Below are 114,447 nucleotides of genomic sequence, written 5' to 3'. Positions count from 1 at the left end.
GAGCCCGTCGTGCAACTCGCGCCGGATCACGCGCCGCTCCTCCAGCCGCACCGTCGACAACCGGTCCCGCGCCGCGTCGAGTTCGCGGGACGCCTGCACGAGCACCAACCCGGCCGCGACGACCGAACCCAACTCCGACAACGATTTCCGGGCGCGGGAGTCCAGCGACACCCCGGGTGGTGCGGTCGCGGCGATGACGCCGACGGGCGCTCCGCGATGCACCAGGTCGACGCTCGTCGCCTCCCCGGACGGGACCCCGTACCTGACTGCGGGTTCCGCCTCGCCGGTGCGCCACACCGTCACCGACTCCAGCCGCAACGCCACCGCGACGCCCGCCGCGAGCTCGGTCATCAGCTCCTCCGGTTTCCGCGCGGACGCGAAGCGGCCCCCGAGGTCGCGGACGGCCCGGGCCGGGTCGGACCCCGCCCCGTAGACGAGGTCGTGCACACGTTGCTGCAGCCACGATCGGACCGGGACGACCGCCACCGCGACAGCTCCGGCCGCAACCGCCTGCGCGAGAACGGAATCCGATGTCGGCAGGAGACGGGCGAGTGCAGTGGCGACCACCACGTACAAGGCGATGAGGCCGACCGTCAGCGTGCCTGCGAGAACAGCCCGGCTGACGGCGAGGTCGAGACCCCACATCCGTTGCCGCAGCACCGCGACGAGCATCGCCGCCGGATAGAAGGCCTGAACGGCGAGGTGCACGAGCGGGTTGACCATCCACAGCCACGGCCACGACTCGGGCAGCGCCAGAGGCACGAACGAGAGCGCCATCAGCGCGGTGCCGACGGTCAGCCAGCCGAGACCGACACGTTCGTCGACAGGTCCGGTCCGGTGACGTCGCCACACGTCGGCCGCGGTGACCAGTCCCATGCCAGCGACCGGGGCCACGAGCCACAGCGTCGTCGTGTCGGTCCAGGTGCGCGCGACGAAGAACCAGATGGTGGTCGCGACGCCAGCGACGAGTCCGGTGCGGGCGAGCGCGTCGAGACGCTGGTCGCGAATCAGCCACGGCACCACCAGGAACAGAGCGAGCGTCCCGGGGATCCAGGCGGTGTTCTGCAGTGGCTCGATCGCGGCGACACCCGGCAGCCCGGGGCGGACCGCCGCCAACTGCGTGTAGGCGTAGCTGAAGGCGGCGAGGCCGATCCCGACCGCCCCGAGCCCCAGGATGACGGGTACGGGATGGACGCGGCGGGCCAGCACGACCCCCGCGACCGTCCCGTACACCGCCGCGCCGACGACGTCGACGAGGAAGAACAGCTGGTTGGCGTCCAGCGTCGGATCGGCGGCGAGGAACAGCACCACCGACGACACCGCCAGCAACCAGGCCGTGACGGCGAGCGCGACAGCGGGTACCGGCGCGCCGCCACCCACCGACCCCTCGAGTCGTTCGCTCACCCGTCACTCCTTCTCGCGACCCCGCCGCCCGTGCGCCCTATTCGTGGTCCCAACCACCACGAAGGCGCACAAGCCGAAGGCCTCATTGTCGGTCAGAGCGCCTGCTTGCGTCCGCTGACCCACAGACCGATCGCGCAGACGAGAACCCAGACAGGTCCGGTGAACCCGGCCATGTACTGCAGCGGCGACATCCCGAACAGTGCGGTGAGCCCGCCGAGGACGACACTCACCCAGCCGAGCCAGCGCGGGACCGCGCCGTGTCGCAGCGACGCGACCGCAACCGCCAACGCACTGACACCCGCCGCCGCCCACAGCCACGGGATCGTGCCCAGCCAGTGCGCCGCCACGACGGCGAACTCGGGGACCATCTGGTCCCGCTCGGACAGCCCGAACACCAGCTCGGTCGTCAGGCCGGTGCCGAGGAGGCAGACCGCCGACGTCACCACCAGGCCACCCGCCGCGACCCCGGGAAGCACACTCCCCCGCTCCAACCGGTCGGTGAGCAGACGCGCCAGCCCGGCCGCGAACACCAGCAACGCCAAGGCCGCGATCGCAAACCCGAAGTGTTCGACCAGGATCGTCGTTCGCTGGTCGGTGAGCCGCTCGGCGATCGCGACCGGGTTCCCGGCGATCTCGTCGTCGTACACTGCGGTGACGCCGCCGCTCGCCTGAATTCCGACGACACCCGCGACGCCTGCGAGGACACCCGCCGCGGTCCACCCGACGCGCCGCGCCGCGGGAACGGCAGCAGCGGTGGGTTCGGTTTCCGTGGAACTGCTGATCGTCATCTGGTTCCTCCTTCACTGCCCCGCCCGTACGGGATCGACTGCAGTTCAGGATGTGGCGCCCGATGTCCCGGCCACCAGGGTCCGGTGACCCGGGCACCCGGGAAGAATTCGGGTCAGTCCAGAGGCGAGAGCAGGAACTCGCACCAGGATTCGACCTGGTCGGCGGCGCCGGGCCGGACGGCGAGCGGCGCTCTGCCGGACCTCGCGATCGGCGGGGAGATCGCGGGAAGGCCGGGTAGCGGCACCAGACGAACTTCGAGTGGCGCGTAGCCGTCAGCGCTGACCACGACCTTCAGATGCTCCTCGGGGTCGCCTGCCGTGACGTCGAAGGAGCCGCGATCGCATGCGATCGCCGTTCCGTCCGGCGCAGTCGGTCCCACGAGGTCGACGCCGCCGCCGGCCAGCGCACTTCCGTCGCCCTCGGCCGGATGCCACCAGTCGAGCGTGGCGCCGGGGACCGGCTCACCGCCGCGGTTTCGCACGACGCCGACGACGCGAAGTGTCCCCAGACTCGGTTCCGCTGCGTCGTCGGGCGAGATGAGCAGCGTCAGGTTCGCATGGTCCGCGGGCTCGTCGTCGCGACACTCGTCCAGGCGGTGCAACCGCATGGTCACCCACTCCCTCGTCGTGTCGCCACCTGGCCCAACGTCGTGCCCGGAAGACTACGGCCCCGGAAGGCTGCTGAACAGCCCCCAGGTCGGCGATCCGTCGTGCTCGGCCCCGATTCGGATCACGCACCCGTCCCGCCACCGAACTCCTGTGACGACTGCTGACGTTCACCGGATGAAGGCCTTCCGACCAATTCGCTTGAGCAACGATGCCAGAAATGGTCGTCGACGAGGAGGTGACGCGCCGGTGTCCGAACGTCGTTGATTCGCCAAACGGAGATCGTCGCAGCATCTGCCGTGGACACGGACGTCCTCCGCGGTTGGCCGGTCGGTTCGCCTACGAAACGAGACCGACGGCCCTATCGTGATCGTGACATAGGTCACGGCAATGCAAAGGGGTCGCAAAATGCGCACCGGGGAGAACACCGTTTGGCACTGGGATGTCAGCCTCCGCGCACACCTGGTCTCCGGGTTCGCGCACGCGGTGGTCAAGCCGCTGTTCACGATCTGGCCCGCCACCGACGCGGGCATCCGCGTGCTCGCCGACCTGGAAACCTACGTCGACCGACTCCCCGCACCTCCCCGCACGCGCGTGGAACCACTGAACCTCGGCGGCGTGCCCTGCGAGCGGATCACCCACAATCACGTCGCGACCGACGACCTCGCGGGCGCCACCATCCTGTATCTCCACGGCGGCGGCTTCGTCTTCTGCGGACGCGGCACCCACCGCAGCCTCTGCGGGCTCATGTCGGCAAAGGCCGGAGTTCCGGTCGTGTCCGTCGAATACCGCCAGCTACCCGACGGCGGGATCGGCACGTCGATCGCCGACGCGATGGCCGCGTACCGGGCCCTGCTCGACGACTGTCCCGACCCGACGAAGGTCATCGTCGCGGGCGACTCGGCCGGCGGCTACCTCGCCATGAAGGTCGCCGAACTGGCGGTGGCCCAGGGACTTCATCGACCGGCCGCGGTGATCGGATACTCGCCGCTGCTCAACCTGCACCTCGAACGCCACGACCCCCGGTTCATGCGCAAGGACGCATACCTTCCGATGCGCAAGGTCGCCCAGCTCAAGGACCGGTGGCTCGGTGGACCCGACCGCATCCCAGGAGCCGAGTCCCCGGTCGACGCCGATCCCGCCGTGTTTCCGCCGGTGTTCCTCGCCTGCGCGGAGTACGAGCTGATGCGACCCGACGTCGAACTCTTCACCGATCGCCTCGAACGTGCCGGACGGATCGTCGAGACGCACCTGTGGAGCGGCCAGATCCACGCCTTCCCCGTCCTTGCGACAGTGCTACGCGAGAGCAGTGAACTCATCTCTCTCAGTGTCGATTTCGCGCGCCGCAACGTCGCGTCCAGGCGCCTCCGCTCGGCCTGAGCAGACCGCCGACGCCCGCACCGTCAGCCGTCGATCGGCTTGGCCCCGAGGATGTCCGCGAGCAGTTCGAGCGCGACCTCGTCGGGGTCCCGCCGGACGGACGGATCCGCGGGCTCGGCAGCCTCCGCCATCATTTCCTCTTCGTCCTCGGCGGTCACCGAGTCCGGAGTGGGCGGATCGAAGTCCATCGGCCCCGGATCGTGCGGGTAGTCCGGTTCGTCGGGCGGAGGAATGTCGTCGACGGGGGGACGCGAAGCGGGTTCGGGACGAGACTCCGGGGCTGACGCAGGCGCCGCCTGCGCCTGACTGGGCCGTGAGAACCTGGGAGCAGCAGCAGGTTTCGACTGCTGCGGACGCGCGGCCGCCCGCGCAGGTGCAGGTTCGTCCGCAGACCCCACCTGGCAGTCGACCGACCAGTCCACGCCGAACACATCGTGCAGCGCCTGCCGGATGACCTCTGCGTTTCGGGGCTCCGCGAGCCGCTTGGCCAGCGGCGCCGACGCGTGCACGAGCACCAGACGGCCGTCCCCCACCCCGCGCACCGATGCACCGGACAGCATCACCTCGACGGTGCGGCTTCGATCCCGGACCTTCGCCCGGACCTCCGACCACGCCGCCCGCACCGCTGCGGCGTCAGGCTCGTTGGCAGCCGCAGCCACCGCAGGCTCGGGCGCCGGGGGCGCTGCGGGTTCCGGCACCGGGGGCGCTGTGGGCTCGGGCACCGGGGGCGCTGTGGGCTCGGGCACCGGGGGCGCAGTGGGCTCGGGCGCCGGAGGCGCTGCGGGTTCGGGAGCCACGGAGACGTTCTCGGAAATCAGCTGCGGCTCAACGTCGTTTGACCTTGCCGCATCCGCACTCTCGGGCGAGATGGACTCCGCAGCAACGGGCGCCTCGGGCACCGCTACGTCCACCGACGGCATGTCCACCGGAACCTCGGGTTCGGCCGCCGCAGGCTCGGACGTCACGACGGCCGCAGGCTCGGGCGTCACCACGGGGTGGACCTCGGGCGTCGCCACCACGGGTTCGGGGGTCGGCGTGTTGGACACCGCAGGCACCGGAGCGGCGGGTTCCGCCGCAGCCACGGCGTCGTCCGCCTGCTTGCGCTGCGACGGGCGCTGGAACCGGGGTGCCGGACCGTCCGGAGCGGGAGGCGCCGCCGACGGGACCGCGGCAGCGGCCGGGACGTGGGCACCGGAGGCGACCACGCCGCCCTGCTCGAGCCGCTCGAGGCGTTGAAGGACGGCGGACTCGGCATCGGAGGCGGCAGGCAGCAGCATCCGCGCGCAGATCACTTCGAGCAGCAACCGCGGAGCCGTCGCTCCCCGCATCTCGCCCAGGCCGGCGTGCAGGAGTTCCGCATAGCGGGCCAGCGTGGCGGGACCGATCCGCTCCGCCTGCTCCCGCATCCGTTCGAGCACGTCACCGGGTGCGTCGACGAGCCCACGCTCACCCGCGTCGGGGACCGCGCGCATCAGGATCAGGTCGCGGATCCGTTCCAGCAGGTCGACGGCAAAACGGCGCGGGTCATGACCGGCGTCCATCACCTTGTCGACGGTGCCGAACAGGGCTGCCCCGTCGCCGACGGCAAGCGCGTCGACAGCCTCGTCGATCAACGCGACATCGGTGACGCCGAGGAGCGAGAGCGCACGCGGGTACGTCACGCCCTCGTCGCCCGCACCGGCGAGGAGCTGGTCGAGCACGCTGAGCGAGTCGCGCGGCGAGCCCCCGCCTGCCCGGATGACCAGCGGATACACCGCGTCCTGCACCGAGACCTGCTCCTGCACGCAGATCTTCTCCAGGAGCCCGCGCATCGTGTTCGGCGCGAGCAACCGGAACGGGTAGTGGTGGGTGCGCGACCGAATCGTCGGCAGCACCTTCTCCGGCTCGGTGGTCGCGAACACGAAGATCAGGTGCTCCGGCGGTTCCTCCACGATCTTGAGCAGGGCGTTGAAGCCCTGCGTGGTGACCATGTGCGCCTCGTCCACGATGAAGATCCGGTAGCGCGACTCGGCGGGCGCGTAGAAGGCGCGGTCGCGCAACTCGCGGGTGTCGTCGACGCCGCCGTGGCTCGCGGCGTCGAGCTCGATCACGTCGAGGTTGCCCGGACCACCCGGACCGAGGGCGACGCAGGAATGGCACGTCCCGCACGGAGTCGAGGTGGGCCCCTGCACGCAGTTGAGCGAGCGGGCGAGGATGCGCGCGGAGGACGTCTTACCGCAGCCACGCGGACCGGAGAACAGGTACGCATGGTTGATGCGTCCGGCGTCGAGGGCGGTGCTCAGGGGCTCGGTGACGTGCTCCTGCCCGACCACCTCCGCGAAGGTCGCCGGTCGGTACTTCCGGTAGAGGGCCACGCCGTGAGGGTACCGGCGAGCACCGACATCGGGCCCGTCCCCCGCCGGGCACCCGCTGCGCCGACTCCGTTTCGAGGGCGTGAACGATCCGTTCACGCCCTCCGATGCTCGCAAAGTCCAGCGTGTGAGAAAGGCGAAACAATCACGCAACACCACTGCAGTGCCGGTGAAACCCGAGCAGACCATCGTCGCTTGCGGTATACGAGCGAGCCACCGACAGGAGCACAACGTGAACGCGATCGACACCGGCGACACCGCCTGGTTGCTGGCGAGTACCGCACTTGTCCTGTTGATGACGCCGGGACTGGCGCTGTTCTACGGCGGCATGGTCAGGTCCAAGGGTGTGCTCAACATGATCATGATGAGTTTCGTCGCGATCGCGCTGGTCACGGTGGTGTGGCTGGTCGTCGGATACACCCTCGTCTTCGGCGACGACATCGGCGGCGGGCTCCTCGGTGGACTCGAGCACATCGGGATGGCGGGCATCGGCCCCGACACCGTGCACGGCACCGTCCCCGAGCTGCTGTTCGCCACGTTCCAGCTCACCTTCGCGATCCTCACAGCTGCCCTGATCAGCGGTGCGATCGCGGACCGCGCCAAGTTCTCGTCGTGGATGGTGTTCGTCCCCGTGTGGACCCTGCTCGTATACGTCCCCGTCGCGCACTGGGTGTGGGGACCGGACGGCTGGATCGCCGCCTTCGGCGCCCTCGACTACGCGGGCGGTCTCGTCGTCGAGATCGTGTCCGGCGCGTCCGGCCTGGCGCTCGCCCTGGTGCTCGGCAAGCGGATCGGGTTCGGCACCGAGCCGATGCGCCCGCACAACCTGCCGCTCGTGCTGCTCGGTGTCGGACTGCTGTGGTTCGGCTGGTTCGGCTTCAACGCCGGATCCGCCCTCGGCGCCAACGGCACCGCCGCGGCCGTCTTCGTCAACACCCTCGTCGCGGGCTGCACCGGCATGCTCGGCTGGATGGTCGTCGAGCAGCGCCGCGACGGCCACCCGACCACCTTCGGCGCCGCGTCCGGCGTCGTCGCGGGCCTGGTCGCGATCACCCCGTCGTGCGGGTGGGTCACCGTCCTCGGTGCCGCGGTCGTCGGTCTGCTCGCCGGTGTCGTCTGCTCGTTCGCCGTCGGCTGGAAGTTCCGGTTCGGGTACGACGACTCCCTCGACGTCGTCGGCGTGCACCTCGTCGGCGGCATCGTCGGCACTCTCGCCATCGGCCTGCTCGCCGCCCAGATCATGACGAACGGGGCCGAAGGCCTGCTGTACGGCGGCGGGCTCACCCAGCTCGGCAAGCAAGCGCTGTGCGTCGTCGTGGTCGGCGGATACGCGTTCGGCGTCACCTATCTGCTCGGCAAAATGATCGACCGGACGTTCGGATTCCGCGTCACCGCCGACGAAGAGGCCGGTGGCATCGACCTCGCGCTCCACGCCGAGTCCGCCTACGAGCACGCCGTCCTCGCCCACGGCAATCCCGGATCGCACGGACCCTTCGGCGGCCACACGGGCCTGTTCCCGCCGCACCGCGACGAGGACCGGCAACGCCGCGATCCCGACAGCGACGACTCCACCGCACCCGGCAACGCGTAGCTGTGGGTTAACCGGCGCCGGTCCGCTACCATCCGCGGGGGTCCGGTCCCGGATCCCGCACACCCCGCAGCCAGGACCGACGATGACCACGACACTCACCGCCGCCGACCCCATCCCGGACGACGCCGCGCCGGCGCCCGAACAACTCGGGCCCCCACGCCGATTCGCGGCACTGCACCCGGTCGGGCTCAGCGTCGCACTGCTCTTCTTCGTGTGGTCGATGACGCCGTCGCTCCTGCCTCGGGTCTGGTATCTGCAGGCCGTCGCGACCGGCATCAGCGTCGCGATCGGCTATGGGCTCGGGTGCGCCGCGGCGTGGGTGGTCCGCAGGTGCGGTGTGTCCCCGAACTTCTCGGATCGGACGCGACGCATCGGCTGGTGGTCGCTGGCCGCGGTCGCCGCCGTCACCGTCCCGACCTTCCTGGTTCTCGGGTCGTGGTGGCAGCAGATCGTCCGCGACCTCGCCGGTGTCGAGCGCATCAATCGCGCCAACTACCTGCTCATCCTCGTGCTGTCCCTGGCGGTCGCCGTTCTCCTCCTCGCCGCCGCGCGCGGCATCCGGCGCGGTACCCGAGCCCTCACCCGCGTCGGCTCGCGGTACGTCCCCGCGCCGATTGCTCGGCTCGTCGCCGTCGCCCTCGTTGTCGTCGTTGGGATCTTCGCCGTGAACGGTCTGGTGTACCGGGGGCTGATCGGCCTGGCGAACCAGTCCGCTGCCGCCGCCGACCAGAGCACCGCGGACGGTGTGGAGCCGCCGCAGGCACCGGAGCGCTCCGGATCGCCCGCGTCCGCCCAGCCCTGGGACACCCTCGGCCGGGAGGGCCGGACCTTCGTCGCGGGCGGGCCGACCGCCGAGCAGATCACCAGCGTCACAGGGCGTCCCGCACTCACCCCGATCCGCGTGTACGCGGGTCGCGAATCCGCCGACAACGTGGACGACGCCGCCGATCTCGTGGTCGCGGAACTGGAACGCACCGGGGCATTCGACCGGTCCGTCGTCGCGGTCGCGACGACCACCGGACGCGGGTGGGTCAATGCCCGCGTCGCGTCCGCCCTCGAGTACACCACCGGCGGCGACTCCGCGATCGCGGCGATGCAGTACTCCTTCCTGCCCAGCGCACTGTCGTTCATCGCCGACCGCGAGACCCCACCCCAGGCCGGCCGGGCACTCTTCGAGGCGGTCGAGCGCGCACTGGCGGAACGCCCGGAGGAGTCCCGCCCGAAGCTCGTCACATTCGGAGAGAGCCTCGGATCATTCGGCGGTCAGGGCGCTTTCAGCGGCGCCCCGGACATGCTTGCCCGCACCGACGGCGCGCTGTGGGTCGGTACCCCGAACTTCGCCCCGCAGTGGTCGTATCTGACCGCACACCGCGACTCCGGTTCGTTCGAACGGCTTCCCGTGATCGACGGTGGTGAGAACGTGCGGTTCGTGGCGTCGGCAGCCGACCTCGAGTTGGCGGGCGCCCCGTGGGGTGATCCGCGAATCGTCTACTGGCAGCACGCATCCGACCCGATCACCTGGTGGTCGTTCGACCTGCTGCTGAACAAGCCGGACTGGCTCCGCGAACCGCTCGGCGACGACGTCGACCCCGGCATGAGGTGGATCCCGTTCGTGACGTTCTGGCAGGTCACCCTGGACATGGTGTTCTCCGCCGATGTCCCGCCCGGTCACGGGCACACCTTCGGGGCCGATGCCGCCGACATGTGGGCCGCGATCCTGCAGCCCGAGGGCTGGACCGCCGACGACACCGCCCGCGTGCACACCGTCATCCAGGACGGGCTGCCCGAATAGCGGATACGTCCACACACCTTTTCACCGTCACACACGGGTTTTGCACGCCGAAACCCCATGTGCATGCTTGAAAAGGTGTGTGGACGCCGCGACTTTTAATCAGGACCTTCGCGGCCCTGGCGGCTGCCTTCGCTGCCTTCTTATACTCACCGACATGTGCCAAGGTCTGGCTGTCGACGACGTCTGCCGTCCTCGAGTACTTCGCGACACTGGCGCGTTGATAATCCGCCTGAAGTGGAATTACATCTTGGCGAGCAATTCCTCAACATCCAGAACCGGAGCCTGCCGAAGGTGGGTCCTCAGCTGCGCTGCAGTAAGTGGCTTAGATGTCCCAGCCTTTCCTGTCATTCTCCACACCCACTTCCCCGAGTCAATGTCAAGGTTATTCAATCCACGATGAAGGCGGACGTCCGAGTATTCACTGAGAGCAAGAACATAGGCTTCATACTTGGTGCCGGCGCGATGTTGATCAGAGATCGATGATTGGACGAGGTGCGCAAACCGGAGATCAACCAACCGGGCTAGTATCTCATAACCCGGAGATGACTTCTGAGAAAAATCGACTTTGAAGTACGTGTGCTTCGCACCCTTAATTTGCGTCGACATCACTTCTAGCGCTTGTACGAGCGCCGCTGATTCGACTGAATCTACGTCCTGCTCCAAGTCGCGCTTCTTTCTTCGCGCAGACGTTCCCGCAGCTCCCGCGACATCTTCTTTGCCAATCTCAGCTGCCTGAGCTCGTTTCTCTCGAGCAGCCACAATTGACCCGGCAAGAAGATTTAGATAGTCGCGCGGAACACCACCCGAAGCCAACACGAGACGGCCGAGCGCCTCCGGCTTTGCAATTCTGAACCGTGTACCAGCAGTCTCCGTATATGTAGCCAATACCGACTCAAGGAACTTCTGCGCGGCGGCGGGATTTTCCAGGGTCACATCAAGGTCAACAGTTGACGCATCGTGAGGTACCTCAAGGCCAATCCGCGATGAATGCTCGAATAGTCGAGTCAATCTCTCAATTGTCGCCACCTTGATCCAGCCATCACAGTCACGTAGCATCCCCGCAATATAGTCCAAAAGCTGAGGCTGGCCGGCAGAAGGGAATAGATAATAGTCATCAATGAAGACGAAGAGTTTAAGAATATCCGGGCGCAGAATCGAACGTAGAACCTTATTGATCTCAGCAATTAGATCCGTGGCCGCCGCCCCAGACCCAGCGGGGCCCTTTAGCCGTGCCAGCAGGTCGTCCAGCCTTCCGATGTAGTGCGACTCACTTGAACCCACGCGCTGCACCAATGCCTGCAGAACAGCGTCTGCGATGACGCCAAAGCCTGATATGGCATCTTCACTACGCAAGGTGTGCGCGTTGATCCAGACCGCAACGTGACCCTCTTCCTGGACGAGACGCTTTGCCTCAAGAAGTAGTGCGGTCTTTCCAACCCCGCGTCGACCGTAGACCACGTGGTGCCGCGACGCGGCGATCGCAGGAAGGCTGGCGCGGGGATCCTCCATATAGCGCAGGCTGGGAACTGCATCCGAGGTCCGTGAACGCGCCTCAAGCAACTGAATCAGTCGGTCGACTGACTTATCCGACAAGCGACCGCCACCCGATGATGCATCCTCGGGAGCATCTTCACGCCTTTCCGCTCGGAATATTACCGTCACAGGGTCCGCGCTGCTGGATTGTCCTTCGACGAGGCGCCTCTCGATACTACCGGCCAGGCTCTGCCCCGCCGCAATCTCGGATTCAGAAACAAAGATAATGACCCAATGCTCTCCGGGAAATTCTCGCTCCTCCACCCGAATTATCGAGATTCCAGCCTCGTCCAGCAGCGGCTGGAATCTTTCAATTGATACCGAAGTCACCCTTAGACCAGCCCTTCCGAAAGCGCATAATCATTGCATGCAACCGTGAAATCTGAGGCAATTACCGCCAACCCGCGAGCATCGCCAGACCAATCGGCGATCTTTGTCGGATAGAGGTCATAATCAGCCTCATTTCTTATTAGTCGGGCAAATTTCAGATCCTGCACCCATCTCGCCCTGCCATCAAGATTGGTTGGGAGATGGTTTGGCAGAACGGAGTGTCCTTGATGGTCGTCGCCTTTCGAATCGGCAAAGACGACGGCCCGAGCCGCATGATACATGGCGTAATAATGTCGACTAATCGAGGTTCGGTACTCACCGCGCCCTAGGAGAATATCACCATTGCGAAGATGATATCCCGCAAGCTGAAGCCTATCGGAAACAATTTGCTGAATTAGCTCGGACACCCGGAAGCTTCGGCCAATCATTGGCGGCATAGCCGCAAGTCTTGCAGCTTTCGCTCCTGCGATATCTAGCAACAGACGATCGGTAACACTCCTGCTCGGCACTGCACCCCCATCGTTTCGAAAACCCGACATTTATACCATGCGCTATAGGCGGTCAACAATGGACTTGGGCGAAGGGTAATCCAGTTCCCGTAGCAGGGCCTCGCGGGGCAGTAGGACCGCATCGACGACCCAGTCGCTTCGCGTCAATTCCAAACTGGGTCTGTAGCTTGGCCTCTGTCAGGCAACGGCAGAGCCGTCAATCTACTTCTCCTTGGCGGCCTTGGCCGCAGCCTTCGCGGCCTTCTTGAACTCGCGGACCTCGGCGAGCGTCTGGTCGTCGACGACGTCCGCGATGGACCGGCGCGACCCGTCCTCCCCGTACGCGCCGGCCGCCTCGCGCCAGCCGGGGACCTGAACCCCGATCTGCTTCCCCAGCAGCGCGAGGAAGATGCGCGCCTTCTGGTCGCCGTACCCGGGCAACGCCTTGAGGCGCTTGAGCACCTCCTTGCCGTCCGGGTCGCCCTCCGTCCAGATGGCCGTGGTGTCACCGTCGTAGTGCTCGACGAGGAACCGGCACAGGTCCTGAACACGCTTGCCCATCGACCCTGGGAACCGGTGCACCGCGGGCGGTGTCGCACAGATGGCCAGGAACGCCTCCTCGTCCATCTCCGCGATCGTGTGAACGTCGAGGCCGCCAAGCCGCTCGTCGAGCTTGCGGGGTCCCGCGAATGCCACCTCCATCGGGATCTGCTGGTCGAGCAGCATCCCGATCAGCAGGGCGAGCGGATTCGATGCGAGCAGGGCGTCGGCGTCGGGATCTCCAGCGAGGTGCAGCGTGAGGGACATGCCCTCGATTCTGGCACCCTCGGAAAGATTCGGCGTCCCCCGGAACAATCGGGCAACCTCGACCGTTGACTGTCGGTACGCCGTACGGAAAAGGGGAATGCATGACGACACCGCACGAGGAATTCGACCGACAGCTCCAGGTCCTGACCGATCTCGGCTACCCGACCCTGACCGGGCTGAGCCCGACCGACTTCACCGCCACCCTCCAACCGCTACGCGATCTGACGTCGAGCGCACCCGCGGAGCAGGGCGAGGACCACATCCCGTTCGTGCTCGTCGTCGCGCGGACCGCGACCGGAACGCCGGTCGACGCCCACACCGCGATGGGCCACACCGCCCTTGGCACCCATCGCGGCTTCTCCGACATCGATGCCGACGACCTCGCCCGGTTCCGGCCCGTCGAATCCGTGGCGATCCCCGGCGGCCTCGGCTACCTCCTGCACGACATCGACACCGGCAGCGCCTACCTCAACGTGACGCCCGCCGACGCGGCGGCATCGCTCGCTGCACAGGGCCGCACCGGACTGACCGTCGCAGAGGGAATCGCCCTGGTCACCGCGCGCCCCGACATGCTGCGCAAGAACAAGTGCTTCTCACTGCTCGCGTCGCGGTGCGGCGACAAACGCGTACCCGCACTGTGGATCAGCCAGCGCAGGCCGAAACTCGGCTGGTGCTGGAACGGAAACCCGCACACATGGCTCGGATCCGCCTCCGCGGGCGCCCGCGTGGGGCTCTGACCCCGGGACGGTCAGGCGTCGCCCAGTGCCGCCTCGGTCGCGGCGAGCAGCACGCAGGTGGCGACGCCGTCCATCGCGGTCTCCAGATCCGCGAGTGACGGGAAGCTGGGCGCGAGCCGGATGTTGGTGTCGTCCGGGTCCGTGGAGTACGGGAACGCGGACCCGGCCGCCGTCAACGCAATACCGGCGTCCTTCGCCAACGCGATGACCCGCTTCGCGGTACCGGGCACGACGTCGAGGCTGATGAAGTAGCCACCCTTGGGCTCGGTCCACGACGCGATCTTCGACGGTCCGAGGCGGTCCTCGAGGATCCGCAGCACCGCGGCGAACTTCGGCGCCAGGATGTCGCGGTGCTTGGCCATGTGGGCGCGGACACCGTCGGCGTCACCGAAGAAACGCAGGTGACGAAGCTGGTTGACCTTGTCCGGTCCGATGCTCTTCTTGCCCAGATGCTTCTGGTACCAGGCCAGGTTCGCGTCGGAGGCACCGAAGAAGCTGACGCCTGCGCCGGCGAACGTGATCTTCGACGTCGACGCGAACACGTACGGACGGTTCGGGTTTCCGGCCTCCGCAGCCATCCCGAGGACGTCGTACGCGGGCGCGAACTCCTCGGTCAACGGGTGCACCGCGTAGGCGTTGTCCCAGAAGAGACGGAAGTCGGGGGCGGCGGTCGGCATCGACACGAGAGCGCGCACGACCTCCTCCGAGTACACGGCGCCCGTCGGGTTCGCGTACGTCGGCACGACCCACATGCCCTTGATCTGGGGATCGTCCGCGACGAGGTGCGCGATCGCGTCGACATCCGGTCCGTCGGGGCGGATCGGGACCGGGATCATCTCGATACCGAACGACTCGGTGATCGCGAAGTGCCGGTCGTAGCCCGGTGCGGGGCACAGGAACTTGATCTTCTCCTCGCGGCCCCACGGACGCGGCGAATCGGCGTTCCCGTGCAGCAGGGAGAACACGACCAGGTCGTGCATGATCTCGAGGCTCGCGTTGTTGCCCGCGAGCAGGTTCGCGACGGGGATGTTCAGCAGCTCTCCGAAGATCGCGCGCAGTTCGGGGAGTCCGGCCAATCCGCCGTAGTTGCGGACGTCGGTTCCGCTGCCGTCGCGGTGATCTCCCTCACCGGGCAGGGACAGCAGCGCTTCCGACAGGTCCAGCTGCTCGGGCGCCGGCTTGCCTCGCGTCAGGTCCAGGGTCAGCTTCTCGGCCTTGAGCTGCGCGTACTTCTCGGACTGCTGCTCGTGCTCGGAACGGAGTTCCTCGTGGCTCATCAACCCAAGTTGGGTTTGGGTAGGCATCCCGAACAGACCTTTCACACCGAAGCGGCGAGGGCGGAACTCGAAAAATAAGGGGACCCCGCGCACCCGGCAGAGCCCATTGACCCTTGCTGCCTTCCGGCCCTGGGGGAGTTCACAGGATGCGCGCCGCGCGGGATCCAGTGCCGAGTGTAGCGATCCCTTCGGCGACAGTCACAACCGGGCGGCCAACACCCCCCGTTTTCGTACTTGGGTGGGTGAGCCGGTATGCTCGCCCACGGAGGATTCGCCTAGTGGCCTATGGCGCTCGCCTGGAACGCGGGTTGGGTTAACGCCCTCAGGGGTTCAAATCCCCTATCCTCCGCCACACGATGGCCCCCGATCTTCGGATCGGGGGCCATCGTCGTTTCCGGTGCGGTGCCGCGACATCGGGACGATCGCGGCGCAGGATGAGGTCATGACCGACACCTCCGCAGTCGCCGACCGGTACCGTCGCCTCGCCAACCATCTCGCCGACACCGTCGCCGCGGTGCCCGCCGACCGGTGGGACTCGACCTCCCCGTGCGAGGGGTGGACGGCCCGCGATGTGCTCCAGCACGTGATCGACGTGCAGTCCATGCCGTTGACCCCCGTCGGACTGTCCCTGCCGCCTGCACCCGCTGTCGACGACGACCCGCTGGGTGCGTGGACCGCGACGCGTGACGCGGTCCAGGCCATCCTGGACGATCCGCGGCACGCGAACCTCGAGTACGACAGCAGCATGGGCCGCACCACCGCCGCAGCTACCTTCGACGCGTTCATCTGCTTCGACCTGGCGATCCATCGGTGGGACATCGCGCGCGCCACGGGTGCCGACGAGACGATCCCCGCGGAGGAACTCGCCGCGGCCGCAGCACTCGCGGACCGGATGGGCGACATGATCCGCTCGTCCGGCGTCTGCGGCCCGGTCGTCGAGGTCCCGGCGGACGCCGACGAGCAGACCCGGGTTCTCGGACGGCTCGGTCGGCGCGCCTGAGCGATCGTCGAGTGCGCGCCGGGTGCGCACTCGACCAGTGACTAGGGTGAGCGGCATGGGTGACGGCGGCGCGGGACGGTTCGCGCCGAGCCCTTCCGGTGACCTCCACCTGGGCAACCTGCGCACCGCGCTGCTGGCATGGTTGTTCGCCCGAACCACCGACCGCGCGTTCCTGATGCGCGTCGAGGACCTCGACCGGGTACGACCCGGCGCCGAGGAGCGACAACTCGCCGACCTCACCGCGATCGGCCTCGACTGGGACGGCGAGGTCGTGCACCAGTCACAACGCCTCCCCGGCTACGCCGCCGCACTCGACACACTCGTCGCGGCAGGCCGGACATACGAATGCTTCTGCACCAGAAGGGAAATCCAGGAGGCAGCCACCGCACCACACGGCCCGGACGGCCACTACCCGGGCACGTGCCGGAACCTGACGGACGAGCAGCGGCGGGCGAAGCGGGACTCGGGTCGTCCGCCCGCGATCCGACTGCGCGCCGACGTCACCGACTTCACCGTGGACGACCTCCTGCACGGCCGGTACAGCGGACTCGTCGACGACGTGGTGTTGCGCCGCGGCGACGGGGTGCCCGCCTACAACCTCGCGGTCGTCGTCGACGATGCGGCGCAGGGCGTCGACCAGGTCGTGCGCGGCGACGACCTACTCGGATCGGCGCCGCGGCAGGCGTACCTCGCGTCACTCCTCGGACTCCCCGTTCCCGTGTACGCGCACGTGCCTCTCGCGCTGAACTCCGGCGGTGCGCGTCTGGCGAAACGCGACGGGGCCGTCACCCTCGCCGATCAGGCCGACCTCGGCCGCGACCCGGACATGGTCCGCGGCATCCTCGCCGCGTCGTTGGGGCTGGCCGCACCGGGCGAGGCGCCCTCGACAGCCGAGCTGCTGCACCGTTTCGACCCCGCGTCGCTGCCGCGCGTCCCCTGGGTGTTCGTCGGCGCGTGAGCCCCGGTGGAACGGACCGTCCGACACGGCCCGCTTCGCCGTGTAATCGTCGTGTGTTCGACGTAGGGTCGGCCCGTCACAGTTATCCCGCACTGGCAGTCACGACATCCGCACGACGAAGGTGAAGCACGTGAGCGAGAACCCGCCGCCCGGAACGCCGGACCCACAGCGCCCGCAGAATCCCCCGCAGCCGCCCCCGGTCCCCGGTCAGCCTCCGAACTACCCCCCGCCCGGGGGTGGCGGGTATCCGCCTCCGCCGCCCGGGGGTGGCGGGTATCCGCCTCCGCCGCCCGGGGGCGGTGGGTATCCGCCTCCGCCGCCCGGTTACGGCCAGCCGCCCGGGTCGATGCCCGGCGGTTATCCGCCTCCGCCCGGCTACGGCGCTCCGCAGCCCGGTGGGTACCCGCCCCCGCCCGGCAGCGGCTACCCGCCCCCGCCGAATGGCGGCTACGGCGCTCCGATCCAGTCCCCGCCCGGCTTCGGCGGCCCGAACGGTACGCCGCAGCTCACTGTCGGTGACGCCCTCGGTTACGCCTGGAACAAGTACAAGGCCAACGCCGGGGTGTGGATCGGCATCCTGTTCATCGCGCTGATCATCAGCCTCGCCGTCAGCGCGATCTTCACCGACTGGGGCTCGATCGGCGACGCGGACAGCGCGTCGTTCTCCGACTCGTTCGACTTCAGCGTGTGGGGACTCATCGGCCGCATCGTCACGACGGTGGTCAGCTACCTCATCTCGGCCGCGTTGATCCGCGGTGCTCTGAACGAACTCGACGGCAACCGGCCCGGTTTCGGCGCGTTCTTCCAGTTCAGCAATGTCGGCGCCATCATCATCGCGAGCTTCCTCGTCGGCATCATGACCGGCATCGGCCTGATCCTGCTGATCATCCCGGGCATCATCATCGCGTTCCTGACCTGGTGGACCCTGGAATTCGTGATCGACCAGGATCAGGACGCGATCACCGCGATCAAGTCCAGCTTCGGTGCGATTTCCCAGCACGTCGGTCCACTGCTGCTGCTGGCCCTCGCATGTGTCGGCCTCAACATTGTCGGAGTGCTGCTGTGCGGCCTCGGACTGCTGGTCAGCATCCCGCTGACGATCATCGCGTCCACCTACGCGTACCGGGTCGTCGTCGGCGGGCGGGTCGCCCCCTGACAGAGTCGTCCACGACCGCGTAGTCGGGCGCGAACCCACTCCGGGTTCGCGCCCGACGTCGTTTCGGTGCTTGGATGGCCGACGTGACAGCATCAGAGCAGGTCGATCAGCAGCCCGAGCACGCCACCTTCGCGCACGTCGCGCGCGGCTACTACCCGACGTTCGTGTCCCTGTTCACCGCGGTGCTGCTCATCTCCAACATCTGCGCGACGAAGGGCGTCGCGTTCTTCCCCGAACTCGACGTGACCGTCGGCCCGCTGCAGATCCTGCCGATCATCACCGACGGCGGATTCTTCCTCTTCCCACTCGCCTACATTCTCGGCGACGTCCTGAGCGAGGTGTACGGCTTCAAGGCCACCCGCCGCGCCATCTACCTGGGCTTCGGCGCACTGATCCTGGCATCGGGGTGCTTCTGGATCCTGCTCGAGCTGCCGTCCGCCGAGTTCTACGAGAACCAGGCCTCGCTCGAAGCCGTGGTCGGGGTGTACCCGAGACTGCTGCTCGCCGGCCTCGCGGGCTACCTCGTCGGACAGCTGCTGAACTCGCTGGTCATGGTCGCGATCAAGGAGCGGACCAAGGAGAAGTACCTGTGGGCGCGGCTCATCGGATCCACCGTCGTCGGTGAGTTCGCGGACACCTTGATCTTCTGTGCGATCGCCGCCGGAGCCATCGGCATCAGCACCTGGGACGACTTCGTCAACTACCTGCTCGTCGGGTTCCTCTGGAAGACCCTCGTCGAGGTGCTGGTCATGCCCATCACCTACCGCGTCATCGCGTACGTCAAGAAGCGCGAACCGACGTACGTCCTGGCCGGCTGACGTCGCCGACGGTCGCGAACACGGCCCGGGCCGGTCGCGGGACGGTCAGTAGCCGCCGTTGATGCCGACGACGACGAGGCCGACTACCAGGATGAGGAAGAGTGCGACCCACGCACCGCCGACGACGATCCCCGCGATCGCCAAACCTCGCCCCTGCTGACCGGTCTGCTTGATCTGGTTGAGCGCGATGATGCCGAGGATGATCCCGACGATCGCGGAAAGCCCGTAGAGGAACCCGAAGCAGGACGTGACCAGCGACCCGATCGCAAGGCCGTTGGTACCGGTGACCATCGGGGCCTGCGGATACGCGCCGTACGGTGCAGCGGGCGGCATCGGGTAGCCGGGCGCCTGGCCATACGGCTGCTGCGGCGCGGGGTACTGCTGCTGCGTCTCGTACGGCTGGGCCCCGTACGGCTGGGCCCCATACTGCTGAGCTCCGTACGGCTGGGCGCCGTACTGCTGAGTCCCGTAGGGCTCGGTCCCGTAGGGCTGAGCCCCGTACGGCTGTGCCGGGTACGACGGCAGCGGCGGATTCGAAAGCTCCGGCGCAGGTGACCCGGCACCTTCCGGCTGCTGCCCCCACGGATTACCGGCGTCGCCGCCGCTGCTGGTCGTCATGCCGCCGATCGTAGCCACCCTGCGGCGCGGATCGGACGCCCGCCACGGTCAGGCGCGGGCGGTGGCGTAGAAGCTGCTGAGCGTCTGCGAGCGCAGGTCGTCGAAGTACCCGCCGTCGATGCTGTCGCGGATCCGGTCGACGAGGCGAATGGTGAACCGCTCGTTGTGGATGGTCGCGAGCGTCGAAGCGAGCATCTCCTTCGCCTTGAACAGGTGGTGGATGTACGCGCGCGAGTAGTTGCGGCAGGTGTAGCAGTCGCAGTTCTCGTCGATCGGGTCGAAGTCCCGCCTGAACCGGCTGGTGTTGATGTTGAACCGGCCGTTCTCCGTGTAGATCGCGGCGTTGCGGGCGACCCGGGACGGGTTGACGCAGTCGAAGGTATCGGCGCCGTTCTCGATCGCGGTGAACAGGTCGTCGGGTTCGCTGATGCCGAGCAGGTGCCGCGGCTTGTGCTCGGGCAGTTCCTCGTTGCACCAGCGGACGATGGTGCCGAGGTTCTGCTTCTCCAGCGCGCCGCCGATGCCGTAGCCGTCGAAGCCGCGGCCCGTCTCGCCGACGATCGACTCCAGTCCGCGGCACGCCTGCCTGCGCAGGTCCTCGTACTGCGCGCCCTGCACGACGCCGAACAGCGCCTGGTACGGCCGGTGAGTGCGCTGCGCGGTGAGGCGTTCGTGTTCGGCGATGCACCGCACCGCCCACGCCTGCGTCCGCTGCACCGACTCCTCCTGGTAGGCGCGGGTGTTGAACAGTGTGGTCAGTTCGTCGAACGCGAAGATGATGTCGGCGCCAAGCTGATGCTGGATGCCCATGGACACCTCGGGGGTGAACCGATGCCGGGAACCGTCGCGGTGGGACTTGAACGTGACCCCGTCGTCGTCGACGTGCGCGAGCCGTTCCTTGCCCACGGCGATGACGTCGTCGGACTGCACGCCCACGGCTTCCATCGCGAGCACCTTCTTGAACCCGACACCGAGCGACATCACCTGGAAGCCGCCGCTGTCGGTGAACGTCGGCCCCGACCAGTTCATGAACCGGCCCAGACCGCCCGCCTCGTCGACGACGTCGGGACCCGGCTGCAGGTACAGGTGGTAGGCGTTGGCCAGCACTGCCTGCGCGCCCGCCTCGCGGATGGTTTCCGGCAGCACCGCCTTCACGGTGGCGTTGGTGCCGACCGCGATGAACGCGGGCGTCGCGATGTCGCCGTGCGGGGTGTGGATGGTGCCGGTGCGACCGAGCTGACCGGGAATCCGGGTCCCGACCGTGAAGAACGGGTCGTTCGGCGCCGGAACCGGTGCGTCGTCGTTGCTGCTCACGCCGTCCATCCAAGCAGGCCCGGTCACGCCTGCACCTGGGCCGGTCCGGTGAACTGGCTGTGATACAGCTCCGCGTAGGCGCCGTCCATCTCCAACAGGCGTGCGTGGGTTCCCTGCTCGACGATGTGCCCGTCCTCCATCACGACGATCACGTCGGCGTCGCGGACGGTGGAGAGTCGGTGCGCGATGACGAAGCTGGTGCGGTCGCTGCGCAGCGCCGCTGTCGCATGCTGGACGAGCACCTCGGTGCGGGTGTCGACGGAGCTGGTGGCCTCGTCGAGGATGAGGATCGACGGATCGGACAGGAAGGCGCGGGCGATGGTGATGAGCTGCTTCTCACCCGCACTGATGTTGTTGCCCTCCTCGTCGATGACGGTGTCGTAGCCCTTGGGGAGGGTGCGAACGAACCGGTCGACGTGGCTCACGCGCGCCGCGGCGATGATCTCGTCCTCGGTGGCCCCGGGGCGTCCGTACGCGATGTTGTCGCGGATCGTGCCGCCGAACAACCACGTGTCCTGCAGGACCATTCCCATGCGGGATCGCAGGTCGTCGCGTGTCATCGTCGAGATGTCGACACCGTCGAGCAGGATGCGTCCGGCGTTCACCTCGTAGAACCGCATCACCAGGTTCACCAGTGTCGTCTTGCCTGCACCGGTCGGGCCGACGATCGCGATCATCTGCCCCGGCCGCACGATCAGGTTCATGTCGTCGATCAGCGGCGTGTCCTCCTTGTACCGGAAGGACACGTCCTGGAACTCGACCAGACCGCGGTTCGTCGCCGGGGTGGCAGCCTCCTCCGGATCGGGTGACTGCTCGTCCTCGTCGAGCAACTCGAACACCCGCTCGGCGGACGCGACACCGGACTGCATCAGGTTCATCATCGAGCTGACCTGCGTGATCGGCGCCGTGAACTGGCGCGAGTACTGGATGAACGCCTGCACGTCACCGAGGCTCATCGTGCCGGACGCGACCCGCATGCCGCCGATGACGGCGATGGCCACGTAGTTCAGGTTGCCGAGGAACATGACGGCAGGCTGGATGAGGCCCGAGATGAACTGCGCCTTGAACGCCGAGTCGTAGAGGTTGTCGTTCTTCTCGTCGAACGAGGCACGGACCGCGTCCTGCCTGCCGAATGCCTGCACCAGATCGTGGCCGGTGAACGTCTCCTCGATCTGCGCGTTGAGTGCGCCGGTGTTCTGCCACTGCGCGACGAAGTGCTTCTGGGAGCGTTTGGCGACGAACGTGGTGACCAGGATCGACGCGGGCACCGTCAGCACCGCGATCAGCGAGAGCAGCGGCGAGATCCACAGCATCATGCCGAGGATGCCGATCACCGTCAGCACAGCCGTGAGCAGCTGGTTGACCGTCTGATTGACCGTCTGGGAGACGTTGTCGATGTCGTTGGTGACACGGGAGAGGATCTCGCCGCGCTTGGTGGTGTCGAAGTAGGACAGCGGCAGGCGGTGCAGCTTCGCCTCGACGTCGGCGCGGAGCTGACGGACGGTGCCCTGCACGATGTTGTTGAGCAGGTACGCCTGCAGCCAGGAGAACCCGGAGGCGAGCACGAACAGCACGAGGATCAGCACGAGAACCTCGGACAACGCCGTCCAGTCGATCCCGCTGCCGGGGACGACGTTCATGCCGGACACCATGTCGGCGAACGTGTCCTGACCCTGCGCTCGGAGCGCGTCGACGGCCTGTTCCTTCGTCAGGCCCTCCGGCAGCTGCCTGCCGATCATGCCGTCGAAGATGATGTTGGTGGCGCGGCCCATGATCTTCGGGCTGACGACGCTGAACACGACGCTCAGGGTCGCGAGCAGCATGACGATCCCGACCTGGAACCGGTGCGGCCGCAGGCGCCGCAGCAGTCGCCGCATCGACGGCACGAAGTTGAGGGCCTTCTTACCCGGCATCGCGGTGGCACCGCCCGGCATACTCACGACGCCTCCTGAGCGGTGAACTGTGACGCGACGATCTCCGCGTAGGTGGGACAGGTCTCGAGTAGTCGGTGATGAGTGCCGATCCCGACGACGCGGCCGTCGTCGAGCACGATGATCTGGTCGGCGTCGATGATGGTCGACACCCGCTGTGCGACGACGATGACGCAGGCGTCGCGGGTGACGGGCTTCAGCGCGGCACGCAGCCGGGCGTCGGTGCCGAGGTCGAGTGCGGAGAACGAGTCGTCGAACAGATAGATCTCGGCGTTGCGGACAAGAGCGCGGGCGATGGCGATGCGCTGGCGTTGACCGCCGGAGAGGTTGGCGCCGCCCTGTGCGATGGGTGTATCGAGCCCGGTGGGCGCGGCCTTCACGAAATCGGCTGCCTGCGCGACCTCCAGGGACCGCCACAGCTCGGCGTCGGTGGCGTCGGGGTTGCCGTAGCGGAGGTTGGTGGCGATGGTGCCGGAGAACAGGAACGGCTTCTGGGGGATCAGGCCGATCGAGCTTCGCAGCCGTGTCGCGTCCAGCCGCCGGACGTCGGCCGCACCGACCCGCACCTGCCCGTCGGTGGCGTCGATGAGTCGCGGGATCAGGTTGAGGAGCGTGGACTTGCCTGCACCCGTTCCGCCGATGATCGCGGTTGTCATGCCTGGTTCGGCGAGGAAGCTGATGTCACGCAGAACCGGTTCGTCGGCGCCCTGGAAGGAGAAGGACACGTTCCGCATCTCGACGATGCCGCGGGCACGCCACGTCTCGAGTTCCCGGTCGGGCTCGCTCACCGACGGTTCGGTGTCCAGCACTTCGGAGATGCGTTCGGCGCAGACCGACGCCCGCGGCAGCAGCACCGTCATCACCGTCACCATCATCACGGACATCAGGATCTGCATGATGTAGGTCAGCACCGCGGTGAGCGCGCCGATCTCCATCTTGCCCTGGTCGATGAGGTGGGCGCCGAGCCACAGCACGGAGATGCTCGTCAGGTTCGCGATCATGAGGACCGCGGGGCTCATGAACGCCATCAGTCGGCCGACCCGGAGCGCCACCGCCACGAGGCTGTCGTTGGTCTCGCCGAACCGCTGCACCTCGTCGCGCTCCCGCACGAACGCCCGCACCACCCGGATGCCGGTGATCTGCTCGCGCAACACCCGGTTGATCGCGTCGATCCGGACCTGCATGGACCGGAACTCGGGGACCATCTTCCGCACCACCAGGAACATGGTCAGGGCCAGCACCGGCACGGCGACGGCGAGCACCCAGGCCAGGCCCTGCGACTGCTCGATCGACATAACGACGCCACCGATGCACATGATCGGTGCCGCGACGAGGATCGTGCAGGAGATGACGACGACCATCTGGATCTGCTGGACGTCGTTGGTGTTCCGGGTGATCAGCGACGGTGCGCCGAACAGACCGACCTCCCGTGACGAGAAGTCGCCGACCCGGTACATGACGGCGCGGCGCAGGTCCCGGCCGAGACCGATCGCCGCGCGGGCGCCGAAATAGACGGCGCCGATGCTGCAGACGATCTGCAGGCCGGTGATCAGCAGCATGACGCCGCCGGTGGACAGGACGACACTCGTATCACCCTTGGTGACTCCGTCGTCGATGATCCTCGCGTTGAGGGTCGGCAGATAGAGCGACGCCATCGTGGAGATCAACTGCAGTGCGATCACACCAGCAAGTTCGGCCCGGTACGGCCGCAGGTAAGTCCGCAGCAGGGAGTACAGCATAGTGACCGAGGCTACCAACCAGCCTGTTTGCAGGCCGGTTACCGGTCGTGTACTCGGCTCACGATCTTGCCGCGGTCAACCGTCAACGACGACGCCACGCCTCCGGGTCAGCTGTCAGTTTGCCGACGAAGTCGGGAAGCGCACCCGACGCGACGTCCGCGATCGTCACCGCTTCGAGGACCGCGCGCAGATTCACCCGGACCGCGATCCACACGTCCCGCAACGGCTTCGCGGGCCCGCCGTACTCGACCTCCTCCGGACGTTCCCCTCGGACGGAGGCGAGCGGCCCCTCGATCGCGCGGATGACGTCGGCGACGGCGATCTCCTCCGGGGGCCGCGCGAGCCAGTAGCCGCCGTCCGGTCCGCGACGACTCTGCACCAGCTCGGCGCGCCGGAGGTCGCCGAGGACGGCCTCGAGAAACTTGTGCGGGATGGACTGGGCAGCCGCGAGGTGCTCGGCCTTGACCGGCGGGGAATCGGCCGCGGCGATCTCGACGAGGGTGCGCACGGCGTAGTCGACCTTCGCGCTGATGTGCACCGATCACTCCTCGTCGCCGGGCCCGGTCGGGCGTCGCGGGAAATTCCTATCACGGGGGTATGGAATCGCCAAGAGTTTCGTCACGACGGATTGACAGCATCTGCCCTGCACTGCGAACCTGAACGCATGTCCGGTCTGCCCACGCTCACGGTTCGACGCCACGTCGACCTTCTGCGTGTCGCCGGTGCGCTCTGTACGTAGGTAGTGCCCCAACACTTCCCGCACACACCGCACCCTCCTCGACTCCGGAGACCCCATGAGCGTCGATCTGCACTGGTTCCTGCCCACCGCCGGCGACGGCCGCGGCATCGTGGACAACTCGAACTCCTCGAACGCCGACCCTCGCACCGCGGGCGAACGCGCACCCACCCTCGACTATCTGACCCAGGTCGCGCGTGCCGCCGAGGCGGCCGGGTTCACCGGCGTCCTCACCCCTACTGGGACCCACTGCGAGGATGCGTGGCTGACGACGGCAGCACTGATCCCGCTGACGACCCGGCTCAAGTTCCTCGTCGCGTTCCGGCCCGGCGCCATCTCCCCGACCCTGGCCGCGCAGATGGCGTCGAGCTTCCAGCGCCTCTCGGGTGGGCGACTGCTGCTCAACGTGGTGACCGGCGGCGACTCGATCGAGCAGCAGCAGTTCGGCGACTGGCTGACCAAGGACCAGCGGTACGCCCGGACCGCCGAGTTCATGCAGGCACTGCGCGGCGCCTGGGGCGACGCCCCGTTCGACTTCGCGGGCGAGCACTACACCCTCGCGGGTGCGACGACCTCAGCGCCGCCGAACCCGGTGCCGCCGTTGTACTTCGGTGGATCCTCCGCGGCCGCGCTTCCCGTCGCCGGCAGGCACGCCGACGTCTACCTCACCTGGGGTGAGCCGCCCGCCGCCGTTGCCGCGAAGATCGCTGCCGTTCGCACGGAAGCCGAACGCGCCGGCCGCACAATCCGATTCGGGATCCGGTTGCACGTGATCACCCGCGACACCTCCGCCGAGGCGTGGGCGGTGACCGAGACGATGCTCGCCGGACTCGATCCCGATGCGATCGCCGCCACCGCGGCCCGATTCGCGAACGCCGAATCGGAGGGGCAGCGCCGGATGACCGCCCTGCATGCGGGCAGTACCGCGAATCTGGAAATCGCCCCGAACCTGTGGGCCGGCGTCGGGTTGGTCCGGGGCGGTGCGGGTACCGCGCTGGTCGGTAGCCACACCGAGGTCGCGGACCGCATCGAGGAGTACCACGCGGCAGGCATCGACGAGTTCGTCCTCTCCGGGTACCCGCACGTCGAGGAGGCGTTCTGGTTCGGCGAGGGTGTTCGGCCGATCCTGGCCCGCCGCGGTCTGCTCGCGGACACTCCGACGCTCGTCAACGCGTAGCCGGTGACGTGACTGCGCCGTCGGGCAGTCCCGCGACGACCGCGCCGACGTTGTGCCGACTCGTGCTGCCCTGCTCGAGGTACTCGCTGTGACCACGGGATTCACCGCCGAACGGCCCGTCGTTCGTGGCCAGGGCGGTGACCCCGGGCAGGGTGCTGGGGTCGGGTCCGTACGCGCCGAGATCCGCGACCACGTCACCGTCTGCCTCGCCGACGTAGACGTGCCCTGGGGGTAGGCCGAGGTCGGCGACGTCACCGGTGCCGACGCCCGGCGAACCGAGGAACACCGCGTCGTCGACGGCGATGTCACCTGTCTGCAGTGCGATCCCGGTCGTCGTCGACCCGTAGGAGTGTCCGACCGCCGTCAGGTGCACACCGTCCGGCCGCGACGCATCCAGTCCGCGGGTGAAGTCCCCGAGGCCGGCCGCTCCGGACCGGGCCGCAGCGGTGAGGCCGAGGTCGACGACGGCGTCCCGGACCGCGCCCGCGGGGTCGTCCGCCGAGACCTGCGGCGGCCGATAGTCGAGCCACACGACGGCCGCCACCGTCTCGTCGGCGCGTCCGGCGTCGACCAGTTGACGCTGTGCGTCGTCGCGGAGTCCGGCGACGGCGTCCGAGGCGGAGTCCAGATCGTCGCGCACCGTGGTGTTGAGTCCCGGCGTGTAGACCGCGACGTGGTCGGCGGTATCGACGTTTCCGACGGCGACGGCCGCTCGGATCTCCTCGCCTCCCCCGCGGTAGACGAGCAGCCTGCGGTCCGGGTCCGCGATCGCCGCGGCGACTGCGTCGAGTTCCTCGAGCCGCGCACGCGCAGCCGATGCTCGGATCAGCGCGAGTTTCCCTGCTGTGCCCGATGTTTCCCGATACAGACCCTGCTGCTCGATTCGCTCCAGCAGTTGCGTGCACTCGCGGCGATCGGCGTCGAGCACCGCCCGGTTGGCGGCGTCCCGAACCCTCCCGGGAAGTCCGTCGAGATTGCCGACCCGGGCGGGATGCTGCGCCAGGACGGTGCGGCGCTGGTCCTCGGTGAGCCCGGTCCAGTACCGCGCGTTCTCGTCGGCTGTCGACCCCACCGGCGGCGCGGCGGGGTCGCCGACGATCTCCCGCAGCGCGAGCGCCAACGCCCTGTCCGCCGCGTCGACCGCGTCCAGCGCGGCGGCGATCCGCGCGTCGTACCACCTGGCGCACTCCCCCACCAGGATCCGAATGACGTTCGCGGACAGGGAGACACCAACCCACGGCAGGACCGGGGCTGTGACGCGGCCACTGTCGGAGACCACGAATCCGAGCCTCTCCGCCGCCTCGTCCGCCACGCCCAACGCGACCTCGCGCGCCGCACCGATCTCGGCGGACCCCGACCGCAGTGCAGCCGCGGCAGCCTCCCAGTCCCCGAACAGTGTTGCCGCGACACTGCGTTCGCGGTCCGAGCGGTCCACCGCCGCGGCCGCTGCGACCCCGGACCAGACGGTGTCGCGGACCCGCGTGTCTGCGACGTCCACCGCCGCGAACAGTGCCGTCGCCTCCGCGTCGAGGTCGCGTGCCCGACGCTCGAGATCGGCCGGCTCCCACGCGCGCAGCGCGGTCAGTGTGGGACGCATCAGATGCCTGCCAGCAGCGCGGCGGTCGCCTCGTCCGTGCCGGCGTATCGGGTCGCCGAGTCGGCAGCCGCGACGGACATCGCCCGCAGCCGCAGTGCCGTCTCCGACACCACGCGACCCGTCACCGGCGACAGCTCCGCCAACACGGCCGCCGTGTCCGATCCCGGCAGCGCCGCCGCCGACGCGTCGATCGGCGTCATCGGGTCGGTTTCCGCGACGCGTTCCGCCGCGGTCACCAGCTCGCCTGTCAACGCGCGCACCCCGGCGATGTCGACGGTCATCTCCACTGTCATGTCGCTCCCCCTGATCTCGGTGACCTCTGATCCACCCGGGACGCTAACCGCATTGCGACCACCGGCCGGGCAGTCCACAGGCTGCTGTCCACAGGGGAACCGGATGCGGCAGCGCTGCGTCACACAGGTTCGGGCGATTGCCGGATCCGGGGCGGTCGGCGGGTCCACACTGCTTACATGTTTGATCTGCCCGACGTGTGGAACTCCCTGCCGGTGCCGCTGCGCGACCCCGTTGCCCTCGCGATTCCGTTCTTCGTGCTCTTCCTCGCAATCGAGTGGATCGCGGCGCGGCACCTCACCGAACCGCAGACCGACGACGCCGGGCGCACGCATCCCCCGGAGGGCGGCTACGAGCAGCGGGATGCGCGAGCGAGCGTCTCCATGGGCCTGGTGTCGGTGGCGACCAGCGCCGCATGGAAGGCGCTCGCCCTGGTCGCGTACGCGGCGATCTACGCGTACCTCGCGCCGTGGCACCTGCCGGTGGACGCCTGGTACACGTGGGTGATCCTGATCGTCGGCGTCGACTTCCTCTTCTACTGGTATCACCGGATCGCGCACCGGGTCCGGATCGTGTGGGCGACCCATCAGGCGCATCACTCCAGCGAGTACTACAACTTCGCGACCGCGCTGCGCCAGAAGTGGAACAACAGCGGCGAGATCGTCATGTGGATCCCCTTGCCGCTCATCGGCATCCCACCGTGGATGGTGTTCGTCGGATTCAGCGTCAACCTGGTGTTTCAATTCTTCGTGCACACCGAGCACGTCGACCGCCTGCCCCGGCCGATCGAGTACGTCTTCAACACGCCGTCACACCATCGGGTGCATCACGGCTGCGACCCCGAATACCTGGACCGGAACTACGGCGGAATCCTCATCCTCTGGGACCGGATGTTCGGCACCTACCGGGAGGAGACGCACCGGCCCACGTACGGGCTGACGAAACCCGTCGGCACCTACAACATCCTCACGCTGCAGGGCCACGAGTACGCCGCGATAGGGCGCGACGTCGCCGCCGCCGACACCTGGCGGCACAAGTTCGGCTACGTGTTCGGCCCGCCCGGGTGGAAACCTACTTCTGCAGACTGACGAGGAAGTCGACGGTGCCTGCCCCGTCGACGGTGACGAATCCGAGCGACGGCGGCGTGACACCGAAGTCGGTCCACGTGACGGGGATCGAACCGGACGCGATCAGGTCCGTTCCCGACCGCAGGACCTCGACGTCGACGGTGACGGGACGGGTGACGCCCTTCAGCGTCAGCGTGCCGGTCGCGGTGACGTTCGCGGTGCTGCCGTCGGTGGGGACGCCCGCCAGGTCGACGGGGCCGTCCAGGGTGAATGTCGCGGTCGGAAACTCGTCGGTGTTCATGACCATGCCCCGGAACTGCCCGTCGCGGCGCGAGTTGTCGGTCGCGATCGACGCGACCTGAACCGTGACGTCGGCGGCCGTCAACTTGTCCGCGTCCACCGTCGCGCTGCCCGAGACCTCACCGGTGCTGCCGACGACGGTCACGCTGGCGCCGTTGAGGATCTCGTGCACCGTGTAGCCGGCCGCCGTCGTGTTGGGGTCCGCCCCCGGCACGACGGTCCACTGGCCGTTGACGTCGCCCTCCGCGGCCTGCGCCCCCGACGTGGACACCGCCGCGGCGGGCGCGTCGTCCTCGGCGATCCAGGTCCCGTAGATCCACGGGCCGGCGGCGACCGCCAGCACCGCGAGCACCGCTATGCCTCCGATGATCCACCACCGCTTGACCATGACGGCAAGAGTAGGGGCACCCCGGCCTACGCGCCGGGGACGACGATCAGCAGTTGTCGTACACCCACTCGCCGTCGACGTACCGCCACGTCATCGGCGCCTTGTTGCCCTTCCCGTCGAAGGAGGTCGCGACCACGGTCGCCGAGTCGCCGTCCATGGTGATGGCGAGTTCCTGCGGACCGGAGAAGTCGCGGCCCTCGTACGCCTTCGCGGCAGCCGCGGCGTAGTCCTCGCGGGTGAACATGTCCTGGCACCGCTGCGACAGGTGGTCGTAGTCCGTGGTCCAGTCGGCCGTCTGCAACCGGGAGTACTGGGCGTCGAGAGCGGCGCGCAGACTGTCCTCGGTCGGCGCTGCCGACGAGTCGTCCGACGAACATCCGGTCAACGCCAACATCGCCGCACCGGCGAGCGAGATCACGATCGAAGCCTTCATCATCGGGACATGGTTACCAGATCACCCGATCGCCCGTACCCGGTCCGACGAAATCCGTGAGCTACCTTCCAGATGCGGCACCAACCACCCCGGTCGTCGTTGGCTGAGGGGCAACGTCGGTCTCGGCCGTATCCGTGCTCGGCGTGGGTGCGGCCGAGGTTGTCGGCGACGTCGTGACGGCAGACTCGGTGACGGGCTTCGTCGCGGCGGGGTCCGCGGTCACCTCGGGCTTCGCGCTGAGGAGCAGAGCCGGCGATTGCCCTTGCTCGTACTTGCGCAGAGCGTCCTCGAGGCGAGCGGCTTCTTCCTCGTCGGTGCGGATCCAGCGGTTCCAGGTGTGAGCACCGGCGGTGTAGATGACATCGACCGGCAGACCGAGGATCGCGGCCTGGGCGTTGAGCAACACCGCCGACGTGAAGGAGGCGAGTTCCAGGACGCCACCGATGGCCACATGCGCGATGCCGCCCTGTGCGATCATCTCGTCCCACTCGGCCTTGGAGGCGACCAGACCGTTGCCGGTGGAGACGATGATCGTCTGCCCGTTGGCCTTCGCCTCGGCGATCCGGGCCGCGACGTCGTTGTCGCCCCACGTGTTGCCGGGCAGGAAGGGGTTGCCCCACATGGCGTCGAACCCGTTGGACACGCCGTGACGCGAGGACAGGGTGAGCGGGACCGCGAGGTATCCCAGGAGACTGTCGGTCTGGTAGTAGCCGGATCGCGACACCGCGACCGAGAACACCTCCGGATACTTCAGTGCCAGATTGACGGCCTGCCCGCCGGCGATCGAGAGCCCGGACACGGCATTCCCGGAGGTCCCGATGTCGAAGCGTTCGTTCAGGAACACCGGAAGTTCCTCACCGACAAAGGTTTCCCACTGCGGGGTGAAGGTGTTCCCTTCGTAGGTGGTGAGGGGTTTGCCGTCGGTGCCGACCGGGGTCGACTGCCAGTTCGACGTCCATGTCTTCGCTGAATCGGGGATGGCCACGAGGTTGTACTCGGTGCCGTAGAGCTCGCCCCGGCCATTGGCGCTGGGGTCGCTGAGGGTACCCAGGAAGTAGGCGGCCTGTTCGGATCCTCCGGCCTGCCTGTCGGAGGGCCGGATCTTCACGGTTACCGACGTCTGCATCGAGTCCGACCACACCCAGCAGGTCTGGATGTTCTGAGCGCGTTCGTTGTCGTCGGTGTACGCGCATCCGTCGCGGACGGTGGTCGGGGCGACCGCGTAGGCCGGTCCTGCCGTTGCGGCGCCGAGACCGATCGCGGTGGCCAGGGTCACGGCGGCGAGTGCACCGCGTCGGCGTGCGGTCCGTGTAGTCATGGATGTCGGGTGGACCCGAGATGACGCCCAGTCAGTCGAAGACATTAGGGAAGCCTAACCAATCCTGGTTGGGCTGGAGGATGTGGGTCCCCCACGGGCGCGCCACGTCGCGGCTCCGATCGGAGAGACGACGTAGTAGTCGCAGGGGCCAGGCACACAAAAAAAGCTCCCCACCTGCGTACACAGGCGGGGAGCTTTGGCGGTGGCGGAGGGATTTGAACCCTCGGACGGGGGTTACCCGTCACACGCTTTCGAGGCGTGCTCCTTAGGCCGCTCGGACACGCCACCGCTGGTGACTTTACCCGACGCGCCCGCGCGAGCGTAAATCGGCAGGTCAGCCGCGCCTCACCCGAGGCGGTGGGTGCGGAAGAAGTCGTCGAGGAGGGCGGCGCAGTCGGCTTCGAGAACGCCCCCGCGTACCTCGGGGCGGTGCGTGAGCCTGCGGTCGCGGACCACGTCCCACAGCGAACCCACCGCTCCGGTCTTCGGCTCCCACGCCCCGAACACCACCCGCGAGACCCTGGCCAGCACCAACGCGCCCGCGCACATGGTGCACGGCTCCAACGTCACGGCCAGCGTCGCGCCCTCCAGCCGCCAGCCGTCACCGTGCACCGCCGCCGCCTGACGCAGTGCCAACACCTCGGCGTGTGCCGTCGGGTCGCCGGACGCCTCACGCGCGTTCGCGGCGCGGGCCAGTTCGCGTCCATCGGCGTCGAACACGACAGCGCCGACGGGAACGTCGGCCGGGTCGGCGCCCCGCGCCGCGGCAATGGCGGCTCGCACCATCGCCTCGTCACGCGCGAGCAGCGATGTCACCTCAGCGGGGCGTCGAGCACCGCCGACAGCTCGGAGCCGAACCCGAGGCGCTGCGCGATCATCGTCAACTGCTCGTCCGGGTACAGATCCGTCTCGGCGAGGATCACGCCGAGCACCGGTTCCGGCAGCCCCAGGTCCGACAGGACCGAGAGGTCGCCCTCCTCCCACGGCTCGATGTCGTCGAGGTCGTCGGTGTCGATGTCGGGGGTCTCGACGTTGAGCGCCTCGAGCACGTCGGCGGCGATGTCGTACTCCAGCGCCATCGTCGCGTCCGACAGCAACAGCCTCGTCCCCGTCGGCGCGGGACGCAGGATGACGAAGAACTCCTCGTCGATGTCGAGGAGTCCGAACACGGCACCCGACGCCCGCATCTCGAGAAGCTCCTTCTCGGCCTGCTCCAGGCTGGTCAGTGCCGCCGCGGTCAGCGCCGTGCACTTCCATTTCCCGTCGTCGAGCACCACTGCAACACCGACGCCGTCGAGGGCGTCGAATTGGTCGGACGAGGCATTGTTCCCCGCGCGTTGAGCAGCCATGCGGCAACCGTAGTCCGCGCGCGGCCCCGACATGAAGTTCGACGGCGCAAATGTGCCAACCTATCGGTGTGTCCGCTGAATCCAGTGCTCCTCCCGTGTGCGTCCTCGGACTCGGCCTGATCGGCGGTTCCGTGCTTCGAGCGGCGTCCGCGACGGGCCGGACCGCGTGGGGTTGGAACCGCTCCCCGGAGTCCGCCGCGCAGGCGCGCGCCGACGGCTTCGACGCGGGAACCGACCTGCGTGCCGCCCTCGACCGTGCTCGTGAGAGCAACGCGGTCGTCGTGGTCGCGGTGCCCGAACCCGCCCTCGACTCCGTCCTCACGCAGATCGCCGAGCACGCCCCCGACTGCACGCTCACCGACGTCGTCAGCGTCAAGGGCGCGGTCCTCGCCGCGGTCCGCAGGCACGGCCTGGCAGGCGGGTTCGTCGGCGGGCACCCGATGGCGGGGACCGCGCAGTCCGGGTGGCCTGCCGGCGATGCCGACCTCTTCCGAGGCGCCGTGTGGGTGGTTGCCGCCGAGGACGACACCGACCCCGACGCGTGGATGCGGGTCGCCCGACTCGCGCTCGACTGCGGCTCGGTCGTCGTCCCGGCAGGCGCCGACGAGCACGACTCCGCGGTCGCGCGGATCTCGCACCTGCCGCATCTGCTGGCCGAGGCACTCGCGGTGACCGCGGCGGCGGGCGGTGACCTCTCGCTCGCGTTGGCCGCGGGGTCCTACCGGGACGGCACCCGCGTCGCCGGCACCGCGCCCGCACTGGTCCGGGCGATGTGCGAGGCGAATGCGCAGGCGTTGACCGTGGCCCTCGACGAGGCGCTCGCCCTGCTCACGGATGCGCGCCGCGCTCTGCACGACACCGGCAGCACCGAGATCCTCGTCGATGCCGGGCACGCCGCGCGGACGCGCTACGACACCCTCGACCGGTGGGAGATCACGGACACGGCGATCGGCGAGTCCGGTTGGGCGAGCGCGCTGCGTGACGCCGGACGTCGCGGCGGCGTGATCCGCGCGGTCCCGGCCGCGCGACCATGAGTGCGCGTCAGATCCGCTCGGCGAGCCCCGGGTAGTCGACGATGAAACCCTGGCCGTCGACGGTGATCGTCGAACTCGACACCGGGGACAGGACCTGGATGCCGTCGGGTCCGGAACTGTAGGTCAGATCCGCCGCGCGGACGCTGAGGTCGGGCAGATACACGTACACGACCGGGACCTGATGGTTCTCGGCGTTGTGCTGCATCGCGAACCGCCGGATCGGCAGCGTATTGAAGAAGGGGCTGAGCACGACGTCGACGTCGAGCGCGCCACCAAAACCGGACCGGTGGTGGTTCGTGCCGTCCTCGACCATCCAATAGCCCTCGGCGTCCCGGCTGATCGAGACGTGCCGCTCACCCGAGGCGAGGCTCGTCCGCACCGACAGTCGACGCGTCACGCCGGCCTCGTCGGTGACGAGGTCGTAGGACGCGCTGAAGGCCGGGTGGTCGGCGCACTCGCCACCGATGATGCGTCCGGACGCCTTGATCCGGTTGCCCACCAACTGCACTCGCACCGACTCCATCCGAGGGGCATTGTGCGCCCGCCAGGTGAGTACCGCCGGCCACACGGTGTCGTCGCGCTGTGCTGGATTGGTCACCTGTCTACGGTAAGCGACGCCGCCCCGATCAGCAGCCGAGGTGCCGTGTCTCACCGGACGCGTCGCCCGCGACGCGGTCGCATGTGCCGCTGCGCGCGACGCGGAGGCATTGTGCCCCATCCACTCCCCCTGCGGCCGGGAATGACGAAACCTGTCCGCGTCATAACGCCCTGGTCACAGAATGACATTGATCGGATGACAGCCCCAGGAGGAATTCGATGGCCGACAATCAAGAGATCTGGTCAGCCGAAGCCCGCAGAGTCCTGATCGAGGTGGCAGGTACCTATCAGCGCACCCTCACCTATCAGGAACTCGCCGACGAGATCCAGGAGCGATCCGGCGTCCGCACCCGCAACCTGTTGCAGAACTGGATCGGCAAGACCCTCAGCCGCGTCGGCGGCGAATGCGCCGCTCGAGGCGAACCACTGCTGTCCGCGCTGTGCATCAGCGTCAACGGCACGGTCGGTGAGGGCTACGCGAAGTCGGTCAGCGCGACGTACGGCTTCGTCCCCAACGATCTCGAACAGCACGCTGCGGAGGAACGCCTCAGCTGCTACCGGCATTTCGGCGCGGTCGACCTGCCCGCCGACGGTGGCATCGCGACACTGGCACCGAGCGTCGTGCTGGCGCGGGCGAAGGCGCAGAAGCGCGACCGCAGCAGGCGACGCGAACTCGTCACCACGTGCGGTGACTGCTTCCAGGTGCAGTCGCTGACCGGGACGTGCGGCTGCAGTTGGTGACCCGCGCGCCGCTCCCGTTGTCGCCGACATCCGAGCGGGGCTAGCGTCCAAGGCGTACCACGTAGCGGCCTCGCACCTCCCGGCCGACCTCCGGCCCGGCGCGACCGCGGGAAAGGTGCGTCGCATGAAGGCCATCCAGTACACCACCATCGGCGCCGAACCCGAGGTGACCGAGATCGAGAAGCCGTCACCGGGTCCCGGTGAGGTGCTCCTCAAGGTCACCGCGGCCGGCGTCTGCCACTCGGACGACTTCATCATGAGTCTGCCCGAGGAGCGGTACGTCTACGGCCTACCCCTCACCCTCGGCCACGAGGGCGCCGGGACCGTCGCCGAACTCGGCGACGGTGTGTCCGGAATCGACATCGGCACCAACGTCGTGGTGTACGGGCCGTGGGGCTGCGGGACCTGCTGGCACTGCGCCCGCGGCGAGGAGAACTACTGTTCCCGCGCCGCGGAACTCGGCATCATGCCGCCCGGACTCGGTTCACCGGGTGCGCTCGCCGAGTACATGATCATCGACTCACCACGGCACCTCGTTCCGATCGGCGACCTCGACCCGGTGGCGACCGTTCCCCTCACCGACGCAGGTCTGACGCCGTACCACGCGATCAAGAGGTCGCTGCACAAGTTGCGAGGCGGCTCGACGGCGGTGGTGATCGGTACCGGCGGCCTCGGCCACGTCGCGATCGAACTCCTGCGGCACCTGTCCCCCGCCCGCGTCGTCGCACTCGACATCACCGAGGACAAGCTGGAGTTCGCACGGTCGGTCGGCGCGCACGAGGCCGTGCTGTCCGACAAGGACGCCGTCGACAACGTCCGCAAGATCACCGGCGCCGCCGGCGCCGCCCTGGTCCTCGACTTCGTCGGATACCAGCCGACCATCGACATCGCCATGGGCGTCGCGGGCGTCGCGTCCGACGTGACCATCGTCGGACTCGGCGACTTCGTCGCACACGCCAAGGTCGGGTTCGGTCAGAGTCCCTACGAAGCGGCGGTCACCTCGCCGTACTGGGGGTCGCGCAGCGAACTGATCGAACTGATCGACCTCGCGCACCAGGGCGTGTTCGACATCGCCGTCGAGCGGTTCACCCTCGACGACGGGGTCGAGGCGTATCGCAGACTCGCCGCGGGCACCCTGCGAGGGCGCGCAGTCATCGTGCCGTGACCCAACCCTGCCACCTATCCGACCCACCCGGCATTCGCGCAGGTGACCGCGGACTTGTAGTCTTCGCGGCGTGAAATCTCGGGGCCCGGCCTTCGCGCGTATGCGCGGTGGCTTCGTGGGCGCCCTGTCCGCTGCGGTTGCGGTCGCCGCCCACGCGATGGGAGGCGGCGCCGCGCCGACGGAAAGCGCAGCGGTGCTGCTCGTCCTGGCGTGCGGCGCAGTCGGTGCGCTGGCGTCCACCGCCCGCGTCCGGACCGCCGAGCTGCCGTTCCTCGTCGGCTCCCTGACCGCGGGGCAGGCAGTCGGTCACGCTGCCCTCACCGCCGGAGCCCCCGCCCATCACGGCATGCAGCTGTCCCCCGCGATGCTCGCCGCGCACGCGGTCGCGGTCGTCGTGTGTGCTGTCGCGATCCGCGGTGGTCGGCGCGGCTGCGCCCTCGCCGCCGCGTCCCTGCACCGAATCCTCCCGGCACCGTTCGTGCCGCTTCCCGTCGCGATGCCGATCGACCGTCGCGTCACCGCGTACCGTCCCAGATTCGCACGCCGCATCCTCGTCGGTGCCCGTGTCGGCAGGCGAGGCCCGCCCCTCACCGCCTAGGGCACGTCGCCCGGTTCCCCGTTTCGGCCTCCCCGGCGCCTGATCGCCAGGGGCATCCGAGTGGTTCCGGAATCCCGCGCCCCCGCGCAAAACCCTGCTCGCCGAGTCGTTTCCGACCGGCGAGTCAGTTGCGCGCGCTCTCACACGACACCCTTGGCGGCGTCGCCGCCCGTGCGCCTTTGTGGTGGGCTCCGGCTCCCACAACGCGCACGAGCGCGCAGCGCCTGACGCGAATCGAGATACACCCATGTCTGCACCCGACATCGAACGCCCCTCCGCGGGCACGTCCCAGTCCGCCCCGCCCGGCCAGAAGCGGACCGTCCGCCCTCTGATGATGCGTCTGCACTTCTACGCGGGCATCCTCGTCGCGCCGTTCATCCTGATCGCCGCGATCACCGGCGGCCTCTACGCCGTCGCCCCCGCGATCGAGCAGATCGTCTACCGCGACTATCTGAGCGTCGACTACTCCGGAGCACCGAAACCGGTCGCCGACCAGATCCGCGCCGCGCAGCAGGTCCGGCCCGACCTGACCGTCTCCGCGGTGCGTCCCGCCCCGGAGGCCGGAGACACGACCCGGGTCCTGTTCACCGACCCGACGCTCGGCGAATCCGAGCGCCTCGCGGTGTTCGTCGACCCGTCCACCGCGCAACCGGTCGGTGAGCTGACCGTCTACGGCTCCAGCAGCGCCCTCCCGATGCGCACGTGGATCTCGCAGTTGCACCGGCATCTGCACCTCGGCGAGCCGGGACGCATCTACAGCGAGCTCGCCACGTCCTGGCTGTGGGTCATCGCGCTCGGCGGCCTCTACCTGTGGTGGGACCGCTACCGCAAGGCCAAGGCCCGCAACACCTCCGCTCGACTGCTCACCGTCGATCGGACGGCACAGGGCCGCGCTCGCACGGTGAACTGGCACGGCGCAGTCGGCGCCTGGATCGCCGTCGGTCTGGTGTTCCTCTCCGCGACCGGCCTGACGTGGTCGAAGTACGCGGGCGAGAACGTCTCCGACCTGCGCACCGCGCTGAGTTGGACCACGCCCTCGCTCGACAAGACGCTCGATGCCGGCGCTGTGGCCACAGGCGGGGGCGGACACGAGGGCCACGGCGGCGCGGCCCCTGCCGCATCCGACACCGGCATCGTCGACACCCACGTCGGGCAGATCGACAGCGTCCTCACCGTTGCACGCGAGAACGGCGTCGACAACGCCGTCGAGGCGTCCATCCCCGCGGACTCCTCGACGGCGTTCGCGGTGGCCGAGACGCGTCAGCCCTGGGTGATGAGCGCCGATTCGATCGCCGTCGACGGCACGACCGGTCAGGTCACCGACCAGCTGCGGTTCGCCGACTGGCCGATCGCGGCGAAGCTGACCGCGTGGGGCATCCAACTGCACATGGGTCTGCTGTTCGGCCTGCTCAACCAGCTCGCTCTCGCGGCGCTGGCCGTCGCGCTGGTGACGGTGATCGTGCGCGGGTACGTCATGTGGTGGCGTCGTCGCCCGACGCGCGGCTCCGACTGGGCCGTGGGGCGTCCTCCGCTGCGCGGCGCCCTGCGCCAGACCAACCCGGTCTTCGCGGTCGCGGTGGTGGCGGTGGCCGTCGCCGTCGGCTGGTTCATGCCGCTGCTGGGGCTGAGCCTGCTCGGCTTCCTCGTCGTGGACGCCGTCCTCGGTCTGCGGGCGCGCCTGCGCGCCTGACCTCTCGTCGAGAGTGCAGTTTTCGTCACATCGGCCGAGAGGCCGCGACCGAAGCTGCACTCTCGTCAGCCGGGCCCCAGGTAGACGAAATCCCCGCCACCTGATGGTGACGGGGATTTCGTTGGTGCGCCCGAAGGGATTCGAACCCCTAACCTCTTGATCCGTAGTCAAGTGCTCTATCCGTTGAGCTACGGGCGCATGTTCTTCAATTGTGCCGGAGAACCGGCTGCACCGGAAATCCGGCACTGTCAGCAAGCTGACATGGCGGAAGCGAGAGGATTTGAACCTCCGGTCCCCTTTGAGGAGGACAACTCATTAGCAGTGAGTCCCATTCGGCCGCTCTGGCACGCTTCCTAGGCTCAGGTCCTTTCGAACCGCCGAGACGAAACAGTACACATGGACCGGCGTGATCTGCAAAACGCCTGGTCAATCCCCCGTTTGCGCAGGTGGCCGCGATCCGGATCGGGTCACCGCGCATAATGTGACCTCGTGACCGCACGCATCCGCCCCGATCTCGACAGTTTCCCCACCTACGTCCCCGGGAAGAGCTTCCCCGGCGCGTTCAAGTTGGCGAGCAACGAGACCACCTCCGGTCCGCTGCCCTCGGTGGCCTCGGCGATCGCGGAGGCAGCGGCGGGCGTCAACCGCTACCCCGACAACACCAACCTCGCATTGCGGGAGGCACTGGCCGAGAGCCTCGGAGTCGACGCCGACCGGATCGCCGCCGGCTGCGGCTCGGTGAGCCTGTGCCAGGAGTTGGTGCAGATCGCCGCGGGCCCCGGGGACGAGGTGGTCTTCCCGTGGCGGTCGTTCGAGGCGTACCCGGTGGTCACGCAGGTCGCGGGGGCGACACCAGTGCCGGTGCCGCTGACGCCCGATCACGCGCACGACCTCGACGCGATGGCGGCCGCGGTGACGGACCGGACGCGGCTGATCTTCGTCTGCAACCCGAACAACCCGACGGGCCGCGCGCTGACGGCCGCCGAGATCACGTCCTTCCTCGACAAGGTGCCCTCGCACGTCCTGGTCGCCCTCGACGAGGCGTACTTCGAGTACGTGCGGCCCGGCGGTGACGCGGGCGAGACGATCGCGGACGGCGTCGCGCTCGCCGAGGGACGCCCGAACGTCGTTGTACTGCGGACGTTCTCGAAGGCGTACGGCCTGGCGGGCTTGCGGGTCGGCTATGCGGTGGCGGATCCGTCGATCGTCGCGGCGCTCGGCAAGGTGCACACGCCGTTCGCGGTGAACGTCGTCGCGCAGGCCGCGGCAGTCGCGTCCCTCGCCGCGGCCGACGAACTCCTCGCCCGCACCGACCAGGTGGCGGCGGAACGGACCCGGGTTCGGGACGCCCTGCTCACCGCCGGCTACGACGTGCCCGAGTCGAACGGCAACTTCGTGTGGCTTCCGCTGGGCGAGAAGTCGCAGGCGTACGCGAGCGCCAGCGCCGACGCCGGAGTCGTGGTGCGGGCGTACGGCGCCGACGGCGTGCGGATCACGATCGGCGATCCGCACGAGAACGACGCGTTTCTCGTGTTCGCGTCGGGTGCCGGCCTGGACATCGCGAAGTCCTGACGCCGGGTCAGACCCGCATCGCACGGGCCAGTGTCGACCACGCGTCGTGCAGATCCCGCTCCCAGTACGGCCAGGAGTGGGTGCCGGTGTCCCGGTAGCGGAACGTCGCGGGGATGCCGAGTTCGCGCAGTCGTGCGTCGAACAGGCGGGTGCAGGCGAGCGCTGCCGCCTCGAGTCCGGCGCCCAGCGTCATCGCGCTGAGGCCGTCCGCGGTGGTCGGGTCACTGAGCGCATCTGCGACACCGTTGCCGGTGGACACGTAGATCTGCTTGCCGCGCAACGCTTCCGCGTTCTGCATCGGATCGTTCGCCGCCCATGCCGGGGAGCCGTCCGGGCCCCACATGTTGTCGGCGTCGCCGCCCTTCCACGCGACGGTGGCCCGCACCGACAGCCGGGAGTTCGACTGGCTGTTGTCCGCGCAGCCACTGAACGCCGCCACGCCTGCGTACATGTCGGGATGCCGCGCGGTGAGGTTCAGTGCGGCGTGCGCGCCCATCGACAGGCCCGCGATCGCGTCGATCCCGTTGCCGTCGAACCGGGCGTCGATGATCGGCGGCAGTTCCTCCGTCAGGAACGTCTCCCATTCGTCGACGCCGAGCTTCGGATCGGGTCGAATCCAGTCGGTGTAGTAGCTGCCGGTGCCGCCGACCGGAAGCACCACGTTGACGGGTTTGTCGGAGAAGAAGCGGACGGCGTCGGTGCGCTGCGTCCAGGTGCTCTCCTGGTAGTTCGACTCCTCACCGCCGCCCGCGCCGTCGAGAAGGTAGAGGGTCGGCCGCGGACCGGTGCCCGGCGGCGGGAGCAGCACCTGAACCTGCACGGTCTCCCGCATGGACGGCGAGTGCACGAACACCGCGGCCCGGCGGTCGGTGAGCATGGTGACATGGTCGACGGTCGCGGTCTGCCTACTCGACGGACCTCGGGCCGCGGCAGGAGCCGCCATCAGGCCGCACAGGACCACGGACAGAGCCAACGTCACGAGTAGCTTCACAGGCCCACCTCGTGCGGCACACCGCCGGGTTGCGGACGAGCCGCTGGCGGCAACGGTATCGGATCACCGAACCCGTCGCAGGGCGAGCCGAATCTCGTTGCCGTTCCTCACGGTTGAATGTTCGGCTACACACCCATCGCGCGCGCCAGACTCGGCCAGGACGTGCGCAACGCGTCCTGCCAGTACGGCCAGGTGTGCGTGCCACCGGGGGTGTAGTCGAAGGTGGCGGGGATTCCCAGCTCGCCGAGTCGGCGCTCGAACCCGAGGGTGCAGTGGTACGCAGCCGCCTCGAGCGTCCCGCCCAACGCCATGATCAGCGGCAGGTCGGGGTCGTCGAAGCGTTCGTGCCGTCCCATCGCTCCGTTGCCAACGGACGAGTAGACGACCTTGCCGCGCAACGCTTCCGCGTTCACCATCGGATCGTGCGCCACCCAGTCGGGATCTCCGTCCGGGCCCCACATGTTGTCGGCGTCGCCGTCGACGTAGCCGACGGTCCGGCGGACCATGAAAGTCGCTTCGGGGCTGGTGGTGTCGGCGCAGCCGCTATACGAGGCGACGCCGGTGTAGAGGTCAGGGTTGCGCGTGACGAGGTTGAGTGCGCCCGCTCCGCCCATCGACAGTCCCGCAACGGTGTTGACGCCGTTGCCGCCGAACCGGGAGTCGATCAGCGGCGGCAGTTCCTCAGCCAGGAACGTCTCCCACTGGTTCACGCCCAGCACCGGATCGGGCTTCTGCCAGTCGGTGTAGTAGCTGCCGGGACCACCGACGGGCAGCACGACGTTGACCGGCTTGTCCGCGAAGAAATCCACGGCATCGGTCTGGGTGGTCCAGTCACTTTCCTGACCGTCGGACTCGTCGCCCCCGCCGACGCCGTCGAGCAGGTAGAGCGTGGGTCTGGCCGCATCGCGGTCGGAGGGCAGCAGCACCTGCACCTGAACGACACGACCCATGGCGGGCGAGTCGACGAACACCGCCGCTCGGCGGTCGGTCAGCATCGTGACGTGATCGACGGTTGCCGTTGCGGAGTGGGTGCCGCCTGCGATCGCATGAGGGGCAGCAAGACCGGTCAGCGCCGCGGCCAACGCCGTCGCCATCAAGAGTTTCATCGCGTCCGCCTTCGTCGTGCAGCGCGACCCCCCACCCCCGGGTCCCGCTGGTTCCGGACACTCTCCCAGCTCACAACCGTGATCAGCAAAGGGCGCGAACCACCAAAGCTGCTAATGTGATCGCAATCACACTCGAGAATGGGGTGGATCATGCGCATTCATCGCCGTACCCGAACCACCGCGACCGCGCTCGCCATCAGCAGTTGCGCGCTGCTTGCCGGTGCGTGTTCCGAGACTTCCGACGCATCACCGGCCGACAACCTGCTCACCGGACAGTCGGTCCCCGTCGGCGACGGAAGCGGACACACGTACGTCACGCTCACCGACGACGGTACGCCCGATGCAGTCGGCATCCGACTGTCCGCGACCGCGCTCGACGGCCTCCCCCACGACATGAACGCCCCGATGCAGGTGTTCCAACTCGACCTGCCCCCGGACGCCCCACCGACGGTGTTCGACACCGTGACCGTCGACTGGAACCCGCACGGACACGAACCCCAGGGTGTCTTCACCGCACCCCATTTCGACATGCACTTCTTCATGCAGGACCGCGCCGAGATCGCGGCGATCACCCCGACCCGCCCCGAGTTCGCGATCCAGGCGTCGACCCTCCCGCCGGGCCAGTACATGCCCGCCGACTACATCCCCCCGCCCGGACCTCCCGCTCTCCAGACCGTGCCGAACATGGGCCTGCACTGGACCGATGCGACAGAGGGCGTCGGCACACCCGACTTCGTCTTCGACCAGATCCTCGTCGCCGGGTCCTGGGACGGAGCATTCACGTTTCTCGAACCGATGATGACCCGGGAGTGGATGCTCACCAAGCAGAGCGTCGACGAGACCGTGAAGCAGCCCGCGGCATACGCAGAGTCCGGCTACTACCCGACCACCTACACGGTCAACTACGACGACACCACCGACGAGTACGTGGTCGAACTCGGCGGGATGACGATGCGCGAGGCATCGTGAGCGGCGCCTGCGGCAAAACGGTAACGGTCAGGCAGTTCGTCGCGCCTCCGGTGGACGTCGCGCCTACAGTCGGTTCGACTCGTCCTTCGTTCGCAAGGTGAGGATCGCGATGAACACGCTCACGAAGCTGACAGCGTCCACCCTGATCGCCGGGGCTGTGCTCGCAGGAACGGCGACCGCGCACGCCGACCCGGCACCACCGCCCCCACCGCCGACGAAACAGCAGGCCCTCGACGCCATGCTCGCCGAACTCGGCGTCGCATGGGCGCAGGGCGGCGCCGCCGGAACCGCCATCGGAGCCGTCGTCGGCCTCGGTATCGGCTGCGTGTCGATGTTCCCCGGAAGCCTCGCCGGCTGCATCATCGGTGCCCCGACCGGCGCGACGATCGGCGGACTGATCGGCATGGGCAACGGAAACCCCAAGGTGCAGCAGTCGATCGAGACGTACCTGAACACGCCGTAGTCGGGTGTCTCTCCAGCCCTAGCCCGCGAGGTCGTCCGGTTCGATCGGGTCGCGCGCCCAGTCCTGCGCTGACATCGCCGAACCGGCGCGAATCCACCGGGCCGCCAAGCCGGCCGCCACCGTTGCGACCATCACCGCTGCGAAAAGCCTCATAGCGGACAGACTCGCATGCTGCTCCGAAAGAACGAAGCCCCTGGCCCCGGACCGCACACAGAACGCCACCTCGGACCTCGAGGCGGCGTTCTTGTTCTTCCGCTGGGATACGAGGACACGTGCATGTCCCACCAGCGTTTTCGCTGAAGCGCTCTGCATCATTCCAGCTGGTACGTTCGCTTCCGAATCCAACGCATGACAGAGGGCCTCGCGTGAACCGCGAGGATTGGGGAGGAAACACAGTGCCATTCATCGAGACCTCGGACAGCTCGGTGTTCTACGAGGATTCGGGCGGCACGGGCCCGGCCATCATCATCTCGCACGGATTTCTCATGGACCACAGAATGTTCGACGCTCAAGTCGAGGCGCTGAGCGACTACCGGCTGATCCGATGGGACACCAGGAACCATGGCCGTAGCCACGGCAATGCCACCGCATACAGCTTCTGGGACCAGGCGCGCGACGGACTGGCGATCCTCGACCATCTCGGAATCGACGACGCCGTGTTCGGTGGCCACTCCCAGGGCGGATTCATCGCGCTACGCATGGCGCTGCTCTCCCCCTCCGCGTGCCGCGGCCTCATACTGTTCGGTACCGCTGCCGGCGCCTACACCGACAGGGAACGTGAGGGCTACCGCCGCATGTTCACGCGGTGGATCGAGGGAATCGGATCTCCCGATTTCGAGCCCATGGTGTGGGCGCTCGCATCGTCGATGATCGGCGGCGACCGGGAACGGGACCAGATTCCGTGGCGTGACCGGTGGCTCGAACGCGACTGGTCCGACTTCGCTCCGGCGATCGACTGCCTGGTCGAGCACGATTCCGTGGAAGATCTTCTCGCCGAGATCCGTTCCCCCGCACTGGTTGTGCGAGGGGCAGCGGATCAGGCCTTCTCCGACGCGTCGGTCAACGAGATGGTCGCGCGACTGGGCGGTCCTACGGAGGTTCGGGTCATCGAACAGTCGTCACACGGCGCGAACCTCACCCATCCGGACCTGGTGAACCCGATCCTCACGCGGTGGCTGTCTCAGCTGCCCGCGGGAACACCGACCCACACGTAAGTCTGATCGTCCGGGAATCGTGAGTAGTACCCGCTGTCGAGGGCGATCACCTTCCTGGTCCTGTAGTCGCGGATCTTCATGGTCTGTTCCGGCCCGCGCGCGCTCAGCGGGTCGTTCCAGAGCCGTCGGAAGTCGAAGGACTCCTCGAGCCGTCGGAGGAGTTCGTCGAAGGCGCCGCGGTCACCGCTCCTGGTGGCCGCGCGCCGCAACCACCACACCGTGGAGTTTGCGCGGACCTCCCATTCCTCGTGCACGAGCCGTGCCCGCGAGTCCCGGAACAGCCACTCCGCGAAGCTGGCGTGATCCCCGATCCCGGGAAAACTGCTCTGGTAGAGACTGTTCGAGTCGATCACGTTCAGATGCGCGTCGACGATCGACCACAGGACGTCGTCGTGGTCGCGGCGGAACAGGTTGATCAGGGGATTCGTGCCCGCCGCAGTGATGGGTGCGCTGTTCAGCGCGCGTGGTGGGGTGCGATCGGCCAGCATGTACAGGGTGTGCGTGTCCGAGCTGTCGAGTGCCAACGCCTCGGCCATCCGATTGAGGACGGACTCACCGGGCTGCGGTGCCCGCCCCTGCTCGATCTTCGTGACGTAGCTGGCGCTCACGTGCGCGGCCTCGGCCAGCTGCTTCTGAGTAAGGCCACGCTGCGAACGGTGCGACTTGATGAACCGCGCCAATGGATTCCCGACCACGCCAGACCACTTCCCCTTGTGACACTCCGAGTGCCACAAGGATGCCTGGTAGCACTGCGCAGTGCTACATCAGGGGGGAGTGGCACTGCGACTGTGTCAGGGGGTCGGAGATGACAGTAATCCTTGTCACGGAAAAGGCCTGTTCAGGGGCGACACGACGCCATGCCGTGTGGTTGGCTGACACCCGTCACACCGCAGGAGGGAACAGCACGATGGCGACTGTCCGCAGTAGTCAGCCAATCGACTGAGCCCATTGCGAAGTAACTGGTCACCCCAACGTCGACTGGGGTGTCCACCGATGAAGTCCGGGCGCATCGATACCTCGGTCAGCGCCAACGCCGAATTCGGATCGGCTGATGTCGAAACAATAAGTATGGCAACGAAACTGATCGTGGGCTCGTAGCTTCCCTGTTCCTGCTCATCGCAGATCGATACATCTGCGGACATGCACGGGAACAAGGCCGCTCAGGACATACCCGCCAGACCTGTTGCGGCCTGACCTGCGACCACCGGATCGGCATCTGTAGGGGGGATGCCGACCCGGTGGTCGCAGCGCTTCGATACAAGCTGGAGATTGGCCGGCTGAGCGAATGAATTCCTGCTGCAACCCAAGTCATGCAGAACACCGCGCTGAGCAAGGGTCGGGATATGGCACCGGAAGGTTGGCTGCTCGGAGGTCAGTTGATCGGTTCGGGACAGTAACCGGTAGTGGCGCCGATGGAGTTGATTTCGGCGTTCGACCGGGGATCACCCGTGTAGTCGATCCGGTTCGTGCAACGGTACGACGTGTCGAAATCGTCCTTCGGTTCCACCTGCGGAAGCGGCGTGTAGGTGGACTCCTGCTCGGGGTAGGGCGCGTTGCGATTGGCCTCCACCTCGGCGGACAGCGCCGCGTCGTGTTGCGCTTGGCAGTAGTCCGAGTACCCGGTGACCGACCCGTCGGACCAGTACGTCTCGATCGGTCCCATCCCCATCTGGCAGCCGGTGATGACTGGGGCCGGCTCTGTCGCCACCGGAGTCGGGGGCTGTTGCACCGTGATCTCGACCGGTTCGGGCACCGCGGTCGGCGATGGCGACTCAGCTACGCGCGCCTGCGTGGGAGCACTCGTCGGCGCAGACGAACTCGTCGTAACCGGCGAGGGCGGGCCATCCTCCCCGGCATCGGTTGCGCAGCCGATGAGTCCTGTACCCACCAACGCGACCAGCAGGGCTCGCCAACCGTTCATGTCCTGAATACCGCGATCGTCGCGGGTGTCGTTACGCCGAGAAGCTCCGCGACCGCACCGCGTATGGCCCGGTCGACGGACCGTCTTCGCCGGAAAGCCGCCCTACTTCTCGAGGCCACGCTCGCGGTACAGGCGATCGAGTGTCATGTCCGCGTCACATCGAAAGGTTGGCGGATCTTCGGACGTCAGGGGGCGGTCCATGAGGACCGCCCCCTGACCTGTTGGCGGAAGCGGAGGGATTTGAACTCTGCCGAGCCCTGCTGGTCAGAGCCGGAAACCGGGCGTTACCTGCGGTGACAGCTCACTCGGGATAGCGCCAGATCACCCCGCTTTGCGGGCAAGTGTGGGCAAAATGTGGGCACGCCTCGGTGATCCACCCAGCGGCTATGGGCACGCTCCACCAGTGACTGGACATGTGGCCGGGTCGTAGTCCGACGTCAGCCTGCTCTTGATGAATGGGCCAGTCGGCCCAAAGTTCGGGTCCAGCCACCGTGCAACCACAAGGACCGACACCGCGGAAGCGCCAGCCGCCCTAACGCAGAGCGCAGCGGACTGCGCGCGCGACCCCGTCGTCCATACGTCGTCGATCAGCAAGACATGCTTGCCGACGACGTCGCTGCCTGGGGCAAGCTCGAACTGTGACGCGCTGACCACTCGCTGCGAGGTCGCCCGGTCGGACTTCACCAACGCAGGAAGCTCTCCTACCGCCTGCATCGTGCGCGCAAGCTGCTCAAGTGGATGCACTCCTGCCCGCCCGCTGAGCGACGGGATCGTCATCCGCACGTTGACCGGCCGACCAACTGATTCGGCGATACATCGCTCGTGACAGACGATCCCAAGGACGATGATCCTGCTAATGGTCTGCTGCAGACGCAACCGAGTAGCCGGTGAAACGTCGTCCTTATAGTGCCGCAGAAGGTAGCCCGATTGCTGCCCGCCAACCGCGTACGTCAACGGGACGACAACATCCGCTAGACGCCCACTGGAGAGACCGCTCGCCGCGGAGTGGCACCGAAAGCACCGCACGTACGGCTGCTCAACCGGCGTCCTACAGACCTCACAAGTCACACCAGAGACGCGCACCACGTTTCGTAGATAGCCGCCCGCGCTGGCAACGAGCTCACGGCTTACCTCTTCCACCAAGCTCAATGGTCCACGAGGTCGGGAAGGACGTTCGACCAGTCGTCTACACCGGCGGCAGTCTGAGTCAGCTGATCGACCAGATCCATCAACTCTGCCGTCGAGTTCGCGAGGTAAACACCCGGACGCGTCAGAAGGTCACGTGCCCATGTCGTTGCACCAACAACCATGTCCGTAAGAATGACGGGCCGCCCGTGTTCAACCGCCAGGCGAGCCTGGATACGTGCCCCGCTGTGTTCACCGGCCTCTACGACGATCGATGCTCGGCCGAGACCAGACATCGTCGCGTTTCGCATCGGGAAGCTGTGCTTCTGGGGCGGGGCGTCTGGCCAAAACTGCGATACGACCGCTCCGCGCTTCGCTACCTCCGCCTGAAGAGTCCGGTTTCCGGCCGGATACGAGCGGTTGATCCCCGTCCCAATTACACCGATCGGCCGCCCACCCGCCTTCAACGTCGCCGTGTGCGCGGCTGCGTCGATCCCTTCAGCGAGACCCGATAGGACAGCAATCCCTCGATCGACAAGCCCCTCAGCGATTCGCGCTGCCACAGCACGACCCCGGTCACTAGCGCGGCGGGAGCCAACCACGGACACCGCAACCTCGTCGTCGCGCAGCTGACCACGGACAAACACGATCGGCGGCACCTGATGGATCTCACGCAGCCGAGAGGGATACCCCCCGTCGAGCACTGTCAGAAGCTTGAAGTCCTCACTCCGCCAGGCCTCCAGGCTCTCCCACGCGCGGGCGAGGTGTCCATCGAGGTCATTTACTCCTTCAAGCGTCGGAGGGAAGCACTCGTCCCAGAGCGCAGTGGCCGAGCCTCTCAGTGCAACTTCGGATGCGATCGCCGACCAGCTCATCTTGCGTGGCCGAGCGTGCAGCAGCGCAATGAGCACTGCTGCCTCCGCCTCGTTGACGCACTCCATAGGTCGAAGTGTAGGTTGCCCGCATCGCGATCGCGCCATCCTTACCCCTCGATTTCGCTCTGTCCCCAAGTCTTTACCGAGCGCTACTCGCCCAATCAGTGTTCGAACATACGTTCCCATTTTATCGTAAACCGCACCTTCGAGCCAGCGCAGCGCGTTCGTCCTCGGAGCCCAGTCTCAGAAACGATGGGTTGTTGAGACACCTCAACCGGGAACGGCAGCCTCACCCCGCCGCGGGTTGACCAACTCGACAACCGTCTTGAAAACCTGTCTCAAAACCAGTATTCTCATAACCCCGAGCTTGACGGGATTATGAGACGGAGGCGGTCATGGCAGTGATCGGGTACGCGCGAGTAAGCACGACGGACCAGAACCCTGAACTCCAGCAGGCGGCGCTGCATGAGGCCGGCGCGGAGCGCATTTTCACCGACCACGGTGTCAGCGGCTCGACCTCCACGCGGCCCGAACTCGACCAGTGCCTCAACCACCTCCGCGAGGGTGACGTCCTGACCGTGTGGAAGCTGGATCGCCTCGGCCGCAATACCCGACACGTCCTGGACGTTGTAGAGCAGCTGCGCGCCCGCGGCATCGGGTTCCGCAGCCTCACTGAGGGGCTCACGACCGAGGGCGCGATGGGCCGGGCAATGCTGACGATCATGGCGGCATTCGCGCAGCTGGAGCGCGACACGATGATCGAACGCACCCAAGCCGGCCTGGCTGCGGCCGCAGCGAACGGTCGGCGGGGCGGGCGTCCCCGCAAGGTCAACGATGCGGATGCCACCAAGGCCGTCCAGCTGCGGGATCAGGGACTCTCGGTTCCGGACATTGCCCGAGTCCTGGGTGTCTCTCGCGCAACCGCGTACCGCTATCTGTCCGCGCCCACCGCAAGCTCGTCGTAGCGCGCTTTGGTGCTGCCCGTGGCGGATCCAAGTAGTCACCAGCCACGATCAAGGCCGTCGTTGCCAGCAACAACCGGGCCTCTATCCATGAGAGCTCGACTTTGAGCCCGTAGCGGATTCGCTCGCCCCGCGGGCAGCTGTTCGGCAGGTTCGTCTGTCCCCCTATCCCGATCGTTCGGGCTGCCGTATCGACTCACGCCACACGACCAGCCAGGAGGCCTGCATGACCATCGAACCTCGACAGAGCACCGCGTGGGAGCCGGGTGAGCAAGAGGCAGCGCGTCGCGCTATCCGTATGTGGCAGCAGGTCGAGACTGGAAAAGGTGGGGTCGCACCCGCAGATCTCGTAACCCTCCGCGGCGATTACCCGCAGCTTGACGATGCGGTGAGCACCGCCCGCCGGCTGCGTGCCGAGTTTCGTCACCGCCAGTTGCAGGCGTCGTCCCACGTGCTGATCGCCGCCTACCTCCACCTCGCTCACGAAGACCGCGAACTCGCTGAGAGCATCTACTCCAGCTTCGATGCGCAGGTCGGCCTCGCTGCTGCCGATGCAACTTCGGACCTCGGTTTGTACGTGCTGATCACCCGGCTGGCGGTAGCGAACTCAGGTCTCACCGTCGATGACAAGCCTCGTCCGGCCGCGCAGCCCACCGACACGCTCTTGGACTCGACTCTCGACCGAGAACCCACTGCCGACGAACGCGGACGGGATGTCGCGCCGCCCACAGTCGGACCCTGGGGCCCAGTTCTGGGCGCGCAGCTCTTGATCGAGGGGATCTTCGCCGTCGAGTCCCGCCGGCGTCGAGGACTGCTGTTGTCCCCACGCCGCGTCGTGGCGATGCCCCGGACCCTGTGCCCTCGCGCGGTGCTGGATGGCGACTGGGCCTGGGTGAAGGGGCAGGCGGTCGACCTCGTGCGACTTGTACACGCCACCGAACTCGGGATCACAGGCCATGACCTCGATGAACTCGAGCTCGCAGTCGCTCGGCGTATTCCGCTGAAGTGGGCGCGGTGGAAATCCCCGTCGGAGGCGCGACCAGCAACACTGCCGTTCAACGTCACCATCTATGCACGGGGTCGACTGCAGGCCATCATGGTCTGGTTGCCGCGAGGTGCCGGCCGTGTCGAGGCCACCAACTGGCTGATAGCGCAGGGTATCGATCGTGGCGACCTGGCCGATCAGGTGTGGGTCAACCCTGATTATCAGGCGTTTGCCACGGAACGCTCGAGATGGCCGGGTCACGCGCTCGGGCAGGTTGAGAGGTACGCCCGACGTCTACCGCTTGAAGTCGGCGGTGGAAGTGACACATTGATCACACGCCTCGCGCTCGATGGCTGGAAACGCTACGCAAGACTCCTCGGGGTGCCGGATCGCGTGATCGCCGCCGCCGCCAAGGAAGGCAACCCGCTTCCTTCGCGGGAGATAGTGGGATTGCCCGATCCCGTTGGGGAGTAGCAAGGCCTACACGCGCGGAGGAATGCGGGATCACGCCGGGTGTCCTCCAGATCCCTCGATGGTAGGTCGCTGGGCAGGACCGTGAGCCGGGAATGACCCCCACCGCCGGGGCGGCCCGCGCCTACACCTCCGCCACGCCGACCGGTCGTTCCGGCCCTCGTCCGTCAAGTGACACTCGTATTCTCCTGGCATGACGGAGTGGAGTTTGCGGGCGTGGTGAGCAAACGGGCGGCGGCGGGCAGTCGGACTCGCCTGGAGGACCTACAGCCAGGCCTGACGGTCCTCGGGCTTCTCCCGCAGGCGGTTACGGTCCTGGCCGTGCAGGCGCACGGGTCGGACGCCCTCACGCTGACCTTCCAAGGCCCTGATGGCAGTCTGGGGCAGCGGCTTCTCTACCGCACAGACGAAGCCGGCCTGTCGATTCAGTCGCCGACTGCCCGGTGGCGGTTCGACGCAGATCCGGCCGAGTTTCGCCTAGCAGCCGAGGCATTGCGGATCCGGATGGCCGGGCTGCACGACCCGATGGTGGCGGTGTCCTCTAGTGCCGTCGATCCGCTGCCGCACCAGATCCGCGCGGTGTACGGCGAACTGCTGCCCCGCACCCCGCTGCGGTTCCTGCTCGCCGACGACCCCGGTGCGGGGAAGACCATCATGGCTGGCCTATACGCGAAGGAGTTGATGCTGCGCGGCGACCTGGCGCGCATGCTGATCATCGCCCCGGGCGGCCTGGTCGAGCAGTGGCAGGACGAGCTCGCCACCAAGTTCGGGATCACCGCCGAGGTGCTGTCGAGGGAGATGATCACCGGGCTGGTCGACGGGAATCCGTTCACACGTCACCCGCTCCTTATCGCACGGATGGATCAGCTGGCCCGCAACGACGACCTGCTCGCGAGGCTCGACGAGACCGAGTGGGACCTGGTGATCGTCGACGAGGCACACCGGATGTCGGCGAACTGGTGGGCCGGGGAGCTGTCCACGACCCGGCGCTACGAGCTCGGCCAGCGGCTCGGCGCGGTCACCCGGCACCTGCTGCTGATGACCGCGACCCCCCACTCGGGCAGCGAGTCGAACTTCCAGGCGTTTATGGCCCTGCTGGACCCGGACCGGTTCGAGGGCGAGTTCCGCTCGGGCGCGCACTCGACCGACACCTCGGGGCTGATGCGCCGGATGGTCAAGGAGGAGCTGCTGACCTTCGACGGCAAGCCGCTGTTCCCTGAGCGGATCGCCGAGACCGTGCCCTACCGGCTCTCGGACGCCGAGCAGAACCTGTACGACGAGGTCACCCGCTACGTGCGGGAGGAGATGAACCGCGCCGAGCGCCTCGGCAGCGACAACCCCCGCGCCCGCACGGTCGGCTTCGCCCTCATCGTGCTGCAGCGTCGCCTCGCGTCGAGCACCCACGCGATCCTCCGGTCGCTGCAGCGCCGTAGTCAACGACTCGAAGCCAAGCGTCGCGAGATGCTCGAACCCCGCTTCTCGCGCGTCGAGGACGACCTCGCGGCGCTGACCTCGTGGGACCGGCTCGGCGATCCCGACGAGCTCGACGCCGAGGAGACCGAGGCGCTCGAAGAGTCCGTGGTCGACGCGGCGACGGCCGCACAGACCATCGCCGAACTCGACATCGAGATCGCCCAGCTAGGCGAGCTGGTCACCCTCGCCCGCGATGTGCGGGACAGCGGCGAGGACCGCAAGTGGAGCGAGCTGCGGACCCTGCTGCTCGACCACGCCCTGCTGGCCACGGCCGACGGGGCACCGCGCAAACTGATCATCTTCACCGAGCACAAGGACACCCTCAACTACCTGACCGCGCAGATCCGCAATGTGCTCGGCCGCGAGGACGCGGTCGTCACGATCCACGGGGGCACCCGCCGCGACGACCGCCGCTCCATCCGCGAGGACTTCACCCACAACCCCGACGTGCGGGTCCTCGTCGCGACAGACGCGGCCGGTGAGGGCCTGAACTTGCAGTCCGCCCACCTGATGATCAACTACGACCTGCCGTGGAACCCGAACCGGATCGAGCAGCGGTTCGGCCGGATCCACCGCATCGGACAGCGTCACACCTGCCGGCTGTGGAACCTGGTCGCCGAGGACACCCGCGAGGGGCAGGTGTTCACCCGGCTGCTGCAGAAGATGGAGACGCAGCGCCGCGCCTACGGCGGGCGACTGTTCGACGTGCTCGGCGAGGCGTTCAAGGACCAGCCTCTGCGCAAGCTGCTGATGGACGCCATCCGCTACGGCGACGATCCGGCCCGCTTGCAGGAGCTGAACCGCATCGTGGACGCCGAGGTCGCCAAGGGTCTCGACGACCTGCTCACCGAGCGTGCGCTGGCGAAGGAGTCCCTGACTCCGCGCCAGCTCGACCTGCTGCGCCGCCAGATGGACGAGGCCCGCGCCCGCCGGCTGCAGCCCTACTACGTCGAGCTGTTCTTCCGGGACGCGTTCAAACGCGTCGGCGGGCGGATGGCCCGCCGGGAGAAGGGCCGCTACGAGATCGCCAACGTGCCCGCACCCGTCCGGCAGCGGCAACGCCCCGGCGCGGCCGTGCCGATCGCCACCCGCTACGAGCGGGTCACCTTCGACCCCGAACACGTCGACGCCGACGACGCCCGCCGCGCCGAGCTGCTCGCGCCCGGGCATCCGCTGCTCGACACCGTCCTCGACGCCACTATCGAGGCCCACCGGTCGGCGCTGGAGGCCGGGACGCTGCTGTTCGACCCGACCGACCCAAGCACCGAGCCGCGCCTGATCGTCGCACTGACCGGCGAGGTCCTCGACGGCACCGGACAGGTGGTGTCGAAGCGCTTCGAGTTCATCACCCTCACCCCCGCCGGCGGGGCGGCAGTCTCCGGTCCCGCCCCCTACCTGGATCTGCAGCCGCTGCCCGACGACATGCGCCTGTTCGCCGACCCCGTCCTCTCCGGGGAGTGGTTGACCGCCGGCGTCGAGCATCTGGCCACGTCGTGGGCGATCACCCACGCCCAACCTGAGCACCTGCAGCAGGTGAGGGAGCGGCTGTTGCCGCTGATCGTCAAGACCCGCACCGCAGTCACCCAGCGCCTCAAGCAGCAGATCAACTACCTGTACTCGGAGGCGACCCGACTGCGCGACAGCCCCGGCATCGGCAAACCGGGACGCCCTCGAAAACAGCGGCAAAGCCCCGACCGGCTCGAAGCCCGCGCCCGCGACCTCGAAGCGCGGCTCGATCACCGTATCGCCAGCCTGGACGCCGAGGCGCAGCTGGCGGCGAGCCCACCGACGGTAATCGGTGCAGCGCTGGTCATTCCCGCCGGGCTCGTTCCCGGCGAGATCGCCGGCCACGCGCGCGAGACCGCCCGGGTGGAACGCCGCGCCGTCGATATGGTCCTCGAAGCCGAGCGCGTGCTCGGGCGCGAGCCGATGGAGATGCCGCACAACAACCCCGGCTACGACATCCGCTCCACCACACCGGACGGGCGGTCGGTGTTCATCGAGGTCAAGGGCCGCATCACCGGAGCCGACGACGTGACCATCACGCTCAACGAGGTGCTGCTCGGGAAGAACGTCCCCGCCGCCCACCGACTCGCCCTCGTCGAGGTCAGCCCGAACGGCCCCGAACACGACCAGCTGCGGTACCTCGCCGAGCACTTCCGCAGCATCGACCTGGGCGACCTTGCCGCCACCGACGTGCGCCTGCACTGGTCGAAAACCTGGGCCAAGGGAACCGACCCCTGCTGACCTGCAAACCCGTGCGACGATGCGTCGGGTACGCCCAGGCCACGTTGTTACCGTTCATCCAACCCATCACACCTATAGCTGACCTTTGGAGACCACCGATGACCCGCCCGAGCCTGACCACCCGCCGCCGCGCGGCCACCACCGCCGAATCGGGCGGGTACCGGGCATGAGCACGCCGAAACGCAAACTGATCGAGGTCGGTATTCCGCTCAAGGTCATCAACGAGGAGTCCGCGCGCGAGAAGTCGATCCGCCACGGTCACCCCTCGACGCTGCACCTGTGGTGGGCGCGACGGCCGCTCGCCGCAGCCCGTGCGGTCTTGTTCGCGCAGCTGGTCGACGACCCCTCCTCGCACCCGGACAAGTTCCCCACAGACGAGGCGGTCACCGCCGAACGCGCCCGCCTCCACAAGCTGATCGAGAAGCTAGTGGTGTGGGAGAACTCCAACGACGAGAAGCTCCTCGCTCAGGCGCACCACGAGATCATGGCGTCGACCGGCGGGAACCCGCCGCCGATCCTCGACCCCTTCGCCGGTGGCGGCACCATCCCCCTTGAAGCCCAACGCCTCGGACTGGAGGCCCACGCGTCGGACCTCAACCCGGTCGCGGTGCTGATCAACAAGGCGCTCATCGAGATCCCACCGAAGTTCGCCGGGCGGCCACCCGTGTCTCCCGAGGTCGGCAAGAGCCAGCTCGCGCACCCGTGGCCGCGGGCCACCGGTCTCGCGGAGGACGTGCGCCGGTACGGGCAGTGGATTCGTGACGAGGCCGAGAAGCGGATCGGGCACGTCTACCCGAGGGCAACCCTCGCCGACGGCTCTCAGGCCACGGTGATCGCGTGGATCTGGGCCCGCACTGCCACATGCCCGAACCCCGCCTGCGGCATCGCCATGCCGCTCGTCCGATCGAGGTGGCTCAGCAAGAAGAAAGGCAAAGAGGCCTACGTCGTCCCGACCGTCACCGATCGCACGGTCCAGTTCACGATCGGACACGACCCCAAGTCCGCACCGACCGAGGACACCGACGGCACCGTGGGTCGCACCGGTGCTACCTGCATCGGGTGTGGCGCTGCCGTCGAGTTGAAGTACATCCGTGCCGAAGGTCGTGCCGCACGGATGGGCAGCCAGCTGATGGCCACAGTGGCCGAAGGTAACCGCACTCGCATCTACCTCGCACCTACACCCGAGCACGAAGCCGCCGCCAAGGTCGGGCGGCCCGCTACTGTTCCGGATGGTGAGATACCCCCGCAAGCGCCGAGCTTCCGGGTCCAGGCGTACGGGTTCAAGGAGTACTCCGACCTATTTACGGCGCGGCAGCTTACCGCGCTCACCACCTTCAGTGACCTTGTCGCCGAAGCCCGCGAGAAGGTACTCGCCGACGCACTCGACGCGGGCATACCCGAAGGCGACCGCCTCGAAGCGGGTGGCACAGGAGCCGCCAGCTACGCGGATGCAGTCGCCACGTACCTCGGAACGGCGTCGAGCACAGTCGCTGACGATATGTCGACTATCGTCACGTGGCGATCGTCGCACGGCACTGGAGCCACCCGAGCGACCTTCGCCCGCCAGGCGCTTCCCATGACTTGGGACTACGCAGAGGTAAACCCATTCAGTGGATCCTCTGGCGACTTCTCGAACACGATCCCAGGGACTGCGGCTGTCTTGGACCGCCTCGGCAGTGACAAGAAGGGATCCGCGCTCCAGCGTGATGCGATAGAGAGTCCTCGCCACGGAGCCTTGATTTCGACAGATCCGCCGTACTACGACAACATCGGCTATTCCGACCTGTCGGACTACTTCTATGTGTGGCTCCGTCGTTCCCTTCGCTCCATCCATCCGAACCTGCTCAGCACCATGTTGGTGCCCAAAGCTGAAGAACTGGTTGCCAACCCATACCGCCACGGCGGCAAGGACGGCGCACACAAGTTCTTCGAGGAGGGCTTCGGGGAGGTGTTCCGGCGCGCGCGTGAATCCGCCCTGCCCGACTACCCGATCACCGTGTACTACGCCTTCAAGCAGTCCGAGACCACCGAGGGTGGCGAGGCATCCACAGGTTGGGAGACCCTCCTCGAAGGCATGATCCGCTCCGGATGGTCGGTGACCGCGACGTGGCCGCTTCGTAGCGAGCGGGGCGGTCGGATGATCAGCGTCGGCACCAACGCCCTTGCGTCGTCCATCCTGCTGGCATTGCGCCCGCGCCAAGAAGATGCCACGCGCACAGATCGTCGCCGGTTCATCGCTACCCTGAAGGCGGAACTCCCGACGGCGCTCAAGGAGCTACAGCAGGGCGCGATCGCGCCGGTGGACATGCCGCAGGCGGCCATCGGTCCGGGTATGGCGGTCTTCTCCCGCTACTCGGCCGTACTGGAGGACGACGGTTCGAAGATGCGGGTCCGTGCCGCGCTGGCGCGGATCAACGAGGTCCTCGACGAGGTGCTCGCCGAGCAGGAGGGCGACTTCGACCCGGACACCCGCTTCGCGATCGCCTGGTTCCGGCAATACGGGTTCGACCCCGGCGCATACGGGGACGCGGACAACATCGCCCGAGCCCGCAACGCCTCGATTGACCACCTCGACCACGCCGGGATCCTCACCAGCCGGGCGGGCAAGGTGACGTTGCTTGCCCCGGACAAGCTCGACGAGACCTACGACCCGGCTACCGATCCGTCAATCAGCGTGTGGGAGGTCGTGATGCACCTGACCCGCGCCCTCTCCACCCACGGCATCCCGGCTGCTTCCGCGATGCTCGGCCGGGTGCCCGCCTCGATCGAGCGGGACCTGTGCAAGGAACTCGCGTTCCTGCTGTTCTCGATTGCCGAGGACCGCAAGCTCACCAAGATCGCCGTCGAGTTCAACGCGCTCGGCACCGCGTGGAACGAGATCGCCGCAGCCGCGCCCGCGGCCGCCGCGCAGCCGTCCCAGGCGACGTTCGACTACGAGGAGCAATAGGAATGGCGAAGATCAGCAACCGCGACCGGGTCCGCCGCGCACTGGAACTGCTCGGCGAGTCACTAGACCCGTTCATCGCCGCGGCGACCAGCGACAAGGTGCCCGCAGACAAGCACTGGACGATGCTGCTCGCCGCCAAGGATGCCGGTAAGGGTGCCGCCGCGACGAAGAAGTACAACCCGGTCGACCCGCAGAATGGGCTGCGGATGCTCACCGAGAACATTACCGGCAAGGCCATCGCCGGCTGGTTCCCGTTCAACGAGAAGCTGTCCCGGGCCGAGCAGTCCCTGGCAAGCGAACTGCGGGACGTGCGCGACCGCGAGGCCCACCACGAGCCGTTTTCCGCCGACGACGCCTACCGGGCCCTCGACACCGCCGAGCGGATGCTGCGGGCGATCGGGGCACCGGACGCCGCCGACGAGGTCAAACGTTCCCGCGTCGACCTTCGGCGGGTCTCCTCCGAACAGGAGGACCGCAAGGTGGTCAAGGCAGCCGGGGCGGCCGAGGTCGGCTCCGCGGGGCTGCTGCCGTGGCGGGAGGTGCTGCGCCCCCACGACGATGTCGCCAAGGGCAACTTCCGCGCTGCCGAGTTCGCCGCTGACCTGGCCATGGTCGCGCGCGGCGAGGGCGACCCCGAGTACACCGACCCAGTCGAGTTCTTCCGCCGCACCTTCCTCACCGGCGGGTTGCAAGACCTGATCACCCGTGCGGTAAAGCGCATCTCCGGGGACAAGAACGCGTCCCCTGTGATCAACCTGCAGACCAACTTCGGAGGCGGCAAGACGCACAGCATGCTCGCGCTGTGGCACCTGGCGTCCGGTCGTCCGGTCACCGACTATCCGCAGGAACTGCAAGACCTGCTCGGTCCGATCCACTTCGACCGGAAGATCGGCAGGGTCGCCCTCGTCGGCAACCACCTTCAAGCCTCCGGGATGAAGCCCAAGCCGGACGGGACGAGGGTCAACACGCTGTGGGGCGAACTGGCCTGGCAGCTCGGCGGACGTGAGGCCTACGAGATCGTCGCCGACTCCGACCGCACCTCTACGAACCCGGGCGACAGCCTGCGCGAGCTGTTCGCCGCCTACGCCCCCGCGGTCATCCTGGTCGACGAGTGGGTTTCCTACGCCCGCCAGCTCTACGGTCAGGACGATCTCGCGGGCGGCAGCTTTGACACCCAGTTCACCTTCGCCCAGACCCTCACCGAGGCGGCGAAAGCGGTGCCCGGCGTTCTGGTGGTGATCTCGATTCCCGCCTCGGCTCGCGACGACGACGGGCACAGCGAGGTCAGCGAGGAGGAGGTCGGCGGCGAGAACGGCCGTGAGGCGCTGCGCAGGCTACAGAACGTCGTGCGCCGGGTAGCCGACCAGTGGAAGGCCGCCAACCCGGAGGAGTCGTTCGAGATCGTCCGACGACGGCTGTTCACCGCCCCGGACGGGCAGGCGCTCGCGCAGATCGGTGCAACCGCGCAGTCGGTGGTCAAGTTCTACCGGGACCACCACGGCGAATTTCCCAGCGAGGCCATCGACAACGACTACCTGGACCGGATCCGCGCCACCTACCCGGTGCATCCCGAGCTGTTCGACCGGCTCTACCAGGACTGGTCGACGCTGGAACGGTTCCAACGCACCCGCGGTGTGCTGCGGCTGATGAACACCATCGTCGGCACTCTGTGGCGTGCCGGGGACACCGCGCCGCTGATCATGCCCGGCTCGGTGCCGCTGCGGGAACCGGAGGTGATGACGGAGATCACCCAGTACCTCGAAGACCAGTGGAAGGTGATCATCGACGCCGACGTCGACGGAGCCCACTCCGCGCCCGCCCAGGTCGACCATGCCAGCCCGGACCTGCTCGGCAAACGGTTCATCACCCAACGCCTCGCGCGGACGGTGTTCATGGGCGCGACCCCCACCCTCCACGGCTCCCATAAGGGCATCGACAAGGCTCGGGTGTTCCTCGGCACCGCGCTGCCCGGGGATGTGCCCGGCAACTTCCACTCGGCGCTGAACCAGCTCGCCGACCGGGCCACCTACTTTTACGGCTCCGGTACGCAGTTCTGGTTCGACACCCAGGCCAACACCACCCGCACCGCCCGCGACCACGCCGAACGGCTGCACCCCGAGGATGTGTGGGCCGAGATCGTCCGGCGGCTGCAGAACCACCGCAGCCCCACCGGCAGCGGGTTCGCCGCAGTGCACATCGCCCCGGACTCCTCGTCCGACGTGCCCGACGGTCAGGAGGCGCGGCTGGTGATCGTGCCGCCGTCGCACGTCTACGACCGCCGTCAGGGCCCGGAGTCGCCGGCATACACGTGGTCGACAGGTGTCCTCGACCGGCGCGGAAGCGGGGCCCGCACGCACCGGAACATGCTCGTGTTCCTGGCCGCAGACTCGGCGCGCTACGAGGAGCTGCAGGCGTCGATCCGCGACTACCTTGCCTGGAAGTACGTGCGCGACAACGCCGACGGCATGCTCGATCTGACCGCCCAGCAGAAGAAGCAGGCCGAGGATCGGCTGAAGCGGGCCGATGCCACCGCCCGAGATCGACTGCTCGGCGCGTACCACTGGGCGCTGGTACCCACCCAGCCGGACCCGACCCGTCCGCTGCACCTGGACGCGATCAAGACCGAAGGCGGCACCGACAACCTGGCCGATCGGACCGCAAAGCGGCTCGTGGACAAGTCCGAGTTGGTGCTGAAGCGCGCGTCGGGGGGCATTCGCCTCGACCTCGACACCACGTTGTACACGGTGTTCGAGCGGGACGGCCACATCAGCCTCGGCGCGCTGTGGGACTACTACACCACCTACCCGTACCTCGCTCGGCTGCGGGACCGCGGCGTCCTCGAAGACGGCGTGCTCTCCACGCTGGACACTCCGATCGACTGGGAGCGTCAGGGCTTCGCCCTCGCCGACGGGTGGGACGGCGAGAGGTACACGGGCCTGCTGCTGCCGACGGACAGTGCATCCAGGCCCGCGACGATCGACGCGCTGCTGCTCGTCGAGCCGGGCCGTGCGGCGAAGCAACGGGAACGCGACCTCGCCGAAGCCCAGCAGGCGCAGCAGGCCCAGCCCGGGTCCGACGGCGACACGGAGTCGCCGACCCCGGACAACCGGACCAGCACAACCGCTCCGTCCGTGTCGACTCGTGCAGTACCCGCGCAGCCGGAGCGCCGGCCGAAGACCCGCTACTTCGGCACCGCCGCACTGGACCCGGACTTCTACGCACGCGACTTCGGGCGCATCACCAGTGAGGTCATCCAGCACCTCGCCGCGGTCGACGGCGTCGAACTCGAAGTCCGACTGGAGATCACCGCCGTCGCCAGGGACGGGTTCGACGAGGCCAAGGTCCGCACGGTCTCCGAGAATGCGAACACGCTCAAGTTCGAGCAGACCGGGTTCGAGGAGCAGTAGGGCCGATCGTGTCCCCTCGGCGCGTCGGGAGCGCGTCGAGGGGACATGATGGCCGACGGCGTCAACTGGCCAGGTCAAGTGCAAGCGACTTCGCACTTCCATGTACTTAATTCGAGGGCATCCGGGCAGAAGAGGCATACGCGAACGCCCTGGTAGGACCCGTGCAGTCGACTCCAGGACCCGCAGAACAGTTCAGTGGAACTTTGCACTTCTCATGAGCCGAGCCGGGTAATTCGTACTTCTGACCAGAACCGAAACTGACCGACTACTCACATCAGTCCACGAGGTCCTATCCCAAGCTCAGGCCTGGCCTGCAACCGGTTCTGAGCAGTTCTTCACAAGTTCCCAGAACTGTTCGGGTACTGGTTCTCTGGTTCCTCGGTATAGGAACCAGAACCAGTACCGGTCATCTCTCCAGACGACTGGTTCTCTGTCTCCTGGAACTTCTTAATGGTCAGCAACTGTGCGCGCCGCGGGCCTTCCTCGACCGCCACCCTGCCGTCTTCCACCAGGACGTCGATCGCTTTCAACACCCTCGACCTGTTGCCCCCAAGGACCTTCACGATCCCGCTCTTCGTCAACCCCGGCGATTGCTCGATGGCCCGGTGGGCGCGCTCCATGAGCTCTGGCTGCCGCCCTTCGTCGCCAGGATGCTCATCCTGCACAAGCAGATCCGGTGGCTCGATGCTCACCACCGTGATCGACCCCGTCGAGTCGAGGACGACCCGCGCCGCAAGCTGGGTGCGGTCCGACTTTCGGTAGCTGCCACATTGCGCGCGTACGGCACCTGGGCGGTCCTTACCGACCCGAAGCTCGATGACGCCCTTCATCCCCCGTCCAATCGGCTTAGTCACCTCGACGATGTAGGCGGCACCGGTCAGGCCGGCCATCTTCGCTTGGCCTCCGATTGCAAAGCGGCCCCGCGATTCCCGGTCCTTGGTGACGTGGTCGACCATCACCACCGCTGCACCGGTCTTGGTCGCCAGCGGCCGTGGCAGCGCCCTCATCCAACTCGCCACGGCATCGTTGTCCTTGCTCGACGAACCTCCGAATACGCCCAGGCTATCGGTGACGCCGTCGATGACCGCGAGGTCGTACTGTCGACTCAGCATGGCGAGCCATTCCGGCCGCTCGAAATCATTGTCCGGCTTCGCTTCCGGACGCCGGTAGTCAAAGTGGTCGATGATCGCCTTCGAGTCGGCCCCCAGCATCTCCAGCCGCCGGACAACCGATGACGGGTCAGATTCGAAGTCAAGGTAGAGGACGTTCTTGCCGGACAGGATCAGCCGGGCGGCCTCGATCTGCACCAAGAGCGACTTCCCAGACTCCGACTCTCCGTGGAAGCTGTGAACCATACCGGAGTAGAGCAGGCTCTGACCGTCGGTGCGAGGGAAGAGCGTCGGCCGCAGTTGCTCGTTCGCCCCGGCCAGGATGGATCGCAGGTCTACCGGAGCCCAGGTGGAGCGGCTCTCCGCGCCTTCGGAGACATCCGCTCTACCGTGCGACGCTTCACTATCCACTTGGCTTGTCACCTCCATGTTGTGCTGATGTGCCACGAGTTCCGCCAGCTCCGCTGCGGCGAAGGGCGGGTGCGGGGCCGCATCCCCTCTCCCACTTTGGTTTCGCCATTTGTCCACCACATCTACTTCAGTCCATGCCCCGTCCACCGGCGCGTTGCGAATGAGGACATCGAAGGCGTCTTCGAGTGTCAGCCTGTTCCAGGCCGCCCTTGCCAGCTGCCCCAATCGCATAGCCGCATCTGCGGTGCACTTCTCCCAGCCGCGGCCCCGGTCATCCCTGTAGCCCTCGGGCCACGCGTGCGCAGTCTTGAGGTCATTGCAGGTGCCGTCGACGACCTTGGCGATGTAGGCATCGATCCGTCGGCAGAGACCAGGTGGCATCGCCGAGTACTCGACAGGATCCACTTCGACAGGTGTGGAAGGCGTGGCCACAACCGGATGCGGCCGCCTCCTGGCTTCAGTCCTCGCCGCCTCGACGAGCTTCGCGAACTCGTGCCCGCTGTGGTCGTCGCGAATGGCGGAACCGAGCCGCTGGAGACCCGGGCGCTGCACCCAGCTGTACGCGCGAGGTTTACCCGAGGCCTTGCTCAGCTTCACTGTGGGTGCAATGAACAGAAATCCACGGCCTCCCGAGCTCGTTCCGGCCTTGACGTCCAGGCCGGCCCGAACGCCGTCGCGGCTATGAATCCCCAACGAGGCCACGAGGAAGTGCTTGCCGCCGGACGGTGTCGATGCCTCCGCGTAGACGGCAGGCATGACACCCTCGGCGCGCAGGCGCGCCTCGCCCTGATCGTCCTTGTACAGGTCGACGTCGATCCCGTCGAGCCCATGCCCGCATACCATTGCCAGAGCGCAGCCTGGCTCGAACTCGTCGAGCTCCGCGGGGTCAGCAACGGTGTTCTGCCAGCCCCTGCGCAGAAAGTAGCCAGTCCCACCGGTGCCGCCACGCGGGTTCCAGTCAGCTCCCACGCCATCGGGCTTGCACACGAACACGGGGATCCCGGCACCGATCAGCCCGTCAGCTACGTCCAGGGCTTCACGAACCGACGCCGGCCAGTCGACAGAGTCCGGTCGAATGTCGATGCACCGCAAGCCCACTTCGCCGGCCTGCGCGGTCAGCCCCTCGCCGACCATCGACTACTCCTGAAGCAGATACCACGAGCCACGATGCGCAGCCGCGCGGCACTGAGGACACCCCGGCGCACGCCGCTACGCCCCGGCGGTGTTGGCACGGCGATCGGTGCGCACATGGACCTGCTCGTCAACCCAGGCGTGGACGTCGGTCCACCGGTAGAGCACCCTGCGCCCATCCCGAACGAACCGCGGGCCGCCTCCCTTGTAGCGCAGCTGAGCCAATCGCCCGGTCGACGTACGCATGAACTCCGCCACCTCTTCGGGCGTCGCCAGCTCGGTTTCGATATGCATCACCACAACCACCTGTTCATCTGTCTAGAAATCACGAGAGTTGATTACGAACAGATCTATATCACCGAGACGCATTGTCGGTCAACTGTCGTGATTTCCAGTAAGCTGACAGCATGCGAATCCCCATCCGCGACCTGCCTGTCGTCATCGGTGCCAATGCCAAGCGCCTACGAAAGGACGCGGATCTGACCCTCGACGCCATGGCCATCGCCGCACGCCGACGTGGACTCAAATGGAATACATCCCGGGTCGCCGACTTCGAGGCGGGCCGCGTATCACCGAACCTGGCGACCCTCACGGCGTATGCATTCGCGTTGGCAGATGCCGGCTGCGGCGACATCACGCTCTCCGACCTCGTCGAGTCGAGCACCGATATCCGCGTCAACGACGCCATGACCCTGCACCGGACGGATCTCCACGACGTGATGACCGGCGACCCGATCGCGTCCAAGCTGGGCCCCAGGGCCTTCATTGGCCCACTCAGACTCAAGACCGGCAACCAGATCCTGATAGATCTTGCCGACGATGCCGCAGAAGAGGAGGCGGAGAGGGTGGCGAGATACCTCGAACGGACCGATGCCGAGACGGTCATCTCCGTCGTTTCGGCGTCAGGCTCCACGGAGGAGCGCATACACCGGGCCCTGCGCATCTCGCCCGCTCTCCTTGCTGCGGTGTCAGCCGCACTGTGGGGACGCAGCTTCTCGGATGAGCGCGACGCCCGCGCAGGCGCAAATGCCAACGCGCAGAAGCGCGGTCAGATCACGAGACGACTGCAAGCCGAACTGAAGGGGGAACTCGACAATGGCGACGATTGAGCCGTATGAGACGAAGTCCGGCAAGCGCTACCGCGTCCGCTACCGGACCCCCGACCACAAGCAGACCGACAAGCGGGGGTTCCGCACGAAGCGCGACGCGGAGATGTTCGCGGCGACGGTCGAGGTCGAGAAGATGACCGGGTCTTACGTCGCCCCGGCTCTCGGCCGCATCACGGTCAGCGAACTCGGCGCGGACTGGCTCGAACGCAAGCAGGTCGACGTGAAGCCGTCGACCTACAACAGCCTTGAGACGGCCTGGCGGGTCCACGTACAGCCACGGTGGGGACGCACCCGCATCGCGGACGTCGACCTCGATGCCGTCGAGCGGTGGATCACGGAGCTGGTGCGCGCAGGCAAGGGTGCGACCGTCGTCATCCGCGCCTACGGCGTCCTCGCGTCGATCATGGACGGAGCCGTGAAGGCCAAGCGGTTGGCGAGTAACCCAGCCCGCGGCGTCGAGAACCTGCCACGCAAGCAGCGCAAGCAGCGGGTGTACCTCACGCACGAGCAGGTGCAGGCGCTCGCGGAGAAATCTGGCCACCACGACGTCCTGGTCTACCTCTTGGCCTACTGCGGCCTGCGGTGGGGTGAGGCGATCGCGCTACGCGTCGAGCACCTGGACCTATTGCGCCGGCGGCTGACCGTCGTCGACAACGCGGTGCAGGTGAACGGAGAGCTTCACGTCGGCACCCCAAAGTCCCACGTGCACCGGACAGTGCCCGTCCCACCGTTCCTCGTCGAGATGCTCGCTCAGCAGTGCGAGGGCCGAAGCCGGGGCGACCTGGTGTTCCCCGGCCGCGGTGGCGGGCACCTACTGCGGCCTGTGAGCTTCACCGGGTGGTTCACGAAGGCCGTCGAGCGATCGGGTGTCCCTCGGCTCACTCCACACGATCTGCGGCACACGGCGGCGTCCCTGGGGGTGTCGGCTGGCGTCAACGTAAAGGCGCTACAGCGGATCCTCGGGCACGCGAGCGCGGCCATGACTCTGGACACCTACGCGGACCTGTTCGACGACGACCTGGAGGCCGTGGGAACGGCCCTCGATGCCGCGCGGGCGCGCGCGAGTGTGGGCAAAGTGTGGGCAGAAGCGCCCGTCGGGAGCGCAGTCTGGGCATGAAAATAGCCCCTCACCTGCAATAACAGGTGAGGGGCTGCGGCGGAAGCGGAGGGATTTGAACCCCCGTTGGTGTTACCCAAGCTCGCTTTCAAGGCGAGTGCATTCGGCCGCTCTGCCACGCTTCCGTGGCGAATCCTAGCCGCCCCGGGCGAGGGGGGACCAATTCGGCGCGAGAGTCAGACCGGCGGGCGGGCGTCGAGTGCGGCGTCGACCTTGTCGAACACCGTCGCGACGGTGGCGAGTTCGGTGTCGTCGAGGAGGTCGATCAGATAGCTCCGCACACCCCGGACATGGGTCGGTGCCGCCTCCGCGAGCTTCTCCCGACCGAGCGGCGTGATCAGGGCGAGCACGCCGCGGCCGTCCTCGACGCAGGTGCTGCGTGCGACGAGCCCGTCCGCCTCCATGCGCCGCACCTGATGGGTGAGGCGGCTGCGGGACGAGAGGATCCCGTCCGCGAGCTCACTCATCCGCACCGACCCGTCCGTCGACTCGGACAGCATCACGAGGATGCGGTAGTCGGCGAGAGAGATGCCGTGCAGAGACTGCAGTTCCCGGTTGAGCACCTCCATCAGGCGCTGACTGCCCTCGATGAACCCGCGCCAAGCGCGCATCTCGGCGGTGCCGAGCCACCGCGGCGCGTCGGCGACGTGTGCGATCTCTGATTCCACCCCGCCAGTCTAGAGACCGCGACGTCCGTGAGCGCTCCGCAGAACGGTCGCGTCGAGTTCCGCGACGGAGGCGAAACCGGCGAGCCCGAGCGTCACGTCCAGGTCGGCGAGCAGCATTCGTAGCGCGTGCCGCACACCATCGGCGCCCGCCAACCCCAGCCCGTACACCCACGGCCGCCCGTACAGCACCGCATCGGCACCCAACGCGAGCGCCTTCACCACGTCGGCGCCGGTGCGGATCCCGGAGTCGAGCAGGACCGTGGCCCGCTCACCGATCGCCGCCGCGACGTCGGGCAACGCGTCCAGCGCGGCAATCGCGCCATCCACCTGCCTGCCGCCGTGGTTGCTGACCACGACCCCGGCCGCTCCCGCGTCGACGACGGCGCGAGCATCGTCCGGATGCACGATCCCCTTCACCACGATCGGCAGGTCCGTCCACTCGGCAAGGCGCGCAACGTCACCCGACCGGATCGCATGGTTGCCGAACATCGAGACCCAGGTGAGCACCGCCATCTGCATGGCCTCGAGGCTCTCCTCCGGCGGGGTCGTCAACCGGGACCGGAAGACCGGGTCGGACAGGTAGTTCGCGATGCCCTTCGCCTGTAGAAACGGCAGGTGACCGAGTTCGAGGTCGCGGGGCCGCCACCCCATCCCGGGAGTGTCGGCGGTGAGGACTATCGCCTTCGCGCCCGCGGCGGTCGCGCGGCGGACCAGCGACTCGGCGACCTCGTCGTCCGACGGCCAGTACAACTGGAACCACCAGTTCTCACCCGACACCTCCGCGACCGACTCGATCGACGTGGACGCCGCCGTCGACAACACCGATCCCACACCGAGTTCCGCCGCCGCGGCGCCGACGGCACGCTCCGCATCCGGATGGACCAGTTCCAGCACGCCGACCGGCGCCGTCAGCACCGGCGCCGCGAGGCGCGTCCCCAGCACCTCGACGCTCAGGTCTCGGGCGTCGGCGGATGCGGTGCCCCGCAACATCCGCGGCACGATCGCATGCCGGTCGAACGCCGCCAGGTTCGCGTCCGCGGTCCGTTCCGACGACGCGCTGCCCGCGACATAGCCGAACGCGGCGGGCGACAACCGCTCCCGCGCCAACTCCTCCAGTCCCGCCGCCGTCATCGGCAGTTCCGGCACCGCGCCACCGAGGCCGGCGAAGTAGATCTCGTTCTGCATGTTGCCGAAATTGGTCACGCCGCGACCGTAGCCGCTTCGCGCGCCGTTCACGGGGAGATGCCCTGCCGCGCCGGAATTGGATAGCGTCGACCCATGCATGCGATCACCGTCACGTCACCGGGTGGACCCGAAGTCCTCACGTGGACCGAGGTTCCCGACCCGACACCGGGGCCCGGCCAGGTGCTGATCGACGTCGCCGCCACCGCCGTCAACCGCGCCGACGTCCTGCAACGCCGCGGCCTCTACCCGCCCCCGCCCGGAGCCAGCGACATCCTCGGACTCGAATGTTCCGGCACGATAGCCGCACTCGGCGACGGTGTGCGGGACTGGCAGGTCGGCGACCGCGTGTGCGCACTCCTCGCGGGCGGAGGCTACGCCGAGAAGGTCGTCGTCGCGGCAAGCCAGGTGCTGCCGATCCCCGACGGCCTCGACGTGGTCGCCGCTGCCGCTCTCCCCGAGGTCGCGTGCACGGTGTGGTCGAACCTGGTGATGATCGGGGGAATGCGCAGCGGGCAACTCGTCCTCGTCCACGGCGGCGGCGGCGGGATCGGGACGCATGCCATCCAGGTCGCCGTCGCTCTCGGCGCCACCGTCGCCGTCACGGCGGGTTCCGAACACAAGCTTGGCGCGTGCCGCGACCTCGGCGCCACGATCACCGTCAACTACCGCGACGAGGACTTCGTCAACGTGGTCCGCGAGGCGGGCGGCGCCGACCTGATCCTCGACAACATGGGCGCCAAGTACCTGGGACGGAACATCGACGCCCTCGCCCCCGACGGTCAGCTGTGCGTCATCGGCATGCAGGGCGGCGCAGTCGGCGAACTCAACCTCGGCAAGCTCATCGCCAAGCGGGCCCGCGTGTTCGCCACCGGACTGCGCGGACGCCCCGAGGCCGGGCGATCCAGCAAGGCCGAGATCGTGTCCGAGGTGAAGCGGCGACTGTGGCCGCTGGTCGCGGACGGCACCGTCCGGCCCGTCGTGCACACGGAACTCCCGATCACCGAGGCGGCGCGCGGGCACGAGCTGCTCGACTCGGCGGACACCGTCGGCAAGGTGGTCCTCACCGTCGGCTGACCGCGCCCCTGTTGGTTCCCTGATGTCACATCGAGGGTCACCAAGTGACCCGATGTGACATCAAGGAACGAGCGCAGCGGTCAGCCCAGCGCGGCGACGGCCCGCACGAGCTGGTCGATCTCGTAGCGGGTGGTGTACGGCGCGAGGCCGACGGTGATCGCGCCGCCCTCCTCGTTGACGCCGAGCGAGTCGAGCAGCCTGCTGCCCCGGCCTCCGACGACGGTGCCGATGCGACGTTCCGCGAAGTGTTCGGCGGCCTTCTCCGCGCTGACGCCCGAAACAGTGAAGCTGATCGCGGGGACCCGGCTGTGCGAGGTACCGATCAGCGTCACCTGTGGGAGGCGGCGCAGCGAGGCGAGGAGCCGTTCGAAGAGCCGGTCGTGGTAGTCCTGCAGCGAGCTGATCGACGTCTCGAGGCGTTCGCGCCGGGACCCGGTGGCGGATTCGTCGAGGTTCGCGAGGTAGTCGATGGACGCGGTCAGTCCCGCGAGGAGGGCGTACTGGTGGCCGCCGATCTCGAGGCGTTCCGGTCCGAGCGCGTGCGGGTTCAGCGAGATCGACGGGATCCGGTCGATGAGCCCAGGGTCACGGAACACCAGCGCCCCGATCTGCGGGCCTCCCCAGCTGGGGCCGCTGACGGCGAGGACGTCGGCGCCGAGTTCGTGGATGTCGACGTGCGCGTAGGGGGCGGCCGCGATGGCGTCGCACACCATCAGCCCGCCCATCTCGTGGATGCGGTCCGACGCGACGCGGACATCGGGCGCGGACCCGACGATCGGCGACGCCGCCGTCAGCGCGACCAGCCGGGTCGTGGGCCCGATGAGTTCGGCGAACTGCCAGCTGGGCAGGTCGCAGGTGTCGATCTCGACCTCGGCCCAGCGCACCTGGGCGCCGTAGCGGTTGGCGACACGCAGCCAGGGTGCGACGTTCGCTTCCTCGTCGAGCCGTGACAGGACGACGCCGGTGCCGAGCCCGAGCCTGGAGCTGAGCGCCTCGGCCAGCCATGCGAGCAGTGTCGCCCGGTCCGGTCCGAGCACGACTCCGGCGGGATCACCGCCGACGAGGTCGGCGATCGCTTCGCGCGCGGCGTCGAGCGTCGCGGCGGCGCGGCGCGCACTGACATGCGGGCCGACGTGCGAGGAACCGGAGCCGCGGAAGCCCTTCGACACCGCGGTCGACACGGAATCCGGGTGCAGCATTCCGGACTGGGGATCGAGATGGATCCATCCGTCTCCCAGGGTCGGGATCAGTCCCCGTACCCGGGCGACGTCGTAAGCCATGACCGACAGCCTAAGACCTGATTTCGTAGCGATGCGATCGGGTTGGCGGATTGCACACCACGACAGCCGATCTGAGCAGCGCAGACACCGAACTCCGATCCGGTGCTTTAGCGCTTCGCCGCCGAAACGGACAAGATGGAGTCATGACGCATCCGGAGAGTGAACACGTCGTCGTGATCGGACCCGACGGTCGGCCTGTGACGTCGGAGTCGCCGGATTCCCCGCAGGACGCGACCGCGCAACCGTCGGGCAACGGCACCGACGCCCCCGACGAGGCAGGTGACGCCGCCGAGGAGCGCGAGGAAACCCTGGCGGACATGGTCGAGCAACCCGCGAAGGTCATGCGGATCGGCACCATGATCAAGCAGCTCCTCGAGGAGGTGCGGGCAGCTCCGCTCGACGACGCCAGCCGCAATCGGCTCAAGGAGATCCACAAGTCGTCGATCAAGGAACTCGAGCAGGGCCTCGCGCCCGAGCTGCGCGAGGAGCTCGAACGTCTCGCGTTGCCGTTCACCGATGACAGCGTGCCGTCGGACGCGGAGCTGCGGATCGCGCAGGCGCAGCTGGTCGGCTGGCTCGAGGGACTCTTCCACGGCATCCAGACGGCACTGTTCGCGCAGCAGATGGCGGCACGGGCGCAGCTCGAGCAGATGCGGCAGGGCGCGTTGCCGCCCGGACTCGGGGCGGCAATCCACCAGCAGGGCCAGCAGCCGCCGGGGACCGGTCAGTACCTGTAGGCGCGGTCGGTGCTCGTGGCGCAACGGTAGGGTGGACCACCGTGCCAGCCGCCGTCAGTCAATCCGGTGGGCTGACGTCGCTTGAAAGGCGCACATGACTGACCACGTGAGCATCGAGACCACCAACGCATACGTCGACTTCCCGATCTTCGACGCCAAGACGCGATCGTTGAAGAAGGCGTTCCTCGGGAAGGCCGGCGGCGCGATCGGCAGGAACGATTCCGACGTCGTGGTCGTCGAGGCGCTCAAGGACATAACCCTGTCCCTCAAGCAGGGTGACCGGGTCGGCCTCGTCGGACACAACGGCGCAGGCAAGTCCACCCTGCTGCGCCTCCTGTCGGGGATCTACGAGCCGACGCGCGGCAGCGCCCGCGTCCGAGGCCGCGTCGCGCCCGTGTTCGACCTGGGCGTCGGCATGGACCCGGAGATCTCCGGCTACGAGAACATCATCATCCGCGGCATGTTCATGGGCATGACCCGCAAGCAGATGCTGGCGAAGGTTGACGAGATCGCCGACTTCACCGAGCTCGGCGAGTACCTCAACATGCCGCTGCGCACCTACTCGACCGGCATGCGGGTGCGGGTGGCGCTCGGCGTCGTGACCAGCATCGACCCCGAGATCCTGCTGCTCGACGAGGGCATCGGCGCGGTCGACGCGGACTTCATGAAGAAGGCCCGCACCCGGCTGCAGGCTCTGGTCGAGCGGTCCGGCATCCTCGTCTTCGCCTCCCACTCCAACGAGTTTCTCGCGCAACTGTGCGATCGGGCGATGTGGATCGACCACGGCCAGATCCGGATGAGCGGCGGCATCGAGGACGTCGTGCGCGCCTACGAGGGCGACGAGGCAGGCGACCACGTCGCGCACGTCATCCAGGAGCTCGAGCGCGAGAAGTCCGCGGCGTCCGCGAACGGCACCGTGTGAGCAGGATCATCGGCGTCGTCGTCACCCACCGACGACGGGAACTGCTCGCGGAGTCACTGAAGGTCCTCACCGCCCAGACCCGCCCCCTCGACCACCTGATCGTCGTGGACAACGCGGACGAGGGCGCGGTGCGGGAGCTGGTGGAGTCCGCGGACATCCCGACCACGTACATCGGGTCGAAGCACAACCTCGGTGGTGCGGGCGGATTCGCCCTCGGCATGTTGCACGCGTTGGCGCTGGGTGCGGACTGGTTGTGGCTCGCCGACGACGACGGCCGGCCCGAGGGCCCCGAGGTGCTCGCGACGCTGCTGGCGTGCGCCGAGCGCAACGCGTTGGCCGAGGTGTCCCCGGTCGTGTGCAACATCGACGAGCCCGAGAAGCTGGCGTTTCCGCTGCGTCGCGGCCTGGAATGGCGCCGGACCCGGTCCGAGCTGGGTGAGGGCGACCTCCTGCCGGGTATCGCGTCGCTGTTCAACGGCGCCCTGTTCTCCGCGGCCGCGGTGGACGCCGTCGGCGTCCCGGATCTGCGTCTGTTCGTGCGCGGCGACGAGGTCGAGGTGCACCGCAGGCTGGTCCGTTCGGGACTGCCCTTCGGCACCTGCCTGACCACGGCGTACCTGCATCCGTGTGGCACCGACGAGTTCAAGCCGATCCTCGGCGGACGCATGCACACGCAGTACCCGGACAACGACACCAAACGGTTCTTCACCTACCGCAACCGCGGCTACCTGCTCTCGCAGCCGGGTATGCGACGGCTGCTCCCCCAGGAGTGGCTGCGGTTCGGCTGGTACTTCCTGATCACCCGCCGCGACCCCGCCGGTCTGCGGGAATGGGTGCGACTTCGCAAACTCGGCCGGGAGGAACGCTTTGAGCGGCAGTGACGTCACCGTCGAAGACGGTACGGCGACCACGGAAAACGGGCGGGTAGTGTCGTCCCCTGTGTCTGCAGCACCCACCGAATCCCTGACCTCCGCGGCTCCCGATTCCCGGACCTTCCGGCGAGCGTTCCAGGACCTGCGGGACGGGTTCGGTCATCGCGAGCTGTGGCTGCACCTGGGCTGGCAGGACATCAAGCAGCGGTACAAGCGGTCCGTGCTCGGCCCGTTCTGGATCACCATCGCCACCGGCGTCTCCGCGGTCGCGATGGGTCTGCTGTACGGCACGTTGTTCAACATGGACATCGCCTCGTTCCTGCCGTACGTCACCCTCGGCTTCATCATCTGGAACCTGATCAGCGGATCCATCCTCGAGGGCGCGGACGTGTTCATGTCCAACGAGGGCCTGATCAAACAGCTGCCGACACCGTTGAGCGTGCACGTCTACCGCCTGGTGTGGCGTCAGATGATCCTGTTCGCGCACAACATCATCATCTACGTGATCATCTTCGCGATCTTCCCGCAGCCGATCAGCTGGACGGCGATCGCGGCGATACCGGCGCTGTTCCTGATCGCGATCAACGCGATCTGGGTGTCGCTGCTGTTCGGCATCCTCTCGACGCGGTACCGCGACATCGCACCGCTGCTCGGCAGCATCGTGCAGTTGCTGTTCTTCATGACGCCGATCATCTGGACCGAGAAGACCCTCGAGGGGACGGGCAACGCGGATCGGGCCAAGATCGCCGAGATCAACCCGCTGTACCACTTCCTCGACATCGTGCGGGCACCGCTGCTCGGTGAGGATCAGCAGCTCTACCACTGGCTGATCGTGCTTGCGGTGACCGTGGTCGGCTGGGCGATCGCGCTGGTCGCGATGCGTAACTACCGCTCACGCGTCTCCTACTGGGTCTGACAGGGCTCCTACCCGGTCCGGGGCACCATCCGCACGAGTTGGCTGTGGTTGGCAGGCACGCGGTCGTCGATCACGTACCCGACGTTCGCCAATGCCCGGTACAGGTCGGAGTCCACGAAGTGGAACGGTGCGAAGTGCCACCACACGTTGGCGGGGTGCAGGTACTCGCTCGCCGTGTCCCGTTCGCCGTCCGTGACCACCCACACGATGTCGCAGTCGCGGGTCAGTGCGCGCCTCGCGACCTGATCGGCGGTGGCATCCGAGTCCCAGAGGCTGACGCGGTCGACGGCGGATTCACCGAATCCCACGTCGGTGAGGTCGTCGAACGCGCCGGGGCGGGCCTGTTCGACCGACCGCAGTGACGTCGGCTGCCACGACACCGACGGCGCGAATGCAACGCAGTCACCGGGTGCTGCGCGCTCGGCGATGTCGTCGGCGATCGTGCTGTAGTCCATGCCCCCCGGCTTTCCCCACGGCTGCCGCTGCGCGAGGTAGGCGGGTAGGGCTGTCGCTGCCAGCACCAGCAGTGCCAGCGTGATCGCGAGTCGGGACCGCAACGCGGTGACGGCGAGTGCCACGACGAGCGCGACCGCCGGTGTCGTGAAGATCAGGTATCGGCCGATGTAGATGTTGCTCGCGAACGCCGAGTAGGCGAGGAAGGTGGCGATCGGCACGAGGATCCACGGCAGGGCGAGGGCGAGCACGGCCGTCGCGGCGGCGTCGCGGCGCCAGATCAGCGCGATCGCGCCCGCGACGACGAGCACCAGGCAGCAGAGCGCGAACCACGGCGCACCGGGGAACCACTGCTCGACGAGGACGGTCTGCACCACCGTCGCGTCCAGCGGTGGAACCCACCTGATCTGCTTGGACTGCGAGATCGCGAGGACCGCGAACGGTGTGGCGAGAAGCCCCGCGGCGAGGGCCGCGACCACGAACCGCAGCCGATGCCGTGCGGGTGTCGCGGCAACGGTCACCGCGTGGGCGACGACGAGAACGGCGGTATAGAGGAACACCACCGCGGACAGCGCGATCAGCACCGCATAGAGCGCCCACCACCAGCGCTTCGTCGAGCGGAGGGCAACGACGAGTACGAGACCTGTGACGGCGCCGAGTGCCGCGACAATCGCGTAAGACCGGGCCTCGGTTCCCGCCCAGGTGACCCTCGGCAAGATCATGAAAACGGCGCCTGCAACCACGGCGAACCGGGTGCCCCCGAGGATCCGCGCCAGCTGGACGAGGGCAGAGGCCGCAACCCCGACCGCGACCGCGCTGGGCAGGCGCGCGGTGAACTCGCTGATCCCGACGACGTCGAACCAGGCGTGCATCAGCGCGTAGTACGCGCCGTGGACGGCGTCGATGCGTCCGAGCAGTTCCGTCAGCTCGGGGATCGTGCGATCGGCGGCGCCGATCGTCGCCGCCTCGTCCCACCAGAACGACGGGATCCACGCCCCGGCCAGGGCGATCAGTGACGCGAGCAGACCCGCGGCGAGCGGCAACAGCGACCGTGACGCCCGCGACCTGCGCCGATGACGCGGCACGGTCGCGGGCTCAGCGGTCTGCGTCACCCAGTCAGGCCTCGGTGCCGTAGAGGCGCGTCCAGTTCTCCCGGCTCGTGATCCGCGGCAGCGCATCCGCGTAGGTGGCCTTCATCTGCGGCGCTTCCTTGCGGAGCCGCCAGCACACCTTCGCCGCCTGCCGGGTCAGGTCGATCGCGGTCTGCTTGTCACGCCTGCGCACCCGGACCGCACCCTGCGATGCGTCCGTGACGGTGGCCTGCGAGAACAGGGACACGTGCCACCAGTTGGCATAGTGCGCGGGAATGGTGACCGGGCGTCCGTCGACCTTGCCGAGGAACTGCTGCACGGCCCGCTTCGCGAGCACCAGGCCCTCGCGGCTCTCGTCCGGCTCGAACTGCCACACGTCCATCTGGGTGTGCGGGTCGGCTTCGGCGCCGACCTCGACGGCCGGACGCGCGACGGTCTCCGGGTAGCGAGCCCGAAGTGCCCGGATCTCACCGAGCACCGCCTGGCCGCCGTCCTCGAGGAAGTCGGGTCCGGCGAGGAAGTCCTCGGCCGCCTTGATGAACGTCGCGGCCAACCCGTACTGCATCGACACGATCAGCTCACTGATCTTGCGGAAGAGGTACTTGGCGATGGTCGTGCCGTCGAAACGGCCGTAGATCGCGGACACGATCAAACCGTTGCGAATGCTGAAGTAGCGCGCCCAGTCGTCGTAGTCCTTGAGGTGGAAGTCCGCGTGCCACACGCCCGCGTTGGGCAGGGTGATCGTCGGGTGCCCGGCGAAGCGCGCGCGAATGCCGTACTCGATGTCGTCCCACTGGAAGAACAGCGGAAGCGGCAGTCCGCAGTCGGCGATGACCTCGGCGGGGAGCAGGCACGTCCACCACCCGTTCCACCCCGCGTCGAACCGTCGTTCCTGGTTCTTCTTGCCCAGGTCGACGCCCATCATCGCGCCGGGGGTGAGGGCGCCCGCGGTGATCTCGTCGAGCACCTCCCGCTCGGCGCTGACGTGCAGGATCTGCGGGTTGCTCAGCGACAGCATCTGCGCGCCGACGATCGCGGGCTTGACCGTCATGTTCGCGAACGCGTTCATCCGGAGCACGGTCTCGGGTTCGCAGAGGATGTCGTCGTCCATGAGGATGACGTTGGCGTGCGCGGATCCGGGTGCCGAGGTGATCTCGTGCATGCCGCGGGAAAATCCGCCTGCGCCACCGAGATTCGGCTGCGTCAGGTAGATCAGTTTGCTGCCGAGGCTGTCGGCGATGTCTGCGAACGCAGGCCGGGACTGGACCTGGTCGGTGCCCTGGTCGACGATGCACACCGCATCGATGTCCGCCATCGCGCCCGCGTCGCCTGCGAGAGTGCCGACGGTGACCGCGCAGTCATCGGCGCGATTGAACGTGCAGATGACGACGGCGGCGGGACGGAGGTGCTCGGGGGCGTCGACGGTCCACTGGACCTCGGTGACGGTGACGTCGCCTTCGAGGGCGTCGACCTCGAGCCACAGGGCGCCGCCGTCGACGAACCGGTCCAGCCTGCCTTCGAGCGTCAGGGTGCCCGATCCGGCGACGTCGTTTCGGACGACGAGACGCTTGCGTCCACGCGCGTCGGAGGCGCGGAGCGAGAAGGCCGCGGACCCGCTGGTCGCGTACGTCAGCTCGAGGCGAACCGACGTGACCGCGGTCCAGCGCTGCCAGAAGCTGGCCGCGAACCGGCCGAAGTAGGTGTTGGTGCTCGCGTGTGCGCCCTCGTGCAGGACGAGTTCCGCTCGAGAGGCGATCGCACCGCCCTTGACCTCGACGTACATTTTCTGCGGGACACGCGGCGACGGTGCCGCGAACAGTCCGCGCTGAGCAGTCAACCGGTCACGCGGAGCGGGCTCGGACAGTCCGTCCTTGAGAGCCTCGACATCGTGTGCCACCGTCGCATCTCCCACCGTAGATGCCTGTTCCATCGAGTACGCCCCAACCGTGTGTGCTGGCCACTTGTACCTGACCGTTCGCGGTGAACAGTACCAACCGACCGGCAGCCGACCCCTCGTCAGTGCCCGCGCCGGGATGTGGGTGATCCGTCAGTTCCAGCCGATGCCGAGGGATCCGATGGCCACGGACCCGAGGCCGGTGAGGCCGAAGCCCTCGACGAGGGAGCCGGTGTTGGCGGAACCGGTGTTGGACGAGCCCGTGTTCACGGAGCCGAGGTTGGTGGATCCGGTGTTCGCGGACCCCACGTTCCCGGACCCGGTGTTCGCGGAGCCGACGTTGCCGGACCCGGTGTTCGCGGACCCCACGTTCCCGGACCCGGTGTTCGAGGAACCGATGTTGTGGGAGCCGGTGTTGTCCGGTCCGATGTTGTAGGAGCCGGTGTTGTTCTCACCGACGTTGTTGGATCCGACGGCGCTGGCGGTGGTGGACGATCCGCCGGGGCCCGAACCGCCCGACGATCCCGTCGCGGTGAGGTCGGACGATCCGATGCCGAGTGCCGACGCTATTTCGCGGCATGGCAGCACCGTCCCCGGAGCCGCGACCTGCGTGAGAACCGCGATGTCCGCGAGCCCGACGGGCTGGCAGGCGTGGACGGCGGCGGCGGGTCTGAGTGACCCGGTGTCGCCGGAACCGGTGTCCGCTTGCGCTGCTCCGGCGCCCGCGACGGCGAGCGCCGCAAGCACCGCCCCGACGGCGGCCGTCCGGCCGGTGGTGGACCGCGTGAACGTCTTCATGGAGTGCTCCCTCTCGAGCGAACTCTCAGTGAAATCCGGTTCCCTGCGGTCGTGACGGTACCGTCACGTGTGCTGGTGTGCGCGGCGAATCGCCGTCGTGCCGAGCGGTTTACTCCGCCAACTGCTGCTTGGCGATCTCGGGGAGGTCCTCGGACGTCCCGCCGTCGTTCGATCCGTAGCCGAGTTCGACGGAACCGACGTTCCCGACCCCGGTTTCGGACGAGCCGACGTTGAACCAGCCGGTGTTGCCGTAACCGATGTTGAACCAGCCGCTGTTCGAGGAACCGAGGTTCAGGCCACCCGTGTTCTCGAATCCGCCGTTGGCGGAGCCGGTGTTGGCCCACCCGAGGTTGTTGTCACCGCTGTTGGCGAATCCGCCGTTCGCGGAACCCGTGTTGGCCCAGCCGACATTGCCGGTTCCGGTGTTGAGCGAACCCGAGTTCGCCGAGCCGGTGTTGGCCCAGCCGTCGTTGAACCAGCCGGTGTTCCCGACGCCCGTGTTGGACGAGCCGGTGTTGCCGAAGCCCTCGTTGCCGAAGCCCGCGTTGCCGGACCCGGAGTTGCCGGAACCCGTGTTGCCCCAACCGTCGTTGTCGAACCCGGTGTTGTAGGACCCGGTGTTGGAGGACCCGATGTTCGAGGAGCCGACGTTCGTCGAGCCGAGTGCGCCGTCGTTCAGTGCGTCACCGGCGCTGCCGATGCCGACGAAACCGCGGTAGGGATCGGATGCTGCCGCCGAGGCGGTGGCGGCGCCGGACGCGGACGCGGTGCCGTCGTCGCTGATGTCGCACGGGGCGAGGAGGGTGTCCCCGTCGAATTCCGAGCAGATGGTGTCGACCGGCGGTGCGGCGTGGGAGACCCCGGCGGAGCCGACGGTGCCGAGCGTCGCCGCAACGGCGACGGTGTGGAGTGCGGCACCACGACGGGCGGTGGTCCAGCGGGTGGGCGCGCGATGAGAACCGGCCATGGTGACATCCTTCCCAGGGCCCAGCGGCCGCCGGTCGATACGGTCAACAGAACACCGTGTCGACGTTGAACACCGTGCCGCAGGGACGATCAGGTCACCCGCGGGTGCAGCGTAACTGAGGGGGTCACACCCCGCACTGCCTGGGATTGAGACGATCCGGGGCTAGCCGGACCGTTCGACGCGGGCGTAGGCCGCCTCGGTTTCCGCCTTCCGTGGGCGCCACCACGCCTCGTTGTCGCGGTACCACGCGACGGTCGCCTCCAGCCCGGCGTGGAAGTCGCGGTAGCGCGGTTGCCAGCCGAGTTCGGTGCGCAGCAGCGTGGAGTCGATGGCGTATCGCAGGTCGTGTCCGGGCCGGTCGGGGACGTGGTCGAAATCGCCTGCGTCACGTCCGAATATCTCGAGCAGGGTGGCGACGACGGTCCGGTTGTCGACTTCTCCGTCGGCACCGATCAGGTACGTCTGGCCGATCCGCCCGCGGTCGAGGACGTCCCACACGGCGCGATTGTGGTCGTCGACGTGAATCCAGTCGCGCACGTTGCGTCCCGCCCCGTACAGCTTGGGTCGGTCACCGTCGAGGAGGTTGGTGATCTGACGCGGGATGAACTTCTCCACGTGCTGGTAGGGGCCGTAGTTGTTGGAGCAGTTGGAGATAGTGGCGCGGACCCCGAACGAGCGCACCCACGCCCGCACCAGCAGGTCGCTGGATGCCTTCGTCGACGAGTACGGGCTCGACGGGTTGTAGGCGGTGTCCTCGGTGAAGCGCGCGGGGTCGTCGAGTTCGAGGTCGCCGTACACCTCGTCGGTGGAGATGTGGTGGTACCGGACGTCGTGCCTGCGAACCGCGTCGAGCAGCGTGTAGGTACCGACGACATTGGTCTGCACGAACGGCCACGGATCGCCGAGCGAGTTGTCGTTGTGCGATTCGGCGGCGAAGTGCACGACGGCGTCCGCATCTGCAACGAGCCTGTCGACCAGGTCAGAATCGGTGATGTTGCCGTGGACGAATGTGATTCGGTCCGCGACGCCGTCGAGGGAGCTGCGGTTGCCGGCGTAGGTGAGGGCGTCGAGGACGGTGACCTCGACGTCGGTCCGTTCGGTGACGGTCTGGTGGACGAAGTTGGCACCGATGAACCCGGCACCGCCGGTGACGAGCAGCCTCATGTGCAGGAACAGTACCGGCCCGCGCCCGGTCACCGATGCCCGTGGATGCGGTCGTCCAGCTGGTCGAGGATCAGGTCGAGTCCACGATCGAACTCGTTTCCGTAGGCGTAGTCGGCACCGATCACCATCTCGCGCATCATCTCGGTGAGGTAGGGATAGGTGTCGGCGGGCAGGTCGATGTCGCCGACGAATGCCTCGGCGGTCTCGCCCGCATCGAACGGGAGTGTGACCTCGGTCAGCACGAACCCGTACACGTAGGCGTCGATGACGGAGAACGCCTGCGCGGCGAGGTCCACGGAGAACCCCCCTCGGCGGAGGGAGCCGAGGACGGAGTCGTGGTGCCGCAGCAGCGCCGGACCGGGACGTCGTCGTGACTCGATCAGCGGAAGTGCCCAGGGGTGGGCGGCGAGCACGGACCGCGCGGACGCCGCGCGCTGCGTCATCGCGGGGCGCCACCGCTCGGCGGGATCCGGCAACCGGATCTGGGCGAACACCCAGTCCGCGAGGCCGTCCAGCAGTTCGGTCTTGCCCGCGACGTGGTGGTAGAGCGACATCGCCTCTACGCCGAGTTCCTTACCGACTCCGCGCATGCTGACGGCGGTCAGTCCCCCTCGATCCGCGACGCGAGCGGCGGCGGCGACGATCGCGTCTCGGCTGAGTCCTGGCCGTTGCGTCATGTCGTCCTTCCACACCCCTTGCGAGACTTACACCTGTAAGCCTAGTCTTCACACCAAGACTTACAGGCGTAAGGGAGAAACCCGATGAAGGCCGCAGTAGTCGATCGATACGGTCCACCCGACGTCGTGCGAGTGGCCGACGTACCCACCCCCGAACCCGGCGCGGGAGAGGTACTCGTCCGCGTCGACAGGGCGGCGGTCACCGTTGCCGACGCTCGAATCCGGGGTGCGCGCTTCCCCCACGGCTTCGCCCCGTTCGCACGTCTGGCGTTCGGCGTCACCCGACCACGACGCACGATCCTGGGCACCACCTTCTCCGGCGTCGTCGAGCAGATCGGCCCGAAGGTCGACGCCTTCGACGTCGGCGATCGGGTGAGCGGGATGACCGGCATGCGGATGGGCGCGCACGCCGAGCGCGTCGTGGTCGCCGCCCGACGCATCGTCCCCACACCTGCGGACGTGAGCCACACGGACGCCGCAGCGGTCCTGTTCGGCGGCACGACCGCGCTGTACTTCCTCCGGGACCGGGCCCGGTTGCGTCCCGGCGCATCCGTTCTCGTCAACGGCGCATCGGGAGCCGTCGGAACGTGCGCCGTCCAACTCGCGACCCTCCTCGGCGGCCGCGTCACCGCCGTCACGAGCACCCCCAACGTCGCGCTGGCGACCCGACTCGGCGCCGACCGGGTCGTGGACTACACGACGACCGATCCGTTCGACACCACCGACCGCTACGACGTGGTGCTCGACACCGTCGGCACCGTCTCCCCCGCCCGCGGCAGACGAGTCCTCGCCGCCGACGGGCGACTCCTGCTCGTCGCGGCCGACCTGTGGACCACGGCGACGCCGCGGCGCGGCGTCCACACCGGCACCTCCGGTGAGGTGCCCGACGACTTCCGGTATCTGCTCGACCTGGTTGCGGCGGGGAAGTTGACCCCGGTCGTGGACGAACTCGGCGGCCTGGGCGACATCGCCGACGCCTACGCCCGGATAGATTCCGGGCACAAGGTGGGGAACCTCGTCATCGCTCCCGGGTCGTGAGCGCGGATGTGGCGGCCGCACGCCGGGCCGCCAGTGTGCGCCGGACGTACAGACCGACCAGGACGACGGCGACGACGATCACGACGTACTGCAGAACCGAGGAGTACCGCTCGACCTGCGACCAGTTCTCCCCGAGGAAGTACCCGGCGAGGATGAAGATCGAGTTCCAGATCCCGCTGCCGAGCACGGTGTACAGCACGAACGTGCCGAGCGGCATCCGCGAGACTCCCGCGGGGACGGAGATCGCGCTGCGCACCAGCGGCACCATCCGGCCGAAGAACACGGCCTTGGTTCCGTGCCGGGTGAACCACTCCTCCCCCTTCCGCAGGTCGTCGACGGAGATCAGTGGCAGCCGGTCGACGATGCGCGTGAGGCGGTCCATTCCCACGGCGAGACTGATCCAGTAGAGGACGAGCGCCCCCACCAGCGAGCCAGCCGTCGTCCACGCGATCGCCTCGACCAGGGTCATCGAGCCGCGGGCGGCGGCGAACCCCGCGAGCGGCAGGATCACCTCGCTGGGGATGGGCGGGAAGAGGTTCTCGATGCCGATGGCGATGCCTGCGCCCGGCCCCCCGATGGCATCCATCAGGTCCACTGCCCAGTCGGCGACGGCACCGAAGAGTCCATCGGAGGTCGTGGCGGCTGCGAGTGCGGAAGTCACCGCATCGATCGTACCGACCCTTCCCGGCCAAACGGACAATCAGGACAGTGAGTATGTCGCGACGGCACCGAGCCGGCGGCCACACCGTGGAACACTGCTCCCCATGCGCGGAATCATTCTGGCCGGCGGCACGGGGTCGCGGCTGCACCCGATCACGATCGGAGTGAGCAAACAGCTGGTCCCCGTCTACGACAAACCGATGATCTACTACCCGCTGTCCACCCTGATCCTCGCCGGCATCCGCGACATCCTCGTCGTCACCACCCCCGAGGACGCCGGACAGTTCACCCGCCTGCTCGGCGACGGCTCCCAGTTCGGCGTCTCCATCACCTACGCGACACAGGACAGGCCCGACGGCCTGGCCCAGGCGTTCGTCATCGGCGCCGACCACATCGGCAACGACACCGTCGCGCTCGTGTTGGGCGACAACATCTTCTACGGCCCCGGGATCGGCAGCAAACTCAGCCGCTTCGAATCCATCACCGGCGGAGCGGTGTTCGCGTACCAGGTGTCCGACCCGTCCGCCTACGGCGTCATCGAGTTCGATCACAACGGTCGCGCGGTGTCGCTGGAGGAGAAGCCGGCGACACCGAAGTCGCAGTTCGCCGTGCCGGGCCTGTACTTCTACGACAACGACGTCGTCGGCATCGCCCGCGACCTGCGGCCGTCTGCGCGCGGCGAATACGAGATCACCGACGTCAACCTCGCCTACCTGGACGCCGGACGCCTGCAGGTCGAGGTGCTCCCCCGCGGCACTGCGTGGCTCGACACCGGCACCTTCGACTCCCTGCTCGACGCGTCCAACTACGTGCGCACCATCGAGCAGCGACAGGGCCTCAAGATCGGTGTGCCCGAGGAGGTGGCGTGGCGCCGCGGCTTCATCGACGACGACGCGTTGCGCATGCGCGCCGAGAGCCTGGTGAAATCAGGCTACGGCGACTACCTGCTCGGACTGCTCGACCGGGGAAAGGACTGGTGACGTGGAGTTCCGCGAACTGACGATCGCAGGGGCGTGGGAGATCACCCCGCGCCGGTTCGGCGATGACCGCGGCGTGTTCCTCGAGTGGTTCAAGGACTCCGCCTTCCAGGCTGCGGTGGGCACGCCGCTGGACTTGAAGCAGGCGAACTGCTCGGTGTCGGCCGCGGGTGTGCTGCGCGGCGTCCACTTCACCGACAATCCACCCGGGCAGGCCAAGTACGTCACCTGCGTGCGTGGCGCGTTCCTCGACGTGATCGTCGACTTGCGGGTGGACTCACCGACTTTCGGGCAGTGGGACTCGGTGCTCATCGACGACGTCGACCGCCGCGCCGTCTACCTGTCCGAGGGCCTCGGACACGCGATCCTCTCTCTCGAGGACAACTCGACGGTCATGTACCTGTGCTCCATCGAGTACACGCCGAGCCTGGACCGGGACCTGCACCCCTTCGACCCCGACGTCGCGATCGACTGGCCCACCGTCGGCCGTGACGGGGCGCCACTCGAGTTCCAACTGTCCCCGAAGGACACTGCGGCACCGTCCCTGGCAGAGCTGATCCGGGCGGGAGTGCTGCCGCGGTTCTGACGGCACCGACGACGCGACACGGATACCAAACAACGCCGACAACAGGCGGTTTGGTGTGTCGTGTCCGACAATGGTCGGGTCGGGCGACCGCCCGCGTACAGGATCGATCACCTTTATGGGAGGGACGGTCATGTCCGAACCAACATCGACAAAGCAAGGCTGGGCACAAGGAACATCGATAGGCGCCGCAATCATCATGGTGACCGTCGGCATCCTGCAATTCCTCCAGGGAATCGCCGCTGTCGCCGAAGACCAGGTGTTCGTGGTGGGCATCGAGTACGTCTACCAATTCGATCTGACCAGCTGGGGCTGGATTCACATCGTCATCGGCGCAATCGTCGCGGTAGTCGGCTTCGCCCTGTTCACGGGTGCGTCGTGGGCACGACTGCTGGCCATCGTCGTCGCGTCGATCTCGATGATCGCGAACTTCCTCTGGATTCCGTACTACCCGTGGTGGTCGCTCCTGATCATCGCTCTCGATGTCGTGGTGATCTGGGCGGTGTCCACCTGGAAGCCTGCCAACGACTGACGCAGTGCCCGTTGCGGCCCACCCGGATTCGTCGGGCGGGCCGTGACGTAGCGTCGGCAGGGCCGGTCACCCGCTCCCGGTCAGTGGGACTCGGCGGGTCCGGGTCCCGATCGACGATGGTCGGGCCGAGAACGACTCCGCCACACAGCCGTTGAGTGATTCCCGGACGGCGCAGGCCTCCCTCCCGTCTGCGAAACGAGCGGACGCCGAGCACCCCTGACGTCGCGTCCTTCCGCTCAGCGGGCACATGAATTGCTCCCGGATACGCGTGTTGGAAATCTCAACCTGTGACGAGCGTCACGACCATTCCCACGCGCATTCCAGGAGTGCTCCATGAGTTCACACGGTCCAGGGACTGTCGACCGAGACCTTCGCACCTCCCCCACGGGCAGCCCCGCGGAACCTCCGTCGCAGTTGCGCAAGGTCGCTCTGTCGAGCCTTCTGGGCACGACGATCGAGTACTACGACTTCCTGCTGTACTCGACAATGGCAGCACTCGTGTTCGGGGACCTGTTCTTCCCGACCTCGAACTCCGCGGTGTCCACCATCGCCGCGTTCGGCACACTGGCCGCCGGATATCTGGCCCGCCCGATCGGCGGCGTCGTCTTCGGGCATTTCGGTGACACGCTTGGTCGTAAGTCGATGCTCGTGATCACCATGGGGATGATGGGTGTGGCGAGCCTCGCGATCGGCCTGTTGCCGACGTACGAGCAGATCGGCGTCCTCGCTCCCGTACTGCTGGTCGCCCTGCGGGTCGTGCAAGGCATCGCGGTGGGCGGTGAATGGGGCGGTGCGGCACTGATGGTGGCCGAGCACTCCGATGCCCGCCGGCGTGGGGCCTGGACCGGCATCATGCAGCTCGGATCGCCGATCGGCTTCCTGACGTCGACGCTGGCAGTGATGCTCGTCAGCCTCCTGCCGAGTGAGGCCTTCGATTCCTGGGGCTGGCGTCTGCCGTTCCTTGCGAGCGCCCTGCTGCTGGTGATCGGCCTGTACGTCCGTCTCAGTGTGGTCGAGAGCCCGGTGTTCCAGCAGGCCGCCGACGCCGCGAACGACGAGAGTCGCGCGAAACTGCCGGTGCTCGAGGTGCTTCGCCGTCCCCTCCCGCTCATCCTCGCCTGCGCCGCGGGAATCGGGCCGTTCGCACTCACCGCCCTGACGACCGCGCAGATCATCGCCTACGCCAAGTCCATCGGCTACGAGGTGCCCACGGTCATGCGCGCCCTGGTCATGATGTCGATCGTCTCCCTCGTCTGCATTCCCGGCTTCGCAGCACTGTCCGACCGGATCGGCCGCCGAACCGTCAGTCTCACCGGTGCCGTTCTCGCACTGCTGTACGCCTTCCCGCTGTACATGCTGATCAACTCGAAGTCCGCCCTGCTGTTGACCGTCGGCCTCCTCGTAGCCCAGGTGATCCAGAACCTGATGTACGCGCCGCTGGCACCGATGTTGTCGGAGATGTTCGGGACGACCGTGCGCTACTCCGGCGTCTCGCTCGGGTATCAATCGGCCAGCCTCATCGGTGCCGGATTCACTCCGCTGATCGCGAGTGCTCTCGTGGCGGCGGCGGACGGTTCGAGTGTGCCGCTGAGCCTGGTCATCGTCATCACCTCGGGAATCACGATTCTCGCGGTGTGGGCGGCATCCGAGACCCGCGGCAAGGATCTGCACGAGAGCCCGAACGAGTCACGATGAGAAGGTGATTCGCGCTCGAGAACCGAGCTCGAGAACAACGGGGGTTGCGGTGTGCCCGTCGGTCGACGGGCACACCGCGATCCCACTCAGTACCCACACTTGGAGAGTGACGATGTCGATTGCGCACGGATCGGACGAGTCGGTTCCCTCGGCGGTTGTCGACCGGGTGGCCCTCGTCGTGGGTGTGTTCCGGGACCACACCCGGTTGACCCTCACCGAAGTGTCTCGCCTGACCGGTATTCCGCGCACGAGTACGTTGAGGATGATCGAACGTCTCGTCCGGCTGGGATGGCTTCGTCGCGTGGACGGCGGATACGAATTGGGTCCGTCCCTTGCGGAGATCGGCGCCCTCGCCCTCTACCGCGCCGGCCTCGACGCCTCCGTGACCTCCCTTCTCTCCGAGTTGCACCATTCCACCGGTCACATCGTGCACATGGGCGTCCTCGACGGACGAGACGTCCTCTATCTGCACAAGGTGGGCGGGACAAGCGAACACGGGATCATGACCCGGGCCGGGTCACGAGTTCCTGCTCGATCGTCGACCATCGGGAAAGCCATCCTGTCGGCAGCAGGCGTCGCTCATCGGATTGGTGATCGCGGCGTCGCCTTCGGTTCGTGCCCGACGGGCTTCTCCTGCATCGGTGCGCGTGTCGGGCTCCTCGCGGGCGCCGAGGTGGGGATCTCGGTGACAGCGCCGTCCGGCGACATCCGGTTCGATCGACGCGACGCCGCGCCGGTCCGTATGGCGGCGGCCGCAATCGGCCAGTACCTCTCGACGGTCGCACCGCCCAGCCCTCGCTGACCTGGGCGTCGCTCTCGACAGCGACCCGAGCTGCGATTCTTCCGTTCCCCGGAAGCACGAGTTGTCCGGGAACTCCGACACTGCCACTGTCCGCAGCATGACCTCGACCCTCACATCGACCGTCGCCGAACAACTCATGGCGATCGAGCAGATCAAACGCACGTTCGCGGCCCGCCTCCGCTGCATGGACGAGAAGCAGTGGGAGGTCTACCCGACCCTGCACACCGAGGACGTGGTGTCCGAGACGTGGGGCGGGTTGCCTAGTGACAAGCAGCCGCAGTCGGACGGCACCTCGAATCGTGTTGTCGGGAGGGAGAACCTGACTCGGGCCATCAGTGCCATGCTGGGCGGCCCGACGACGGTGACCACCGTCCACCACGGCCACACACCCGAGATCGAACTGACCTCCGACACGACGGCCAGCGGAATCTGGGCGATGGAGGACAAGCTGTGGTGGACCAACGGCGACAGGGAGGAGCACCTCCACGGTTACGGTCACTACCACGAGGAGTACCGGCTCGAGAACGACCGGTGGCTCATCTCCTACCGACGGTTGACGCGGCTGCGCGAAGACGCCACCCCGGGCTTCTTCGACTTTCTCGAGCCGCTGTGAATCCGCTCTTCGCCCCGCTGTCGATCGGTTCGCTCGATCTCCCCAACCGGCTGGTCATGTCACCCATGACGCGTGAGCACTCGCCCGGCGGCGTCCCCGGCGACGACGTTGCCGCGTACTACCGCCGACGCGCCGAGGGTGGCACCGGCCTGCTGATCACGGAGGGGGTTGCGATCGATCACCCGACGGCGGTCGACAGCCCCGCCGTTCCGCGGATGACCGGCGACGCCGCCCTCGCAGCCTGGCGCCGCGTCGTCACAGGAGTGCACGCCGCGGGCGGACGAATCATCCCGCAGTTGTGGCATGTCGGCCCACTCTGGGGCGCCATGGGTGATGTCGATCCGAACCTGAAACCCATGCGGCCGTCGGGAGTGTGGGGACGCGTCGGACGGACCGTGTATCCGACCGACTACATCGAACGGGCGGCGGCGCCCACCGCCCCGATGACCGAACGCGACATCGCCGACGTGATCGAGGCCTACGTGCGATCCGCGCGCAACGCGGTCGACGTCGGATTCGACGGTATCGCCATCCACGCCGGACACGGTTACCTGCTGGACTCGTTCCTGTGGGAACCGACGAACCACCGCACCGACGGCTGGGGCGGCGACCCGACGCGCCGGCTCGCCTTCCCGGTCGAGGTAGTCCGCGCGATTCGGCGCGAGATCGGGCCGCGGCTGCCGATCTTCTACCGTTTCTCGCAGCACAAGCAGCAGGACTATGGTGCCCGGATCGCGGAGAGCCCCCGGGAACTGGAGCGAATCCTGGTCCCACTTCGCGACGCCGGGGTGGACGTGTTCGACGCGAGTGCTCGCCGGTTCGATCAGCCCGCCTTCGACGGCAGCGCTCTCACGCTGGCGGGGTGGGCCAAGAAGGTCACCGGCGCCGCGAGCATGGCCGTGGGCAGCGTAGGCCTGAGCACCTCCCTGCGTGAGACCGGGACACCCGAGCCGGTGAGTCTCGACGGGCTCTTCCGAAGACTGGACGAGGAGGAGTTCGACCTCGTCGCCGTTGGTCGCCTCCACCTGGCCGATCCGGCACTCGCGCAGTGCATTCGAGCCGGGCGACCCCTTCCCGCTTTCCGGCGCGACCTCCACGAGACCCGACTGCACTGACCCCGTCGGGTCAGGGTCAGGAGGGGCGCGGCACGGGGACCGGGGGTCCGCCTGCCGCGAGCAGTCCGCTGGGCAGGGTCTTGCCGAGGTGTCCGGAGACCAGGCGGGCGGCGTCGAGGACCCTGGCGACGTCGATGCCGGTGGGGATGCCGCCGTCCTCGAACATGTAGACCAGCTCCTCGGTGGCGATGTTTCCGCTGGCACCGGGAGCGAAGGGGCAACCGCCGAGTCCCCCGACGGACGAATCGAACTGGCGGACACCGAGCATGTAGGCGGCCCACGCGTTCGCGAGACCCTGCCCGCGGGTGTCGTGCAGGTGCAGGCCCACGTCGACGCCGGGTGCCGCCGCCATCACGCGACCGAGCACGTCGGTGACGCGGACCGGGGTCGCGGTGCCGATGGTGTCGGCGACGGCGAGGGCGTCGGCGCCGGATCCGACTGCGCGCCGAGCGATCTCGGCGACCCTCTCGGGCGGTGTCGGTCCGTCGAACGGGCAGTCGAAGGCGATCGCGACGATCACCTCGAGATGCCCGCCCGCCTCGTGGACGAGGTCGGCGATCGGGGCGATCAGCGCGAGGGAATCCTCGCTGCTGCGACCGACATTGGCCTGGGAGTGACCGTCGGACGCCGACACCACGTATTCGAGGCGCGTGACGCCGGAGGCGAGCGCCCGGCGCACCCCGCCCATCCCGGCGACGAGTGCCGAGAACTCGACGTCGGGCCACCGTTTCAGCTGGGCTGCAACGGCTTCGGCGTCGGCGAGGGCGGGCACGGCACGCGGCGAGACGAACGACGTCACCTCGATGCGGCGCACACCGGTGGCGACGAGGGCGTCGACGAACTCGAGTTTCGCTTCGGTGCTCAGCGGCTCCTCGATCTGCAGGCCGTCGCGCGGGCCGACCTCGCGGATGTCCACTCCAGGGGCGGCGCTCATGCGATCGTCCCTGCGTCACGCAGGCGCGCGAGGGCGTCCGCGTCGTAGCCGAGGAGTTCGGTGAGCACCTCGTCGGTGTGGGTGCCCGGTTCGCTCGCGCCGCCGAAGCGGACACCGCCCGCGGTGTCGCTGAGCTTCGGGATCACACCGACGCCCTTGACGGGTTCGGGGTCGTAGCCCTCGTCGCCGGGCGCCTTGGAGGGGTCCACGTGGTCGACGAACATGTCGCGGGCGGTGAACTGCGGGTCGACCATCACCTCGGCGACCGTGTTCACCGGACCGGTCACCACCTCGAACTTCGTGAGGATCTCGACCAGGTCCTCGGCGGTGTACTGCGCAGCCCACTGCCCGATCATCTCGTCGAGTTCGTCCTGGCGGTCGCCACGCGCAGTGTGGTTGGAGAACCGCGGATCGGTGCCGAGTTCGGGTTGTCCCATCGCGGCGGCAAGGCGCATCCACAGGGTGTCCTGGTTGGCGGCGATGATCACCCACAGTCCGTCCCTGGACTTGTAGATGTTCGACGGCGCGATGCGTTCGAGGCGGGTGCCCGACGGCTGCCGCACGTGCCCGGTCTTGTGGTAGTCCGGCACCGTCGACTCCTGGATCGCGAGCGACGCCTCGCTCAGCGCGGCGTCGACAACCTGTCCGCGTCCGGTGCGTTCGCGGGCGTACAGCGCGGCGAGGACACCCTGGAACGCGAACATACCGCCGAGGCTGTCGCCCAGCGAGAGCGCGATGCGCGGCGGCGCCTGGCCGGGGAATCCGTTGAGGTGACGCAGTCCGCTGATGCCCTCGGCGACGGACGCGTAGCCCGGCCGCTCGGAATACGGCCCGGTCTGGCCGTAGCCGGAGACGCGGGCCAGGATCAGGCGCGGGTTCAGCTCGCACAGGACGTCGTATCCGATGCCCCACCGTTCCAGGGTGCCGGGGCGGAAGCTCTCGACAACGACGTCGGCAGTGCGGGCCAGTTCGAGGAAGATCTCCTTGCCCGCATCGGTGCGCAGGTCAAGGCTGACACAGCGTTTGTTGCGCGCGTGCACGCGCCAGAAGAGCTTCTGCCCGCCCTGACCCCAGTCCCGCAGTGGGTCGGGGCGGTCCGGCGCCTCGATCTTGACGACGTCCGCTCCCATGTCGCCGAGCAGGCGGCCGCAGTACGGTCCGGCGATCAGGGTGCCGAGTTCGAGTACGCGGATGCCGTCGAGAGCGCCGCGGGAGGCCGCCTCGGTGGGCGTGGGGGCGTTCGTCATGTGGTGGGCCTTCGGGTCGGTGGCGTGACGCTCTGGCAGGGTCCGTGACCCCGGGGGAACAACACGGACGCGAGTACCGTTGTAGAGGCTGACGGCGTCCGGTTCATACCCCGGGTACCACATTAAAAACGTCGCTGAGAGCGACCACTTGCCGAGAGGCGATATGGCGGGCGTCGTCACCCGGAGCCGCCGGTGCTTGCACCGGCGGCTTCACCTTTGTCTACGGCTCAGCGGCCGATCTTCAGCATGCGACCGAACGTGGCCTGCCACAGCGAGCCGTCGGGCCCGATCGTTCCGGTGAGCTGCAGTGGCTCGTCGACCGGGGCGTCCCCGACCTGCTGGTACGCACGGCGTTCCCCGGTGGTGAAGTCGACGGCCGTGTAGTAGACCGGGCCGATCTGCTGGGCCGGGGCCGCCGAGCCCACACCGTCCGCGACGGGACCGTAGGCGAGCGCGTGAATCAACCCGTCGCCCCGGGACAGCCGCGGCAGGCTCGCCATGCGGTCGTTGCTCTCCCACACTCGCCTGCACCCGTCGTCACCGACGTCGATCCTGGTCATCCCGCCCACGAACGTGGCCTGCGGCGGGTCGCTCGGCCCAGGCACGGCCTGCGGCGGATAGACGAACCCGTAGGTGCTCGGGATGACCAGCGAGTTCCCCCATGCCATCGGCGAATTCTCCGTCCCCTGCCCCGAGTCCTCGAAGGCAGGCATCCGGCAGACCTCCGACCCGTCGTCCGATCGGTACACGATCAGCTCTGGGCGGACGGCGTCGTCGACGATCGCCACCCAGCCGTCCCCGCCCGGCCCGAAGTACGTGGGAGTGGTTCCCGAGCCCGGGCCGAGCTGCCCCGGCTTACGCACCTCCCCTGCCGTGTAGGGAGCCCGCCAGACCACGCTCGGCTTGCCGTCGACGCCGACTCGCATCTCGTACAGGGCCCTGCTGGTCAGCACCGACACACCGCCGGGTCGCACCGAGAGTCCGTTGGTGAGCGTCTCGCCCTCCGGCAGATGGCTGGACGCGACCCGGCCGTCAGCGCCGACGACGCCGACCAGACCGTGGGTGGTGACGAACCAGATTCCGCCGTCGTAGTCCGGTGCCACGCTGGTGACCGCGTCCCCCGCGGGGAGGTGGGCAGCCAGGTCGATCCGCTCGTCGACGAACAGCTCCCAGCGGCCGTCGGCGGTGCGCCGGTGCGCGACCTTGTCGATCGTGCCGCGTCCGTCTGCCACGACCACCCGATCTCGCGAGTCGAGGTAGCCGTAGACGCCGCCGAGCAGCCCGCCCTTGGGCAGCTCGATCGACGCGACCGGCGCCGCCGTGACCGGATCGAAGAGCTTCACGGTCGGCACCATGACGGCGGGCGGATTCACGCCGACGTACGCGGTGCACAACGACAGTGGTAGGCCGTCCGAGCCGATGAACGTGGCGGCGCACACCCCGCCGGGCACAGACGACGCCAGCAACCGCGCGCCCTTTCCCGGGCCTGCGTGGAGCGTGGAGTCGGTCGACGCCAGATCGCCGTGCATCAGCGAGGTTCCCGCGGGACCGACGTCGGGCACGACGTCGGCTGCCACTGCGGGCCCGGCTCCCATCGACACCATGAGGGCGGCACCGAGGACCGTGCCCACCCGAGCTACCGCACTCCGCGACGATGCGCGCATCCGAAATTCTCCCGTTCGCCGGTGGTCGAGGTGACCTGTCGTCCGGAGGACCGTAGCGGACGCTGTCCCCTCGGCGGAACACTGTGTCCCGCAGGGATTCGCGGGACTGTCACTCACTACCTCGGGGTGACGCCGAGCAGCAGCGCCGTCTGCGTCGCGATCGGGTTCAGGTTCAACGCCTCCGGCGCCTGCTTCGCCTTGTCGTCCCAAGGTTGCGTGATGCTCGGATCTGCGTAGGCGATCCGGTTCGCGGACCGGACGCCCGTGACGCTGCCGAGCGGGGTCGTGCAGTTGGCGGCCGTGTTGAGCGGGGCATCGTCGGTCATCGGGTCGAAGTCGGGGTTCTCCCGCTTCATCCGGTCCACCATCGCCTGCGAACCCTCGTAGCCCTGTGTGCACGGCGGCGGATTGTTCGTTTCGAGCAGCAGGCCCAGGTGCAGTGTGCCGTCGCCCGGCGCCGCCGTTCCCGCGCCCGCAGCGAGCGCAGGCAGGAAGGTCAGCAGGTAGTTCAGAGCCTGCGCCCGCGGCCCGAGCGCGGACACGACCTGCGACACGCTGTCGAGGTTGGCGCTCAAGTTCGGGCCGGCTGCGGTGAGCAACGATCCGGCGGCCTCACTGGCCCGCGTTCCGCTGTCGATCAGGTGTCGCAGGTCGGTGTCGCTGCCCCTCAGCTGCGCACCGATCCGGTTCACGTCGGCGCTGAACTGCCGGATCGCGGACGACTGGTCGGCCTGCGTCTCGAGGACCGTCCGGCCGTCACGGATCAGGGCCGTCGTCTGCGGCAGTGCCTCGATGCCTGCCTTCGACAGGTCGATCGTGGCGTCGACGAGCGTCTGCAGGTCGTCGCCGCGGCCGTCGAATGCGCGGCCCAGTTCGCGGACCGTGGTGGTGAGGGAGTCGATGGGGACGGTCCGGACGAGCGCGTTCGTGGACGCCAGCACCTGCTCGACGGGCACCGGGATCGCGGTGCGCTCGCGCGCGATGACGTCGCCGTCGGCCAGGTCCGGGCCGGTGTCGGTGTCGGGTTGCAGGTCGACGTACTGCTCACCGATCGCGGACCGGTTCGCGACCACCGCGCGGGCGGACGCCGGGATGTCGGGGCCGCCCGTGTCGAGCATGAGGTCGACGCGGACGCCGTCCGACGTCAGGTGCAGGTCACCGACGGTGCCGACGGGAACGCCACGGTAGGTGACCTCGGCGTTGGTGAAGATGCCGCCGGAGTCGGCGAGGTCGGCGACGACGCGGTACTGGCCGAAGCCGAGGAGATTGGCGATGCGGACGTAGCGGCCGCCGACGAAGAGCAGGCCGAGCAACCCCACGAGCACGAGTGCGCCCAACTGCAGCCGTGCCATGCGTGCAAGCGAGGGCACGTCCACCTCCGTCGGTCGCCCGGTCACCACGGTCGACGTCCTGCCACCGCATTCTTCGCAGCGGAAACTACCCATTACGACGAGTTACATGCAACACAGAGTTACGTGCATCTCATTTGTCTTGCTGACCATCCGACGGCGGCGGCCGACACGCGATACGGTCGATGCACACGACTGCGCAACAAGCGGGATGCGGGGCATGAACAGCGGCACACCGGTGCAGACCAGGCCGAACGGTCAGGGGGTGCTTCACGCGCTGCTCGTCCTCGTCGCCCTCGCCGCCCTCCTCCTCGTCGGACACGAGCTGCCACCCCAGCCCGCGCCCTCGGACGTTCCCGCGACCATCGCGACCCCGCCCCCGCCGCCTCCCGCGCCGCTCGACCCCGCGGCACTGTCCGCACGCATCGTCCCGACCATCGTCACGATCACCGCCACCACGGGCCCACTGACCACCGCGGGCACCGGCATCGTCCTGAGCCCCGACGGCCTGATCCTCACCAACCACCACGTCGTCGACGGCGCCCACGACGTCGACGCCGTCGCGATGGCCACCGGCGCCGAATACGACACCGAGGTCCTCGGCTACGACCGGTTCCGCGACGTCGCCGTCCTCCGCCTCGTCGGCGCCGACGGACTCCCCGTGGCGCCCCTCGGACAGTCCGCCGGCCTCCGGCTGCGCGACTCCGTCACCGCCATCGGCAACGCCGAAGGCGGCGGCGTACCCCTGTCCGCACCCGGATTCATCACCGGCACAGACGAATCCGTCGTCGCGCGCAATTCCACCGACGGCACCCGCAACCGGCTCACCGGGATGATCGAAGTCGACGCCGACATCCGCCCGGGCGATTCCGGCGGCCCACTCGTGGACGCCTTCGGACAGGTCGTCGGCATCAACACCGCAGGCAACACCGGCATGCGGCCCGACCCCACCGAGGCCACCACCGGGATCGCCGTACCGATCGAGTCCTATGCGCTGCCCATCGACGACGCCGTCGCCATCGCCGACCAGATCCGCAGCGGACGCGGTACCGCGACCGTCCACGTCGGACCGACCGCGCTGCTCGGGGTTGCGGTCACCGACGTCGGCCAATCACAGGACGGCGCCAAGGTTGTCGCGGTCGGTGTCGCGAGCCCCGCCGACCAGGCCGGCATCGTCCGCGGCGACATCATCGTCAGCTGGGACGGTCGTCCGATCCGATCGCAGACCGACCTCACCGTCGAGATGAACACCCGCAAACCCGGCGACCGCGTCGACATCGGCTGGCTCGACCAGAGCGGGCAGCGGAGGACGGAGACCCTCGTCCTCGCCGAGGGAACGCCCTAGTCTCACAGCTGTTTCCGTCGGCAATCCAGTCGATCCCCGGTCCGAATTGCCCGGCGAGAGTGCGAAGCACAGTCCCGGTGTCAGCGGATCTTGAAGATCACCGCACGCTGGACGATGAAGTTGATGACCGTCGCCGTGCCCTGCGCGATGCAGAACGCGAGCGGCACCCGCCACCATGCGTCATCGGGGAACTGCTGGTTGAGAATCGTGCTGATCCCGACCTGAACCGCGAAGGTCACGCCGTACAACAGAACGACGGCAACGAAACGGGCTCGGCTCGGCTCCGCAGAAAAGGTCCAACGGCGATTGAGGAGGTAGGCCGTCGTGGTACCTGCGACGAAGCTGATGGACTTGGCCACGACGAACGGCAACCCGAGCTTCAACAAGACAAGAAGCAGCCCGAAATCCACGATCGCGGACAGCCCGCCCGTCACCGCGAACCGCAGGATCTGCGTCTTCAGGTCCACACCGGGAGCGCCGGACTCGTCCCTCAACGGGAGGTCGACGGCCGTCGGCACATGCGGTTCGTGGTTCTCGGGCACCCCTCGAGGTTAGGCGACGACCCCGGCGCGCTGTCGCCGAGCATGCGGTTTCCACCACGAAACGCGGGCAGCGGCGACGGTAGGGGCGCAGCCGGCGGGAAACGGGGGGACGCGTCACAGGTGACGCGCGGGTAACCTCTCAGTCGATGTCAACGACAGCCGACGAGGCCCCCGCTGTCCCCGCGACACCCCGGCCTCTGACCACCCAGACCCGAACCCTCACCGGTTGGGGGCGCACCGCGCCCACCACCGCCGAGGTGCTCTCCACTCCCGACGTCGAGGTGATCGCATCCGCGGTCGCCCAGGTCGCCGAGAAGAACGAGGGCAAGCCTTCGCACCTGCGCCGCGGCGTCATCGCTCGCGGCCTCGGCCGTTCCTACGGCGACCCGGCCCAGAACGCGGGCGGCCTGGTCATCGACATGAATGCTCTGAACAAGATCCACCGGATCGACCGCGACACCGGTCTCGTCGAGGTCGACGGCGGCGTGAACCTGGATCAGCTGATGCGGGCGGCGCTGCCGTTCGGGCTGTGGGTTCCCGTCCTGCCCGGCACGCGGCAGGTCACCATCGGCGGTGCCATCGGCTCCGACATCCACGGCAAGAACCATCACAGCGCGGGCAGCTTCGGCAACCACGTCGTGTCCCTGGATCTGCTCACGGCCGACGGCAAGGTCCGCACGCTGACCCCGAAGGGCAGCCGTCAGGATCCGAAGGCCGCGCTGTTCTGGGCGACGGTCGGCGGCATGGGCCTGACCGGCATCATCCTCAAGGCCACGATCCAGATGACGCCGACCGAGACGGCGTACTTCATCGCGGACAGCGTGCGCACCGAGAGCCTCGACGAGACCATCGCCGTGCACAGCGACGGCTCCGAGGACAACTACGACTACTCGTCGGCGTGGTTCGACGCGATCTCCGCGCCCCCGAAGCTGGGCCGCGCCGCCGTCTCCCGCGGATCGCTCGCCAAACTGGACCAGCTGCCCGCGAAGCTGCAGAAGGATCCGCTGCGGTTCGACGCCAAGCCGCTGATCACGTTCCCGGACATCTTCCCGAACGGCCTCGCGAACAAGGTCGACTTCTCGATCGTCGGCGAGCTGTACTACCGGAAGACGAAGAACGCCACCGGCCAGGTGCAGTCCCTGACGGCGTTCTACCACCCGCTCGATCTGTTCGGCGAGTGGAACCGCGCCTACGGCTCGAAGGGCTTCCTGCAGTACCAGTTCGTGGTTCCGCCGGAGGCCGTCGACGAGTTCAAGAAGATCATCGTCGACATCCAGAAGTCGGGGCACTACTCGTTCCTCAACGTGTTCAAGCTGTTCGGCGAGGGCAACCAGGCGCCGCTGAGCTTCCCGATGCGCGGCTGGAACATCTGCGTCGACTTCCCGATCAAGGCTGGTCTCAACGAGTTCGTCACCGAACTCGACAAGCGCGTCCTCGAATTCGGCGGCCGGCTGTACACCGCGAAGGATTCCCGGACCAACGCCGAGACCTTCCACTCCATGTACCCGCGCATCGACGAGTGGCTCGCCACCCGCCGAAAGTACGACCCCACAGGCGTTTTCGCCTCCGACATGTCACGACGACTGGAACTGAGCTGATGATCAACGCCGTGGGTAACCCCCAGACCCTGCTGCTGCTCGGCGGCACCTCCGAGATCGGCCTCGCCATCTGCGAGGAGTACCTCCGCAAGGCCCCGATGCGCGTCGTCCTGGCCGCCCTGCCCGGCGACCCGCTTCGCGACGACGCCGTCGCGCAGATGAAGGCCGCAGGCGCCACCGACGTCACCCTCCTCGACTTCGACGCACTCGACACCGAGTCGCACCCGAAGGTCATCGACGACGCGTGGCAGAAGGGCGACGTCGACGTCGCGATCGTCGCGTTCGCGCTCGACGGTGACGCCGAGGAACTCTGGCAGAACCAGCGCAAGGCCGTCCTGGTCGCGAACGTCAACTACACCGCGTCAGTGTCCGTCGGCGTGCTCGTCGGCGAGAAGATGAAGGCGCAGGGCTTCGGCCGCATCATCGCGATGTCGTCGGTCGCGGGTGAGCGCGTCAAGCGCGCCAACTTCGTCTACGGCTCCACGAAGGCGGGCCTCGACGGCTTCTACCTGGGTCTCGGCGAGGCACTCGCCCCGTTCGGCCCGAAGGTCACCGTCGTGCGCCCCGGCATGGTCCGCACCCAGTTCAGCGCACACGTCAAGGAAGCACCGCTGACGGTCAACAAGGACATCGTCGCGAAGATGGCGGTGTCCGCATCGGACGCGGGCAAGGAGATCGTCTGGACCCCCGGCCCGTGGCGCTTCGTGATGATGGGCCTGCGGCACGTCCCCCGCGCGATCTTCCGCAAGCTGCCGATCTAGGCGGCTTCGCCGCTTGTGCGCCTTTGCGGTAGGTCTACCACCACAAAGGCGCACAGGCGCGGCCGGGCACTCCGATTCGAGTAGTCGGCTACTCGGTCCCGAACCGTCCCTTCGGCCGAGAATCGATTCCAGGATCACACCGCACCGTCCTTCGGTGCCGAGTGAGGAGGAATCGGCCATGCGTACGACACACCGGGCTGCCGCCGTCGCGGCCATCAGTGCCACCGTGCTGCTCGTGACAAGCGTCGGCACCGCCCAGGCGATGCCATTCGATCTCGTCGGCGGGCGGGAACGCGTCAAAGTCACCGTGGCCTCCGACATCCGCTCGACCTGCAATTTCTATGTGGACGACAAGTTCGTCGGGAATGTGCTCGTAGAGCCCGACGCTCCCCAGTCCCGGGTGTACCCGGCGGCAGCCGGAGCTCGGTCGGTGGACCTGTGGTGCGCGCCTTATCCCGATGGAATCTTCGAACTCGCGGCCACGACGAAGTCGGTGACGGTGGAGCCCGCCAACCCGGCGCTCGAACTTGTCGACGGCATTCTCGGCGGGGTCGGTCTCGGAGGACTCGCCACCGACCCGACGCTGCGGCCGTGACCGTAGCGTCCCCGTCGTACCTGTTCGCGCACCCCGCGCGTTCGACGCCCACGGTGTGGGCGGAAAGGTTCCACGCCCGAAGTAAGCTCGGGCCGTGTCGCAATCAGGTGCAGCCCCCCTCCAAGCGCCGCGGGTCTCCCCCGCCCGACTGGCCGGCGGGGCCGCAGTGGAGATGGTGCTCGCGGCGGTCGTCGCGGCCGTCGTCGCGGCAACAGGACTGGTCGCGTTCGGGGTAGTCGACTGGCCCGCGTTCAACTCCTCCAACGTCACCCGCGCCCTCACCACCGTCGGTCAGGTCGCCGCACTGGCCCTCCTCGGTCTGTCGATCTGGCTGCTGCGCGCCCGCAAGGCACCGCGCGTCGCGAAACTCACATCCTGGGTGGGCCTGTCGGGGTTCGTCACCGTCACCCTCGGCATGCCGCTCGCCGCGACGAAGCTGTACCTGCACGGAATCTCCGTCGACCAGGAATTCCGCACCGAGTTCCTCACCCGTATGACGGACACCGTCCGCCTCGACGACATGACGTACGCGGACTTGCCGTCGTTCTATCCGGCGGGCTGGTTCTGGATCGGTGGACGCGTCACAAACCTCCTCGGCCTGGACGGCTGGGAAACGTTCAAGCCGTACGCGATCGCGTCGATCGCCGTCGCCGCCGTCATCGCACTCGTGTTGTGGTCCAAGCTCGTTCGCTCCGACCTCGCCGTCCTCGCCGCCGCGGCGACCACCGCGCTCACCGTCGCGTACGCGAGTCCCGAGGCATACAGTGCGGTCCTCGTCGTGCTGCTGCCGCCGGTGCTGATCCTCGCGTGGGGTGCGCTGTACCGGCCCGCAGGTAACGGAGGGTGGGGCGCCGCGGTCGGGACCGGCCTGTTCCTCGGCCTCGCCGCGACCTTCTACACCCTCTACCTCGGGTACGCGGCGTTCGCGGTGACACTGATGGCCCTGATCGCCGCCGCGATCGGGTACCGCGCGACCGGACTCCGGGCCGTCCGCGAACCCCTACTCAAGCTCATGGCGATCGCGGCCATCGCCGGCCTGCTCGCACTCGTAGTGTGGGCACCGTTCCTGCTGGCACTGCGCACCCACCCGCTCGCCGGCTCCGGCACCGCCACCCACTACCTCCCGGAGTCCGGTGCGACCCTGCCGCTCCCGATGTTCGACGCCTCCCTCGTCGGACTGCTGTGCCTGCTCGGCACCGTTTGGCTGGTGTCGCGGGCGGCGTCGTCCCGGCGCGCGCAGGCACTGGGTGTCGGCGTCGTCGCCGTGTATCTGTGGACCCTACTGTCGATGGCGTTCACCGCGCTCGGCAGCACTCTGCTGTCGTTCCGGCTCGAACCGGTTCTGCTCGTTCTGCTCGGCGCGGCAGGCGTTTTCGGGTTCGTGGAGTTCTCTCGCTGGCTGATCCTCGCGACCAGCGACAATCCGCGGATCAGGATCGGGGCCGTCGTCATCGGTGCGCTCGGCGCGCTCGCGTTCGCGCAGTCCATCCCGCATCACCTCGCGCCGGAGATCACCACCGCGTACACGGACACCGACGGTGACGGCGTCCGCGCCGACAAGCGTCCGCCGGGCGCCGCGTCGTACTACGGCGACGTCGACGCGGAGATCCTCGCGCAGCGTCCCGGACCGCGCTCGGACACCGTCGTCCTCACCGCCGACACCAGTTTCCTGGCCTACCACCCGTACTTGGGGTTCCAGGGGTTGACGTCGCACTACGCGAACCCGATGGCGCAGTTCGACGAGCGAGCCGCGGCGATCGAGACGTGGACGGAGACGACCACACCCGACGAGCTGATCGCGGCGATGGACGAATCCCCTTGGCGTACACCGGATGTGTTCGTCTTCCGGTCCACCGACGACGCATACACCCTGCGGCTGGCCGCGGACGTCTACCCGAACGACCCGAACGTCAAGCGCTACACCGTCGAGTTCGACAAGGCGCTGTTCGACGACCCCCGCTTCACCACCTCCGAGGTCGGGCCGTTCACCGTCGTGACGCGGACAGGCTGAGTATCTGTCACACGCCGCCGTACTACGACCCGAAGGCTCCCTGGGTGTCGTTGCTGAACTGGGTGCGCATGTCGTTCTCCGCGCCGCGCGGCGCGTACAGCGTCACCGTGGGGCTCGCATTCCCGCTGCCCACCGGACATTCGACATTGACCTCGTGGGCTCCAGCCGGAAAGGCTCCGACGGGGATCGACGCGGACGGGGGGACCGCTCCGATGGAACCACCGATATCAAGGGCACAGCCCGCGGCGGGAGTTCCGTCCCAGGTGAGCGTCCAGTCGGTCGCGCCCAGCACGGTTATCGACAGCGTCGGAGGTGTGGCAGCAGCTGCCGTGGTCGATCCCATTCCGAGCCCGATCGCTACCAGCGGGGTGACGACGGCGGTGACGAGGGCGAGATGCTCACACTGTGTTCGCATCGGAACTCCCTTCCGTTCGAGCGGGCGGCGTACGCACGGCTTCTGATCGGCAACGTGGCGAGGTGTCGCACCCCGACCTTCTGCATCCGCCGCCATCGCAAGGATCACGTCCGAAAGTTCTGCACAGACGGCACCGATCGAGCGACTCCAGGAAGGCCGGGCCAGGCAATCGTCCAACACCGTGGCCAACCGGGAGCGAGTATGCATCTACCCGAATCGCCCGCGCGCTACCCATTTCTTCCGGTCGCGGAAATGATCGCGCAGTACAGGGAGTCCGATCGGAAGAGATGAACCGGGCGCCGGGCGTGTGCGTACCGACTGGTCGGCACCGCAGCGCGACAGGAAGTCCCCCGAGTGCGAGTACCACCATGCGAGTAGTCGGATGCCGATTCGAGTAGACGATTACCCGCGTTCGTCCGAGGGCGGCGTTCCATGATTGATCGTGCAACGGTCGAGGCCGCCCTCCGTTTGGCTGAGCGGGCATTGGTCGACGTTCGGTACCTGGGCCGGACTCGTCCGAGGAGGAAGGACTCGGCGCTACTGCACGTGGAAGGAGTCACCATGAGCGCGACGCATTCTCGGATCCTCGTGGCCGCGGTCGCCATCGGTGTCCTTGTGACGAGTTCGGCGGTGCCCGCTCAGGCAGCCCACGAGTCCGGTGACTACGGAGTTCTCGGCGGGCGGGGACGCATCCTGCTCACAGTTGAGACCGAGACGTTCCCTGTGCTGTGTGATGCCAGTGTGATCGGCAACGGCAGCACCGTCCCCGGACCCCAATTCAGCGCACCTGCCGGCCAGGTGGCCAGATACCGATACGAGAACGTCCCGGCCGACAACTACAGCGTCACGGTCCTGTGCAACGACGCCACCACCGACACCGCGCTCAACTCTGCCGGCCAGGCACAGATCACGGTCTCACCGGCGAACCCGTTCCTCGACCTGCTCGACAACTTCCTGATCGCCGTCGGCCTGGGCGATCTGGCATCCGATCAGACGCTGAGGTGAAACCTCCGGACGCTGCCGAGTCGGGAGCAGAGACCTGGTTCTCGGACCCGACCCTCGACTGACACCCGCCACGAAGGAGGCAATCATGTCTGGACGCACGGCCCGCGCGAGTCTGGTGACGACCGCGGCGGTGTCTGCCCTGATGTTCACGAGCGCTGGCGTCGCGAGCGCCTACACCGACCCGACCGTCGAGGCAGGCCGCGGCAGAATCCAGGTGACAGCCGCTCCGTCAGCCGACCTGGACTACTGCCTCGCCTACTACTGGGACAACGAGACGAGCACCTGGGTGCCCGACTCCCCGCATTTCGGGGGACCGGGACAGCCCGAGTCCTTCCTCTTCACGAATGTCCCGCGCGGTGAGACAACCGTCCGGGTCAGGTGCTTGGCCGGGGTGTGGAAGACACCCAGCTACTTCGTCACCGTGGCCGAACCGAATCCGCTGCTCGACTTCATCGACACCTTCGTGATCCAGATCGGGCTCGGTGCCCTGGCCTCCGACCCCACCCTTCTGTAGGCCCCGAGCTCGCTTGCCGGGCTTCCTATGATGGGTTCATGGGCCGCGACTGGCCGCTGACGGGTCGCGCAGAGGAGTTCCGGCTCGTCAACGCCGCAGTGACCGGACGCATCGGAATCGTGCTCGCGGGGCCGACCGGTGTCGGGAAGACTCGTCTGGCCCGCGAGGCGGCGACGGCCGCCGAGTCCCGCGGTAGCCTCGTCCACTGGGTCGGTGCGACCCGTTCCGCGCGCACCATCCCCTTCGGTGCATTCGCCGGCGTCGTCGACGTCCCGCATACCGATCCGACGCAGGCGGTGCGGCACCTGCTCGACGAACTGACCGGCGCCGACGGACACCCCGAGGTGGTCGTCGCGATCGACGACGCGCACCTGCTCGATCCGCTGTCCGCGTTCCTGGTACGCCAACTCGTCACCCAGCACCGCGCGACCGCACTCATCACCGTCCGCTCCGGTGAGCCTTCCCCGGACGAGGTGACCGAGCTCTGGAAGGACTGTGCGGTCGAGCGACTGGATCTGCTGCCACTGTCCAGGACGGCATCGGACAATCTGGTGGAGGTCGCCCTCGGGCGGGCCGCGGACGTCTCCACCCGATTGCGGATGTGGGAACTGTCGCGCGGCAACGCACTGTATCTTCGCCACCTGATCGACGACGCCGTCAACGGCGAGCGGACGTCTCCTGCGTTGCCTGCGGGGCTTCGCGATCTGGTCGAGGCACAACTGGCCGGCCTGTCGGATCCCGAGATCGAGGTCGTCGATCTGCTCGCCCTTGAAGAACCTGTCGATGCGGCCATCCTGGCCGAACTGACCGATCCGCAGGCGCTCGAGAGTGTGGAAGCACGCGCCCTGATCTCGGCCCGGGAACGCGCCGGACGCCTCGAGGTACGGTTGACGCATCCGTTGTATGGCGAGGTGCGACGCGATCGGATGGGAGTGCTCTGCGCACGCAGACTGCGGGGACGGTTGGCGGGCGCCCTCGCCGACCGAGTCGGCCCCGACGACCGACTGCGGCGGGCCGCGCTACTGGCCGACTCCGATCGGGACGCCGACCCGCTGCTGTTCATCGCGACGGCCCGTGCCGCATTCCGACAGTTCGACCCGACCCTCGGCGAGCATCTGGCCGACGCCGCGGTGCGGGCAGGCGGCGGCTTCCATGCGAGCCTCACCCAGGCCGTCGCCTTGATGGCGCTGGGGCAGGGAAGGCAGGCAGACGACATCCTCAGCGCCATGGGCGATCTCGCAGGAACCGATGTCGAGCGAACCGAGGTCGCGGTAGCCCGGACCAGCAACCTACTGTGGGAGCTCGGCATGGCCATGGACGCGGAACGCGTTCTCTCCGAAGCGGAGTCGTCCGTTCGATCGGCGGAATGCCTCGCCACCCTACATGCACTGCGGGCGGCGGTTCTCGCCGTGCGAGGCCGGCCCGACGAGGCAGCCGTGGCTGCCTCGGCCGTCCTGGGTCGAGCCGACGTCGGTGACGCCACGGCGATGCTCGCAGGTTGGGCCCTTGCGATCGGCCTCGGCGACCTCGGCCGTACCGACGATCTCCGCGACGAGGCCGCGCGGTGCTACCTGCGCGCCACGCATGCCGACGGCGTGCCCTACCTGATGCTGCCGCTGGCGCACGCGCACATCGGCGGGCTTCGCAGAGCGGGCCAGATCGGGGAGGCTGTGGCGGTCGCGGAACGCGTCGTGGAGGACTCGAACGACGCCACCGGCGCACCGCAGGCGATGGTAGCCACCCTCGCCGGGCAGGCCGCGTTCGCGGCCGGCAACCTCGTCGACGCGCTGGCCCGTCTGACGGAGGCCCGGGCCCTGCTGCAGCCCGTCTTCGGGATCGCCGGGTGGACGCTGTTCTGCCTGCTCGATCTCACTCAGACCCTTGCGATGTCCGGCCGGGTCGCCGAGGCCACCGAGGCATTGGAAGAACTTGAACGGCAACGCCACCCGGCGTACACGCACCTCGACCCAGAGGTCGCTCTGGCCGGCGCGTGGGTCCATGCCAGCCGCCACGCGACCGTCGATGCACGCGCGTCGGCGCGGGCGGCCGCCGACTGCGCCCGTGCGCTCGGCCAGCCTGCACACGAACTCATGGCCCTGCACACCGCAGTGCGCTTCGGGGACGCTGCGGGCAGGCACCGGCTGCGGGAACTGATCCACATCGTGGACGGTCCGCGGGCGGAGGCATCCGCCGCATACGCCGAGGCACTCAACGTGCTCGACGGCGACGCACTCACCGCGGCCTCAACGGCTTTCGAACGATTCGGCGACCGACTGTCAGCCGCGGACGCTGCCGCCCACGCATGTTGGGCGTTCCGACAACACGGTCAGCGCGGATCCGCACTGACCGCCGGAGCCCGCGCCTTCCGCATCGCCGCCGATTGCGGCGGCGCTCACACGCCCGCCCTGGACGCCGTCGCGAGGTCGGCACAGACGATGACAGCGCGCGAGAGTGAGGTGGCCGCGATGGTCGCCCGAGGCCTGTCGAATCGGGAGATCGCCAACCGTCTCGTCGTGTCGGTCCGCACGGTGGAAGGCCACTTGTATCGGCTGACAACGAAACTCGGCTGCCACGACAGGTCCGAGGTGGCAGCGTTCCTGGCGCGCGAGTAGCGCTTGGATCCGTCCGACTCAGCTGGGCAGCAGCATCCACAACGCCAGGTAGACGAGTGCGGCGGTGCCGCCGGTGACGAAAGCAGCGATCACGGCGCCTGCGCGGACGAGGTTGGCGTCGACGTCGAAGTACTCGGCGACGCCGCCGCACACGCCGCCGAGCATGCGCTGCGTCGCGGAACGGGCGAGGGGCTTGGGGGTGTTCGCTTCGAATGTCATGGCCTCAGCCTGCCGTTCGGGAGGGTGCCCGCACATCCGGCGACACCCTGATCCTGACCCTGATCTTTCACCCTGGTGAGGGGAACCTCCAGCCGGTCCGACCGACTGGGGGTTCCCCTCACCCTGTGGGCGGATGGGGCGGATCAGCGGCGGACGAGCGGCATGATCCGACGGACCTCGGCGTCGCGGAGGTACAGGCCACCCCAGACGAAGATGCCGACGTAGACCGGGGACAGGATCGTGCTGACGAGCGGCTGTTCGGTGAGAATGTTGCAGGCGACTGCGCCGCCGAGGTAGCCGGTGAGCAGGACCGCGCCGAGGATCGACGTCATCGGGATCAGGTACAGCGCGAGGCAGACGAGCATCACGATGCCCATGACGTACGGCGCGTAGTCCGGGAAGCCGTACTCCGCCATCGAATCCCGCACCGGCTGAATGTTCGCGAGGTGGATTGCCGAGTCGAACAGCAGGAACGCCACCACCAGTGTGGTGACGACGATGCCGGCGAGGCGGGCCTTCGGCGTCACCGCCGGGTCGGCGGTACGGGTGGACGCGACGATCGGGGTGGCGGTCATGGCCTGCTCCTTCGGTTCCGATGCCCCGCACGGGATGCGCGGAGTAGTCGTAGGAACAGACCGGGGAGCGTCGGGGAATTCATCGGTCGCAGACAGAAATGTGGGATTCCTCCCTGATTCAGGGAGGAATCCCACAGAGTGTGTCAGCGGCCGAGAAACGCGAGCAGCCGCTCCCCCGGCTCGGGCGACGACGACACCCGGGGCGCAGCGAACCGACCTTCCCGGTCGTCGTCGGGAACGAACACCTCTGCATAGAAGAGCAATTCCGTCGCCAGCGCCGACGGCACCGGCGTCGGCGTGCCCAGCGCCCACGACACGTCCCAGCCGTGCACCGCGACCTCGAGCGCGCCTGCCGCGGCCGCGTAGTCGGACGGCAGCGCGGCACCGCCCACGCGAACGACACCGCGGTCGGTACGCGACCACGACCTCAGCAGTCGAGCACCCCTGCCCCGCACCGCCGCAACGGGATCGGCCACGACGGCCTCCGCGGCCGGACGCAGGACCACCGCACGGTCCAACGCGACCTCGTCGAGGACCACCAGCGACTCGTGCATGTGCGCCAACAACTCCTGCAGATTCCAGTCCGCACAGGGCGTCGGGCTGGTCAGGTCGCCGACGGTGACCCGACTCAGCACCGCATCCGTGTACCGCATCGCCGCACCGAGCAACGCGACCGGGTCCGCGAGCGGCGGGACGACCCGGCCCGCCGTCATGACGGAAACACCTCCGGCAGAGAGAACTTCGCGAACAGGGACAGGTCGAAGAACACGGTGACGTGACCGATCCCGGACGGGCCGAGGGAGACGACCTGCAACTGGAACGCCCGATGAACACCGTCCTCGCCGCGCATGTACAGGCCGAACGCGGGCTGCCCGTTCGACACCGTCGGCAGCAGGCGCATGTCGCCTGCAGCCTTTGCCGGACAGTTGGTCTCGATGAGGGTGCGAATCGCGTCCGGGCCCTGGTACCACCCCTCGAACGGCGGCATCTCCCACACCGCGTCCCGGGTGAACAGTTCGGTCAGCGCGGCCATGTCGTAGTTCTCGAACGCGGACTGGAAGCGCTCGAGCAGCGCGCGCTGCTCCGGATCGACCGGCTCGAGGACGGCGTCCTCGCGGGGCGCCGCCTCCGCGAGCTGCGCCCGCGCCCGCTGCAGTGCACTGTTGACCGCAGCGGTACTGGTGTCGAGCATCGCGGCGACGTCGGCGGCGGGCCACGCGAGAACCTCCCGGAGGATCAGCACGGCTCGCTGCTTCGGCGGCAGGAACTGCAGCGCGGCAATGAGCGCGAGCCGCAGGCTCTCCCGGGACGTCGCGACGGTCGCCGGGTCGGACGCGTCGACGCCGAGCATCTCGTCGGGGATGGGTTCGAGCCACGGCACCTCCTCGCGAGTGACGAGGTCGTCCGCGGGATCGGAGCTCGGCGCTCCCAACCCTGTGGGCAGGGGACGGCGGCCCCGGTTCTCCAGCGCGGTCAGGCACGTCGTCGTCGCGATGCGGTACAGCCACGTGCGCAGCGAAGAACGGCCCTCGAACTTGTCGTAGGCGCGCCACGCCTTCAGGTACGTCTCCTGCACGAGGTCCTCGGCCTCGTGGACCGATCCCGACATCCGATAACAGTGCGCGAGGAGCTCGCGTCGGTACTGCTCGGCCTGCGGAGTGAACTCGTCGCGTACAGCGCTCTCTGTCATGCCACCCACCCTTCCGTCAACTGCGGTCGGAGTACAGACCCGTCCCAGGATGGAAACTCATCGGACTCGGCACTTCTCCGACGAGGTGTCAGGCTGCCGTCAGGACGACCGGTCCGTCCTCGGTGATCGCGACGGTGTGCTCGCTGTGCGCAGCGCGGGCACCGGAGAGGGTGCGCAGGGTCCAGCCGTCGGGGTCGTGGCGGTAGTCGTCGTCCCCCGTGTGGGGGCGATGCCCCCGGCTGCCGTGGATCAGCATGGGCTCGATGGCCAGGACGAGGCCGGGGCGCAGTCGCATTCCTCGTCCGGGGCGCGCTTCGTTGGGAACGTCCGGGTCCTCGTGCATGGCCCGCCCGATTCCGTGGCCCCCGTGGTCGGCGAGAAGCCCGTGACCGCGCGAACGCGCGAACGACCCGATGGCGGAACCGATGTCGCCGAGGCGGCCACCCGGACGTGCCGCGGCAATTCCCCTGGCCAGCGCCTCTTCGGTGTCCGCGACGAGCCGCAGATCCTGTGGATTCGCGGTGCCGACGACGAAGCTGATCGCCGAGTCACCGCACCAGCCGTCGAGGTACGCACCGCAGTCGATACTGACGAGGTCGCCGTCACCGAGCGGGTCGCCCGACGGGATGGCGTGGACGACGGCGTCGTTGACGCTGACACACAGGACACCCGGGAACGGCGTGGGCGCCCACTCGGGCCGGTAGCCCAGGAATGCGGGACGTGCGCCCGCGTCGGCGATGACTGCCGCGGCCACCGCGTCGAGTTCTCGGGGCGTCACTCCGACCGCGGCTGCCTCGCGTGCGGCGGCCAGCGCCGACGCGACGACGCGTCCCGCTTCCCGCATCGCCTCGATCTCGCCGACCGTCTTCAACTCGACCACCACTGACCTCCCGGAACGAATAACAATACCGGTATTACTATAGGAGCATGGTGCGTGAGCCGCTGACAGCGAACGAGATCGAACGAGGCCGACGTCTCGGTGGACTCCTCCGGAGCGCCCGCGGCGACCGCAGCATGGTCGACGTCGCCGCCGAAGCAGGCATCTCCGTCGAAACGCTGCGCAAGATCGAAACCGGACGCATCGCAACGCCGGCCTTCTTCACCGTGGGGGCCATCGCCACCGCGCTCGGCCTGTCGCTCGACACGGTCGCTACTGCCCTCACGACACGACTCGACCGCGACGTCGCGTCCTGACGACGAGCCTGCTCAGCGCCCGTTCGGGAACAGCGTCTGCGCCGCGGTGAAGGCGGCGTCGCGATCGTCGACGAACTCACCCTCGCAGCGTCCTGCGAGCGCCGCCGACACCTGACCCCAGACGTGCAGGTTGACCGGTTCGAGGGCGTGGTCGGTTCCGCCGTCGACCGCGGTCGGGGTCGGGGTCATCCGGCACTGTCCGCCGTCGAGTCGACCGTCCGCCCATTCTCGTGCGCTGCGGATTCCGTAGTAGGCGGTGTCGCCGGGGGTGTCGTCGCCGGAGTTGAGTGCCGTCATGAAGTCGGTACCGGGGCACACCTCCGCGCCGACGGGTTGGCCGCACGCGCCCGGCGAGCCGTACTGCGCGGTGCCGAACGCGACGTAGGTGTCGACCTTGTCGGAACCACCCAGATTCTTGAGGTAGTGGCGGGTGCTGGTGCCGCCGATGCTGTGCGCGACCAACGCGACCTCGGCGTCCGGGTGTGCCGCGAGTGCGGTATCGACGGCCGCCCCCACGGCACGAGCATCGGCATCCATGTCGAATCCAGGCAGATCGAGGGCCGTCGCCTGGTAACCCTGCAGATTCAGCCCTGCCACGAGCGGCTGGTAGGGCGCTGCGCCGAGATATTGCCCGGGGACGACGAACACGATGCGCTCGCGGACCTCGGGCGGGGCGGCGGAGGCGGGTGCGGCGGCGGCCAGGGCGAGTCCGGCACCGCAGGCAGCGGCGACAAGGCGTCCGACGGTCATGTCAGGCACGATAAGGCAAGGCTGCACCGATGTGTTGTGCCAGCTCAGGACACATGACGGAGACGTGTCGAATCGTGGCGCAACACCGCGCGGTTCGTACCGCGTATCTTGCTGCGCGTGTCGCACCAGTTGAACGTTCATGCAAACCGCCGAGCCGTCCTTCGCGGCGTCGCGCTCGGGCTCGGCGCCATCGGACTCGGGACCCTCGGCGTGCCGGGCACCGCGGCCGCCGCACCCCTGCGCGGTAAGACCGCCGTCGTCGTCGGGAGCGGATTCGGCGGCGCTGTCGCCGCGCTCCGGCTCGGGCAGGCCGGCATCAGCACCACGGTCCTCGAACGCGGCCGCCGCTGGCCCATCGACCCCGCGGGCACCACCTTCAGCACCATCAACCAGCCCGACGGCCGATCCGCCTGGTTCTCCGACCGCCCCAACATCAACCAGCTGACCCGGATGATCCCCATCCAGCGCTACCCCGGCATCGTCGACCGAGTCCACGGCAACGGCATCGACGCCCTCTACGGCGCGGGCGTCGGCGGCGGCTCCCTCGCGTTCGGCGCGTTCACCCCACAGCCGCGACGCCGCGACTTCGAGCAGGTGTTCCCCAGCGCGATCGACTACTCCGAACTCGACCGCGTCTACTACCCGCGCGCCAAGTCGATGCTCGGCACGTCGCCGCTGCCGGACGACCTCCTCGCCCACCCCTTCTACAAGGGCGCGCGGGCCTGGCTCGACGACATCCGCGACTTCGGCGGCGAGGCCGTCCGGCACGACTTCTGCGTCGACTGGGACGTCGTCCGCGACGAACTCTCCGGCCTCAAGCCCGCGTCGTACTCGATCGGCGAGGGACCGTACGGATCCAACTCCGGCGCCAAGAACAGCGTCGACCACAACTACCTGCCCGCCGCCGAGGCGACCGGCAACGTCACCGTCTCGGCGATGCACGAGGTCACCGAGATCCGCGAGATTCCCGGGCAGGAGAAGTTCGAGATCGCGGTCAAGGTCATCGACGAGTCCGGCGCCGCCGTCTCGCACAAGACCCTCGTCGCGGACTACGTGTTCATGGCCGCCGGATCCTTCTACACCTCCGCGCTGCTGGCGACGGCGAAGGCGAAGGGCACCCTGACGCGCCTCAACGAGCACGTCGGCAAGGGATTCGGCAACAACGGCGACTTCCTGATGGCCCGGACCGCGCTGCGTCGCGACTACGGCTCCGCCCAGGGCGGACCCGGCGTCGCCGTCATGTACGACGACGAGAACCCCGACGGGCCCATCTCGATCTCGTGGGAGGCGTCGCCGTTCCCGGCGATCGCCGGCGGCATCACCTCGGCCAACCTCATCCAGGTGATGAGCGACGAGCGTGGATCGATCGACTACAACCCCGCGACCGGTCGCGCCGAGCTGAACTACCCGCACACCGAGGCGAGCAGCGACGTCGACGCCCGCGCGAAGCGGTTCGCCGGACGCTTCCACGAACGCGCCGACGTCCGGCACGGGTCGCCCGTCTCCGGCATCCCCGTCCACACGCGTCTCGCCGACTTCGGATCGGGCTGCACCTGGCACGGACTCGGCGGCATGGTGATGGGCCGGGCCTGCGACCACGACGGGAAGGTCGACGGCTACTCCAACCTGTTCGTCGTCGACGGCGCACTGCTCCCCGGGTCGTCGGCGCTGGTCAACCCCGCCCTGACGATCACCGCGATCGCCGAACGCTGCCTCGATCGCTTCGTCGCGAACCAGACCTGACGGGACGCTCGCCGAGCAGCCTCACGGGATCGGTCGGTACCGTGGCCCGATGCCGACGCGCGTCGGGTGACGGGACCGACCCGTGGGAGGGGTGGATGGCAGCAGTGGACACCACGGCGGTCGAGACCGGCGCCGAGGTCGCGGCACCGGCAACCGGGACCACACGCACCCGGCGCCGGATCCGCATCCGGCGTTCCGACGCGATCGCCGCGTTCGGGTTCACCGTCCTCGCCGTCTACGTCATGGGCAACCAGTGGCGACTGCCGGCGTCGGGCTACCTGACGGGCAGCGGCCAGGACCAGCGGATGTGGGAGTGGTTCTTCGCGCTCGCCGCCCACTCGATCACCAACCTCGACAACCCCCTCGGCACCCTGCTGCAGAACTATCCACAGGGTGTGAACCTGATGGCGAACACCTCGATGTTCGGGGTGTCCGTTCCGCTCGCGCCGGTGACGCTGCTGTTCGGCCCGACCGTCACCTGGACGCTCGTGCTCACGTTCGGGCTCGCCTCCACCGCGTACGCCTGGTACTGGTTCCTCGGCCGGTACGCGGTGCAGTCGCAGGTGGCGGCCGCGCTCGGCGGATTGTTCTGCGGGTTCGCACCCGCCCTCATCTCCCATGCCAACGGCCACCCCAATTTCGTGGTGCTGCCGCTGCTGCCGCTGATCCTCGCGTCCGTCATCCGGCTCTCCCGCGGCGCGGGCACCCGGACCGCCGTCGTGCTGGGCCTGCTGGTGGCCATGCAGATCGCCCTCGGCGAGGAGCCTCTGCTCATCACGGCCGTGACGTTCGCGGTCTTCGTCCTCGCCTACTTCGCGTTCCGCCCGCGCGAAGCGGTCGCCGCCGTCCGCAACGCGCTGCGCCCCCTCCTGCTCGCCGCCGCGATCGCACTGCTGCTCACCGCGGGACCTCTGTGGTGGCAGTTCTTCGGACCGCAGTCCTACCGGTTCATCGACCACGGCCCGATGGGCAACGACCTCAAGGCCTTGCTGCAGTTCCCGCGCCAGTCCGTCGGCGGTCGCGTCACGCCCGGGCAGGACGTCGCGATCAACGGCACCGAGGAGAACTCCTACTTCGGGTGGCCGCTGCTCGTCGTGACGCTGGCGTCCGCGATCTGGCTGCACCGCGTCGCCCTGGCCCGCGCCGCGGCCGTCACGGTCGTCGTCATGTGCGTCGTGTCCCTCGGCGCCGAACTGACGATCGGCCGTTCGGGGACGGGCATCGACATGCCGTGGTCGTGGCTGGAGAAGCTGCCGCTGTTCGAGTCGGTCCTCGAAACCCGATTCGCAATGGGCGCGATCCCCGCGATCGCGTTGCTGCTCGCCCTGACCACCGACCGCGCGATCCGCGAGAAGGTCACCCGGATCCCGTGGGCGGTCGCGTTCGCCCTCGCGCTCGTCCCCCTCGTACCGCTGCCCCTGACCGCAGTGCAGCGCACCCCCGCACCGGACTTCTTCGCCGACGGCTCCTGGCGCACCTATGTCGACGACGGATCCGTCGTGGTGGTCCCCTTGCCTCGTCCCGAGGACGCCCGCGCGCTGACCTGGCAGGTCGAAGCAGAGTTCGGGTTCCCGCTCGCAGGCGGCTACTTCGTGGGACCGGTCGGGCCGGAGAAGAAGGCCAAGTACGGCCCCGAGGATCGCCCCACCGCCCAACTGCTCGGCGCCGTCCAGAAATCCGGGACCGCTCCCGTCGTGACCGAGCAGATGCGCGCCCAGGCTCGCGCCGACCTCATCTACTGGAAGGCGGACGTCGTGGTGCTGCCGAGCGACACCGAGCAGCGGGCGTTGCGCCGCACCGTCCAGTCGCTCCTGTCCATCGAGCCGCAACGCGTCGACGACGTCTGGGTGTGGGACGTCCAGACCCTGGTGCCGTAGGCACGTCAGAACACTCGTGCCGTAGGCACGTCAGGACGCTCGTGTCGTACGCACGTCCTGTCCCTGCGCCGTAGGCATAGGGGTTCGACACACGTCGGATCAACGGGTAACACCCCGGGGATTCGAATTTCCCCCACAGGCCCCGAATCGTCCCCTATATTCGTGCCCACACCTTTCGGCCACCTCGGGTCGCAGGGTGTAATTCGTATCGGCACACGAGCCGTGCCGGTCGTCGCCCGCCGGCGGTGCAGCCCTCGCGCACCGCCGGCGGGCGTGTTTCTCCCTCCCGTCGCGCCGACGGCGGCCCACCACGGCATCCCATACGATCGACGCTTGTGCCTGCCGAGTCCGACGCCACCGTCGTCCCCACCTCCCCGCCGGCCCCCGACC

103 protein-coding genes, 5 tRNA genes and 1 other RNA gene (2 of these 109 running past the window's edge) are annotated in these 114,447 nt (G+C 68.1%); 53 read left to right on the top strand and 56 right to left on the bottom strand.

The features are described 5' to 3' along the window. The 3 genes from RHCRD62_RS24570 to RHCRD62_RS24560 form a co-directional block, all read right to left on the bottom strand. Positions 1–1,404, bottom strand: the 5' portion of a protein-coding gene (locus tag RHCRD62_RS24570; RefSeq protein WP_050067376.1) for a sensor histidine kinase. It extends 567 nt beyond the left edge of the window; only the first 1,404 of its 1,971 coding nucleotides appear in the window; the start codon lies at positions 1,402–1,404; its stop codon lies off the left edge, out of view. A gap of 92 nt (positions 1,405–1,496) precedes the next feature. Next, the gene (locus tag RHCRD62_RS24565; protein WP_050067461.1) at positions 1,497–2,186 is read right to left on the bottom strand and encodes a hypothetical protein; all 690 of its coding nucleotides are present in this window, start codon (positions 2,184–2,186) and stop codon (positions 1,497–1,499) included. A 119-nt stretch (positions 2,187–2,305) separates the two neighbouring features. Next, complete coding sequence (locus tag RHCRD62_RS24560; protein WP_157051057.1) at positions 2,306–2,800, bottom strand: peptidase associated/transthyretin-like domain-containing protein; 495 nt, start codon at positions 2,798–2,800, stop codon at positions 2,306–2,308. 406 nt (positions 2,801–3,206) lie between these two features. Between RHCRD62_RS24560 and RHCRD62_RS24555 the strand changes: the two genes are divergently transcribed. After that, complete coding sequence (locus RHCRD62_RS24555) at positions 3,207–4,178, top strand: alpha/beta hydrolase (RefSeq protein ID WP_050067374.1); 972 nt, start codon at positions 3,207–3,209, stop codon at positions 4,176–4,178. 23 nt (positions 4,179–4,201) lie between these two features. Here the strand turns inward: RHCRD62_RS24555 and RHCRD62_RS24550 are convergent, their stop codons facing one another. Beyond that, positions 4,202–6,532: a DNA polymerase III subunit gamma and tau gene (locus RHCRD62_RS24550; protein ID WP_050067373.1), complete on the bottom strand. Its 2,331-nt coding sequence runs from the start codon at positions 6,530–6,532 to the stop codon at positions 4,202–4,204. Between the two features lie 229 nt (positions 6,533–6,761). Here RHCRD62_RS24550 and RHCRD62_RS24545 point away from each other — a divergent pair, with 229 nt between their 5' ends. Both RHCRD62_RS24545 and RHCRD62_RS24540 read left to right on the top strand, forming a co-directional pair. Then, positions 6,762–8,120 (top strand): ammonium transporter, encoded by a 1,359-nt coding sequence (locus tag RHCRD62_RS24545; RefSeq protein ID WP_050067372.1) that lies wholly within the window; start codon positions 6,762–6,764, stop codon positions 8,118–8,120. 82 nt (positions 8,121–8,202) lie between these two features. Then, positions 8,203–9,912: an alpha/beta hydrolase gene (locus RHCRD62_RS24540; protein ID WP_172671132.1), complete on the top strand. Its 1,710-nt coding sequence runs from the start codon at positions 8,203–8,205 to the stop codon at positions 9,910–9,912. Between the two features lie 240 nt (positions 9,913–10,152). Here RHCRD62_RS24540 and RHCRD62_RS25660 read toward each other — a convergent pair whose 3' ends face one another. The 3 genes from RHCRD62_RS25660 to RHCRD62_RS24535 form a co-directional block, all read right to left on the bottom strand. Further along, on the bottom strand, positions 10,153–11,775 hold the full coding sequence (locus tag RHCRD62_RS25660) for an ATP-binding protein (RefSeq protein ID WP_157051056.1): 1,623 nt from the start codon (positions 11,773–11,775) through the stop codon (positions 10,153–10,155). 2 nt (positions 11,776–11,777) lie between these two features. Continuing rightward, positions 11,778–12,284 (bottom strand): HEPN domain-containing protein, encoded by a 507-nt coding sequence (locus tag RHCRD62_RS25655; RefSeq protein WP_172671131.1) that lies wholly within the window; start codon positions 12,282–12,284, stop codon positions 11,778–11,780. Between the two features lie 201 nt (positions 12,285–12,485). Next, positions 12,486–13,070, bottom strand: a complete 585-nt coding sequence (locus RHCRD62_RS24535) for an HhH-GPD-type base excision DNA repair protein (RefSeq protein WP_050067371.1) — start codon at positions 13,068–13,070, stop codon at positions 12,486–12,488. A gap of 101 nt (positions 13,071–13,171) precedes the next feature. Here RHCRD62_RS24535 and RHCRD62_RS24530 point away from each other — a divergent pair, with 101 nt between their 5' ends. Next, a complete protein-coding gene (locus RHCRD62_RS24530) occupies positions 13,172–13,807 on the top strand; it encodes a DUF5701 family protein (RefSeq protein WP_050067370.1) in 636 nt (211 codons plus the stop codon). A gap of 11 nt (positions 13,808–13,818) precedes the next feature. On the opposite strand, the gene RHCRD62_RS24525 is transcribed toward RHCRD62_RS24530, so the two are convergent. Next, on the bottom strand, positions 13,819–15,111 hold the full coding sequence (locus tag RHCRD62_RS24525) for an aspartate aminotransferase type Ic (RefSeq protein ID WP_050067459.1): 1,293 nt from the start codon (positions 15,109–15,111) through the stop codon (positions 13,819–13,821). Positions 15,112–15,157: 46 nt separating this feature from the next. Next, positions 15,158–15,254, bottom strand: an RNA gene (gene ffs / locus RHCRD62_RS25650) — signal recognition particle sRNA small type. A gap of 94 nt (positions 15,255–15,348) precedes the next feature. Between ffs and RHCRD62_RS24520 the strand changes: the two genes are divergently transcribed. The 5 genes from RHCRD62_RS24520 to RHCRD62_RS24500 all read left to right on the top strand — a co-directional run bounded on the left by RHCRD62_RS24520 (position 15,349) and on the right by RHCRD62_RS24500 (position 19,016). Further along, positions 15,349–15,436, top strand: a tRNA-Ser gene (locus tag RHCRD62_RS24520). Between the two features lie 90 nt (positions 15,437–15,526). Continuing rightward, positions 15,527–16,084, top strand: a complete 558-nt coding sequence (locus RHCRD62_RS24515; RefSeq protein WP_050067458.1) for a TIGR03086 family metal-binding protein — start codon at positions 15,527–15,529, stop codon at positions 16,082–16,084. 55 nt (positions 16,085–16,139) lie between these two features. Further along, positions 16,140–17,042 carry a tRNA glutamyl-Q(34) synthetase GluQRS gene (gluQRS, locus tag RHCRD62_RS24510; protein ID WP_050067369.1) on the top strand — a complete coding sequence of 301 codons (903 nt, stop codon included), beginning with the start codon at positions 16,140–16,142 and terminating at the stop codon, positions 17,040–17,042. Positions 17,043–17,172: 130 nt separating this feature from the next. Next, positions 17,173–18,198 carry a hypothetical protein gene (locus tag RHCRD62_RS24505; RefSeq protein ID WP_050067457.1) on the top strand — a complete coding sequence of 342 codons (1,026 nt, stop codon included), beginning with the start codon at positions 17,173–17,175 and terminating at the stop codon, positions 18,196–18,198. 74 nt (positions 18,199–18,272) lie between these two features. Further along, positions 18,273–19,016: a queuosine precursor transporter gene (locus tag RHCRD62_RS24500; RefSeq protein ID WP_171018751.1), complete on the top strand. Its 744-nt coding sequence runs from the start codon at positions 18,273–18,275 to the stop codon at positions 19,014–19,016. Positions 19,017–19,061: 45 nt separating this feature from the next. Here RHCRD62_RS24500 and RHCRD62_RS26675 read toward each other — a convergent pair whose 3' ends face one another. From RHCRD62_RS26675 to RHCRD62_RS24475, 5 genes are all read right to left on the bottom strand, one after another. Beyond that, on the bottom strand, positions 19,062–19,634 hold the full coding sequence (locus RHCRD62_RS26675; RefSeq protein ID WP_050067368.1) for a DUF4190 domain-containing protein: 573 nt from the start codon (positions 19,632–19,634) through the stop codon (positions 19,062–19,064). Positions 19,635–19,682: 48 nt separating this feature from the next. Next, positions 19,683–20,957 carry a tRNA guanosine(34) transglycosylase Tgt gene (tgt, locus tag RHCRD62_RS24490; protein WP_050067367.1) on the bottom strand — a complete coding sequence of 425 codons (1,275 nt, stop codon included), beginning with the start codon at positions 20,955–20,957 and terminating at the stop codon, positions 19,683–19,685. Positions 20,958–20,971: 14 nt separating this feature from the next. Then, positions 20,972–22,882, bottom strand: a complete 1,911-nt coding sequence (locus tag RHCRD62_RS24485) for an ABC transporter ATP-binding protein (protein ID WP_050067366.1) — start codon at positions 22,880–22,882, stop codon at positions 20,972–20,974. Between the two features lie 2 nt (positions 22,883–22,884). Next, the gene (locus tag RHCRD62_RS24480) at positions 22,885–24,618 is read right to left on the bottom strand and encodes an ABC transporter ATP-binding protein (protein WP_050067365.1); all 1,734 of its coding nucleotides are present in this window, start codon (positions 24,616–24,618) and stop codon (positions 22,885–22,887) included. An 82-nt stretch (positions 24,619–24,700) separates the two neighbouring features. Then, positions 24,701–25,156 carry an RrF2 family transcriptional regulator gene (locus RHCRD62_RS24475; protein WP_050067364.1) on the bottom strand — a complete coding sequence of 152 codons (456 nt, stop codon included), beginning with the start codon at positions 25,154–25,156 and terminating at the stop codon, positions 24,701–24,703. Between the two features lie 126 nt (positions 25,157–25,282). Here RHCRD62_RS24475 and RHCRD62_RS26775 point away from each other — a divergent pair, with 126 nt between their 5' ends. Then, positions 25,283–25,357 (top strand): putative leader peptide, encoded by a 75-nt coding sequence (locus tag RHCRD62_RS26775; RefSeq protein ID WP_367379658.1) that lies wholly within the window; start codon positions 25,283–25,285, stop codon positions 25,355–25,357. A gap of 55 nt (positions 25,358–25,412) precedes the next feature. Then, positions 25,413–26,531: an LLM class flavin-dependent oxidoreductase gene (locus RHCRD62_RS24470; protein WP_050067363.1), complete on the top strand. Its 1,119-nt coding sequence runs from the start codon at positions 25,413–25,415 to the stop codon at positions 26,529–26,531. Here RHCRD62_RS24470 and RHCRD62_RS24465 read toward each other — a convergent pair. Both RHCRD62_RS24465 and RHCRD62_RS24460 read right to left on the bottom strand, forming a co-directional pair. After that, the gene (locus RHCRD62_RS24465; protein ID WP_050067362.1) at positions 26,521–28,128 is read right to left on the bottom strand and encodes an alpha/beta hydrolase; all 1,608 of its coding nucleotides are present in this window, start codon (positions 28,126–28,128) and stop codon (positions 26,521–26,523) included. The genes RHCRD62_RS24470 and RHCRD62_RS24465 overlap by 11 nt on opposite strands. After that, positions 28,128–28,421: a hypothetical protein gene (locus RHCRD62_RS24460; RefSeq protein ID WP_050067361.1), complete on the bottom strand. Its 294-nt coding sequence runs from the start codon at positions 28,419–28,421 to the stop codon at positions 28,128–28,130. Before RHCRD62_RS24460 ends, RHCRD62_RS24465 begins: the two co-directional genes overlap by 1 nt. A 177-nt stretch (positions 28,422–28,598) precedes the next feature. On the opposite strand from RHCRD62_RS24460, the gene RHCRD62_RS24455 reads away from it, so the two are divergent. After that, positions 28,599–29,507 carry a sterol desaturase family protein gene (locus RHCRD62_RS24455; RefSeq protein ID WP_050067360.1) on the top strand — a complete coding sequence of 303 codons (909 nt, stop codon included), beginning with the start codon at positions 28,599–28,601 and terminating at the stop codon, positions 29,505–29,507. Here the strand turns inward: RHCRD62_RS24455 and RHCRD62_RS24450 are convergent. From RHCRD62_RS24450 to RHCRD62_RS24425, 6 genes are all read right to left on the bottom strand, one after another. Further along, positions 29,491–30,174: a YceI family protein gene (locus tag RHCRD62_RS24450; RefSeq protein ID WP_050067359.1), complete on the bottom strand. Its 684-nt coding sequence runs from the start codon at positions 30,172–30,174 to the stop codon at positions 29,491–29,493. The two genes, RHCRD62_RS24455 and RHCRD62_RS24450, sit on opposite strands and share 17 nt — an antisense overlap. A gap of 46 nt (positions 30,175–30,220) precedes the next feature. Then, on the bottom strand, positions 30,221–30,610 hold the full coding sequence (locus RHCRD62_RS24445) for a hypothetical protein (RefSeq protein ID WP_050067358.1): 390 nt from the start codon (positions 30,608–30,610) through the stop codon (positions 30,221–30,223). 58 nt (positions 30,611–30,668) lie between these two features. Next, on the bottom strand, positions 30,669–31,925 hold the full coding sequence (locus RHCRD62_RS24440) for an alpha/beta hydrolase-fold protein (RefSeq protein ID WP_050067357.1): 1,257 nt from the start codon (positions 31,923–31,925) through the stop codon (positions 30,669–30,671). Between the two features lie 197 nt (positions 31,926–32,122). Then, positions 32,123–32,213: transfer RNA gene (locus tag RHCRD62_RS24435), tRNA-Ser, on the bottom strand. A 57-nt stretch (positions 32,214–32,270) separates the two neighbouring features. After that, complete coding sequence (locus RHCRD62_RS24430; RefSeq protein WP_050067455.1) at positions 32,271–32,711, bottom strand: nucleoside deaminase; 441 nt, start codon at positions 32,709–32,711, stop codon at positions 32,271–32,273. A gap of 26 nt (positions 32,712–32,737) precedes the next feature. Further along, positions 32,738–33,274, bottom strand: coding sequence for a tRNA adenosine deaminase-associated protein (locus RHCRD62_RS24425; RefSeq protein WP_050067356.1), 537 nt, complete (start codon positions 33,272–33,274; stop codon positions 32,738–32,740). A gap of 50 nt (positions 33,275–33,324) precedes the next feature. Here RHCRD62_RS24425 and RHCRD62_RS24420 point away from each other — a divergent pair, with 50 nt between their 5' ends. Continuing rightward, positions 33,325–34,308: a prephenate dehydrogenase gene (locus tag RHCRD62_RS24420; protein ID WP_050067355.1), complete on the top strand. Its 984-nt coding sequence runs from the start codon at positions 33,325–33,327 to the stop codon at positions 34,306–34,308. Between the two features lie 7 nt (positions 34,309–34,315). Here RHCRD62_RS24420 and RHCRD62_RS24415 read toward each other — a convergent pair whose 3' ends face one another. Beyond that, positions 34,316–34,906 (bottom strand): putative glycolipid-binding domain-containing protein, encoded by a 591-nt coding sequence (locus tag RHCRD62_RS24415; protein WP_084734465.1) that lies wholly within the window; start codon positions 34,904–34,906, stop codon positions 34,316–34,318. A gap of 218 nt (positions 34,907–35,124) precedes the next feature. Here RHCRD62_RS24415 and RHCRD62_RS24410 point away from each other — a divergent pair, with 218 nt between their 5' ends. From RHCRD62_RS24410 to RHCRD62_RS24395, 4 genes are all read left to right on the top strand, one after another. After that, positions 35,125–35,646, top strand: coding sequence for a hypothetical protein (locus tag RHCRD62_RS24410; protein WP_050067354.1), 522 nt, complete (start codon positions 35,125–35,127; stop codon positions 35,644–35,646). Positions 35,647–35,770: 124 nt separating this feature from the next. Further along, positions 35,771–36,811, top strand: coding sequence for an NAD(P)-dependent alcohol dehydrogenase (locus RHCRD62_RS24405; protein WP_050067353.1), 1,041 nt, complete (start codon positions 35,771–35,773; stop codon positions 36,809–36,811). Between the two features lie 70 nt (positions 36,812–36,881). Further along, positions 36,882–37,409, top strand: coding sequence for a hypothetical protein (locus tag RHCRD62_RS24400; RefSeq protein ID WP_253277471.1), 528 nt, complete (start codon positions 36,882–36,884; stop codon positions 37,407–37,409). A gap of 247 nt (positions 37,410–37,656) precedes the next feature. Further along, entirely contained in the window at positions 37,657–39,099 is a 1,443-nt protein-coding gene (locus tag RHCRD62_RS24395) for a PepSY-associated TM helix domain-containing protein (protein ID WP_050067351.1), read from the top strand. Between the two features lie 122 nt (positions 39,100–39,221). Here RHCRD62_RS24395 and RHCRD62_RS24390 read toward each other — a convergent pair. After that, positions 39,222–39,297, bottom strand: a tRNA-Arg gene (locus tag RHCRD62_RS24390). Between the two features lie 64 nt (positions 39,298–39,361). Beyond that, a tRNA-Ser gene (locus tag RHCRD62_RS24385) sits at positions 39,362–39,453 on the bottom strand. Positions 39,454–39,588: 135 nt separating this feature from the next. Here RHCRD62_RS24385 and hisC point away from each other — a divergent pair. After that, the gene (gene hisC, locus RHCRD62_RS24380) at positions 39,589–40,671 is read left to right on the top strand and encodes a histidinol-phosphate transaminase (RefSeq protein WP_050067350.1); all 1,083 of its coding nucleotides are present in this window, start codon (positions 39,589–39,591) and stop codon (positions 40,669–40,671) included. A gap of 7 nt (positions 40,672–40,678) precedes the next feature. Here the strand turns inward: hisC and RHCRD62_RS24375 are convergent, their stop codons facing one another. Together RHCRD62_RS24375 and RHCRD62_RS24370 are read right to left on the bottom strand one after the other, a co-directional pair. Further along, positions 40,679–41,614: an alpha/beta hydrolase gene (locus RHCRD62_RS24375; protein ID WP_253277481.1), complete on the bottom strand. Its 936-nt coding sequence runs from the start codon at positions 41,612–41,614 to the stop codon at positions 40,679–40,681. Positions 41,615–41,787: 173 nt separating this feature from the next. Continuing rightward, positions 41,788–42,768 (bottom strand): alpha/beta hydrolase, encoded by a 981-nt coding sequence (locus RHCRD62_RS24370; protein WP_084734464.1) that lies wholly within the window; start codon positions 42,766–42,768, stop codon positions 41,788–41,790. Positions 42,769–42,918: 150 nt separating this feature from the next. Here RHCRD62_RS24370 and RHCRD62_RS24365 point away from each other — a divergent pair, with 150 nt between their 5' ends. Beyond that, on the top strand, positions 42,919–43,737 hold the full coding sequence (locus tag RHCRD62_RS24365; RefSeq protein WP_050067452.1) for a DUF5602 domain-containing protein: 819 nt from the start codon (positions 42,919–42,921) through the stop codon (positions 43,735–43,737). 109 nt (positions 43,738–43,846) lie between these two features. Further along, positions 43,847–44,200 carry a hypothetical protein gene (locus RHCRD62_RS24360; protein WP_050067451.1) on the top strand — a complete coding sequence of 118 codons (354 nt, stop codon included), beginning with the start codon at positions 43,847–43,849 and terminating at the stop codon, positions 44,198–44,200. An 18-nt stretch (positions 44,201–44,218) separates the two neighbouring features. Here the strand turns inward: RHCRD62_RS24360 and RHCRD62_RS26670 are convergent, their stop codons facing one another. Beyond that, entirely contained in the window at positions 44,219–44,353 is a 135-nt protein-coding gene (locus tag RHCRD62_RS26670) for a hypothetical protein (RefSeq protein WP_301280736.1), read from the bottom strand. A gap of 242 nt (positions 44,354–44,595) precedes the next feature. Between RHCRD62_RS26670 and RHCRD62_RS24350 the strand changes: the two genes are divergently transcribed. Continuing rightward, positions 44,596–45,414: an alpha/beta fold hydrolase gene (locus RHCRD62_RS24350; protein ID WP_050067347.1), complete on the top strand. Its 819-nt coding sequence runs from the start codon at positions 44,596–44,598 to the stop codon at positions 45,412–45,414. On the opposite strand, the gene RHCRD62_RS24345 is transcribed toward RHCRD62_RS24350, so the two are convergent. From RHCRD62_RS24345 to RHCRD62_RS24330, 3 genes are all read right to left on the bottom strand, one after another. Further along, complete coding sequence (locus RHCRD62_RS24345; RefSeq protein ID WP_050067346.1) at positions 45,381–46,109, bottom strand: helix-turn-helix domain-containing protein; 729 nt, start codon at positions 46,107–46,109, stop codon at positions 45,381–45,383. The genes RHCRD62_RS24350 and RHCRD62_RS24345 overlap by 34 nt on opposite strands. Before the next feature lie 677 nt (positions 46,110–46,786). Then, on the bottom strand, positions 46,787–47,083 hold the full coding sequence (locus RHCRD62_RS24340) for a hypothetical protein (protein ID WP_157051055.1): 297 nt from the start codon (positions 47,081–47,083) through the stop codon (positions 46,787–46,789). 1,397 nt (positions 47,084–48,480) lie between these two features. Then, positions 48,481–49,401, bottom strand: a complete 921-nt coding sequence (locus tag RHCRD62_RS24330; protein ID WP_050067343.1) for a DNA-processing protein DprA — start codon at positions 49,399–49,401, stop codon at positions 48,481–48,483. 329 nt (positions 49,402–49,730) lie between these two features. Here RHCRD62_RS24330 and RHCRD62_RS24325 point away from each other — a divergent pair, with 329 nt between their 5' ends. The 5 genes from RHCRD62_RS24325 to RHCRD62_RS24305 all read left to right on the top strand — a co-directional run bounded on the left by RHCRD62_RS24325 (position 49,731) and on the right by RHCRD62_RS24305 (position 61,827). After that, positions 49,731–50,300: a recombinase family protein gene (locus RHCRD62_RS24325; protein ID WP_050067342.1), complete on the top strand. Its 570-nt coding sequence runs from the start codon at positions 49,731–49,733 to the stop codon at positions 50,298–50,300. 223 nt (positions 50,301–50,523) lie between these two features. Beyond that, positions 50,524–51,756, top strand: a complete 1,233-nt coding sequence (locus RHCRD62_RS24320) for a hypothetical protein (protein WP_157051054.1) — start codon at positions 50,524–50,526, stop codon at positions 51,754–51,756. A 252-nt stretch (positions 51,757–52,008) separates the two neighbouring features. Then, on the top strand, positions 52,009–55,473 hold the full coding sequence (locus tag RHCRD62_RS24315; protein ID WP_050067450.1) for a helicase-related protein: 3,465 nt from the start codon (positions 52,009–52,011) through the stop codon (positions 55,471–55,473). A gap of 166 nt (positions 55,474–55,639) precedes the next feature. Then, positions 55,640–58,420 (top strand): DUF1156 domain-containing protein, encoded by a 2,781-nt coding sequence (locus tag RHCRD62_RS24310; RefSeq protein ID WP_050067340.1) that lies wholly within the window; start codon positions 55,640–55,642, stop codon positions 58,418–58,420. Between the two features lie 2 nt (positions 58,421–58,422). Then, positions 58,423–61,827, top strand: coding sequence for a Swt1 family HEPN domain-containing protein (locus RHCRD62_RS24305; protein WP_050067339.1), 3,405 nt, complete (start codon positions 58,423–58,425; stop codon positions 61,825–61,827). A 335-nt stretch (positions 61,828–62,162) separates the two neighbouring features. Here RHCRD62_RS24305 and RHCRD62_RS24300 read toward each other — a convergent pair whose 3' ends face one another. Together RHCRD62_RS24300 and RHCRD62_RS24295 are read right to left on the bottom strand one after the other, a co-directional pair. Further along, a complete protein-coding gene (locus tag RHCRD62_RS24300; RefSeq protein ID WP_050067338.1) occupies positions 62,163–64,481 on the bottom strand; it encodes an AAA family ATPase in 2,319 nt (772 codons plus the stop codon). A gap of 75 nt (positions 64,482–64,556) precedes the next feature. Then, the gene (locus RHCRD62_RS24295) at positions 64,557–64,772 is read right to left on the bottom strand and encodes a helix-turn-helix transcriptional regulator (protein WP_050067449.1); all 216 of its coding nucleotides are present in this window, start codon (positions 64,770–64,772) and stop codon (positions 64,557–64,559) included. 113 nt (positions 64,773–64,885) lie between these two features. On the opposite strand from RHCRD62_RS24295, the gene RHCRD62_RS24290 reads away from it, so the two are divergent. Beyond that, positions 64,886–65,587, top strand: a complete 702-nt coding sequence (locus RHCRD62_RS24290; RefSeq protein WP_050067337.1) for a helix-turn-helix domain-containing protein — start codon at positions 64,886–64,888, stop codon at positions 65,585–65,587. Beyond that, complete coding sequence (locus RHCRD62_RS24285; RefSeq protein ID WP_050067336.1) at positions 65,574–66,704, top strand: tyrosine-type recombinase/integrase; 1,131 nt, start codon at positions 65,574–65,576, stop codon at positions 66,702–66,704. Before RHCRD62_RS24290 ends, RHCRD62_RS24285 begins: the two co-directional genes overlap by 14 nt. A 40-nt stretch (positions 66,705–66,744) precedes the next feature. On the opposite strand, the gene RHCRD62_RS24280 is transcribed toward RHCRD62_RS24285, so the two are convergent. From RHCRD62_RS24280 to RHCRD62_RS24270, 3 genes are all read right to left on the bottom strand, one after another. Next, positions 66,745–66,829: transfer RNA gene (locus RHCRD62_RS24280), tRNA-Ser, on the bottom strand. 51 nt (positions 66,830–66,880) lie between these two features. Continuing rightward, positions 66,881–67,315: a MarR family winged helix-turn-helix transcriptional regulator gene (locus RHCRD62_RS24275; protein WP_050067448.1), complete on the bottom strand. Its 435-nt coding sequence runs from the start codon at positions 67,313–67,315 to the stop codon at positions 66,881–66,883. Between the two features lie 66 nt (positions 67,316–67,381). Continuing rightward, entirely contained in the window at positions 67,382–68,557 is a 1,176-nt protein-coding gene (locus RHCRD62_RS24270) for an alpha-hydroxy-acid oxidizing protein (RefSeq protein WP_172671138.1), read from the bottom strand. 93 nt (positions 68,558–68,650) lie between these two features. On the opposite strand from RHCRD62_RS24270, the gene RHCRD62_RS24265 reads away from it, so the two are divergent. Then, the gene (locus RHCRD62_RS24265) at positions 68,651–69,631 is read left to right on the top strand and encodes an NAD(P)H-quinone oxidoreductase (RefSeq protein ID WP_050067334.1); all 981 of its coding nucleotides are present in this window, start codon (positions 68,651–68,653) and stop codon (positions 69,629–69,631) included. Between the two features lie 80 nt (positions 69,632–69,711). Here RHCRD62_RS24265 and RHCRD62_RS24260 read toward each other — a convergent pair whose 3' ends face one another. Continuing rightward, entirely contained in the window at positions 69,712–70,911 is a 1,200-nt protein-coding gene (locus RHCRD62_RS24260) for a cysteine desulfurase-like protein (RefSeq protein WP_050067333.1), read from the bottom strand. Between the two features lie 143 nt (positions 70,912–71,054). Here RHCRD62_RS24260 and RHCRD62_RS24255 point away from each other — a divergent pair, with 143 nt between their 5' ends. The 4 genes from RHCRD62_RS24255 to RHCRD62_RS24240 all read left to right on the top strand — a co-directional run bounded on the left by RHCRD62_RS24255 (position 71,055) and on the right by RHCRD62_RS24240 (position 74,358). Continuing rightward, positions 71,055–71,648, top strand: a complete 594-nt coding sequence (locus tag RHCRD62_RS24255) for a bacterial proteasome activator family protein (RefSeq protein ID WP_050067332.1) — start codon at positions 71,055–71,057, stop codon at positions 71,646–71,648. 94 nt (positions 71,649–71,742) lie between these two features. Then, positions 71,743–72,570 (top strand): galactan export ABC transporter ATP-binding subunit Wzt/RfbE, encoded by an 828-nt coding sequence (locus RHCRD62_RS24250; RefSeq protein ID WP_050067331.1) that lies wholly within the window; start codon positions 71,743–71,745, stop codon positions 72,568–72,570. Further along, positions 72,567–73,451 carry a galactofuranosyltransferase GlfT1 gene (locus RHCRD62_RS24245; RefSeq protein WP_050067330.1) on the top strand — a complete coding sequence of 295 codons (885 nt, stop codon included), beginning with the start codon at positions 72,567–72,569 and terminating at the stop codon, positions 73,449–73,451. The genes RHCRD62_RS24250 and RHCRD62_RS24245 overlap by 4 nt, the downstream gene beginning before the upstream one ends. Positions 73,452–73,509: 58 nt before the next feature. Continuing rightward, positions 73,510–74,358: a galactan export ABC transporter permease subunit Wzm/RfbD gene (locus RHCRD62_RS24240; RefSeq protein ID WP_050067329.1), complete on the top strand. Its 849-nt coding sequence runs from the start codon at positions 73,510–73,512 to the stop codon at positions 74,356–74,358. Positions 74,359–74,366: 8 nt separating this feature from the next. On the opposite strand, the gene RHCRD62_RS24235 is transcribed toward RHCRD62_RS24240, so the two are convergent. The 6 genes from RHCRD62_RS24235 to RHCRD62_RS24210 form a co-directional block, all read right to left on the bottom strand. After that, positions 74,367–75,923: a glycosyltransferase family 39 protein gene (locus RHCRD62_RS24235; protein WP_253277470.1), complete on the bottom strand. Its 1,557-nt coding sequence runs from the start codon at positions 75,921–75,923 to the stop codon at positions 74,367–74,369. Between the two features lie 4 nt (positions 75,924–75,927). Then, positions 75,928–77,832, bottom strand: a complete 1,905-nt coding sequence (locus RHCRD62_RS24230; protein WP_050067328.1) for a glycosyltransferase — start codon at positions 77,830–77,832, stop codon at positions 75,928–75,930. A 117-nt stretch (positions 77,833–77,949) separates the two neighbouring features. Continuing rightward, a complete protein-coding gene (locus RHCRD62_RS24225) occupies positions 77,950–78,594 on the bottom strand; it encodes a pentapeptide repeat-containing protein (protein WP_050067327.1) in 645 nt (214 codons plus the stop codon). Between the two features lie 109 nt (positions 78,595–78,703). After that, positions 78,704–79,561, bottom strand: coding sequence for a pentapeptide repeat-containing protein (locus tag RHCRD62_RS24220; protein WP_050067326.1), 858 nt, complete (start codon positions 79,559–79,561; stop codon positions 78,704–78,706). 162 nt (positions 79,562–79,723) lie between these two features. Further along, on the bottom strand, positions 79,724–80,725 hold the full coding sequence (rfbB, locus tag RHCRD62_RS24215) for a dTDP-glucose 4,6-dehydratase (protein WP_050067446.1): 1,002 nt from the start codon (positions 80,723–80,725) through the stop codon (positions 79,724–79,726). A 29-nt stretch (positions 80,726–80,754) separates the two neighbouring features. Beyond that, positions 80,755–81,402 (bottom strand): TetR/AcrR family transcriptional regulator C-terminal domain-containing protein, encoded by a 648-nt coding sequence (locus tag RHCRD62_RS24210; RefSeq protein ID WP_050067445.1) that lies wholly within the window; start codon positions 81,400–81,402, stop codon positions 80,755–80,757. Between the two features lie 84 nt (positions 81,403–81,486). On the opposite strand from RHCRD62_RS24210, the gene RHCRD62_RS24205 reads away from it, so the two are divergent. After that, positions 81,487–82,440, top strand: coding sequence for an NAD(P)-dependent alcohol dehydrogenase (locus RHCRD62_RS24205; protein ID WP_050067325.1), 954 nt, complete (start codon positions 81,487–81,489; stop codon positions 82,438–82,440). Here the strand turns inward: RHCRD62_RS24205 and RHCRD62_RS24200 are convergent. Continuing rightward, positions 82,421–83,101 carry a DedA family protein gene (locus RHCRD62_RS24200; protein WP_050067324.1) on the bottom strand — a complete coding sequence of 227 codons (681 nt, stop codon included), beginning with the start codon at positions 83,099–83,101 and terminating at the stop codon, positions 82,421–82,423. The genes RHCRD62_RS24205 and RHCRD62_RS24200 overlap by 20 nt on opposite strands. A 103-nt stretch (positions 83,102–83,204) precedes the next feature. Between RHCRD62_RS24200 and rfbA the strand changes: the two genes are divergently transcribed. The 7 genes from rfbA to RHCRD62_RS24165 all read left to right on the top strand — a co-directional run bounded on the left by rfbA (position 83,205) and on the right by RHCRD62_RS24165 (position 89,417). Continuing rightward, positions 83,205–84,080, top strand: a complete 876-nt coding sequence (gene rfbA / locus RHCRD62_RS24195; protein WP_050067323.1) for a glucose-1-phosphate thymidylyltransferase RfbA — start codon at positions 83,205–83,207, stop codon at positions 84,078–84,080. Position 84,081: 1 nt separating this feature from the next. Beyond that, the gene (locus RHCRD62_RS24190) at positions 84,082–84,663 is read left to right on the top strand and encodes a dTDP-4-dehydrorhamnose 3,5-epimerase family protein (RefSeq protein ID WP_050067322.1); all 582 of its coding nucleotides are present in this window, start codon (positions 84,082–84,084) and stop codon (positions 84,661–84,663) included. A gap of 130 nt (positions 84,664–84,793) precedes the next feature. Then, complete coding sequence (locus RHCRD62_RS24185) at positions 84,794–85,192, top strand: DUF7144 family membrane protein (protein ID WP_050067444.1); 399 nt, start codon at positions 84,794–84,796, stop codon at positions 85,190–85,192. A gap of 333 nt (positions 85,193–85,525) precedes the next feature. Next, positions 85,526–86,887: an MFS transporter gene (locus RHCRD62_RS24180; RefSeq protein ID WP_050067321.1), complete on the top strand. Its 1,362-nt coding sequence runs from the start codon at positions 85,526–85,528 to the stop codon at positions 86,885–86,887. 112 nt (positions 86,888–86,999) lie between these two features. Beyond that, positions 87,000–87,689: an IclR family transcriptional regulator gene (locus RHCRD62_RS24175; protein ID WP_084734478.1), complete on the top strand. Its 690-nt coding sequence runs from the start codon at positions 87,000–87,002 to the stop codon at positions 87,687–87,689. A 97-nt stretch (positions 87,690–87,786) separates the two neighbouring features. Next, the gene (locus RHCRD62_RS24170) at positions 87,787–88,302 is read left to right on the top strand and encodes a nuclear transport factor 2 family protein (protein ID WP_050067319.1); all 516 of its coding nucleotides are present in this window, start codon (positions 87,787–87,789) and stop codon (positions 88,300–88,302) included. Continuing rightward, complete coding sequence (locus tag RHCRD62_RS24165; RefSeq protein ID WP_050067318.1) at positions 88,299–89,417, top strand: NADH:flavin oxidoreductase; 1,119 nt, start codon at positions 88,299–88,301, stop codon at positions 89,415–89,417. The genes RHCRD62_RS24170 and RHCRD62_RS24165 overlap by 4 nt, the downstream gene beginning before the upstream one ends. Positions 89,418–89,433: 16 nt before the next feature. Here RHCRD62_RS24165 and RHCRD62_RS24160 read toward each other — a convergent pair whose 3' ends face one another. From RHCRD62_RS24160 to RHCRD62_RS24145, 4 genes are all read right to left on the bottom strand, one after another. Continuing rightward, entirely contained in the window at positions 89,434–90,351 is a 918-nt protein-coding gene (locus RHCRD62_RS24160) for a hydroxymethylglutaryl-CoA lyase (protein WP_050067317.1), read from the bottom strand. After that, a complete protein-coding gene (locus tag RHCRD62_RS24155) occupies positions 90,348–91,598 on the bottom strand; it encodes a CaiB/BaiF CoA transferase family protein (RefSeq protein ID WP_050067316.1) in 1,251 nt (416 codons plus the stop codon). The genes RHCRD62_RS24160 and RHCRD62_RS24155 overlap by 4 nt, the downstream gene beginning before the upstream one ends. 227 nt (positions 91,599–91,825) lie before the next feature. Continuing rightward, on the bottom strand, positions 91,826–93,202 hold the full coding sequence (locus RHCRD62_RS24150) for a hypothetical protein (RefSeq protein WP_253277479.1): 1,377 nt from the start codon (positions 93,200–93,202) through the stop codon (positions 91,826–91,828). A 176-nt stretch (positions 93,203–93,378) separates the two neighbouring features. Then, the gene (locus tag RHCRD62_RS24145) at positions 93,379–94,614 is read right to left on the bottom strand and encodes an MCE family protein (RefSeq protein WP_050067314.1); all 1,236 of its coding nucleotides are present in this window, start codon (positions 94,612–94,614) and stop codon (positions 93,379–93,381) included. A gap of 217 nt (positions 94,615–94,831) precedes the next feature. Between RHCRD62_RS24145 and RHCRD62_RS24140 the strand changes: the two genes are divergently transcribed. Next, a complete protein-coding gene (locus tag RHCRD62_RS24140) occupies positions 94,832–95,956 on the top strand; it encodes a S1C family serine protease (protein WP_050067443.1) in 1,125 nt (374 codons plus the stop codon). Between the two features lie 80 nt (positions 95,957–96,036). On the opposite strand, the gene RHCRD62_RS24135 is transcribed toward RHCRD62_RS24140, so the two are convergent. Continuing rightward, positions 96,037–96,498: a GtrA family protein gene (locus RHCRD62_RS24135; protein WP_301280735.1), complete on the bottom strand. Its 462-nt coding sequence runs from the start codon at positions 96,496–96,498 to the stop codon at positions 96,037–96,039. A 146-nt stretch (positions 96,499–96,644) separates the two neighbouring features. Here RHCRD62_RS24135 and RHCRD62_RS24130 point away from each other — a divergent pair, with 146 nt between their 5' ends. From RHCRD62_RS24130 to RHCRD62_RS24115, 4 genes are all read left to right on the top strand, one after another. Continuing rightward, complete coding sequence (locus tag RHCRD62_RS24130) at positions 96,645–98,096, top strand: decaprenylphosphoryl-beta-D-ribose oxidase (RefSeq protein ID WP_050067313.1); 1,452 nt, start codon at positions 96,645–96,647, stop codon at positions 98,094–98,096. Continuing rightward, positions 98,096–98,857: a decaprenylphospho-beta-D-erythro-pentofuranosid-2-ulose 2-reductase gene (locus tag RHCRD62_RS24125; protein WP_050067312.1), complete on the top strand. Its 762-nt coding sequence runs from the start codon at positions 98,096–98,098 to the stop codon at positions 98,855–98,857. Before RHCRD62_RS24130 ends, RHCRD62_RS24125 begins: the two co-directional genes overlap by 1 nt. A 178-nt stretch (positions 98,858–99,035) precedes the next feature. Then, entirely contained in the window at positions 99,036–99,452 is a 417-nt protein-coding gene (locus tag RHCRD62_RS24120; RefSeq protein WP_157051052.1) for a hypothetical protein, read from the top strand. Positions 99,453–99,624: 172 nt separating this feature from the next. Then, positions 99,625–101,463 (top strand): galactan 5-O-arabinofuranosyltransferase, encoded by a 1,839-nt coding sequence (locus RHCRD62_RS24115; RefSeq protein ID WP_050067441.1) that lies wholly within the window; start codon positions 99,625–99,627, stop codon positions 101,461–101,463. A gap of 22 nt (positions 101,464–101,485) precedes the next feature. On the opposite strand, the gene RHCRD62_RS24110 is transcribed toward RHCRD62_RS24115, so the two are convergent. Next, complete coding sequence (locus RHCRD62_RS24110; RefSeq protein ID WP_050067310.1) at positions 101,486–101,878, bottom strand: hypothetical protein; 393 nt, start codon at positions 101,876–101,878, stop codon at positions 101,486–101,488. 561 nt (positions 101,879–102,439) lie between these two features. Here RHCRD62_RS24110 and RHCRD62_RS24105 point away from each other — a divergent pair. The 3 genes from RHCRD62_RS24105 to RHCRD62_RS24095 all read left to right on the top strand — a co-directional run bounded on the left by RHCRD62_RS24105 (position 102,440) and on the right by RHCRD62_RS24095 (position 106,009). After that, on the top strand, positions 102,440–102,883 hold the full coding sequence (locus RHCRD62_RS24105) for a hypothetical protein (protein WP_050067309.1): 444 nt from the start codon (positions 102,440–102,442) through the stop codon (positions 102,881–102,883). 85 nt (positions 102,884–102,968) lie between these two features. Further along, positions 102,969–103,397: a hypothetical protein gene (locus RHCRD62_RS24100; RefSeq protein WP_157051051.1), complete on the top strand. Its 429-nt coding sequence runs from the start codon at positions 102,969–102,971 to the stop codon at positions 103,395–103,397. A gap of 38 nt (positions 103,398–103,435) precedes the next feature. Further along, positions 103,436–106,009, top strand: coding sequence for a LuxR family transcriptional regulator (locus tag RHCRD62_RS24095; RefSeq protein ID WP_050067307.1), 2,574 nt, complete (start codon positions 103,436–103,438; stop codon positions 106,007–106,009). Positions 106,010–106,027: 18 nt separating this feature from the next. Here the strand turns inward: RHCRD62_RS24095 and RHCRD62_RS24090 are convergent, their stop codons facing one another. The 5 genes from RHCRD62_RS24090 to map all read right to left on the bottom strand — a co-directional run bounded on the left by RHCRD62_RS24090 (position 106,028) and on the right by map (position 109,373). Next, positions 106,028–106,228 (bottom strand): PspC domain-containing protein, encoded by a 201-nt coding sequence (locus RHCRD62_RS24090; RefSeq protein ID WP_050067306.1) that lies wholly within the window; start codon positions 106,226–106,228, stop codon positions 106,028–106,030. 143 nt (positions 106,229–106,371) lie between these two features. Next, the gene (locus RHCRD62_RS24085) at positions 106,372–106,803 is read right to left on the bottom strand and encodes a DoxX family protein (RefSeq protein ID WP_050067305.1); all 432 of its coding nucleotides are present in this window, start codon (positions 106,801–106,803) and stop codon (positions 106,372–106,374) included. 143 nt (positions 106,804–106,946) lie between these two features. After that, the gene (locus tag RHCRD62_RS24080; RefSeq protein ID WP_050067304.1) at positions 106,947–107,516 is read right to left on the bottom strand and encodes a TIGR03086 family metal-binding protein; all 570 of its coding nucleotides are present in this window, start codon (positions 107,514–107,516) and stop codon (positions 106,947–106,949) included. Next, positions 107,513–108,493, bottom strand: a complete 981-nt coding sequence (locus tag RHCRD62_RS24075) for a sigma-70 family RNA polymerase sigma factor (RefSeq protein ID WP_050067303.1) — start codon at positions 108,491–108,493, stop codon at positions 107,513–107,515. Before RHCRD62_RS24075 ends, RHCRD62_RS24080 begins: the two co-directional genes overlap by 4 nt. Before the next feature lie 88 nt (positions 108,494–108,581). Continuing rightward, positions 108,582–109,373 (bottom strand): type I methionyl aminopeptidase, encoded by a 792-nt coding sequence (map, locus tag RHCRD62_RS24070; protein ID WP_050067302.1) that lies wholly within the window; start codon positions 109,371–109,373, stop codon positions 108,582–108,584. A 47-nt stretch (positions 109,374–109,420) separates the two neighbouring features. Between map and RHCRD62_RS24065 the strand changes: the two genes are divergently transcribed. After that, positions 109,421–109,687 carry a helix-turn-helix domain-containing protein gene (locus tag RHCRD62_RS24065; protein ID WP_050067301.1) on the top strand — a complete coding sequence of 89 codons (267 nt, stop codon included), beginning with the start codon at positions 109,421–109,423 and terminating at the stop codon, positions 109,685–109,687. Between the two features lie 12 nt (positions 109,688–109,699). Here RHCRD62_RS24065 and RHCRD62_RS24060 read toward each other — a convergent pair whose 3' ends face one another. Further along, complete coding sequence (locus RHCRD62_RS24060) at positions 109,700–110,437, bottom strand: esterase/lipase family protein (protein ID WP_050067300.1); 738 nt, start codon at positions 110,435–110,437, stop codon at positions 109,700–109,702. A gap of 117 nt (positions 110,438–110,554) precedes the next feature. Here RHCRD62_RS24060 and RHCRD62_RS24055 point away from each other — a divergent pair, with 117 nt between their 5' ends. From RHCRD62_RS24055 to RHCRD62_RS24045, 3 genes are all read left to right on the top strand, one after another. After that, positions 110,555–112,180, top strand: a complete 1,626-nt coding sequence (locus RHCRD62_RS24055) for a GMC oxidoreductase (RefSeq protein WP_253277469.1) — start codon at positions 110,555–110,557, stop codon at positions 112,178–112,180. Positions 112,181–112,275: 95 nt separating this feature from the next. After that, positions 112,276–114,057: a hypothetical protein gene (locus RHCRD62_RS24050; RefSeq protein ID WP_050067299.1), complete on the top strand. Its 1,782-nt coding sequence runs from the start codon at positions 112,276–112,278 to the stop codon at positions 114,055–114,057. Positions 114,058–114,392: 335 nt separating this feature from the next. Further along, a protein-coding gene (locus RHCRD62_RS24045; protein WP_253277468.1) for an arabinosyltransferase domain-containing protein crosses the window boundary here: on the top strand, positions 114,393–114,447 show its beginning. It continues 3,230 nt past the right edge of the window; only the first 55 of its 3,285 coding nucleotides appear in the window; the start codon lies at positions 114,393–114,395; its stop codon lies off the right edge, out of view.

This window comes from Rhodococcus sp. RD6.2 (genome assembly GCF_001040705.1).
Classification (GTDB): Bacteria; Actinomycetota; Actinomycetes; order Mycobacteriales; family Mycobacteriaceae; genus Rhodococcus_G.
The sequence above is the reverse complement of the archived record's forward strand: the minus strand, read 5'-3'. Positions and strand labels throughout refer to the sequence as shown.

Coding starts and splice junctions, on each gene's coding strand:
- RHCRD62_RS24080 (WP_050067304.1), bottom strand. CDS start 107,516: ATGACGGCGGGCCGGGTCGTCCCGCCGCTCGCGGACCCGGTCGCGTTG.
- RHCRD62_RS24425 (WP_050067356.1), bottom strand. CDS start 33,274: ATGGCTGCTCAACGCGCGGGGAACAATGCCTCGTCCGACCAATTCGAC.
- RHCRD62_RS24420 (WP_050067355.1), top strand. CDS start 33,325: ATGTGCCAACCTATCGGTGTGTCCGCTGAATCCAGTGCTCCTCCCGTG.
- RHCRD62_RS24375 (WP_253277481.1), bottom strand. CDS start 41,614: ATGGCGGCTCCTGCCGCGGCCCGAGGTCCGTCGAGTAGGCAGACCGCG.
- RHCRD62_RS24260 (WP_050067333.1), bottom strand. CDS start 70,911: ATGGCTTACGACGTCGCCCGGGTACGGGGACTGATCCCGACCCTGGGA.
- RHCRD62_RS24160 (WP_050067317.1), bottom strand. CDS start 90,351: ATGAGCGCCGCCCCTGGAGTGGACATCCGCGAGGTCGGCCCGCGCGAC.
- RHCRD62_RS26670 (WP_301280736.1), bottom strand. CDS start 44,353: ATGAGGCTTTTCGCAGCGGTGATGGTCGCAACGGTGGCGGCCGGCTTG.
- RHCRD62_RS24230 (WP_050067328.1), bottom strand. CDS start 77,832: ATGGAACAGGCATCTACGGTGGGAGATGCGACGGTGGCACACGATGTC.
- RHCRD62_RS24440 (WP_050067357.1), bottom strand. CDS start 31,925: ATGACTACACGGACCGCACGCCGACGCGGTGCACTCGCCGCCGTGACC.
- gluQRS (WP_050067369.1), top strand. CDS start 16,140: ATGGGTGACGGCGGCGCGGGACGGTTCGCGCCGAGCCCTTCCGGTGAC.
- RHCRD62_RS24460 (WP_050067361.1), bottom strand. CDS start 28,421: ATGACAGTGGAGATGACCGTCGACATCGCCGGGGTGCGCGCGTTGACA.
- RHCRD62_RS24330 (WP_050067343.1), bottom strand. CDS start 49,401: ATGGAGTGCGTCAACGAGGCGGAGGCAGCAGTGCTCATTGCGCTGCTG.
- RHCRD62_RS24515 (WP_050067458.1), top strand. CDS start 15,527: ATGACCGACACCTCCGCAGTCGCCGACCGGTACCGTCGCCTCGCCAAC.
- RHCRD62_RS24530 (WP_050067370.1), top strand. CDS start 13,172: ATGACGACACCGCACGAGGAATTCGACCGACAGCTCCAGGTCCTGACC.
- RHCRD62_RS24525 (WP_050067459.1), bottom strand. CDS start 15,111: ATGCCTACCCAAACCCAACTTGGGTTGATGAGCCACGAGGAACTCCGT.
- RHCRD62_RS24480 (WP_050067365.1), bottom strand. CDS start 24,618: ATGCTGTACTCCCTGCTGCGGACTTACCTGCGGCCGTACCGGGCCGAA.
- rfbA (WP_050067323.1), top strand. CDS start 83,205: ATGCGCGGAATCATTCTGGCCGGCGGCACGGGGTCGCGGCTGCACCCG.
- RHCRD62_RS24290 (WP_050067337.1), top strand. CDS start 64,886: ATGCGAATCCCCATCCGCGACCTGCCTGTCGTCATCGGTGCCAATGCC.
- RHCRD62_RS24395 (WP_050067351.1), top strand. CDS start 37,657: ATGTCTGCACCCGACATCGAACGCCCCTCCGCGGGCACGTCCCAGTCC.
- RHCRD62_RS24205 (WP_050067325.1), top strand. CDS start 81,487: ATGAAGGCCGCAGTAGTCGATCGATACGGTCCACCCGACGTCGTGCGA.
- RHCRD62_RS24100 (WP_157051051.1), top strand. CDS start 102,969: ATGTCTGGACGCACGGCCCGCGCGAGTCTGGTGACGACCGCGGCGGTG.
- RHCRD62_RS24105 (WP_050067309.1), top strand. CDS start 102,440: ATGAGCGCGACGCATTCTCGGATCCTCGTGGCCGCGGTCGCCATCGGT.
- RHCRD62_RS24285 (WP_050067336.1), top strand. CDS start 65,574: ATGGCGACGATTGAGCCGTATGAGACGAAGTCCGGCAAGCGCTACCGC.
- RHCRD62_RS24365 (WP_050067452.1), top strand. CDS start 42,919: ATGCGCATTCATCGCCGTACCCGAACCACCGCGACCGCGCTCGCCATC.
- RHCRD62_RS24360 (WP_050067451.1), top strand. CDS start 43,847: ATGAACACGCTCACGAAGCTGACAGCGTCCACCCTGATCGCCGGGGCT.
- RHCRD62_RS24050 (WP_050067299.1), top strand. CDS start 112,276: ATGGCAGCAGTGGACACCACGGCGGTCGAGACCGGCGCCGAGGTCGCG.
- RHCRD62_RS26675 (WP_050067368.1), bottom strand. CDS start 19,634: ATGACGACCAGCAGCGGCGGCGACGCCGGTAATCCGTGGGGGCAGCAG.
- RHCRD62_RS24410 (WP_050067354.1), top strand. CDS start 35,125: ATGGCCGACAATCAAGAGATCTGGTCAGCCGAAGCCCGCAGAGTCCTG.
- RHCRD62_RS24370 (WP_084734464.1), bottom strand. CDS start 42,768: ATGAAACTCTTGATGGCGACGGCGTTGGCCGCGGCGCTGACCGGTCTT.
- RHCRD62_RS24115 (WP_050067441.1), top strand. CDS start 99,625: ATGGTGCTCGCGGCGGTCGTCGCGGCCGTCGTCGCGGCAACAGGACTG.
- RHCRD62_RS24095 (WP_050067307.1), top strand. CDS start 103,436: ATGGGCCGCGACTGGCCGCTGACGGGTCGCGCAGAGGAGTTCCGGCTC.
- RHCRD62_RS24065 (WP_050067301.1), top strand. CDS start 109,421: ATGGTGCGTGAGCCGCTGACAGCGAACGAGATCGAACGAGGCCGACGT.
- RHCRD62_RS24485 (WP_050067366.1), bottom strand. CDS start 22,882: ATGCCGGGCGGTGCCACCGCGATGCCGGGTAAGAAGGCCCTCAACTTC.
- RHCRD62_RS24150 (WP_253277479.1), bottom strand. CDS start 93,202: ATGGTGTCGATGGGAGCCGGGCCCGCAGTGGCAGCCGACGTCGTGCCC.
- RHCRD62_RS24180 (WP_050067321.1), top strand. CDS start 85,526: ATGAGTTCACACGGTCCAGGGACTGTCGACCGAGACCTTCGCACCTCC.
- RHCRD62_RS24275 (WP_050067448.1), bottom strand. CDS start 67,315: ATGCGCGCTTGGCGCGGGTTCATCGAGGGCAGTCAGCGCCTGATGGAG.
- RHCRD62_RS24225 (WP_050067327.1), bottom strand. CDS start 78,594: ATGAAGACGTTCACGCGGTCCACCACCGGCCGGACGGCCGCCGTCGGG.
- RHCRD62_RS24540 (WP_172671132.1), top strand. CDS start 8,203: ATGACCACGACACTCACCGCCGCCGACCCCATCCCGGACGACGCCGCG.
- RHCRD62_RS24560 (WP_157051057.1), bottom strand. CDS start 2,800: ATGCGGTTGCACCGCCTGGACGAGTGTCGCGACGACGAGCCCGCGGAC.
- RHCRD62_RS24310 (WP_050067340.1), top strand. CDS start 55,640: ATGAGCACGCCGAAACGCAAACTGATCGAGGTCGGTATTCCGCTCAAG.
- tgt (WP_050067367.1), bottom strand. CDS start 20,957: ATGGACGGCGTGAGCAGCAACGACGACGCACCGGTTCCGGCGCCGAAC.
- RHCRD62_RS24295 (WP_050067449.1), bottom strand. CDS start 64,772: ATGCATATCGAAACCGAGCTGGCGACGCCCGAAGAGGTGGCGGAGTTC.
- RHCRD62_RS24155 (WP_050067316.1), bottom strand. CDS start 91,598: ATGACGAACGCCCCCACGCCCACCGAGGCGGCCTCCCGCGGCGCTCTC.
- RHCRD62_RS24320 (WP_157051054.1), top strand. CDS start 50,524: ATGACCATCGAACCTCGACAGAGCACCGCGTGGGAGCCGGGTGAGCAA.
- RHCRD62_RS24170 (WP_050067319.1), top strand. CDS start 87,787: ATGACCTCGACCCTCACATCGACCGTCGCCGAACAACTCATGGCGATC.
- RHCRD62_RS24075 (WP_050067303.1), bottom strand. CDS start 108,493: ATGACAGAGAGCGCTGTACGCGACGAGTTCACTCCGCAGGCCGAGCAG.
- RHCRD62_RS24430 (WP_050067455.1), bottom strand. CDS start 32,711: ATGGTGCGAGCCGCCATTGCCGCGGCGCGGGGCGCCGACCCGGCCGAC.
- RHCRD62_RS24470 (WP_050067363.1), top strand. CDS start 25,413: ATGAGCGTCGATCTGCACTGGTTCCTGCCCACCGCCGGCGACGGCCGC.
- RHCRD62_RS24340 (WP_157051055.1), bottom strand. CDS start 47,083: ATGGGGATGGGACCGATCGAGACGTACTGGTCCGACGGGTCGGTCACC.
- RHCRD62_RS24270 (WP_172671138.1), bottom strand. CDS start 68,557: ATGCAGAACGAGATCTACTTCGCCGGCCTCGGTGGCGCGGTGCCGGAA.
- RHCRD62_RS24060 (WP_050067300.1), bottom strand. CDS start 110,437: ATGACCGTCGGACGCCTTGTCGCCGCTGCCTGCGGTGCCGGACTCGCC.
- RHCRD62_RS24130 (WP_050067313.1), top strand. CDS start 96,645: ATGTCAACGACAGCCGACGAGGCCCCCGCTGTCCCCGCGACACCCCGG.
- RHCRD62_RS24210 (WP_050067445.1), bottom strand. CDS start 81,402: ATGACGCAACGGCCAGGACTCAGCCGAGACGCGATCGTCGCCGCCGCC.
- RHCRD62_RS24325 (WP_050067342.1), top strand. CDS start 49,731: ATGGCAGTGATCGGGTACGCGCGAGTAAGCACGACGGACCAGAACCCT.
- RHCRD62_RS24500 (WP_171018751.1), top strand. CDS start 18,273: ATGGCCGACGTGACAGCATCAGAGCAGGTCGATCAGCAGCCCGAGCAC.
- RHCRD62_RS24090 (WP_050067306.1), bottom strand. CDS start 106,228: ATGACATTCGAAGCGAACACCCCCAAGCCCCTCGCCCGTTCCGCGACG.
- RHCRD62_RS24450 (WP_050067359.1), bottom strand. CDS start 30,174: ATGGTCAAGCGGTGGTGGATCATCGGAGGCATAGCGGTGCTCGCGGTG.
- RHCRD62_RS24300 (WP_050067338.1), bottom strand. CDS start 64,481: ATGGTCGGCGAGGGGCTGACCGCGCAGGCCGGCGAAGTGGGCTTGCGG.
- RHCRD62_RS24085 (WP_050067305.1), bottom strand. CDS start 106,803: ATGACCGCCACCCCGATCGTCGCGTCCACCCGTACCGCCGACCCGGCG.
- RHCRD62_RS24110 (WP_050067310.1), bottom strand. CDS start 101,878: ATGCGAACACAGTGTGAGCATCTCGCCCTCGTCACCGCCGTCGTCACC.
- RHCRD62_RS24220 (WP_050067326.1), bottom strand. CDS start 79,561: ATGGCCGGTTCTCATCGCGCGCCCACCCGCTGGACCACCGCCCGTCGT.
- RHCRD62_RS24535 (WP_050067371.1), bottom strand. CDS start 13,070: ATGTCCCTCACGCTGCACCTCGCTGGAGATCCCGACGCCGACGCCCTG.
- RHCRD62_RS24140 (WP_050067443.1), top strand. CDS start 94,832: ATGAACAGCGGCACACCGGTGCAGACCAGGCCGAACGGTCAGGGGGTG.
- RHCRD62_RS24445 (WP_050067358.1), bottom strand. CDS start 30,610: ATGATGAAGGCTTCGATCGTGATCTCGCTCGCCGGTGCGGCGATGTTG.
- RHCRD62_RS24250 (WP_050067331.1), top strand. CDS start 71,743: ATGACTGACCACGTGAGCATCGAGACCACCAACGCATACGTCGACTTC.
- RHCRD62_RS24405 (WP_050067353.1), top strand. CDS start 35,771: ATGAAGGCCATCCAGTACACCACCATCGGCGCCGAACCCGAGGTGACC.
- RHCRD62_RS24145 (WP_050067314.1), bottom strand. CDS start 94,614: ATGGCACGGCTGCAGTTGGGCGCACTCGTGCTCGTGGGGTTGCTCGGC.
- RHCRD62_RS24455 (WP_050067360.1), top strand. CDS start 28,599: ATGTTTGATCTGCCCGACGTGTGGAACTCCCTGCCGGTGCCGCTGCGC.
- RHCRD62_RS24465 (WP_050067362.1), bottom strand. CDS start 28,128: ATGCGTCCCACACTGACCGCGCTGCGCGCGTGGGAGCCGGCCGATCTC.
- rfbB (WP_050067446.1), bottom strand. CDS start 80,725: ATGAGGCTGCTCGTCACCGGCGGTGCCGGGTTCATCGGTGCCAACTTC.
- RHCRD62_RS24305 (WP_050067339.1), top strand. CDS start 58,423: ATGGCGAAGATCAGCAACCGCGACCGGGTCCGCCGCGCACTGGAACTG.
- RHCRD62_RS24125 (WP_050067312.1), top strand. CDS start 98,096: ATGATCAACGCCGTGGGTAACCCCCAGACCCTGCTGCTGCTCGGCGGC.
- RHCRD62_RS24265 (WP_050067334.1), top strand. CDS start 68,651: ATGCATGCGATCACCGTCACGTCACCGGGTGGACCCGAAGTCCTCACG.
- RHCRD62_RS24185 (WP_050067444.1), top strand. CDS start 84,794: ATGTCCGAACCAACATCGACAAAGCAAGGCTGGGCACAAGGAACATCG.
- RHCRD62_RS24175 (WP_084734478.1), top strand. CDS start 87,000: ATGTCGATTGCGCACGGATCGGACGAGTCGGTTCCCTCGGCGGTTGTC.
- RHCRD62_RS24555 (WP_050067374.1), top strand. CDS start 3,207: ATGCGCACCGGGGAGAACACCGTTTGGCACTGGGATGTCAGCCTCCGC.
- RHCRD62_RS24120 (WP_157051052.1), top strand. CDS start 99,036: ATGCGTACGACACACCGGGCTGCCGCCGTCGCGGCCATCAGTGCCACC.
- RHCRD62_RS24255 (WP_050067332.1), top strand. CDS start 71,055: ATGACGCATCCGGAGAGTGAACACGTCGTCGTGATCGGACCCGACGGT.